Raw genomic sequence first — 115343 nt, 5'->3', positions numbered from 1 at the left:
CCAGGTCGGCTGGCAGCCGGACGCGGATTGGCGGCTGGATGCCAGCTACACCCATACCCGCTCCCGCAACCAGGGGTCCGACCAGCAGCGCGACCGCATCCCGACGGATTTCGCCAAGGCCGGTATCTCCTATCAGCCGGTCGACCGGCTTTTCGGCGCCGATCTGGCGGTCAGCTGGACCGGGGACAGCTGGCAGACAGTCAGCGGCTTTGGTCGGCGCCATTACGGCAACCATGTCGTCACCGATCTGGGCGCCCATCTGTTCCTGGACAGCGAGCGGCGGCACCGGCTGGGGGTACGGCTGGAAAACCTGTTTGATGAGGAATATGCCACCCGGCTGGGCAGTGCGGCGGCCGATGCCGGCGGGCGCTTCCTTTATGGTTATCGCGGGGTGCCGCGCACCCTGCATGTCAATTACGGCGTTCATTTCTGATGCCGGCCAGCCTCGTGCACAGGCGTCGCCCGCCGCCCGCCCATTGGCGGGCGGCGGTGCTGCGCGCCACCGTCTGGGCCCATCGCTGGTTGGGCGTGGGCCTGGGCCTGGTCATGCTGGTCTGGTGCCTGTCCGGCTTTGTCATGATGTATGTGGATTATCCACGGCTGACGGCGGAGGAACGTCGGCTGGGTCTTGCCCCCCTGGACCTGAGCCAGCCGCTGGCCGACCTGTCCGCCAGCCTGCCGGCGGAAACCCCATTGGCCGGCTTCCGCCTGGAAATGCTGGGCGACCGGCCGGTGCTGCGCCTGCAACCCGTCGGCGGGCGCGGCCCCCGGCCAGGGGAACAGATGCGGGCAACACCGGTGCTGCTGGATGCGGTGACGGGCCAGCCGGTGGCGGCGCTGACGGCCGAACAGGTGGTGACACTGGCCAATGATGCCGCCCGGCGCAGCGGCATTGCCGGCACGGCCCTGGGGGCCGAGCTGATCGAGGCGGATCAATGGACGGTGCAGAATGCCCGGCGCCACCAGCCGCTCTACAAGGTGCCCTTCAATGATGCCGCCGGCAGCGTGCTCTATGTCGCCGGGGCCAGCGGGGAACGGGTGCAGCAGACAACCCGCTGGGAACGGTTCTGGGGCTGGCTGGGCGCGGTGCCGCACTGGCTCTACCCCACCTTGCTGCGCCAGCAGCCGGTGCTGTGGACGCAGGTGGTGATCTGGCTGTCGCTGGCCGGCTGTTTCCTCACCCTGGCCGGGATCATCATCGGGCTGGTGCGGTTGCGGCGGCGGGATGGCAGCCTGTCCGTGCCCTATCGCGGCCTGTGGCGCTGGCACCATGTCAGCGGGCTGGTGGCCGGGCTGCTCACCCTTTCCTGGGTGGCATCGGGCCTGCTCTCCATGAACCCCTGGGGGCTGCTGGACAGTGAAGCCGGTGGCCAGTGGCGGGGCCGGCTGGCCGGCACGCTGACGGGGGTTGATGCCGCCCATGCCCTGGCGCTGGCCCCCGGTCTGGCCCTGCCCCCCGATACGGTGATGCTGGAGGCGGTGCCGCTGGGCGGACGGCTGCATCTGGCGGCGGTGACGCGGGATGGTCTGATCCAGCGCTTCGATGCGGGGGGACGGCCCGCCCCCCTGACAGAAGCCGAAATCTCCGATGCGATCGCCGCGACCGGCAGCGGAATGGCTGAACTGACCCTGCTGAGCGAACCGGACGATTATTATTACGCGCATAAGGGCATTGTCGCCCTGCCGGTCTGGCGGGCCATCCTGGCGGATGCAGAGGCAACACGGCTTTATATTGATGCCGGTTCCGGTGCCTTGCTGCGGGCCTTTGATGCCCCGGCCCGGCAGTTCCGCTGGTGGCAGGATGGGTTGCACCGGCTGGATTTCGCCTGGATGCGGGCGCGGCCCCTATGGGACATGCTGGTCATCCCGGCCCTGGCCGCCGTCAGCCTGCTCTGCGCCACCGGCAGCTGGATGGGGCTGCGCCGGCTGGGGCTGAAACGCCGCCGCCAGCGCAGCCCTGGCAGGGTTCAGCGCACCACGATGCTTTCGAACCCGCCATAGATCATGCGTTTGCCATCAAAGGGCATGGTGGCGGGATCGCAGTTCAGGCGCGGGTCGGCCATCACCTTGGCATTGATCTCGTCCCGCGCCTGACGCGACGGATAGGTGATCCAGGCGAACACCACCACCTCATCCTCCTTCGCCATCACGGCACGGGGGAATGAGGTGAGTTCGCCATAGGGCACATCATCGGCCACCGCCTCCAGATAGGAGAGTGCGCCATATTCGGTCCAGACCTCGGCAGCGGTGCTGGCCAGGGCCTTGTAATCGGCCAGCTTGTCCTTGGGCACCGCGACGATGAAGCCATCAACATAGGGCATGGGTTTCCTCCGTCCTTGGGATTGTTCTGTTCCAACAATCCCAAGGACGAAGCAGGATGCCGCCATCCGACAGGCTGCCCAAAAAAATCAGTTCCCGATCTGCGCCTTCAGGAACCGTTCCCAGGCGGTCATGATCCGGACCATATCCTCCCGGTTCATCGGGTAATGGTCCATTTCCTTGATTTCAATATATTCCACGGCCTTTCCAGCCTTCAGCAGTGCCTTTTCCATGTCCCGGCTATGGCCGACATCGGCCTGCACATCCCGGTCGCCATGGATCAGCAGAACCGGCACCTTGATCTCAGCCGCCCGATGCACCGGGGAATTGCTGGGATCAAATCCATCGGCCTCCCCATAGATACGGTCACGGCTGTAATTCTTCGCCCAGTTCTTACGCAGATCATCATAGAGCCGGTCCATATTGGCGACCGGTGCCGTGGCCACCGCGCATTTGAACAGATCCGGCGTCTTTACCGCCCCCATCAGCGCGGCATAGCCACCATAGCTCCAGCCCAGGATGCACATGCGGGCGGGGTCAGCATAGCCCTGGGCCACCGCCCATTGCGCCGCATCGGTGACATCATCCTGCATCAGCCCGCCCCATTGGCGATATCCCGCCTCCCGGAACTCACCCCCCATGCCGGTGGAGCCACGGAAATTGGGCTGGATGACCGCATAGCCCCGATTGGCCAGGAACTGTGACAGCACGTCAAATTCCCCATCATCGCGGCCCTGGGGGCCGCCATGGGGCATGACGATGAAGGGCAGGTTCTTCTCCCCCCGCCCGACCGGCAGGGTGAGATAGGCGGGTATGTCCTGGCCATCCCGCGCCTTGAAAGTGACCGGCCGACGCGCCGCCACAGACTCCGTCGGCAGACCGGGGTAGCTGTCGCCGAAATATTCAAACCGCTTGCTGTCCCGGAAGAACAGGCGATAGACCGTCGGCTCCGTCGGGGAATAGCTGGCCACCAGTGCCACCTTGCCATCGTCGCTGACATCCATGATCACTTCACGACTGTTCGGCACCGCCTTGTCTAGCTTTTCCTGCATATCCTGGGTGACCGGGTCCAGCCAGCGGCGCTGCGGCAGGTCATCGGTCCAGCTGAACGCAACCACGGCCCCCTGCTTCATCACCACCTCGCCAATCGAATATTTCGCATCCTCCAGCAGACGCGGCCCCAGCTCATCCTTGTCCAGGTCATAGGTATGGATGCCGGCGCGATCACTCTCCTTCGTGTTGGTCGCCACATAGAGCTGCGCGCCATCGCGGGAGAAGCCCAGCACATCGAAAATGCCATGGCGGATAATGTCCGCCCGCTTCATCGGCCGATAGGACTCATCCGCACTGTCCCGGCGCAGATAGGTCATCACGCCGGTGCGGTCATTATAGGTGGTGGCTATGCGTATCTGGCCCGTCGGATCGGGCAGATATTCGCGGAGATTGGGCATGGCGCGCCGGACGCGGCCATATAGCCCGGTATAGACATCCAGCCGCACCACATCCGGTTCCGGCTGGCCGCTGGTGGGAAACAGGGCCAGCACATGCTCCCGGTCGATGAATTGCAGAATGGGGGTGGAGGTCAGATAATATCCCCCCGTCTCCGCCCCCCGGTTCAGCAGAACCTTGGCCTTGGACCCGTCGCGGTTGATGGCGATCAGGCGCTGGAAACGAACGGCCCGTATGCCCATGCTGGTCGGCACTTTCTGTGTCGCCATGGCGGACAGGATCAGCCGTTCCTCATTCACCCAGTCAATCTGGATGATTTCTGCCTCATCCGGCGGGGCGAATACGCTGGGGCGCTCCCCCGGGGCAGGTCTGGTTTTCTGCACCGCCAGATGCTGCCGCCCGTTCAATGGGGCGAGATAGGCGACATATTCACCATTCGGTGACAGGCTGATCACGCCCAGGCTGGCCGGATTGGCGAAAATTTCCACCGCTGCCGGGGTGGGTGCCGGCTGCGCCCAGCCCGGCAGCGACCAACCAGATAAGCCCACCACAAGCGCCAAGGCGGCCTTGAATGTGAAACGCAAGATGTTCCCCCCATGCAGGCCTGGGTTTCCACTCCAGGGCCAACATAATCTTATAGAGGGGTTTTCTGTTCGGCAATTCCCCTATTGTCTGTATCGGCCCCTCACCTTTTACCTTGGGCCAACAGGGGCCACAGCGTGCTCAACCGGGCCTCATCACTGTCGGCCGGAATCGCTGCCAGGGTCTGTTCGGCCAGCTTGGGCTGTCCGGCCTTATAATAAAGCATACCTAGCCACAGACGGGTGCGGGCCGGCAGGCGGGGCTTGCCCTTCAGGGATTGCTGCAGCAGGTCGATACCCTGATCAAGCTGCCCCAGCATGGCGCGGGCCATGCCCACCTTGGCCAGGGCATTGGCATCCTTGGCGGCGATGGCCTGGCGCTGCTGTTCATCGATTGCCTTCTTCTGGGCATCGGCCTGTTCGCGGACATAGGCGCGCAGCCGTTCCTGACGCTCCAGCTTCGGTCCCGGCTGGCCCAGCAGCCCGCTCTGCCAACCCTTGTCCAGAATGGCCACGGCCTCCCCCGGCGCCCCTTCTGCGGCGGCGCGCTGCGCCGCTTCCGTATAGGAATCGGGGTTCTCATAGGCATCGGCCGCCAGCTTCAGGCGAATCCAGTCCATGTCCAGCCGATCGGGGATGGGCTTCTGCTTTTCCATGGCATCGAACAGGCGCTGCCAATTGTCCCGGCTGTTTTCCGTCGCCAGTTGCTGGCGCAGGGTCTTGATATAGCCGTCGGTATTGCCGGCGCCGAATTCAGAGGCGGCCAGCACCTGCAGCATTTCGGGATTGGGCTTGCGCCCGGCGGCCTGTGCCTCCGCCACCATGGTCTGGGCCAGCTTGGATGATTTGGCGAAATTCTTGCTGCGGTAATAGGCCTCCGCCAGCATCAGGCGGAAGCCGTCGCTGCGCGCCCCCGCCGCCATGGCCTTTTCCCCAAAGGCCGACGATTTGGCGTAATCGCCATGGCGGTACCAGAGCTGGGAGAGGGTTTCCAGCGCCCCCGCCTGCTGGTCGGGCGGCAGGGTCACCAGCTTGACCGCTGCCTCAAAGGCGATGGCCGCCTTGTCGAACTGGCCCTGCGCCTTGTAAATGGCGGCGCGCATCTGCTCCACCGCCCATTTCTCATCCGGGGTGATGGATTTGACGGCTGCTGCCTTCTCCACCTCTTTCGCCGCCTGATCATAGCGCTTCTTGGCCAGCGCCTCCCCGGCCGCCTTCAGGGGCGTGCCCACCTCCGGGCTGACGGAGATGGCAGCCAGGGCGGGCAGAGCCGCCAGAACCATCAGGGTGGCAGCGGCGGCGGGCAGCAAGCGGCGGCGCAGGGCAGCCAAGGCGACGGAACGCATTTCTTCTCCCAGGGAAACGGCAGTGGCCTCCCCTGATGTGCGTCGAAATGCGCGCCGGTTCAACCCTGTATGACGCGTCCGCCTTCCAGGGAGCGGACAATATGTTCCGCCAGCAGGTCCACCGCCTTTGATACCGCCCCCGGCCGGCGGTGCAGCGCGATCTCCATATCCGCCAGATCGGGCATGTTTTCCACCACCTGGAAGCCGGCGGCCAGCAGGTCGCGCGACAGGATGGTGACGCCCAGCCCGGCACTGACCGCCGCCTGGATGCCGTTCAGGCTGGGACTGGTATAGGTGATGCGCCAGGGCATCCCGGCGCGGTCCAGCGCCTCCAGCGCGCGGCGGCGATAAATATCGGGGGCGGGGGCCAGCACCAGCGGCACCGGCTGGCCCGGTTGCAGCAGCAGCCGGGCCGACGCCGCCCATACCAAAGGTTCCCGCCAGACCCGCACCCCGTCACCAGCACCGCGCGGTTCCCGCTTGCACAGCACCAGATCGTAATCACCCTGCGCGAAACCATCCAGCAGGTTGGCGGTAAAGTCACAGCGCACCTCCAACGCCACCTGCGGATGGGCACGGGCGAATCGCCACAGCACATCGGGCAGGTGTGCTGTGGCGAAATCCTCCGGCGTGCCCAGGCGGACCACACCGCCGACATCCGGTTCCATCAGCACCGCACAGGCCTCCCCCGCCAGCCCCAGCAGGCGGCGGGCATAGGCCAGCAGCACCTCCCCGTCCCCGGTCAGGGCGAAACCGCGCCCGTCGCGCTGGAACAGCCGCTTGCCCAACCCGTCCTCCAGCCGCTTCACCTGCAGGCTGATGGTGGACTGGGTGCGGCCCAGCCGTTCGGCGGCCCTGGTGACGCCACCGCTTTCGGCAATCGTCACCAGGGTGCGCAGCAAATCCAGATCGAACGGCGGCAAGGGTGTCGGCATCAGGTCAGCCCAGGATGGCGCGGGAGAGCGCGAGATAGAGCGGGATACCGACCAGGATATTGAACGGGAAGGTAATGGCCAGCGAAAGCGGCAGCGACAGGCCCGGATCGGCATCCGGCAGGGCATGGCGCAGGGCCGCCGGCACCGCGATGTAGGAGGCCGACGCGCAAAGCGTGACCAGCAGCACCGTATCGCCCAGTTCCAGCCCCAGCGACAGCGACGCCGCCATCCCGATGGCCGCCCCCAGCAGCGGCATGATGAAGCCGAAGGCAATCAGCCGGGGGCTGAGCGAGGCGGCCTGCCGCAGCCGGCTGGCCGCCAGGAAACCCATTTCCAGCAGGAACAGGCTGAGCGCGCCATCCCAGGGGGCAACGAACAGGCCGGCCAGCTTGTCCAACCCCGGCTTGCCGATCACCAGCCCCACCAGCAGGGAACCGGCCAGCAGCAGCACCGAACCGTTCAGCGCCGCCTCCCGCACCGCGGCTCCCAGCCGGCCGCCGCCGCCATTGCCGCCACCCATGGAAAGGGTGACGGTGCCGCCCTGGCCATTGCCGCCCGCCGCTGCGACCGCTCCGCCGGCCATGCCCGCCAGCAAAAGGCCGGAAATGATGGCCGGCCCTTCCATGATGGCCAATGCCGCCACCATGTGGCCGCCGAAGGTGACCCCCTGCGCTTCCAGCAGCTTGGTGGCGGTGACAAAGGTGACCAGACTGACGGAGCCATAATGCGCGGCAATCGCCGCGGCATTGGTGCGATCCAGACCCACCGGCCCGCGCAGCAGGGCAAAGCCCAGCACCGGCATGGTGAAGCTGAGCAAGGCCGCCGTGATCAGCAGGGGCAGCACCTCCCCGATGTCGGCCCCGGACAGGGCCACCCCGCCCTTCAGGCCGATGGCGACCAGCAGATAGGCTGCCAGCGCCTTGCCGAACCCCTCCGGGAAAGGAATGCGGGCACCGGCCAGCGCGATGGCGGCACCCAGAATGAAGAACAGGATCGGGGCGGACAGCAACACGTCCATTTCAACATCTCCCACACAGCACAAAGGGCCGGGTACGACCCGCTGCGCCGCAACATAGAGAGGAGATGTCATTTTGTGAAATTGATATGTTTTTCGTTATTCATTGAATTTTTCAATGTTGAGAAATGCGAAACAGCGGGCGGGCGCATTCCCTGAATGCGCCCGCCACGGCAAAGAATTTCTGACAAATAGAAGGCCTTAATGGCGGCAATCAGCCACCCAGCCGGGTCAACGCGAACACCAGGGCCGATTGCGGATGCTGGCGGGGGAGCTGCAGGCCGATGCTCATCAGCATCTCGCCGCTGAATTCGGCCCCCTGCCGCAATGCGGCCACCAGGGGGGAGGCGCTTTTCACCTCGCCGGGCCAGGCCAGGCTGACCTTGTAACGGGCAGCGGTCTCCAGCCCGGCAAGGCGCAGCCGGCCGGGGAAATAGCCCCCCTGTTCGCTGACCAGCATATAGCTGAACAGCGCCTGCCGCCCATCGGCGGCAATCACGCCATAGGCCACCTCGTTGGCCGGGCGGTCCAGCCGCACCAGGGTGCCGCTATGGATCAGGGCGCGATGCTGCTTGTGCAGGGCGATGCCGGCGGCCAGTTCCCGGCGTTCCTCCGCCGTTAGCCCCAGCAAATCCACCTCCAGCCCCATATGGCCGAACATGGCGGTGGCAACGCGCGATGCCATGCTGACGCGGCGGCCGGTGATATGGCAGTCGGTGGGGCCGACATGGGCACCCATCAGTTCAAACGGCAGGAAGGTGGACAGACCGCGCTGGATGGACTGGCGGTCCAAAGCGTCATTGGTGTCGGATGTCCAGACCCGGTCGGTCCATTCCAGCACGCCCAGATCGGCGCGGCCGCCGCCGGACGCACAGCTTTCCACCTCCACCCCCGGATGGGCGGCGCGCACCCGCGCCAGCAGCCGGTAAAGACCGCGCACATGGGCGTGCGCCGCCGCAGCGCCATCGGCCCCGCCGGGATGGCTGAGATCGCGGTTCATGTCCCATTTCAGGTAAGAAATGGGATATTCCCGCAGCAGCGCGTCGATCCGCTCGAACAGGTAATCCTGCACATCATCGCGGCTGGCATCCAGCACCAACTGGTTACGGAACACCAGTTGCGGCGCGGGCGGCGTGCCCAGCACCCAATCAGGATGGGCGCGGAACAGGTCGCTGTCCGGGTTCACCATTTCCGGTTCCACCCACAGGCCGAATTCCATGCCGCGTTCCAGCACGCGGGCGGCCAGCGGGTGCAGCCCGTCGGGATAGATGCTGCGATCGACAAACCAGTCGCCCAGCCCCGCCTTGTCATCCCGCCGGCCATTGAACCAGCCATCATCCAGCACATAGCGTTCCACCCCCATATCGGCGGCGGCATCGGCCAGTTGCAGCAGGCGGGCGGGGTCATGTTTGAAATAGACGGCTTCCCAAGTGTTGTAATGCACCGGGCGCGGCTTGGCGCGCAGGCGGCGATGCTGCGGCCGGGCGCGGATATGGGCATGGAAAGCGCTGCTCAACCCATTGCGCCCGCTGCCGCTCCAGGCGGCATAAAGCGTGGGGGTGCGATAGGCGGCACCCGGTGCCAGCCGCATTTCCCCCGGCATGAACAGTTCGCCCATCTGCACAGAGGCGCGGCCATCGGACAGGGTTTCGGCATAGGTGGCGTGGTTGCCGCTCCACCCCAGATGCCAGCCGAACACCTCCCCCGCCTGCTCCCGCGCGCCCGCTTCCTGGGCCAGCAGGGCCGGGAAGGCATCGTGGGAGGTGCGGCCGCGCCGGTTCTCCCGGTTCAAGGCGCCCAGCGCGCGCGGCAGGGTGCGCATCTGGAATTCGCCGGACCAGCGCCCCTCAAACGACACCCATTCCGCCATCTCCGGCGGGATGGGCAGCACCGGGGCGGCGCACCAATCCACCACCAGTTCATCGCTGCCCAGGTTGCGCACCTGGGTCCAGCCGGTCAGCACCCCGCCATCGGGGCGTAGGGCCAGATGGTGCAGCAGTTCGATGCCGTTGGCGGCATCGACGGACCGGATTTCCACGCTGCCATCGCCGCCCGTGCGTACATCTTCAATGGCGGTATAGGTCGCCCAGCGGCGCCCGCCCGCCCCATGGGCCTGCAGACCGGGGCGACCGGGGAAGCCCTGGCCGGCCAGCGGCGTCAGCGCCAGGGGGGCGGCCACCAGCGGGGAACAGGGTGCATCCTCCCGGGCGGCGGCAAGCGCCAGCATTTCCGGGCTTGTGGCAGCACCCAGCTTGGGCCCCCAATGCAGCACGGCGGGCGACGGCCCCCGGCAATCGATGACCAGCGAACAGGCGGCCCCATCCAGGCGGACAAAGGCGGGAATGGCAGACATAGGGTGTTTCCTCGAAATGCGGGCGCCGCCTCCGGGACCAGTCCACGGGCGGTGCCGTTCGGGCGAGTTGGCGATTGACGCCCCTTAATTATAGTATAAATATGGCGTCAAACAAAAGGGGGTCTGTGCAACCGATCGCACGCCCGCCCATAGGGGGAAAATACCATGCTCGGCGTTTGTTATTACCCGGAACATTGGCCGGAATCCTGGTGGCGCGACGATGCCCGCCGGATGAAGGATCTGGGTCTTACCTATGTACGCATCGGCGAATTCGCCTGGTCGCGGTTTGAGCCCGATCCCGGCCGCTATGATTTTGACTGGTTCGACCGGGCGCTGGATGTGCTGGGCGGGGCCGGGTTGAAGGTGGTGGCCTGCACGCCGACGGCCACGCCGCCGAAATGGCTGGTGGACAAGTATCCGGACATTCTGCCCGTCGATCCGCATACCGGCACCGTGCGCGGCTTCGGCTCCCGCCGGCATTATGATTTCTCCTCCGAAACCTATCTGCGCGAATCCAACCGGATCACGCTGGCCTTGGCGGAACGCTATGGCAAGCATGATGCCGTGGCTGGCTGGCAGACGGATAATGAAATCTCCTGCCACAAGACCACGCTGTCGATCTCCGAAAGTGCCAAGCTGGCCTTCCGCCGCTGGTGCAAGGATCGCTATGGCGATATCGCCACGCTGAACGCGGCCTGGGGCAATATCTTCTGGTCGATGGAATATCGCTCCTTCGACGAAATCGATTGCCCCTTCCTGGCGGTGACGGAGACCAGCCCGGCCCACCGGATGGCGTTTTTCCGCTTTTCGTCGGATCAGGTGGCGCGGTTCCATCAGGCGCAGGTCGATATCCTGCGCGCCCACAGCCCCGGCCGCTTCATCACCCATAATTTCATCCCCATGAATGAGACGGGGGTGGATAATTACAAGCTGGCGGAATCGCTGGATTTCGCCAGCTATGACAATTATCCGCTGGGCCGTACCGACCTGTGGATGGCCGACCGCCCGGCCTCGGATTTCCAGCGCTATATGCGCACCGGCCATCCGGATTTCGGCACCTTCTTCTTTGACCAGACGCGCAGCCTGGCCGGCGGCAAATTCTGGATCATGGAACAGCAGCCGGGTCCGGTGAACTGGGCCGGGCACAATCCGCGCCCGGAACCGGGCATGGTACGCCTGTGGACGCTGGAAGCCTTCGCCCATGGGGCCGAAGTGGTCAGCTATTTCCGCTGGCGCCAGGCCCCGTTCGCCCAGGAACAGATGCATGCCGGCCTGCTGCGCCCCGACTGCACGGAGGCGGAAGCCTTCCCGCAGGTGCAGCAGGTGGTGCGCGAACTGGCGGCCCTGGATCTGGCCCCCGCTCCGGTGGCCAAGGCCCGCGTCGCCATCATCGCCGACCAGGAAGCGCAATGGCTGGGTGAGATCGAACGTCAGGGCAATTCCTATAACCATACCAAGGTAACACTGGCCTGGTACATGGCCGCGCGCGCCCTGGGCCTGGATGTCGATTTCATCCCCCCGCATGGCGACCCCAGCGGCTATGACCTGATCCTGGCCCCCGGCTTGGCCATGCCGACGGCGGCCCAGGTGAAGCGGCTGGCCAACAGCGGCGCCACCCTGGTCTTTGCGCCGCGCTGCGGGGCGAAGAAGCCGGACGTCACCATGCCGGAAGGGCTGCCGCCCGGTGAGTTGCGCCAGCTGCTGCCCATCCGTGTGGTGAATGTGGAAACCACCCGGCCGGATTGCCCAGATACATTGGTCTGGGGCAACAAGACCTATGAAAGCCGTACCTGGCGCGAACAGTTGGAGGTGGGCGACGGTGCGGAGGTGCTGGCCCGCTTCGATAATGGCGATGCCGCCCTGGTCCGCAAGGACAAGGCGTTGTATCTGGCCAGCATCGTCGGCGAAGACCTGCTGACCGACCTGTTTGAAAGCCTGTGCGGTGAACGCGGCATCGCCACCGTGCGGGTGCCACCGGACATGCGTTTGCGGCGGCGCGGTAACATCATGTTTGCATTTAACTATGCTAATGAGGCGCAGCCCGCCCCGGCACCTGCGGGGGCGGCATTCGTCCTCGGCGGGCCGATGGTCGGCCCGCGTGATGTCTCCGTCTGGAAGGTGTGACATGGCCAAGCGCCAGTTTGCATTCCTGGCGCTGGCTGTGGCGGTTGGGGTGGGGGCCGGGTATTTCCTGGTCCCCAAACCCGCAGCCCCCCTGGCCCCGCCCTCCACCAATGCCGCCGCCCTGTCCGATGCCCCGGCCCTGGCGGCCCGTGGGCCGTACAAGGTGGGCACCACCAATCTGCGCTTCACCCATAAGGACCAGCCGGACCTGATGGGCATCAATCCGGTGACGGGGAATATCCCCGTCAAGGATCGCGCCCTGGACATGATCGCCTGGTACCCCGCCAGCCTGAAGGCAGGCGAGGCAGAAAAGGCCAGCTACAGCTTTACCACCCCGCGCAGCCCGGTGATTCCGGCGGAAAGCCTGCCGGCCACGATGATGGCGGATGGGCACGCCGCCCGCGATGCCAGCCCTGACCGCACGGGCGGGCCCTATCCGCTGATCGTGTTCAGCCATGGTTTCCGCAATTTCGCAGCGGGCTTTGCCCAGACGATGGAGACTCTCGCCTCTAAGGGCTATGTGGTCGTCGCCATCGAACATCGTGATGCCGAACCGTCCGCCACCAGCCCCATGGCGCTGGTGTTCGGCAATACGGTGGTGACCCGTGCCGCCGATCAGCGTTTCGTCATCGCTGAACTGACGGCGCGGGCCACGGCCAGCGATAACCCGCTGGCCGGGCTTTACGACCCCAGCAACATCGGCCTGATGGGCTATTCCATGGGCGGGTTCGGCGCGCTGATCACCATGGGCGCCGGCTTTGATGCACAGGGGCCGCTCTATCCACAGATACCGGGCAACCTGCTGGCGGGTGAGGTGGCGGGGGCGGAGCCCTTGCGCAACGGCGTGCCGGCGGGCGTGAAGGCGATGGTCGGCTTTGCCCCCTGGGGGGCCGGCGATGCCCTGCGCGTCTGGTCACCCGAAGGGCTGGCGGCGGTGAAGGTGCCCAGCCTGCTGATCGTGGGTGACCAGGATGATGTGTCGGGCTTTGATGGCGGGGTTCACCGCATCTTTGAACAGATGACGGGCAGCGACCGCCGGATGCTGGTCTATCAGGGCGCCCGCCACAATATCGCCGGCGACGGCACGCCGCCGCAGCTGGCGCATTATTTCTCCTTCGTGGAGCGCTATGACGAGCCTGTATGGCGGCGCGACCGCATCCTGTCCATCAATGTGCATTTCGTCACCGCCTTTCTGGACGCCACGCTGAAGGGCAAGGCGGACAGTGCGGCCTATCTGAACGTCCCCACGGTAAAGGCCGCTGACGGGAAATGGCCCGACGACAAGGCCCCCAGCAGTGCCGATTACTGGCCGGGTTTCCAGCGCCGCTGGGCGCTGGGGCTGGAACTGCATCACAAATCCGCCGGGCAATAACCGGCGACGGAACAAAAGGATCGGGAGGATATGGAATTACCCTTGCTGCAAGTCGGCATTGCCGCGGCCCTGACGGCCCTGGTCGCCGGCGGGACTGTATGGAAATGCCGCCGGGCCAAGATCCACAGCAGCGACGGCAACCAGGAATTCTTCCTGGCCGGCCGTGGCCTCAGCTGGTTCTTCATCGCCGGATCGATCACCATCACCAACCTGTCGGCTGAACAGCTGGTGGGCATGAATGGCAACCAGATGGCCCTGCTGGCCTGGTGGGAGCTGGCGGCGGTGGTCGGCCTGTCGATCCTGGCCCTGGTCTTCCTCCCGATCTATTACCGATATAATTGTACCACCACCACCGAACTGCTGGAAAAGAAGTACAATAACAAGTCGATCCGCAGCACGATCGGCGGCCTGTTCATGCTGGGCAATATTCTGATCTACATGCCCATCATGCTGTACAGCAGTTCACTGTTCTTGAAATCCATGTTCGGGTTGCAGGTACCGATCCTGTTGATTTCCGCTATCCTGGCGGTTGCCGGATCGGCCTTCGCCATTCTGGGCGGCCTGCGCGCCGTGGCGGTGGCCGACACCTATTCCGGTGTGCTGCTGCTGTCCATGGGCACGCTGGTGGTGTTCCTGGCGCTGGCCGCCATCGGTTGGGATTTTTCCGGCATCCCGCCGGAACGCCTGTCGATGATCGGCGGCAATGACAGCCCCATTCCCTGGCATACCCTGCTGACCGGCATGGTGTTCATCCAGATTTACTATTGGTCCACCAACCAGACCATCACCCAGCGCGCCATGGCCGCCCCCACCCTGCGGGAGGCGCAGAAGGGCGTGCTGGCCGCCGCCGCCGTGCGGCTGGCGATCATCCCGCCGATGGTGGTGATTCCCGGTATCGTCTCCTACAAGCTCTATGGGCAGATCGGTGACCATGCCTATGGCCAGATCGCCGGGGCCTTGCTGCCGGAATATCTGACCGGCATCTTCGCCGCCGCCCTGGTCACGGCCATGCTGGCGCATTTCGCCTCTGTGCTGAACAGCACGGCCGCCCTTTACGTCTGCGACCTGCATGAAAAATACATCAATCCCCACCCGGCCAATGTGCCGGTGCTGAGCGGGGTGGCCAGCGTAATCTTCGTGCTGATCGCCGTGGCCCTGGTGCCGGTCTATACTGACGCGCAGAGCATCATCAATCTGGTGCAGCAGTTGAACGGCCTGTTGTCGATGCCGATCCTGTCGGCCTTCATCGTCGGCCTGCTGTTCCGCAATGTCGATGCCCGCGCCGCCATCCTGGCGGTGGTCTTCGGCGTCGCCCTCTATGCCTATTTCAGCTTCGTCTGGGCACCGCTGCACTATATCCACATGATGTTCATCACGCTCTGGGTGACGGTGGCGTTCTCCCTCACCGTCAATCGGTTCGTGTTCGGCAGGAAGGCGACGTTCATCCTTTCCGGCGGGGCCAAGGAAGTGGCCGGTGCCGCCGCGCAGGCGAACGGGTCATGATCGGGTAAAATATCGGCAGTAAAAAAAGGCGCCACCCCAGCGGGCGGCGCCTTTTCCTTTGTTCAAGCAGGGCTTTACAAAATCCGCACCGCCCCTCCCAGCCCATATTGCTGGCCGGGCTGCACCCGGAACAGCACGGCGATCTTCTGCTTGCCCGTGGCCGGTGGCAGGTCCAGCGACAAGGGTGCCGCTGCCACCTCAGCCCGCCCGCCGATCCGGCGGCCATTGGCGAAGACCTCCACCGCCCCCGTCACCTTGTCGAACACCAGCGTGCCGCCCGCCTTCTGAATGCCGGCATAGGGTTCGATGGTGATGGCGCACATGACATAGACATCCCGATCCGGTGCCGGCAGCAGGCTGCCGCTGCGATAGGGCGACCAGGAATTCATATCATTGTCGGCCAGCCCCACCATCGGGTCCAGCGGCGTGGCCGACCAGGGCGACACCCGCCAGCGGCCCAGCGTGAAGATATTGCGCTCAAACACCGGCTGATAGGCCGGCCCCAGATCGGGTTTGATCGCGATGCTCAACTTGGCCGGTTTCAGCCCATCCGCCTCCGCTGACAGGCGCAGCGTGCCGGACGTGCCCGCATTGCTCTGCACAATCACCTGCGCCAGCCCGTTGAAGGCCGACCGGCGGTCGCCCTTTTCCGGTTCGATGGAATTGGGGTCGCCATTACCCAGGCCGATGATCCGGCCCTCTTCGATGGCAAAGCGGATCATCGGCTTGGCATCGGGCACCACCCGCCCTGCCCCATCCACCACTTCCACCCGGATCGGCTGGGCGTCGATGCCATCCCCGGCCAGTTGCGGACGGTCAGCCACCAGCCGCAGCGCCTTGGCCGGACCGGTGGTTTCCACCACGGCCTTGGCGACCTGGCGCCCGCCGGTAAAGCCCAGCGCCTCCAGCTTGCCCGGCTGATAGGGTACCTGGAACCAATTCATTTCCAGCCAGTCGCCCTTCTGCCGGCCCAGGCTCTTGCCATTAAGGCGTAGTTCCACTTCTTCCACATTGCTCATCACCATGACACGGATGGGTTGCCCCTCCTGCCCCGGCCAGTTCCAATGTGGGGCGATGGCCAGCACCGGGCGGTCATCCACCCATTGCGCCTGATGGATATGGAAGGCCGTCTTCTCAAACCCGCACAGATCCATGATGCCAAAGAAGGAACTGTTGGACGGCCAGGTGTGCGGCGTCGGTTCCCCATGATAATCAAACCCGGTCCAGACAAAGCCGCCGGCGACGAAATCGCGGCTGGCGATTTCCTTCCAGGCCTTGCGGTGTGTGGCTCCCCAGGGGGCCGCCTCATCATCATAGGAACTGGCGATATGGCGTTCCTTATCGGTGATGAATTCGCCGCGTGTGGAAAAGGCGGATGTATCCTCCGATGACAGCATCGGCTTGGCTGGATTGGCCTTGTGGAAGGCGTCATAATCCTTGGGCTGATAATTGAAGCCCACCACATCCACCGCCTGGGAGACATTGATCTTGGTGAACAGGCCGCCATTCATGGCCGCCGTCACCGGGCGCGTCGGGTCCAGTTCGCGCACGACATCGGCCATGCGCATCACCATCTCATAGCCCGCTTCCGTGCCCTGCATCGGCTCTTCATTGAACACGGACCAGAGGATGATGCTGGGATGGTTGCGGTGCGCCCGCACCAGCCATTCCAACTGCGCCATCTGGTCGGGTGAGGGATTGAAACAGCGGTTTTCATCCATCACCAGCAGGCCCAGCCGGTCGCACAGCCGGTAAAATTCCGGGTCTTGGGCATTATGCGAACAGCGGATGGCGTTGCAGCCCAGTTCCTTCAGCCGCCGCAATCGGAATTCCAGCAAGCCATAGGGAATGGCCGTGCCGACGCCGGCATGGTCCTGATGGATGCAGACACCCTTCAGCTTCACCGGCCGGTCATTGAGGAAGAAACCCTTCTCGGCGTCAAAGCGCTGGGTGCGGAAACCGATTTCCGTCTCCACCTCATCCGTCAGCGCGCCATTTTCCCACAGCCGGGTCGCCACAGTGTAAAGGGCGGGCGTCTCCAGGCTCCAGAGCTGCGGATTGGCCAGCTGCATCGGGGCGGACAGGGTGATGCTGTCAAAATCGGTGATGCTGCCCGTCGCCTCCGACCGGGCGACGATTTTGCCGTCCGGCCCGGTCAGCTCCGCCGTCAGGCGCACCGGCATGGTGCGCTTGGCGCTGGAATTGACCTGGACGGTCAACGGGATCGTCCAGCCATCGCCCTGCTTCACCGGATGGGCGGAAACGCCATCGGTGGCAATATGCACCGGCGCCCGCTTGACGATGCGGACATTGCGGTAAATGCCCCCGCCCTCATACCACCAGCCCTCCATGGACTGCGCATCCACCCGCACCACCAGCGAGTTGCCGGCATTGCCATAGGTGATGAAGGGCGTCAGATCGATATTGACGGCGCTATAGCCGCTCCAGCTACGGCGCACCAGGGTGCCGTTGAACCAGATGGTGGCATAGGTGGAGATGCCATCCAGTTGCAGTTCAATATGCCGGCCCCGGTCGCTTTCATCAAAGCGCAGGGTGGTGCGGTACCAGGCATAGCCGCGCGGGCGGTAGCCCTGGGAGACATTGGCCTTTTCGCTGTGCCGCTGAAAGCTGACAAAATCATGCGGCAGCTCCACCGCCGCCCAACCGGTATCATCATAGGCCGGCGACGCCGCCCCGAAGGAGATGCCAGCCTTGGCATTCTCATAGGTTTCTTCGTGGCTCAGCAGTTCGGGGAACGGAATATCGCCTTCATGGAAACGCCAGCCGCGATTGAGCGAAAGGATCTGCCGGGGCCCGAGGGCCACGGCCATCGGCGCCTTCGGGCTGCTGGCCAGGGCGTTGCCCGTGCCAGCCAGGTGCCCCAGCAAACCGGATAATGGTGCCGCGGCGACAGCCGCCCCCGTGCCCATCAGGAAGTGCCGCCGATGCATGTTTCCTCCATTTTGTCTGATTTATAATTTGTCATATAAATTAGCCAAAAATGGAAGGGGACGCAACGCCATTGGCTCACAGAAACAATGGCGTCGCCAGCACTACATAGACAATTCCGGTAAAGCCCCTGCCCCCGTCACTCCACCCGCAGCGCGTTGGTCACCGGTTCCTTGATGCTGTCATACCAAGCCCCATAGGTGGGGTTGGGAATGACGATCCAGCGGGTTTCCCACAGGGATTTATAGCGGGCGGCGATGGCGGCCCGTTCATCGGGGCCCTGCTGGCGGGTGACGGTCAGCATATCGCTCAACTGATCGCCAAAGGACATGACGATCCGGTTGGTCTTCGCCACCTCCTGGCGGCGGCTGGCCTTGTCGCTGGGCCAGCCATTCTGGCCCTTCAGCATCAGGTCGGCCGGCGCCACGTCACCAAAGCCAGCCGTTTTCAGGTTGACCAGCGTGTCGGCATGTTGCGGGCAGGCATCGCCGGGGGCCGTCGGGCGCGGCTTGCATTCACGGTTGGTGATGAAGACAACCCGCACCTTATTGCGGCGCAGTTCGGCCACGAAATCCACCGCACCCGGCATCGGCGTGGCGCGGCGTTCACCGACCCACTGGTCCCAGGTGGCCAGATTGAAATCACGCTCGCCCTTCAGGATGGCGCGGGCCATGTGGGGGCTGTTGTCCAGCACCGTCTCATCCACATCAAAAATGGCGGCCGGCGGCTTGCCCGCCCCGCCATCGGCCTGCTCCAGCGCCGCCGAGCCGGGCGCGGACAGGGCCGCCGGCAGCTTGATCTTCGCCAGGGCATAAGATTGTTCGGACAGGCGCTTGAATTCTTCCGACCGCTGCATGAACAGGGTGGCGATCAAGCGCGGATCATCCAGCGGGCCGGGGGCCGCCTGCGCCACGGGCGGCGGCGGGGCCGGAACGCGCGCATGGTCATTCACATGGATGGAACAGGCGGAGAGCGCCACAGCAGCACTCGCCAGGGTCAGCAGGGTGATGGATCGCATTTTATGACACTTCGGTGACATTGTTTCCGGCCCGCACAATGCCCAGCACTCCCGCCCCTGTCCACCCGCTATCCGGCCTGTAACAGGTCGCTGAATGCCTGCACCGCGCGGGTACGATAGCGTTCCCGATGCTGGATCAGGCTGAAACGCCGGGCCGGCAGGCTGGGGCCGACGGCGGCCAGCCTGCCGGCCGCGATCAGCGGCGCCACCACATGCACCGACAGCGCCGCCGCCCCGGCACCCGCCTGCACCGCCGCACAGACAGCCTCGTTCGAGGGTAATTCCAGCGCCACCGTCAGCCGTTCCAGCGTCAGCCCCAGCCGGGGTAAGGCGGCGGTAAAGGCGGCACGGGTGCCGGAACCGGGTTCGCGCATCACCCAGGCGGTGCTGGCGGGGTCGAACGCGATCCCCGCCACATGCGGCCCGACCCAGGGGTGACCGGGGGCAACCACGATGGTCAACCGGTCATCCGTCACGGGCGTCACCTGCAAGGCAGCATCAGCCACATCGCCTTCCACCACACCCAGTTCGGCCTTACCCTCCAACACCCAATGCGCCACCGCATCGGTATTGCCCACGGCCAGATGCGGCTCTACGCCGGGATAAAGCTGGCGGAACCGCACCAGATATCGGGGCAGCCAATATGACGCCACCGTCTGGCTGGCACCGATGGACAGGCTGCCACTTTTCAAGCCGGCGAGATCGGCCAGCACCTGTTCGGCTGCCTGCACCCGCGCCAGCACGCCCGCCGCCTCCCCCTGAAAGGCACGACCCGCCGGGGTCAGTTCCACCCGACGCCCCACCCGATGCAACAAGATGACGCCGTGCCGTTCCTCCAGCGCACGGATGGCAGCACTGACGGCGGATTGCGTCAGATGCAACGCCTCAGCCGCGCGGGTCACATGCTCCCGTTCCGCCACCGCCAGGAAGATGCGCAATTGTTCCAGGGTCATGGATCGGCCAATCGTTCGATTTTATCGATTATATCAAGAAATATCATTCGTTGGATTGCTTAAAAGCAGGGGCGCAGGGTGCCGACAGGAAAACGAACCCTGGTCCTGTGCCATGCTGACCCTATCCGCCCGCCCCCTGCCCTTGCCCAGCCTGCCTGGTATGGGTGCCGCTGCCACCGTGGCGCTGGCGGCCCAGGGTCTGCATCATTGGTTGCCGCTGGATGCGCTGATCCTGGCCATCCTGATCGGGGCCGGCATCCGCAGTGTGAGGCCGCGGATGCCGGGGCTGGAAGCCGGCATCCATCTGGCGGCAAAGCGCCCCCTGGAACTGGCGGTGATGCTGCTGGGTGCCACGCTGGACAGCCGCGCCATGCTGGCCGCCGGGCCGCTGCTGCTGGGCGGCATCGCCCTGCTGGTGGGGCTGTCGCTGCTGATCGGTTACGGCATCGGGCGGGGCTGCGGGCTGGGGCACAGGCTGGCCCTGCTGGTGGCCTGCGGCAATTCCATCTGCGGCAACAGCGCCATCGCTGCCGCCGCCCCCGTGGTTGCCGCCTCTGAACAGGAGGTGGCGGCGGCATTGACCTTCACCGCCCTGCTGGGCATTGGCGCGGTCCTGCTGCTGCCACTGGCCCTGTTTCTGCCGGGGATGGGGGAATTGCGTTATGGCGTGCTGGCGGGGCTGACCGTCTATGCCGTGCCACAGGTGGCCGCCGCCACGGCACTGACCGGCCCGCTCAGCCTGCATATGGCCACCCTGGTGAAGCTGGCGCGGGTGGTGATGCTGGGGCCGGTCAGCCTGGGCCTGACGCTGCTGCATCGCCGCCACAACCTGCCCAGCCAGGGCCGCCCGGCGCTGCTGCCCTGGTTCATCATCGGCTTCGCCGCCCTGGCCGGGCTGCGCGCCGCCGGTCTGGTGCCGGAGGGGCTGGCCGCCCCGCTGGGCGAAGGTGCGCACCTGCTGACCCTGTGGGCCATGGCAGCGCTGGGGCTTTCCATCAACCTGCGGGGTCTGGCCCAGGGCGGCGGCCGGGTACTGGCCGCCGCATCCCTGTCATTACTGGCGCTGGTGGGGCTGGCCCTGGGCCTGATCTGGCTCGTGCAGCCCTGACCCCGCGCCCCTTTATCAAATCGCCTTGCTGTGTCGCCCGCCCTCCGGGTCCAGATGGGCGTCGAACAGGGCAGCCACGCTGCGCACCAGGGGGCGGGCGCTTTCCGGCACGCTGATCCGGTGGCCATGCAGTTCCGCCACCCCATCGGCCAACAGCGCCGATAGGGCCGGCCCCTCCGGCATGATGCTGTCCGGGTGAAGGCCATGTTCAGCCGCCAGTTCGGCCAGATCGACGCTGAAATGGCACATCAGCCGTTCGATCAGGGCCGCGCGCATCCGGTCATCCAGGGTCATGCGATATCCGCGCGCCACCGCCAGCCCGGTATCCTCCACCGATTTCATATAGGCCGGAACCGGCAGCACATTGGCGACATAGCCCTGCGGCAGCCGCCCGATGGCCGACGCACCAAAACCCAGCAGCGCATCCGCCGCATCGGTGGTATAGCCCTGGAAATTGCGCTTCAGCGTGCCGCTTGCGGCGGCCAGCGCGATGGGATCATCCGGTTTGGCAAAATGGTCCAGGCCGATACGGACATAGCCTTCATCCAGCAAGGTCTGCTCAATGGCCAAATTCTGCGCCATGCGCGCGTCGGCATCGGGCAGATCCGCCTCGTTGATACGGGCCTGATGCGCCTTGAAGCCCGGCATATGGGCATAGCCGAAGATCGACAGCCGGTCAGGCGACAGCGCCACCGCCTGGCGCACCGTATCAACGCAACTCGCCACCGTCTGGCGCGGCAGACCATAGATCAGGTCCAGATTGATGGCCTGGATGCCGGCCCCCCGCAACCCTTCCACCGCCGCACGGGTCAGGCCCGGCGGCTGGATACGGTTGATGGCCGCCTGCACCGCCGGATCAAAGCTCTGCACCCCCAGCGAGGCGCGGGTGAAACCGGTATCGCCCAGCGCCTGGATCATCTCCGGCAGCAAGGTACGCGGGTCGATCTCCACCGCCAGTTCGGCATCGGGCGCGATATTGAACCGCGTGCGCATCTCCGCCATCAGCGACCGCATGGCGTCGGCCGGCATCAAGGTCGGGGTGCCGCCGCCGAAATGCACATGCCGCACCGACGGCCCACCCTGTTCGCCCTGCGGCAGCAGGGCGGCCACGGCGCGCATTTCCGTCGTCATCGCCGCCAGATAGGCCCAGACGGGATCTTCATGGCGGACGACGCTGGTATGGCAGCCGCAATACCAGCACATGGTCCGGCAGAAGGGCACATGCAGGTAAAGCGACAGGGTGGACATTGGGTCCAGCCGCCCCAGCCAGCCGCGATAAGTCTCCGACGTCACCGACGGCGTGAAATGCGGGGAGGCCGGGTAGGAGGTATACCGGGGAACCCGCTGGTGACGATATTTGGCGACGAGATCGGGATGCATGATGGGCCCTGACAGCGAGGGAACGATTGTGGCCGTACCATGCGCCCGCCGACATATCCGCGCTTTGATCCAGCGCAATCGCCATCCAAAACCAAGCCCCCTTGCGCCCGCCGTGCGGTTCTGCGACACCAGCGCCATGCCTGACCTGTCCCATGAAATCCGCCTCGGCCATGCCGAAACCTTCCCCGTCTGCGGCGTTGACGAGGCCGGGCGCGGCCCGCTGGCCGGCCCCGTGGTCGCCGCCGCCGTGCTGCTGCCCTGTGGCGGCGGCATCCCGGACTGGTGCGCCGGCATTGATGACAGCAAGGTGGTGAAACAGGCCAAGCGCGAAGCCCTGTTCGCGCTGATCTGCCAGAACGCCCCCTATGGTGTCGGCATTGCCAGCGTGGCGGAGATTGATGAGATCAATATTCTGCAGGCCACCTTCCTGGCCATGCGCCGCGCCGTGGAGGGTTTGGCGGCGATGACCGGCAAAATGCCCGCCTTAGCGCTGGTGGATGGCAATCAGCGCCCGCCCCTGCCCTGTGCCGTGCAAACATTGGTGGACGGTGATGCATTATCGCTGTCCATCGCCGCCGCCTCCATCATCGCCAAGGTGACGCGGGACAAGATGATGGGGCAGTTGGCGCTGGAATACCCCGGATATGGTTGGGAACGGAACCAAGGTTACGGAACAGCACAACACCGGGCGGCCATTAAAACACTGGGTGCGACCCCCCATCACCGCCGTTCATTTGCACCTGTTTCCCAACAATTGGCCTTAACTCTCTGACTCTTCTGACTCTTCAGAAAAATTCCAGTTGACGGCGACTCGGGGCCGAATCATTGTCGGCGAAAATGAACTCCCGATTCGGCGGCAAATACCATGCGTGAAACCCTGACAACCAACCGGATTCTCGTCGGCGACTGTGTGCAGTTGATGCGGGACATGCCCGCCGGCTCTGTTGATATGGTTTTTGCCGATCCGCCCTATAACCTGCAACTGAATGGCGATCTGCTGCGCCCCAACCACACGCGTGTGGATGGGGTGGATGAGGAATGGGACCGGTTCCAGGATTTTGAAACCTATGACCGTTTTACCCGCGACTGGCTGTCGGCCGCCCGGCATACGCTGAAGGATGATGGCACCCTGTGGGTGATTGGCAGCTATCACAATATTTTCCGCGTCGGCAGCATTTTGCAGGATCTGGGTTTCTGGGTGCTGAACGACATTATCTGGCGCAAATCCAACCCGATGCCCAATTTCAAGGGCCGCCGTTTCGCCAATGCCCATGAAACCATGATCTGGGCGTCCAAATCCAAGGACAGCAAATATTACTTCGCCTATGAGGCGATGAAGGCGCTGAACGAGGATTTGCAGATGCGCAGCGACTGGACGCTGCCACTCTGCACCGGGTCGGAACGGCTGCGCGACGAGACGGGGCAGAAGGCGCACCCGACGCAGAAGCCGGAATCCCTGCTGTTCCGCGTGCTGATGGCCTCCACCAAGGTGGATGATGTGGTGCTGGACCCGTTCTTCGGCACCGGCACCACCGGGGCGGTGGCCAAGCGCCTGCGCCGCCGCTGGATCGGGCTGGAGCGGGAGCATAATTATGCCCGCCTCGCCAACCAGCGCATTGCGGCGGTGGAAGAAGTGGCCGAGCCGGAATTGCTGGAAGTCACCTCCAAGCGCACACAGCCGCGCGTGCCGTTCGGCAACCTGATCGAACGCGGCTATCTGAAGCCCGGCACCATGCTGTTCGACAATCGCCGCCGCCATATCGCCAAGGTGCGCGCCGACGGCACCCTGGTGGCGCAGAACCATCTGGGGGAACATAAGGGGTCGATCCACAAGGTGGGTGCCGCCATGCAGGGCCTGCCCGCCTGCAATGGCTGGACCTTCTGGCATTTCCAGAAAGAAGGCTCGCTGGCCCCCATCGATGTGCTGCGCCAGCAGGTGATCAGCGAAAAGCATTGAGGGTTCGGGGGTGGGCCGACCAAGCGGCCCGCCCCCTGTTCACACCAGCGGTAGCGGCGCGGCATCGCGCAGGATCGCCTCTGTTTCCGACGTATAGGTCTGGCCCTGCCCATGCAGCACCAGACCGGGCAGCAGGCGCAGGGGTGATTTCCGGTCGCGCCGCCCCTGCACGATCACCCGCTTGGCCGCCACCCCGGCACGGGGCCAGAGCGGCAGCACGGCGATATCGCCAAACCGCCCCTCCATCAGCGCCAGCAGGCTGGCCAGCCGTTCGGCGGGGAAAATCACCGTCAGGCTGCCGCCACTTTTCAACAGGCGCAACGCCGCCTGGATGAAGCCAGCCAGATCGCCCGCCCCTTCCCCATGGCTGGTGGCCTTGCCGGCATCGGGGGAGGCGCTGTGCCGCCCCGTCTCCCAGAAGGGCGGGTTGGTCATCACACGATCGAAACTGTTGGGCACCAGCCCGGCGGCGGCAATATCCGCCACGTCCCCCTGCACCACGCGGGCCCGGTCGGCCCAGCCGCCGGCCGCAATGCCAGCCCCGGCCCAGCGCGCCGCGTCGGCCTGGATTTCCAGCCCGGTCAGCCCCACGGCGGGGCAGCGTGCCGCCAGACACAATAACGCCGCCCCAGCCCCGCAGCCCAGGTCCAGCACCTGCTGCCCCGGTTCGGCCGGCACAGCCGCCGCCAGCAGTACCGGATCAATGGCCGCGCGATAGCCCTTCTCCGGCAGATACAGCGTCACCCGCCCGCCCAGCAGGGCGACGGGAGCGGCATCCACTACATCTATATATATGTCACGCCCGGTCACGGTCAGCCTTCCACCCCGGCCAGCCCGGCGGCGCGCAATAAATCCCGCGCTTCGGTCGCATCCTCATCCGCGACACAAAGCCGCCGGGGGATGGCCCCGATGGAGCCTTCCAGGGCGGCGGTATGCTGGTCCAGCAGCACACAGGCGATCTCCGAATCAGCCAACAGCGCCTGGGCGAAAGCCAGGGCCACCGGGTCATTGCTGCGCAAGATGATGTCCATTCCCTCTCCATCATGTTCAGCCCGGCACTGCTGCGCCGCAGTTTCAGGGCGGTCATGCCCTTATCGGTGCGTGCGCGGGCTTGACCCTGCGGTCTCCCCCGCTATGCTCCCCTGCCATAAGGGGTCCGTCAATCGCGGGCCTGTTTCCGCTTGTCTGGTATGGAGTATCCGACCCGTGGCCACCGTGACCACCCTTGATTCCAAGCGGCGCAAGCCGGGCTCGGATGCGCTCGACAAGCTGGTGTCGCTGGTCAGCGACGATCTGGCCGCCGTGAATGAGCTGATCATCGCCCGGATGCAGTCCCCTGTGGCGTTGATCCCGCAGCTGGCCGGCTATCTGATCGCCAGCGGCGGCAAGCGCCTGCGCCCGGTGCTGACGCTGGCCGCCGCCAACCTGTGCGGTTACAAGGGCGACCGGCACAAGGCGCTGGCCGCCTGTGTGGAATTCCTGCACACGGCCACCCTGCTGCATGATGATGTGGTGGATGAAAGCGATCTGCGCCGGGGTCAGGCCAGCGCCAATGCCGTGTTCGGCAATAAATCCTCCGTGCTGGTCGGTGATTTCCTGTTCGCCCGCGCCTTCCAGGTGATGGTGGAAGATGGGTCGCTGGATGTGCTGCGCATCCTGTCCACCGCATCGGCCGTGATCGCCGAGGGGGAGGTGCTGCAGCTCACCACCACCAACGACACGGAAACCAGCGAAGAAGCCTATCTGGAGGTCATCAAGGCGAAGACGGCGGAACTGTTCGCCGCCGCCTGCCGCATCGGCGCCGTGGTGGCCGACCGCAAGGGGGCGGAGGAAGAGGCGCTGCGCAGCTTCGGCATGAATCTGGGCATCGCCTTCCAGCTGGTGGATGACGTGCTGGATTATTCCGCCGTGCAGGCCCGCCTGGGCAAGAATATCGGCGACGATTTCCGCGAGGGCAAGATCACCCTGCCCGTCGTCCTGGCCTTCCGCCGCGGCGATGAGGAGGAGCGGGGCTTCTGGCGCCGCACCATGGAGGAGATGGACCAGCAGGAGGGCGACCTGGACCGCGCCATCGCCCTGATGGCCAAGCACAATACCCTGCATGACAGTGTGGAACGGGCCCGCCATTACGCCGCCATGGCCCGCGATGCGCTGGGTCTGTTCCCGACCAGCCCGGTGAAGCAGTCCCTGCTGGAGGTACTGGATTTCGTGGTCGACCGCGACTATTGATCCCCCGACAGATCGGTTCGAGAGGGTGCAAGGCCGGGCATTTGCCCGGCCTTTTTCTTTGTGTTTCAGGCACTTGAACACGCAATGCTGCCATGCGCACCCCCTTTGTCAAAAAACCTGCATCTAGTGCTTGCCATGCTCCGTCGATAGCGCTATACACCCGCCCACGCCACGGGGCGCCGACGACGCGACAGCGAAACGGCAGCCGGTAAAACGGTCCAGTGGCGATAGTGACGGAGTATAGCTCAGCCTGGTAGAGCGCTGCTTTCGGGAGGCAGAGGCCGGAGGTTCGAATCCTCTTACTCCGACCAATAAGAAGCCGGTTTCGACAATGTCGAAACCGGCTTCTTTGTTTTCGGTATTAACCGCGCGGGAGCAGCCCCCTCTTGGCATCCCTGCACGGCACCAGGGACAGCTGGCGTTCAGACTTGATCCTGGCGGTGACAGCGAGGCGGACGCCGCTGGATCAGCGGGCTTGCGGCTCTTCAGCCCCAACCAGGGCCGGCAATGTACCAGGCACCGCAAGCGGCCTCCCCCAGAAGGTGGGCCGCGCCCCTGACAGGGGCGACATTCACCGGATGGGCACGGTAGTGACCACGGAAGCCTCTACCGGGTAGACCGCACGGGGACGGCCAAACCGGGGTAATTCACGGGGGATGACGATGGTGGCCGTCGTGCCGTTACCTGGCTGGCTTTGGATATGGATGCTTCCACCCAACCGCTGGGTCACCTGATTATAGGCGACATGCAGTCCCAGCCCCATATGGCCGGCGGCGCGGTTGGTGGTGAAGAACGGATCGAAGACATGGGCCTGCACATCAGCCGCCATGCCCTCCCCCTCATCCGCGATGATGATTTCCACCTTGTCGCCGTTGATCTCCCGCGCCTTCACCCGGACGGGGCCCGCGCGATCCGGGCCATAGGCATGGTCGGCAATATTGGCCAGAAGGTTGGTGATGGTCTGCGCCAGGGCACCTGGATAGGTGTCCATCTGGATGAGATCGATATCCAGGCTGATCTGGCTGCCGCTGCCCGTCAGCTTGGCCTTCATCAGATTGGCGATTTCCCGAAGATAATCCCCCAGGTCAAAGACACGGCGGTCATCGCTGCCGCGATCGACCGCGACCTCCTTGAAGCTGCGGATCATGTCGGAGGCGCGCACAACATTGCGCTGGGCCAGGGAAGAAAGCTCAAGCCCGGTCTGCAGATGTTCAGTCAGATTGGAGCGGGTAAGGCCACCATTACCCAACGATTCCTGAAGGGCGCGAATATTGTCATGCAACAGCGATATGGCGGACAGGGTAACGCCCAGCGGCGTATTCACCTCGTGCGCCACACCGGCAACCAATTGCCCTAGGGCCGCCATCTTTTCCTGCTGCACTAGCCGGTGCAGCGCTTCCCGCAGGTCGCCGACCGCCCGTTCCAGCTGATCATAGGTCTCTGCATTGGACAGGGCGATGGCGCTGTAGGCGCAGAGGGTCCGGAAGATCCGCCGCTCCCGCGTTCCATAGGCATCGGCCTGATCACTCTGCACGGAAATGATCCCCAGCACCCGATCCCCAATGGTGAGCGGCCGTACCAGCACCGTATGCATCGCCCGCGTACCCGGCACCTGGGCCGGCGGCCGGCCATCCTGCGCGCACGATAGAATTTCCCGATTCTCGCGGGCGCAACGCGCCACCAGACTATCGGCAGATAGCGCTACCAGCCGCGGGTCTAGTCGCCGACCATCTTCCACCCGGTACCGGACATCGACAATCTGCCGATCCTCATCCACCAGCCCGATGGAGAGGAAGTCAGCGGGCATCAATTCCGTGATATGGCCATAGATGGTCTTGAAGACGCCTTCATAATCCAGCCTGGCGGTAATTTCCTGCCCGACCTGCCCCAGCCGTTCCAGAATCTGGTTCGCCTCATCCAGGGTGGCGGCACGGGCCGCCTCTGATCGGGCCAATTCCCGGTGATGCTCTGCATCGGCCTTGGCCCGCGCCGTATCGAAACGCACCTGCATGGCCAGGATACGGGCGCCATTCTGCTGGTCGAAATTGCGTTGCCAGCTGTCCCGCGCCCGCCGTTCGTAATGCAGCGCCGTCTGATATTCGCCAATGGCTTCGTAATCGCGGGCCAGCTCGCTCAACAAGTCGGACTGGATGACAAACCCGTCCAACCGGTCCCCCACCGACACAGCCCGCTGCAGCGTTGCAATCGACTGCTCCAGGCACGGCCCCGCATCGGCACGCTGGATTTCCGCCAATGCCTGTAAGGCCCGGATCTCCAGATAGGGCCGCTTGGCTTCCGCCGCTTCATGGCAGGTGGACAGGGCCAGTTCCCGCGCATCATCCGACCGGGCCAACCGATGCAGGGCCAGCGCCTTGCTGATCCGGCTGGAAAGCCGGATATCATCCTGCTCCAGTTGCCCGGCGACCTTTTGGGCCCGGTCAAACAAGCCGAGCGCCTTTTCTTCCTGACCGATTTGCAGCAGCAGATTGCCATGCGCGTTATAAAAAATCACATGCCGCCGGCTGCTATGGAATCGCTCCAGATAAAGGGTTGCCTGATCAAAATAGCTCTGCGCGCGGTCAAAATCCTTCAGGCTGGTTGTTGTCTCGGCCAGTGAAGCCAAGCTGATGCCCAAAGCCAGGGGCCAGCCCACAGATGACGCAATACTATAGGATTTCTCCTTCCATTCCATCGCCGTCGGCAGATCGAACAGATTGGCATAGGCTGCACCGATGCTGTTCGCCAATTGAACAGCAAGCCAATTGGCGTGCAAGGTCAGGGCCAGATCAAACGCCTCTGTCAGCGCCTTGATCGCCTGCGGAAAACGGCCGAACTGGAAGGCAATGCCCCCCTGATAGCCCTTGGCATACATGGCAGCGGCCGGATTATCGGCCCCAAAATCATCGGTGATGATCCCCGCCCAATGCTCCAGCGCAGACGACGCATTGCCATACTGGCTTTGATAAGCCATACGCGCCAGCGCCAGCGCCTCACGCCTTGGGTCACCTGCCTTACGATAGAAATCCAGGGCATCTTGCGATTGGGCATTCGCTTCAGCCATACGACCGCACATCAAATGCAGGTCCGCCAGGGACAGGCAGACATCACCCAAACCGACATAATCCGATAGCTGGGCGAAGCCTCGCCGCGCAGTTTCGTACAATTCAAGCGAATCGTCAGGAGCCTGATTGAGGCGAATAATTTCCGCCGCGATCAAGGTCATCCGGTGTGACCAGCCCCCCGGCAAAAGGGACGGACGTGTGGCCAGCGATGCATGAAGTTCCAGTATATCTTCCAGGAAGGTCTTCTTTTCATGACGCATGTACCAAGCCAGCGCTGCCACCTCCAAGCACACAGATGCATCACCACGGGCCCGCGACCGCAGGGCCGATAACTCGGAAATATCGATAGATTCTTTATAAAACTCAGGAATGGAGTCCGGCATCACATGGCTCCTGATCATAATATTTGACGTCATGCGATGCCGTAACCCCGCCACCAAACAACATGCCGCCCAGGTCTACCCGGTTATTTTCCAGGTAGACCTTTGCGTACCATCTTAATGCAGAGAAAAGAGGGACGCGAGCGGCTTCCTATCAGACCGAAACATGCTCTTCGGTTGCGTCATGTTCTTCGGTCGCGATGTGCTCTTCGGAAGCGTCATGCTCTTCCGTCGCGATGTGCTCCTCGGAAGCGTCATGCTCTTCCGTCGCGATATGCTCCTCGGTCGCGACATGCTCTTCCGTCGCGATGTGCTCCTCGGAAGCGTCATGCTCTTCCGTCGCGATATGCTCCTCGGTCGCGACATGCTCTTCCGTCGCGATGTGCTCCTCGGAAGCGTCATGCTCTTCCGTCGCGACATGTTCCTCGGTCGCGACATGTTCCTCGGTCGCGATGTGCTCCTCGGAAGCGTCATGCTCTTCCGTCGCGACATGTTCCTCGGTCGCGACATGTTCCTCGGTCGCGATGTGCTCCTCGGAAGCGTCATGCTCTTCCGTCGCGACATGTTCCTCGGTCGCGACATGTTCCTCGGTCGCGACATGCTCTTCCGTCGCGATATGCTCCTCGGAAGCGTCATGCTCTTCCGTCGCGATGTGCTCCTCGGAAGCGTCGTGCTCTTCTGTCGCGATGTGCTCCTCGGAAGCGTCATGCTCTTCCGTCGCAATGTGTTCCTCGGAAGCGTCGTGCTCTTCCGTCGCGATGTGCTCCTCGGAAGCGTCGTGCTCTTCGGTGGCATCCGCAGCCTTGGGTGCGGTCGCCACGCCGGCAGGCGCCAGTTCAGCGGCCGCCAGGTCGCGGGAATATTCCACCTGCAAGCTGACGGCGTGCAGGGCAGAGAAGCTGCGCTTTACCAGCGCCGCCTTTTCACTGTCGGTCAGGCCATTGAAAATGCTGACAAACAGGGCAGGATTTTCCCGATAGGCATCCGTGGAACCAGGATTGACCGCCAGTTGGGACAGCACGCGATAGAGACCACGGCCGGTGGACCGTTCCTGGCCGCCAACCGGTTCACGATCCAGACGGGCGATCGCTTCGATCTCGAAGCTGCCATAATCGCCTTCCCGCTTGCTGCGCGTCGGCGTCATCCCCAGCTTTTCCGCCATTTCCGGGATGATGGGCAGAATCTCCAGCGGGGGCAGATACAGGCTGGCGAAGGAATGAACCGTCGCCTGCACCTTGGGGTCACGATAGTCCTTCAGGGGGCGACGGGTGATCTGGCTATCGGTGCCGGGGAAGGTGGCGCCGACATAGAGATATGACGGGTGATCCTCGCCATAAAGCTCGATCAGCCGGTCGAACAGGATGCCGCGCTTGTGATTCTTAAAGCCCTTGGAGGTGTAGGAGACATCCCCCACCGAGCCCACCTGCAACAGCACGACATGGCCGGAAGTGACCACCTGCCGGCCCCGCAGCAGCATGTCGGAGGCTTCCAGAATCTGGCAGCCATTGACGGACGGGTCGATGCGCAGATCGGCAAACAGGTAATCGGTGGAGGAAATGCCCGGCAGCATCTGCGTCCGGTGGCCTTCCTTGCGGGCGATGGTCAAAGCCCGCCGGGCCGGGGAGACAAAGAAGCCGGGATGACCGTAGAAGACGGCCGTCACCCGCTTGCCCTGCCGAACCTCGCGCAGGATCACTTCCGCCATCTGCACATAGGTGACGAGGCGGCGCTTATTCTCCCCATAATGCAGAGAGAGATTATAGGCGCTGGGGTTGAGATCGCGGATGAAAGCCGCCGTCACACCATCTGGAACCGCATAGAAAACCGCGTCAGCCTCCCGGATATGGCCGATCGCTTCCTGGGTCATGTGGGCAATGGACCGGATACCGGTGCCGACCACGGTGAGGCTACCGTGGGAAAGGCCGGCGGCGAGCGGCTTCGACACGTCGATGGAATTAGGCATGTTCCTGTTTCCCCTGCGTACGATATGGCTGTGGTGTGGATGGTGCGGGCCCCTGACGCCCTTGGCCAAAGGCGGTACGACTTTAGCGTATTCTTAACCATTTCGCATGTCGGTAAATTAGAGAGAGTGCGTTTTGCCCACAGCCTTAACAAGAATGTCGTAAAGCCGCGCGGAGGCGAGGGGAGAGGGAAAATGGCAGCAGAGACAGGCATCATCGGGGCCATCCTGGCCGGCGGGCAGGGTCGGCGGATGGGGGGCGACAAGCCGTTGACCGGGCTGGCCGGTCGCCCCCTGCTGGCCCATGTCGCCCGCCGGCTGGCCCCGCAGGTGGGCCGACTGGTGCTGAATGCCAATGGCGATCCGGCCCGCTTTGCCGGGATTGCGGAACTGCAGGGGCTGCCGGTGGTGCCCGATACGGCACCGGACCAGCCGGGGCCGCTGGCCGGCCTGCTGGCGGTGCTGGAATGGGCAGCGCGGATGCAGCCGGCCGCCCGGCATGTTCTCAGCGTGCCGGCCGATTGCCCCTTTCTGCCGCACGATCTGGCCAGCCGGCTGGCGCTGGCGGCGGGCGATGGGGTGGCGCTGGCGCGCACGGCGGCGGCCGATGGCAGTGCACACAGCCATCCGGTGGTCGGCCTGTGGCCGCTGACGCTGCGCGATGATCTGCGCACGGCCCTGCTGGTGGAAGGGCAGCGCCGGGTCGGCCAATGGGCGGCCCGGCACCGGCCGACCTTTGTCGACTGGCCGGACACGCCGCTGGACCCGTTTCTGAACGTGAACACCCCGGACGATCTGGCCGCCGCAGAGCGGCTGCTGGCTGTCCATCCGGGGAACTGAGGGTTACGCGGCCTGCGACAGGGTTTTCAACAGCCGGTCGAACCGGTCGCCCGCCAGGGAGACGGTATCCAGCAGCCCCTCATCCAGCTCATCGCCCTGGACTTCGTTTTCATCCAGCGCCGCCCCTTCGCCATAGCCCATGCGGCGCACGGTGCTGCGCAACCGGTCGGCCAGGAACAGGGCGATGGCGCGATAAAAGCGCATGGCAAAGCCGGTATCGCGGGCCAGTTCCCGCGCCAGCAACTGCTTTTCCAGCATCAGCACCGCCCCCGCCGTGGCGGCGGCGACAGAGGCCGAGGGCGGGGCGCTGTCCACGAAGGAGAGTTCGCCGATGATCTCCCCCGCGCCCAGGCTGGCGACGGCGCCGATACCCTTCACCGTCACCTCCATGCGGCCATCCAGCACGATGAACAGGTGTGGCGAGGGCTCCCCCTGCCGCACCAGCAGATCACCGGGCGCCACCATGCGGCGGCGGCCATGCCGGGCCATCCAATCCACATCCATATCGTCCAACTGACCCAGGATATAGAGCACCTTGCGCATGGGATTTCCTTACCAATGTGATGGGGTTCGGGGGAACGGGTCTCGTCACAGCATCTGTCGGCGGGCGAGTGCGGCGAACACGCCATCCTGGGCGATCAGGTCGGCAAAGCGGCCCTGTTCCACCAGCCGGCCGCGTTCGATCACCAGGATGCGGTCCACCCGTTCGATGGTGGAGAGGCGATGCGCGATCATCACCCGCGTCACATCCAGCTTTTCCAGGGACCGCATCACGGCGGCCTGGGTGCGGTTGTCCAAGGCGCTGGTCGCCTCATCCAGCAGCAGCAGACGGGGCTGGCGCACCAGGGCGCGGGCGATCATCAGGCGCTGGCGCTGCCCGCCGGACAGGGTGCCCCCGCCCTCCGTCAGCACCGTATGCATCCCCATCGGCATGGCCTTGATATCGTCGGCCAGATCGACCTGACGCGCCGCCGCCCAGGCATCTTCCAGCCGGGCGGCAGAGGCACCGACGATATTGTCCAGGATGGAACCGCCCATCAGCCGCCCATTCTGCAACACGGTGCCGATCTGCCGGCGCACGCTGTCGGGCGTCAGCCGGCTCATCGGGCGGCCATCGAAGAACAGCTCGCCGGCCTGGGGCCGGTCCAGCCCCAGCAGCAGGCGCAGGATGGTGGATTTGCCCCCGCCGGACGGGCCGACAATGGCGACAAATTCCCCCGGCCGGATGCTGAAGGACAAATTATCCAGCACCGGCGGCAGTTCGGGCGCATAGCTGAAACTGACGCCGGAAAACTCCACCCCGCCGCCCAGCCGCCCGGCATCTTCCCCATCGGCCACATCATCCAGCGGGCTTTCCAGCAGCGGGCGGGACCGTTCCCAGATGGGGAACACCCCCAGCAGCCGGGTCAGCGTGCCCACCAACTGGGTCATCGCCCCCTGGAACTGGCCAAAGGCGGTGAAAAAGGCGATGAAGCCACCGGCCTGCATGGCGGTGGCACCGCCACCCCCCTCCACCCCCGCCAGGGCCTGCACCGCCTGTTCGGCCATCACGCCCTTGGCGATCAGCACCACGCCGGCCATCAGCGCCACCGTGGAAAGCGGGCCGAAGGCCGCCTGGAACACGGTCTGCATCCGGGCCAGCCGCTGGCCGGCAATATCGAACCGGCGTTGCGCGCCATAGCGGCGCATCCAGAACATGATGGCGCGGTCCACCGCCGCCGCCACCTTCAACTTGGCCACCCCGGTGATGAATTGCAGCACCAGCCCTTCGGCAATGCCACGGGTGCGCGCCTCCTGCCGTTCATGGCGCAATTGCAGCAGGCTTAACCCCACCGTCACCGACAAGGACAGGGCCACCAGCAGCAAGGCCACCAGGGCCAGCTTCACCGAATAGAAGAACAACATGCCTAAGCTGACCAGCGACATCACCCCGCCCAGCAGGCTGGACAGGGCGGCACCGGCCAGCATCTCCCGGATGGTGGCGATGCCCATGGCGCGGTCGGCCAGATCGCCCACCGTATAACGTTTGAAGAACCCCGCCGGCAGCCGCAGCAGCCGGTCAATCACAGCGGCGTGCATTTTCAGATCGATGCCGCTTTGCAGCCGCAGCACCGCATGGGTTTTGCTGTAATCCAGGGCAGCCGAACTGATGGCCGCCACCACCAGGGCCAGCACCAGCAGGAAAAGCTGATCACCCGCCGCGGTGGGTACGATCTTGTCCACGATCAGGCCACTGGCCACCGGCGTCAACAGGCCGATCAGCGCCACGCCCAGCGCCAGCAGCGTAATGGCCAGCCGTTCCCGCCCGGTGCCATGCAGGCCCAGACGGATCATGTCGCCCAGCCCCACCGGGCGCGATGGCAGGGCGGCATAGATCGCCTGGGCCTGCGGGTTCAGCTTTTCCGCCAGGGCGGCATCCACCGGCTGCGATGTGCCGGCCAGCGCATCCCACAGCACATAGCCATTGCCCTGCGGCAGCAGGGCGACGGGGCGGTCCCCCTCGGCCAGCCGCGCCACCATGGGCAGGCCCGTCTGCCGCCACCAACCCAGCCGCAGCAGCACGCCACGCTGGCGCAGCCGGGCGGCGGCAAGCGCCTGGGCCAGATCGGGCGGATGGCCATCCTTGCCAGCATGGGCGGGGGGCGGCAGTTCCAACCCCAGCGACTGGGCAATGCGGCGGACCAAGGCGCCCGCCTCCCAACCCGGTAGAACCCGTTCCGGGGCGGCCAGCCGGCTGCCCGGCTGGATCAGGTCCACCAGCGTGCCAAACGCCGCCTCCATGCCCTGGCGGGACAGTTCGCCCCGCTGGCGGGCCTGGGCCGTTTCATCTGCGGCACGCGCATCCAATGCCTGGGCAATCTGGCGCGGCAGGGCGGCATGGGCGGCCGCCAAGGCGGGGGCCAGCAACCCGGTATCGGCCAGTTCCCGGCTGGTGCCCAGCGCAATGCGCGCCGTGCCATCGGCGGAGACCCAGCGCCCCGCCACCAGCGGCACCGGCACCTCCCGCACCCCCGCCCCATCGGGCAGCGCCAGCAAGCCTTCCTCCCGCACCAGCCACAGGCAACCCTGGCCGGGCTGGATGGCGGCGACGTCCCCCGCCGCCAGGTCATGCCGGCCAGGGGCCAGGATGCTGGCGGTCTTGGCCGGCGGTGGGGCCGGCGGCAGGATGGCGCGCAGCCAATGGTCGATATCGGCCAGCGCCGGCGCGTCGCCCAGCGCTTCCACCTGCGCGCCCAGCCCGCCCACCGCGATCAGGCCCAAGCCATCCCCGCGATCATCCAGGGCGCGCGGTACTGGCCAGAAACAATCCCCGGCGGACAGGCGGGCCACGGCGCGGCGGCGGCCGACATGCCGGCCGTCGCGCATCGCCACGGCGAACAGATCGACAAAGCCGGCCACCACGCGCAGCGGCTCCGCCATCTCCCCCAGGCACAAGGGCTGATCGGCGCGCAGCGGCTGCGGCAGGCGGGTGACGCGGGAAACGGGGTCCAGCGGGCGGGAAGATGGGATGCTCATGCACCCTCCGCATTCAACAGGGCGGCATAGGGGCCGCCTTCGGCCACCAGGGAAGCATGGTTGCCCCGCTGCACCACCCGCCCACGCTCCAGTACGATGATTTCGTCACAGTCGCGGATGGTGGACAGCCGGTGCGCAATGATCAGGCAGGTGCAGCCCCGGCGGCGGATATTGTCGTCGATGGCTTTTTCCGTCACCGGGTCCAGCGCCGCCGTCGCCTCATCCAGCACCAGAATGGCCGGATCGCGCAGCAGGGCGCGGGCGATTTCCAACCGCTGGCGCTGCCCGCCGGAGAAGTTCAGGCCACCTTCCAGCACCGCGCTGTCATAATGGCCGGGGCGCAGGCTGATTTCGGCGTGGATTTCCGCATCCTTCAGCGCCTGGGTCAGGGCGGCTTCCGGCACGGTGGCATCCCACAGGGTCAGGTTGTCGCGCACCGTGCCGCCGAACAGAAAGACATCCTGATCGACATAGGCCACCGTCTGGGCGAACAGGTCGGGCGGGATATCATCCAGCGCCACGCCATCGATCAAAATCTCCCCGCCCCAGGGCCGCAGCAGGCGGCAGACCATGCGGCCCACGGTGGATTTACCGCTGCCAGAGGCACCGACCAGCGCCACGCGCCGCCCCGGCTCCACCACCAGCGACAAATCTTCCACCAGCGGCGGGTCACACGGGCTGTAGCCAAAGGAAATGTCCCGCAGTTCCAGCCGGCCCGACAGCCGTTCCGGCAAGGCGGTAAGGGGCCGTGGCGCTTCAGCCACGGCCACAGTGCCGCCAGCCCCCACCACATCGGCGATGCGGTCCAGATCGCCCCGGATGGTCTGCAACTGTCCGGCCAGAGTGACCAGCCCGTTGATCGGCGTGGTGAAGCTGACCATCAGCGCCTGAATCGCCACCAGCGATCCCACGGTCAGGCTGCCATCAATCACCCGCCAGCCGCCAACCCCCAGCAGGGCGGCGGTGGACAGGGCCGTCAGCAATGTGGGGATCACCCCCAGCGACACATCCAGCCGGCCCAACGCCTGACCGGTGGCCAGCAGGCGGGCCTGATACCCGCTCCATTTTCCGAAAACATCGCCTTCCAGCCCGCCGACCTTGATGCTTTCAATCCCGCCGATCAGCATGGCGGTGGCACCCATCAGCTTGCCTTCCTCCGCCGCACGGTTGCGGCTGAGGTCCACCCGGCGGCGTTCGGCCAGTTTCAGCACGGCGATATTGCCCAGCACCAGCGCCACGGCGATCAAGGCCAGCAGCGGGTCATAGGCGGCCATGGCCAGCCCATAGAACAGCACGGCGGTCAGGTTGAAAATATTGGTGGCCAAGCTGCCCGACAGCAGTTCGGCCACCTGATCCACCGCCGCCGCCCGGTTGGCCAGATCGCCCGCCATGCGCTGGTTGAAGAAATGCATGGGCCGGGCCAGCAGATTGAACAGGTAGCGCGTGGCCAGCGTCAAAGCCAGCTTGGTGCGCAACAGGGTCAATTGCCGCTGCTGGAAATATGTCAGCAACCCTTGCATGGTGCCGGCCAGCGCCACGCCCAGGCAAAGCGGGGCCACCCAATCCTGCCGCTGGTTGACCAGCACGGCATCGATGAAGGTCTTGGACAGGCCTGGCAGCACAATGCCCGGCAGCACCAGCAGCATGGAAAAGCCGGCGATCACCGCCAGCGGCCCCCAGGAATGGGTCAGATGCCCCTTGATCTGGTCCCAGATACGGGGGCGCTGCCCGCCGGGGCGGAAGTTCTCATTGGGGCTGAAGGCCAGCACCACGCCGGTAAAGGCCTCGTCCAGTTCCCCCAGCGGCAGCCGGCGCGGGCCGGATGCCGGATCGTTGATATAGGCCCAGCCATCGCGGATGCCTTCCAGCACCACATAATGGTTGAAGTTCCAATGGATGATGGCGGGCACCGGCAGGTCCGGCAACTGCGCCGGTTCCTTACGGAACCCCTTGGCGGTGAAGCCGAAGGTACGGGCCGCACGCAGCAGGTTGGAGGCCTTGGACCCGTCGCGCGAGACGCCGCAGGCCAGGCGCAATTCCTCCAGCGGCACCCACAGCCCATGATGGGCCAGCACCATGGCCAGACAGGCCGCCCCGCATTCCACCGATTCCATCTGCAGGATGGTGGGCACCCTGGCGCGGCGGGCACCGGGCTTGCGCTTGGCCGCTGCCTTGTCCGGCGCTGGCTGTTTCTCCGGCGACTGGCTCATGGTTCAGTGCCCAGCAGCTTGCGGAAGAAGGGCAGCACCAGTTCCACCGGGCGTTGGCGGCGCACGGTGATTTCGGCGGCCACCAGCGTGCCGCTGGTCAGCGCGATATCCGGCCCCTGGCCCGAGGTCCAGCGGAAGCCGGACGGGGTGTCGGCCGGGATCAGGTCCACCCGCGCCTCATAGGGGGCCCCCTTCTTGGTGAAGTCGCGCACCAGCCCTTCATTCTGCACCACGGCGGCCATGCCGCCTTCGGTGGCGGGATAGGCGGAGATGCTGGAAACCCGGCCAATCAGGGTGCCGAATTCCTCCTTCTTCACCATGGCGGGGGCGATGCGCACCTCCATCCCCGGTGCCACGCGCTTGCCGTCGGCGGTGGGGATGTACAGCACCGCTTGCAGCGACTGGCCGGTGCTTTCCACATTCACCACCGGCGTGCCGGCGGAAATCAGGGTGCCCTGGCCCACCTTCACCTCTGTCACCCGCCCGCTGGCCGGGGCCCGCACGACAGAGGTGGTTTGCAACTGCAATTCCAGCTCCCCGATGCGGCGCTTCAGATCGGCAATGCCGGTTTCCAGTTGGGCACGCTCCCGCTCCTGCTCCATTTTCATCTGGACGGTCTGGGCATCCAGATTGATCTGTTCGGCGCGGTTTTCCGCCAAGGCGCGCTGCGCCTCCTCCAGCGCCTGCTGCACCTCCTGCACCTGGGCGGCGGTGACATAGCCCTGTTTCAACAGGTCGCGCCGGCCCGCCAGTTGCTGTTCCAGAAAGCGGATACGGCTCATGGCGCTGTCGGCGGCCTGGTTCAGGGCGGTGCGGCGCTGGTCCAGGTTGCGGCGGCGGACATCCGCCTCCCCCGCCAGACCCTGGGTGCGCTTATCCAGTTCCGCCTGCTTTTCAGCCAGTTGCGCACGGGCGTTCTTCAGCGACAATTCGGTTTCCGGCTGGGTCAGGCTGGCCAGCGGCTGGCCTTCCGTCACCATGTCACCCACGGCCACGCGCACGCCGGCCAGCGTGCCGCTGGCACTGGCCATGGCCGGCAGCACGCGGCCGCCTTGCGTCACCAACAACCCCTGGCCGGGGGCTTCGGTGGGGATGGTGCCGGCGAATCCCCAGCCGATCACTGCCGCCGCCGCCAGCAGCAGCCCGCCCAGAGCAACACGCGCGCGGATATCGACAATGCCGCAGGCAAGGTCCAACTGTTCGGGCGAGGCGATCCGATCCAGCGCCGCCTTCCGGAATATCTGCACCGACATTACGCGCGTCCTACATCCTGCCGCCCGCGGGGCGGTTTCTTATTGGCTACCAAACATGATGCGGCGGTGCGATGGAAGGGGCAGTACCCCCCAGAAAGGTTAACAAGCCCCCTTCCTCAATGGTGGTTGAACTTGTGTGTTAGCGGCTTGCTGCCAGGGGTCGCCCGCCGGTTAATGGCGGCACGGGATGGGGTGGCGTTAACCAATTTGCCGCCCATGGCCCCGGGAGATCGGTTTTTAGATCGGACAAGGACGGGGCTGACCGGGTGGATCAGACTTGGTTGATCGGTGACGGTGTTGCACCGTCCCTTTGCGGGTTGATGCTGGCAACCGGCCGCCTGGACGGGCGGCTGGAAAATCTTGGCCTGCGTCCGGGCCTTTCCGTCACCCTGCTGGATTTCACGGCGGCGACGGCCGCCGAAATCGCCCCCAACCCGCCCGCCGGCGATACGGGTGGGGCGTGTCATCTGCTGGCGCTGGTGCAAGGCCAGGTGCTGTTGACGCAAGGCGGGGGCAATGGGCCACTGCCGGCCGGCCATCTGCACCACCTGCCCCATCAGGGTGACGGCCCGCTGCTGTCCGTTTGCGCGGGCGAGGCGGTGCGCGGGGCCATGCTGCATATTGATGCGCCGCTGATGCGCACCCTGGGGGCCGATGCTGCCCAGGGTCTGGACAGCCGCCCCGCCGGCAACCAGTGCCTGCGCGTGGTGGACCGGATGCTGGAAACCACGTCGGAAGCGCCCCCCCTGCGCGATGTGATGCTGCACGCCAAGGGGCTGGAATATCTGGCGCTGGCCATGGCGGAGTTGCAGCAGCCGGCCATTGACCATCATGGATTGTCACGCCGCGAACAGGCGCAGATCATGGCGGCGCATGGCATGTTGCTCGCCGATCTGGCCAAGCCCCCCTCCCTGCGCCAATTGGCCGGTGCCGCCGGGCTGAACGAGAAACGGCTGAACGAGGGGTTCCGCGCGCTCTATGGCGCCACGGTCTTTGAATGCCTGCGCAATGCGCGGCTGGAGAAGGGGCGGCAATTGCTGTTCGATGACCAGTTGCCGCTGAAGACCATCGCCTGGCAGGTGGGCTATACCCACGTGAACAACTTCATCACCGCCTACCGCAACCATTTCGGTGAACCGCCCCGCCGGCACCAGAATGGCGGGGCGGAGGAATAGGGGGCGCTACGCCAACCAGACCAACCCCATTCCCAGCAGCACCAACGCCGCCAGCAGCATTCCATGGCGCGGGCGGGCCAGCAGCAGCGGCTGATCCATCCGGTCCGGCGTGGTCAGCCGGTCCAGCGCCTGGGCACGGAACAGGGGGCGCTTTTTGGGGGGATTGGTCATGGCACCAGCCTTCCAGCTTCCAGCCGCAACACCCGGTCGGCCAGGGCCAGACTTTCCGGCCGGTGGCTGACCAGCAGGCAGGCACAGCCCGCTTCCCTTAAAGCTGCCAGCACGCGGGCCTCCGTCGCCCGATCCAGTGCCGTTGTCGCCTCATCCAGGATCAACAGACGGGGTCGGGTCAACAGGCAGCGGGCAATATGCAGGCGCTGCACCTCCCCCGCCCCCAACATCGCATCCGACAACAGGGATTGCAGCCCCATCGGCAGGGCCGCCACCATCTCCCACAGCCCCACCAACCGCAGGACGGTTTCCAACTCTTCCAGCGGGCGGGGATTATCGCCGGTCAGATGGTGGCGCACGGTGGCCAGCGGCAGACGCATATCCTGTTCCACCACATCCATATGCCGGCGCAGCGCAAACAGCCTTTGCGGGGTGCAGGGGGCGCCATCCACCCGCAATTCCCCCTGATCGGGCCGTTCCAGCCCCAGCAGCAGGCGCAGCAGAGTCGTCTTGCCGCCGCCCGATGGGCCGGTCAGCCCCAGCACCTGGCCCCCCGCCAGTGACAGGCTGACACCGGCCAGCGTCGGGCGGGCGGCACCGGGATAGCGGAAATACAGATCGGCCAGTTCCACCCGCTGCGGCGGGGGCAGGCTGCGATCATCGGCCAGACCGGCCTCCGGCACCGGGATCAGCAGCGGGGCCGCCGCCTGCACCGCCGGCCCCAGCAGGGCCAGCCGCCACGCCGCCTCCATCGCCAGCAGGGCGCCGGCCAGCGGCACCGCCATGCCGGGCGGGGCCAGTCCCGCCAGCCCCAGCCCCGCCAGCCAGACCAGCGGGCGACGTTGGACCAGGGCCAGCATCCGGGCAAGTGCTTGCTCTGTCCGCGTGCCCCAGCGCGCCAGCAGGCCGGCCCCGGCCCCCATCTGGCGCAGGGCCGGGAAATCCGCCAGACAGGCGGCCAGGAAACGCTGATCGCCGGCCATCTGCTGGCGCAGCCCCGCCCAGCCCCGCGCCGTCAGCCAGCCCAACGCCGCCACCGGGGGCAGCAGGGCCAGCATCCAGGCCGTGGAGAGGCCGCCAAGCGCCAGCAGCACCAGACCCAGCCCGCCGGCCCACAAGGCCGCCGGCCCCAGCGTCACAATATCATCCAGACTGTCCAGCCGCCCTTCCAGCCCCGCCGCCGGTTGCCGGTGCAGGAAGGCGGCGGGCAGACGCAGCAGCCGGTACCACAGGGGCAGATGCACCCCGGCCAGCCCGCGCGCCAGCGCCCGGTCCCGCAGTCCCCAGCCCCAGGCGAAGAACAAAACCGCCGCCGCCAGCAGGCAGAGCCCCGGCCCCATCGGCAGCCCTGGAACGAACAGCGCCAATGCGCCCGCCCCCAGCATGGCGGCAAAGCCGGCCAGCCCCTCCCCGCCACCCAGGCGCAGGCCGGTCCAGGCGAGCGCAGCGGCCCCGCCGCGCAGCTCCACCAGGGGCAGCACGGCCAGCGCCTCCCCCGGCAGCTCGGCAGGCAGCGCTGGCCGCCGACCATCCGCACCCAGCAACCGATAGCCCCCCAGCCTGTGCGCCACCAGCGCCAGCGCCCCGCCATTCGGCATGGCCATCAGCAAGGGCGGCCCATCCAGCCCCTGCCAAGGGCCGGTCAAACGTACCGGGCGCAGCAGCAGACCGGCATCACGGGCCAGATCGTCCAGTTCCCCCGTCCCTGCCGGGGCGGTGCGGCCCACATGGCGGGCCACCCGCGCCAGGGCCGCCGCCATGGCGGGTTCAGCGGGGGCGGACAGCAGGGGTGGCAGGGCGGAAACCGGCGGGTTTGCGGCCGCCGGCCCCGTTTCATCCGTCGGCAGCTGCCAGGGTTGCAGCCCCTGCGCTGTCAGCTCCCAGGCAGCATCACCGCCGGCCAGCGTGGCGGCGCGGTGGCTGATCACCAGCAAGGTGAGCCCTGCCCCGGCCAGATTGGCGCGGATGCGGCGCTCCAGCGCCAGATCCAGGCTGTCGAACAACCCGTCCAGCACCAGCAGGCCCGGCCGATGCAGCAGCGCCCGGGCCAGGATCAGCCGCCGCCGCTCCCCGCCGCTGAAACCGGGTGCCCCCTGCTCAACAGGCTGGTCCAGCCCGCCACGCGCCTGCACCAGCGCCCAGGCCTCGGCCAGCCGCAGGGCGTTTTCAACCGCCACCTCGGGAATGTCGGCATTCCACAGGGTCAGATTGTCCCGCAGGCTGCCGGCCAGGAAGGGGCTGGCCGCATCAATGATCAACCGGCGTTCCGGCCCGGCGATCTGCCCCTGCCAGGGCTGCATCTGACCGGCCAGCAGCCGGCCCAGGCTGCTGCACCCGGCCCCCGGCCCGCCGGTCAGCCCAACCTGCGCCCCCGGCGGGATCGCCAGATCAACGCCACTGAACAGCGGGGCCGCCCCCGGTCGGTGGCCAAACGCCAAACCTGTCACCGTCAGGCCGGGTTGAAGGGTCGGCGGGGCCGTTGCCCCCTCCACCAGCGGGGCGGCTGAGAAGTCGGCAATGGCCGCCAGCTCATCGGCCCAGCCACCCAGATCATCGGCCACCTGCACCAGCCACAGCAGCGCCAGTACCGGCAGCAGGCCCAGCGCCACGGCGCCCGGCCCACCCGCCAGTTGCACACCCCCCAGCATCAGCAGCGGGGCCAGCAGCGGCGGCAAGGTGCGCCCGGCCACGCGCTGGCGGGCGCTGATGCGCTGGGCCATGCCGGCCGCCAGCACCGCCAGCCGCTGGCGCAGCCGCCCGGCCAGTTTCAAGGGCGTGATATGGATCAGGCTTTCCGCCGGCAGCATCACCATGCCCTGGCCAAACCGCCGCAGTACCCGCCCCGGCGCCAGACGGGAGAGCTGCGCCCAGGCCAGCAGCCCCAGCGTGGCCAGGACCCCCACCCCCGCCAGCGCCCCCGCAGCCGGGGCCTGCTGACAGAGCAGGGCCAGCGGCAGCGCAGCCCCCAGCCCATCCAGCAGCGCCACCCCTTCCACCCCCGCCAAGCGCTGGGCCAGCCGGTGGGGCGCTTCCATCTGCTGGGCCAACAGCGATGACAGGCGATAGGTGAAGAAACGGGCAGGCTGTTCCGCCAGTCGTCGGATCAGCGTCACCCGCGTCGCCGCCGCCGCCCTTGCCCCGGCATGGCGCAGCACGCGCAGGCGCAGCCATAACAGACCCAGGCCGGGCAGCAGCCAGCCGGGCGCCGCATCCGCCACCGCCCAGCCCAGCGTCCCCCAGCCCGCCAGCGTCAACAGCAGTGCCAGCAACAGCCAGCCGCGCACCGGCGCCAGCCAGCCCCATAATCCGCACGCCCAGCCGGGCGGCGGCGGGGCGGGTGGCGGCAGATCGGGGCCGGGGCGGATGCGCTGCACGATGCCGGTGAAGCGGTCGTCAAACTCTGCCCGGTCCAGGCATAGAGGCCCCAGCGCCGGATCGCAGACCCGCACCCGGTCGCCTGCTAGCCCCTCCACCACCACGGCATGGTTGAAATCCAACTGCACCAGCAGCGGAAAGCCCAGCGCCGCCAGCCCGTCGCCATCGCGTGAATAGCTTTGTACCGTAAAGCCCAGGCGCCGCGCGGTGGCGGCGATGGTGGCCAGCGTGCAGCCATCGCGCGACACGCCGGTTTCCCGGCGCAGCCGTTCCATCGGCACCGGCTGGCCATAATGGGCCAGGATCATGGCCAGGGCCGCCACGGCGCATTCGCTGTCCTGGCGCTGCCGGATGGGCGGCACCCGCAGTTCCCGCCTGAACCAATGCCGCCAGTCCCGCCCCATGCTCCGCCATTATCCATCGCCCGTCTGCCATGGTGATAAGGCGGATGCGGGCGGCTTGTCGATCTGCCGGGCGGGTGCGCTACGCCCGCGCATAGTGATTTGCCGGGCAGGCAAACCCACCCCCGGTTGGCGGGTTCATGGCTGGCGCGGCATCCTGCCCGGCAGAACATCAAATCGGAACCAATGTCATGACCGACCTTGCCCGCCTGGAAGCCGCCATCCGCGCCGATGCCGGCCTGTTCGCCCAATTGAGCGCCAGCGCTGCGGACAAGGCCGCCTTGCTGGCCGCCATCCAGGCCCAGTCCGCCCGCCTGGGCCTGACCGTGCCGGCGGCGGAAATCAGCGCCCGGCTGGACAGCCTGATCGACGCCGCCGCCAATGATGAGCTGAGCGATGCGGAGTTGGAACTGGTCGCCGCCGGTGCCACCAGCAACGTCAAAGGCCCAAGCGCAGTGAGCGGCAATGTGGGAAAGACGCGGGTACCCTCTGTCGGTTAAACCCATGATGGGAAACAGGGGCAAGGGGATGGGTGAATGACCGAGGAAGTGCTGGTCGCCTTTTATCGCCAGATCCGGGAAAATGATGCGCTGATGCGCCGCCTGTTCGCCTGCCCGGATGATGCCAGCCTGATCGCCGCCGTTCTGCGGGAGGCGGAAGCCAGCGGCCTTTCCATCCAGGCCGCCGATGTGGAACTGGTGTTGAGCGACCTTACCTCCTTCATCGCCATCGCCAATGATGATGAGCTGACGGATCACGAGCTGGAACTGGTCGCCGCTGGGGGCAGCCAGTACGGCCAGGGCAAACAGTGACCGGGCTTTCCGGGGTACGGTTCACCCGCTGGCCGGCGCCGGATATGGCCGGTGCCCTGGCCGATTTTGCCGCCCTGACCTATCCGCGTTATCGCCCCGTGCTGCTGGAAAACCCCATCGGGCCACAGCCGGCAGGCACGCCGATTGCCGGCAATTGCTTTGCCGTCACCGCCCATGCCGGTGACATGCCGGCCGGACTGGCCCTGGTGGAAGGCATGTGGGAGGGCGAGGCACGGCTGCTGTCCATCATGGTGGCCCCTTCCCTGCGCCGGCGGGGCATCGCGCTTGCCCTGTTGGCGGCGGTGGAGGGCATGGCGATGGATGCCGGCTTCACCCGGCTCTGTTGTTTCCACAATAACCGGATGCGCGATGTGCGGGCGTTTGAGGGGCTGTTGCAGCGGGCTGGCTGGTCCGCCCCGGTGCTGGCGGAAATCCGCCTCACCGGCCCCGCCGGCTTCACCGACGCCGTCCGCCCGCACTGGCAAAACCTGTTCGACCGGCAGGACCGCGATGGCTACAGCCACAGCCTGTGGGCCGACCGCAGCCAGGCCGACCGGGATGAACTGGCCGCCTTGCATGAAGGTGGGCAGGTGGAAGAACGGCTGAGCCTGCAGGACTGGATGCTGTCGCACGCCGACCCGCATGTCAGCCTGCTGTTGCGCCGCCATGGCCGGGTGGTGGGCTGGATCATCGGGGAACGGAACCGGCAGTGGGACTGCATCCATTACACATCCGGCTTCACCATCGGCCCCTTGCGCCGCTGCGGCTGGATGATCCGCGGCCTCTATGAAGCGACAGCACTTCAGGCCCGGCATTATGGCCCGGACCACCCGGCCCGGTTTGAAACCTTCAATGGCAATGACGGCATGATGCGCCTGATGGCCGAGCGGCTGGCCCCCTATGCCAGCGAACAGGATCGCCGCTATCGCAGTGAGCGGGTGCTGGGGTAAGCGGTACCCCTGTTGACAGCAAGGGTAAGCCGCAAGGTTGCTTTACCGCCGATGCGCGGCTGGGGGACACTTTGACCGCGTAGTGGCGGACAGGTTTTCCCCATGGATGGCCAGACAGCAACAGTGGATAGCGGCAGTTTCGTCGGCCTGTTCCTGCTGGAACTGCCCGATGACTGGTGGGTGCCGGACGGCTATGGGCTGGTGCCCAACGGCACCGTGCCGCTGCATGTGACAGCACCGGACGGGCTGGAGACCAGCCTTTACGCCGATCCCGCCTATCAGCCGCCAGCGGAACGGCTGCGCTCCATCGCCGAGGTGATTGCCCAGGAAATCGGGCCGCTTTCCAGCGTTTCCGGTTTCGGGGACGAGACAAGGCGCACCTTCGGGCTGGACCGGCCCGACCTGTTGGGCACGGTCAACCGGGTGGCCACGGCGCCGATCAATGCGGCGGCCTATCTGTTCGATCTGGCCGCCTATGGCATCCAGGCCAGCATCATCGGCGGGACGGAGATGGCCGCCCGGCAGGGCTGGATCGAACGGGCCAGCCTTGGGCGCTCACAGCGCGAGATGCTGGGTATGGTGGAGTTCCTGGCGGCGGAAACCGGTGTGCGGGGTGGGCGCCTGTCGCCGCGCGCCGAAGCCGCCGTCACCCGCCTCGCCAGCACCGCCCGGTTTGCCCGCGACACGCTCTCCCCCATGGTCATGCGGCTTGAACGCGGCACCGGGCTGGCCCGACCCCGGACGTTCCAGGTGGTGGAACTGGTGGAAGCCAGGGAGGTAAGCCCCGCCGCCGGGCTGTCGCAGAAGGAGGTGTTCCTGCGCAAGGTGAGGGCGGGGAAGGAATGGGAGAAAACACAGTGGGATCGGTATCGGTTCACTCAGCTCTATGTAAAGCGTCCCGACGGAAGCTGCTGCTATGTTCTGGATGCTTACATGCCTCGCAATCCATCGGTGCCAGCGGGGCCGGTCTCCTTGAAATTTACCCAGATTGCGGACATTACCCCCAAATCCGCACGCGCCATGTTGCTGGAGGCAAAACGTAAATATGGCCCCGGCACACAGATCGCCGACGTACCGTCTCGACCAGATTTACTTGTAGACACTCATTTGAAAGGCCAATTATGGCTGGAATTCCCTCCCCAGAATAAGCCGCTACCACAACAATTCATCAAAGATGCCCGTGAAGTCGGCGTGCGACTGCGAGACACGAAGGGAAAAATATATGACTGAAATAACCTTTAAAGAATATCGTCACCAAAAGCTCCTAAGCATCCTGGGGGGTGGAGGGTATGTTTATAAATACTTGGATTTATGTAAAAAATATAACAAATACGAACCGAGCTTAAAAGGAATTGATTTTGATCGTACCGCTGAAATTTTTATCCAAAACGGGATCAAAATTAAAAAATTGAAACGTTGGAAAATGATTGAATTTGATCAAGTAGAGATCGGTGAATGGGTATGGACACCTTCTCTTGTTATCAAAAGAGGCGATGGGCCAGACCCAATGCTGAAAGGTATAAACAGGTCTGGAACTGAATCTGTTGGGGACACATGGCGCAATCTGGCTACAGATGCCGCCAAACTGCTTAACCAAAGCGATGCCCCTACATGGGAAGAAATTCGGATGCTCAAATATGACGGCACCATGGAATGTATGGAACGCATGGTGCCCGACCTGATCGCCCTGTTCGGAGAGATGAAGCAGATCATCCGTCACGGCTGGTCCAACCAGCCGTGAGAAGGAAGAATATATGACCGAGCCAAAATTTAACGAAAACATGCACAATCACCTCATAAACATATTATGCGATGGTGGTTTTGTTTATAGCTTCATAAAATTGGGTCAAAAATACAAAAAATACGAAGCAACATTAATAGGGATAAATTTCGAGAAAACAGCAAAAATATTTACCGATAATGGAGTTTCAATCAAAAAATTCAAACGCTGGAAAATGATCGAATTTGATGAGGTGGAGATCGGCCAATGGGTATGGACACCCTCAATTGTCATCAAAAAAGGGGACTGGGTTGATCCAATGCTATCGGGCGTCGATAAGTCAGGGACAGAGTCTGTAGGTAGTACATGGCGTAATCTCGCCACAGATGCCGCAGAAAGACTGCAACGCGACGATGCCCCCACCTGGGAAGACATTATTAACCCAAAATATGACGGCACCATGGAATGCATGGAACGCATGGTGCCCGACCTGATCGCCCTGTTCGGTGAGATGAAGGAAATCATCCGTCACGGCTGGTCGAACCAGCCGTGACGCGTACAGACCAACACCCCCTCACCGCACCGGCACCAGCCCATCCCCGATCAGGGTGAAGGCGGCCCAGAAGAAGGGATGGCCGGTGCCGGGACTGGCGACCAGCCGCATCTGCGCCGTGGCCAATGCCGCCGCCGCATCGCCACCCGCCACCGGCAGCCCGGCGAAACTGTCGGTCATCAGGGTTACGGTGGGCTTTGACGGCACCTGCCAATGCGTCACCAGCAGGTTGCGGGCCCCGGCGAAGAAGAAGGCCTCGGCCAGACCGGACAGGGATTCCCCACCCAACTGGCCCCCACCCGCCGTGTTGCAGGCCGACAGCACCACCAGTTCGGCATTCAGCCGCAGGGTCGCCACGTCCGATGCCGTCAGCAACCCGTCATCCGCCGGATCGGGGGTGGCGCTGGTGGGCGGGGCCAGGGCCAATCCGGGCTCGGCCTGACAGCGCAGTTCCCCCGGCAACAGCCCGTGGGTGGCGAAATAGAGCACGCGGTAATCGGACAGGCTGGCCCGGCGCAGGGCCGCCTTGGTAACGGCCGCCCCGGTCAGCAGCGCATCGGGCGTGGCCCCCAGCCCCTGGCCGATCTGGCGGATTTCATCGGCCGTTTCCGGCAGCGGGGCCAGACTGCGCAGCAGGGCCGGATCGACCGCCCCGCCGGTGCGGCATTCCTTGGCCAGGGCCGCCATGCCATCGGCACGGCCCGCCGCCCCCTGGAAGGGCGGGGCCGCGAACCCGATGAAGGGCTTTTGCGCCGTGGAGCGGCTGGCCAGCCGGCGCAGCGACAGGAAGGCCGGAACCGACGGTGCCACCGCAATGGCTCGCCCCCGCGCCAGCCACGCCGCCCCGGCATAATCCCCCGCCGCCGCCGGTGCCGTGACCAGCAGGGCCGGCGGCAGGCTGAGCAGCGGGCCACCCGGCACCAGATCCAGCCGTCGCACACCGGCCATTTCCGCCGCCACCGGACCATAAAGCGCCTGATACAGCCCGTGCGCCGCCGCCAGATCAAACGGCAGCAGCCCACCATCCCGCGGCACAAAGGCCCGGCGCAGCCCCTGCACCTGCCGGGTCAGCTCCGCCCGCGATAATTCCACCGCATAGGCCGTCACGCCCTCCCGCCGCACCAGAAAGCCAAAGCCGCCCTGATCGGCAAAGGCGAACAGCGACAGCGCCTCCCCTTCCCGCAAGGCGGCGGCCACCTCTGCCCCGGTGGGGGTGGTGAAGCGGGTCAGGCGGTTATAATCGGGGAAGCGGCTGGCCAGCGCCTGATCGGCGGCATCGGCCCGGCGGCCGGCCGCCTCCAGCTCTGTGCGCAGGGACTGTTCACGCGCGGGTGAGCGCTGGCCATCCGGCTTGGCGGTTTCCGCCGCCAGATCCAGCCGCAGCCGGTCGCGCTGGCGGGCGGCTTCCTGCTGGCTGCGCACCGCCTCGGCCGCTGCCGGGTCACTGGTGGCAAAGCGCGCGGCGGCACGGCTGATGGTCTGGCCCACCGCCCCTTCGCGCACCAGCTGCACCGCCTGGAACATGGCGGCGTGCAGGGCCGCTGCCTCCGCCGGTTTGGCCTTTGTCACCGCCAAGGCAGCGCGCAGATAAGGGGCGATGCGGTCCAGCGGCAATTGGGCTGGCGGCTGGTCGGCGCTGCGGATGATGGTAAAGGCCGCCTCGAAACTGACCAGGGCCGGCTCGTTCAGCCCGGCCTCTGCCGCCACCCGGCCGCGTTCCAGCAACAGGCTGGCGACGGGCCAGCCTTCGCCGAACAAAGCGCGGCTGGCCGCCGTCGCGGCCTCCAGCTTTTCCAGCCCTTCCCGCGTGCGCCCGGCCATGGCATCGGCCATGCCCTGCTGGGCCAGCAGGCGCGGCTGCCACCAGGAGGGCAGGCCCGGCGTGCGGTCGAAAATGCGCCGCGCCTCGGCACTGGCCGCTTCCGCCAGCGGGGCCTGGCGCAGGCGGATACCGATGGCGGCCTCCAGCACCAGACTATGGATCAGTTCGGCGCGCGCCGCCGTCAGATTGCCCAGCACGGCGCGGTTCAGGCCGGTGGGGTCGTCGCCCTCCAGCTCCGCCACACGCTGGCGGCGGGCGGCACTGGCGGCCTTGGCCAGGACCAGGGCGGTTTCCGGCCGCCCGGCTGCCAGCGCGTGATAACCGCGATAGGCAGACAATCGCGCCCGCAAGGCCGGATCGAACGACCGCTGGATCAGCGCTTCGGCCCGGTCGAACAGGCCATCCGCCTCTTCATAGCGACCCTGGTTGCTCACCTCCAGCGCCAGGGCCATCAGCGTGTCACCCAGGCCCGGCGCGTCGGGGCCCAGGATGCGGGTCTGCATGGCCAGCGCCCGGCGATATGACGCCTCAGCCGCCGCGAAATTCTCCAGGCTGTTGGCCAGCCGGCCCTGGCGGCGGTCGCCATCGAAACGGGTGACCTCTCCCTTGCCAAAGGACCGCTCACCCAGCCCCAAGGCCGTCGTCAGCACCGGGGCGGGGGCGGGCTTGCCGGCGGCCATGGCGATGGCCGCCAGGAAAGGATCGGCCATGGCCGGGATGCCATCGGCCTGATAAAGCCGTCCCTCCAGCGCCAGCACCAGCGACAGATGCGGCCAGCCCCCTTCACGGAGCTGGCAATTCTGCACCATCGCCTCGCCCAACGGCGTGGGCAGCCATTGCGGTTCCTGGCAACTGGCCTTCAGCGCCAACTGGCTGGCCCAGTCACTGCGGTCGGACAGGCGGCGCAGATCATCGCGCCCCACCGGCGGGGCGGCGGCGGGGCGGGACCAGAGCTGACCCCCGGCCTCCCCCTCCTCTCCGCAGGCAATGTCCCAGACCTGGGTGCCACCGGCCAGCGGCGGCAAGGCGGTGGCGCGGCATTGCCGGCCACCCGCATCGGTCCCGGCCGGCACGCCGGCGCTGCCGCTGGACGCGGCGGGGCCGTTTGTCCCGGCTGTCGGCGGTGCCGCTCCCGGCCCGGCGCATCCGGCCAGCAGCAGGGGCAGCAGGGCGCCCAGCGCCAGCATCCAATCCTTCATCTGCCGCTGCATCTTACCAGCCCTGCCCCATCACCGGATAATTCTGGTCCAGCCCCGGCGTGCCCGTCACCGGAACCGGCGGCGGTACGTTCTGCCGCACCAGCAGGCCGGGGATCAGCACCTGGGGTGCCGTCACCCGGTCATTCACACTGCCGCTGACAGGGGCGGAACTGGTCGAAGCCGTCGCCTCGGCAACCCGGTCCGCCGGGGCTTCAGCCCTGTTCGCCGGTTGTCCGCTATCGGCGGGGGGGCTTTCGCCGCCGCCGCCGTTGCTGGCTGACGGGGACGCAGGCGGAGCCCCCTGCTGCAGGGCCGTCACCACGGTGCTGCCACCGGGTGTCCCGGCGTTGGCGATACTTGGCAAAGGTGGCGGCACATTGCTGATGGCATTCACCTGGGTGACCGGCACCACGGAGGCGACCGGCCCCGGCAGCTGCCCGGCGGGGGGTGCTGTCACCGTCAAAGTGCCATCCTGATAGGCGATGGTATAATTGGCCGCAACGGCACCGCTGGCCGTGATGCGGTAGGATCCCAGATCGGACAGGCTGGTGGCCGGGGTCGCCACACTCAACCCGCTGACAATGCTGGCACTGTCATTATTGACGAACCCGTCATAGATCACGGTGAAAGCGGGGTTCGCAGCCCCCCGCACCCGGCTGGCATCCGCCACCCGGATGGTCAGGCTGGCCGGCGTGATCGTCAAGCTGCCGGATTGCAGGCTGATCGTGTAATTCGCGGCCGTGGCCCCCGACAGGCTGATCCGATAGGCACCGACATTGGATGCCGGCATCGCATCAGTGCTGAGGGTCAAGCCGCTGACCACCGAGGCCGTGTCACCATTCACCAAGCCTTCATAGCGCGCCGTGAAGGCGGGGTTGGAGGCACCATAGGTCCGGCTGGCGTCATTGGCACGGATGATCAAAGCCGCCGGGGTGATGCTCAAGGCCCCCGCCTGATAGCTGATGCTGTAATTCGCCGCCGTGGCTCCCGAGCCGGTGATGGCGTAGCTGCCGACACCCGATGCAGCCGTCGCACCCGTCGCCAGCGTCAAGCCGCTGACCACCGACGCCGTGTCCCCATTCACCAACCCATCATAGCGCGCGGTGAACGCCGGGTTCGCCGCCCCATAGGTCCGGCTGGCGTCATTGGCCCGGATAGTCAAGGCGGTGGGCGTAATGCTCAACGCCCCCGCCTGATAGCTGATGGTGTAATTCGCCGCCGTCGCGCCAGAACCGGTGATGGCATAGCTCCCCACGCCAGACGACGCCGTCGCACCCGTCGCCAATGTCAAGCCGCTGACCACCGACGCCGTTTCCCCATTCACCAACCCATCATAGCGCGCGGTGAAAGCCGGGTTCGCCGCCCCATAGGTCCGGCTGGCATCGTTGGCGCGGATCGTCAAAGCGGCCGGCGTGATGCTCAACGCCCCCGACTGATAGCTGATCGTGTAATTCGCCGCCGTCGCTCCCGAACCGGTGATGGCATAGCTCCCCACGCCAGACAAAGCCGTCGCGCTGGTCGCCAGCGTCAAGCCGCTGACTACCGAGGCTGTGTCGCCATTCACCAACCCATCATAGCGCGCCGTGAAAGCCGGGTTCGCCGCGCCATAGGTTCGGCTGGCATCGTTGGCACGGATAATCAAGGCGGCGGGGGTAATGCTCAAGGCACCAGCCTGATAGCTGATCGTGTAATTCGCCGCCGTCGCACCCGAACCGGTGATGGCGTAGCTACCAACCCCCGACGCGGCCGTCGCACCGGTAGCCAGGGTCAGGCCGCTGACCACCGACGCCGTGTCACCATTCACCAACCCATCATAGCGCGCCGTGAAAGCCGGGTTCGCCGCGCCATAGGTCCGGCTGGCATCATTGGCGCGGATCGTCAAAGCGGCCGGCGTGATGCTCAACGCCCCAGCCTGATAGCTGATGCTGTAGTTCGCCGCCGTGGCACCCGAACCGGTGATGGCGTAGCTGCCCACACCCGATGCCGCCGTTGCGCTGGTCGCCAGCGTCAAGCCGCTGACCACCGACGCCGTGTCACCATTGACCAAGCCATCGTAGCGGGCCGTGAAAGCCGGGTTCGCCGCGCCATAGGTGCGACTGGCATCGTTAGCCCGTATCGTCAAGGCCGCCGGGGTGATGCTGAGTGCACCCGCCTGATAGCTGATCGCGTAATTCGCTGCCGTGGCACCCGAACCGGTGATGGCGTAGCTGCCCACACCCGATGCCGCCGTCGCGCTGGTCGCCAGCGTCAGGCCGCTGACCACCGAGGCCGTGTCCCCATTCACCAACCCATCATAGCGCGCCGTGAAAGCGGGGTTCGCCGCGCCATAGGTCCGGCTGGCGTCATTGGCACGGATGGTCAAGGCGGCCGGGGTGATGCTCAGGGCACCTGCCTGATAGCTGATCGTATAGTTCGCCGCCGTGGCACCTGATCCGGTGATGGCGTAGCTGCCCACGCCTGACGACGCCGTGGCGCTGGTTGCCAACGTCAAGCCGCTGACCACCGACGCCGTGTCTCCATTCACCAACCCATCGTAGCGGGCGGTGAAGGCCGGGTTCGCTGCGCCATAGGTTCGGCTGGCATCATTGGCGCGGATCGTCAAAGCCGCCGGGGTGATGCTCAAGGCCCCAGCCTGATAGCTGATGCTGTAGTTCGCCGCCGTCGCACCCGAACCGGTGATGGCGTAGCTCCCCACACCCGACGCCGCCGTCGCACTGGTCGCCAGCGTCAACCCACTGACCACCGAAGCCGTGTCACCATTCACCAACCCATCATAACGGGCGGTGAAGGCCGGGTTCGCCGCCCCATAGGTGCGACTGGCATCGTTAGCCCGTATCGTCAAGGCCGCCGGGGTGATGCTGAGTGCACCCGCCTGATAGCTGATCGCGTAATTCGCTGCCGTGGCACCCGAACCAGTGATGGCGTAGCTGCCCACGCCCGACGCCGTCGTGGCACTGGTCACCAGCGTCAGGCCGCTGACCACCGACGCCGTGTCGCCATTCACCAACCCATCATAGCGCGCCGTGAAGGCCGGGTTCGCCGCGCCATAGGCGCGGCTGGCGTCATTGGCCCGAATGGTCAAGGCGGCCGGGGTGATGCTCAGCGCCCCCGCCTGATAGCTGATCGCGTAATTCGCTGCCGTGGCACCCGAACCAGTGATGGCGTAGCTGCCCACACCCGATGCCGCCGTCGCGCCGGTCGCCAGCGTCAGGCCGCTGACAACTGAGGCCGTGTCGCCATTCACCAACCCATCATAGCGCGCCGTGAAGGCGGGGTTGGCCGCCCCATAGGTGCGGCTGGTGTCGTTGGCGCGGATGGTCAAGGCGGCTGGGGTGATGCTCAAGGCCCCCGCCTGATAGCTGATCGTGTAATTCGCCGCCGTGGCTCCTGCCCCGGTGATGGCGTAGCTGCCCACGCCCGACGCCGTCGTGGCACTGGTCACCAGCGTCAGGCCGCTGACCACCGACGCCGTGTCGCCATTCACCAACCCATCATAGCGCGCCGTGAAGGCCGGGTTCGCCGCGCCATAGGCGCGACTGGCATCGTTGGCCTGGATAATCAAAGCCGCAGGCGTGATGCTCAGCGCACCAGCCTGATAGCTGATTGTGTAATTTGCCGCCGTGGCACCCGAACCGGTGATGGCGTAGCTGCCCACACCCGATGCTGCCGTGGCGCTGGTTGCCAACGCCAACCCGCTGACCACCGAAGCCGTGTCGCCATTCACCAACCCATCATAGCGGGCAGTGAAGGCCGGGTTCGCCGCCCCATAGGTGCGGCTGGCGTCATTGGCCCGAATGGTCAAGGCGGCCGGGGTGATGCTCAGCGCCCCCGCCTGATAGCTGATCGTGTAGTTCGACGCCGTGGCACCCGAACCGGTGATGGCGTAGCTGCCCACGCCCGACGCCGCCGTCGCACTGGTCGCCAGGGTCAGGCCGCTGACTACCGAGGCTGTGTCGCCATTCACCAACCCATCATAGCGGGCGGTGAAGGCCGGGTTCGCCGCCCCATAGGTGCGGCTGGCGTCATTGGCCCGAATGGTCAAGGCGGCCGGGGTGATGCTCAGCGCCCCCGCCTGATAGCTGATCGTGTAGTTCGACGCCGTGGCACCCGAACCGGTGATGGCGTAGCTGCCCACGCCCGACGCCGCCGTCGCACTGGTCGCCAGGGTCAGGCCGCTGACTACCGAGGCTGTGTCGCCATTCACCAACCCATCATAGCGGGCGGTGAAGGCCGGGTTCGCTGCCCCATAGGTGCGGCTGGCATCGTTGGCGGTGATCACAAGCGCCGCCGGATTGATTGTCAGCGTGCCGGTGGCATAGCTGAAATCATAGCCCTTGCTGTTGGCCAGCGTGCCCTGGCTGATGCTGATCGTATAGGTGCCCACCCCCGACGCGGCGGTGGCACTGGTGCCCAGCAGGGCGGCCCCGCTGATGGTATTGTCCAGCGTGTCCCCCGCCTCAAACCCGGTGATCGTATAGGTGAAGGCGGGATTGGCGGCACCATAGGCGCGTGTGAAGCTATTAGCGGTGACGGTCAGGGTGCCGCTGGCGGCATAGAGTACCAAATTGCCGCTCTGCGTCACGCCGGCGGGCGGATGATCGGCATAGGAGCGGCCGCGCAGCACGGTGCCGGACAGCGTGCCCAGATCGGCCGTGGCGGCAGAGCGGGAATAGATCAGCCAGCGGCCGCCGGCCGTCACGCTGGCCGTGTCGTCGGCCTTGAAATCGCGGGTGCTGGCCACGATGATATCATGCCCGGCCCCGCTGTTGCGCAGCGTCGCCGCATCCCCCAGGATCAGGTCCGCCCCCTCGGCCAGTAGTTGCAATGTGCCGGCCCCGGCATCCACATCCCCCACCGTCAGGGTGGTGATGCTGCGGATATCCACCCCGCTGCCGGCCTGGATGCTGCCCAGTTCGCTGATCCGGTTGGCCCCGGTCAGTGACAGGCTGCCCACCGCATCGGCATTCAGCACCCCGGCCGTCAGCACGCTGGAGCCGGTCTGGCTGATGCCGCCGCCATTCAGGCTGAGGCTGTTTTCACCGGCATCCACGGCACCCGACAGGATGATCCGGCCATCGGCCCCATCCATGCGCAGGCGCGTATCGCCACCCAGGGCCACATCGCCGACACGCAGTTCCCCCGAACCCTCCAGGTGCCCGATGGTCCGCTGGGTGAAGCTGCTGGAAATGGCCGCCATCTCAGCCGCCGAAACATGCAGGGAACCGGTGACCCCATCCCCCAGCCCGATACTGTCCCCGCTGTCCTGCGTGGTAATGGCGATGGTGCCAGCGCCCAGAATGGCGGCCCCGCCGCTGATGGCCAGATCGCGCAATTCCAGCGACAGCGTGGCATCCGACCCCGCCTGCCCCAGCACCGCGCCATTGCCCAGCCACAGGCCGATGCCCTTTTCACCATGGGCATCGGCGCTGGCCCCGCTGTCACCATCGGCGGTGATGGTCAGTTCCGCCCCGGTGGTGCCGGCGATCACCGCCCCATCCACCATCACCCCAAAACTATCGACACCGGAAGAACCGGTCCCGGCCGTGCCGCCGGTGCCGTTCAGCACCAGCCGGCCGCCATTGATGGTCAGGCGGGTGGCCGCCCCCTGGATCCGCACCCCGTCATTGCCGCCATCGTCGCTGTCTTCGGGCCCGGCCAGGTCGGTGGTCCCGCCGGTGCCGGTCAGGCGCATGGCCCCCGTCGCAACCGACAGGGCCGCCCCGTCGGCGATGACGATGCCGCTATTATCGCCCTGCCCCCGGCCGACGCTATCGGTGGCAGTGCCGCGCAGGCTCAGGCCGCCGCTCCCCGTGATGGAAAGGCGGGTGCTCGCCCCACTGACCAGCACGCCATAGCTGCCGCCACCGGTCCCGGATGCCTCCCCATAGAGGCTGATATAGCCGTCGCCGGCGCTGAGCACACTGCCATTGGTGATGGCGATGCCGTGATTGCCACCGGAGGCGCCGAAATCACTGCCGTGACCGCGCAGGGTGATTTCCCCCTGATCGATGCTGATGGAACTGTTGGACAGGGTAATGCCGGCCGCTTCGCTCTCCGTGCCGGTGGCGCTGTAGATTTCCAGCAGGCTGGTCGTATCCAGCCCCGGCCCACCAGACAGGATGACCCAGCCATGATCGGCATGGATGCTGGTGTCGGTCAGCACGATGGCGCCCTGGCCGCCGCTGCGATGGCCGGCAACCAGGGTGATATCGCCGCTGCTGGTGCGGATATCAGCCCCGGTCAGCCGCATGGTGCCGCCGGCGGCGACCACAATATCGCCGGCACCGCTGGACAGCTTGAAGGCCCCGTCAATATTGCCGCGCGCATCCAGGGTGATCCGGCCGCTGCCGCTGGTGGTGAGCTGGGTGCCGCTGGTCAGGAACTTGATGCTGCCTTCCGCCGCCCCACTGTCCAGCCCGGCCTTCAGCGACAGGGAGACATCGGGCAGCATGGTGACGCCGCCCGCCGCCAGATCGCGGATGATGATGTTATTGTCGGCTTCCAGATAGACGATGCTGGCGCTGCTGGCCGCCAGACTTTCCACCGAAACGCCCAGATCGGCAGCCCCGATCCCCGACAGGTCGGCCAGATCGTCAATGATGATATCGGTCGGGTCCAGCAGCAGCGTGCCGCCCTTGCCGGCAAGCGCCCCCAGCGAGAGCGCGCCGGTCAGCCGCACCCCACCCTTGGAGGAGACCTCAACAAAGCCGCCATCACCGCCAGCCGTCCCGCCCTGGGCGGAAATCGCCCCTTCCGCCTTGGTCACTTCGCGTGACCAGAGCGTGATGCGGCCGCCATAGCCCTGCGCCTTGGCATCGGCGCTGATCTGGCTGGCCGCATCCATGGCAACCGTCTGTGCCAGCCGGTCCGCCTTGGGCGAACCGCCGATGGAAACGGTGCCGCCGCCCACCGCCCCATCGGCGGACAGGTTGGCACCCGTCAGCGCGATGGCCCCGCCATCCACCTGGATGCCGCCGCCCTGGCCGCTGGCGGCAGAGGCATCCACCCGGCCCGACAGCTCCACCGAGACGCCATCATCGCCAGCGATGATGATACGGCCGCCGCGTTCTTGCACCGTCTGGGCCTGGACGGTCCCGCTGCTGTTGATCACGCCGGCCATGGCATCGCGCCCGCCGCGTGCCGTCAACAGCACGGTCCCGCCATCGGCACCCAGATGGCCCTGGTTCAGCACCTGACCGGCGGCACTGCCGGCCGGCACGGCAAAGCTCAACAGCCCGTCGCCAGCCAGATCCAGGGTGAAGCTTTCCGCACCGGACAGCACCACATGGCCCAGCCGCGCCTCCACCACGCCCTTATTCTGCACAATGCCGGCGGCCAGGGCGGCATAGCCACCCTCCGCCACCCGGATCACGCCCTGGTTGACGATGCGCGACAGGCTGTCCGCCAGCTCAATCCGCACCGCACCGCCGGCCAGGAAGGATTGCTCATCCAGCCGGCCCGTGCTGGCCAGAAAGCCGGCGGCATTGATCTGCGCCGTGCTGCCGAAGAAAATCCCCGCCTCATTCAGCAGGAAGACCTGTCCATTGGCCGACAGGGTGCCATCGAACCGCGTCGCCGCCCCACCGGTAACGCGGTTGACCAGCAGGGAAGTACTGCCCGGCTGATTGACCTGCACATGCTGCCCCGCCGCCGTATCAAAGCGCGACCAGTTGACCAGCGCCCGGTCGCTGGACTGGTTGATGATGGTCTGGGCACCGCTGGTTTCGATTCCCACCTTGCCCGACACTATGCTGGCCCCTGTCGGGGCAACAGCCGGGGCCTGCTGCGCCTGGGCCTGCAAGGCCAGCGCGCTGACACCCGACAGTAGCATGAACAGCGGCAAGGCACGGGGGGAAAAAGCGTTTTTGCGGGGCACGGGGGCGGAACCTTGCCGGTTTCGGGGGCGCGGAAAGGGCGATGGCCAGACCTTCCCGCCTATTCTTAGCGGGTTTGCCCCCTATGCCGCTTGGTTGGCACTCTATGATCGGGGATTTATCAACGCCGGTTGAGAAACCCGCCACCCGCCTTTGCCCCCGCCGGCTTTCGTGAAATGACCTGCGCAATCATGCACATGAATGGTTCCCTGAAAATGCCCCGGCACCTGGGATGGACGCTGTTGACGGGTGGCCTGCTGCTGGCCGGCATTCCGGCTGCCCAGGGCCAGTCCGTGCCCCCCACCCTGCCGGGGACGGTGCAGCCGGGGCGCGGCACCCTGCCGCCCGCGATTGAGGAACAGCAGCGCCGCCCGCCGGAAGCCAAGCTGCAATTTTCCATCCCCACGCAGAACCGGTCCCGCCCGGCGCCCAAGGAAGGGCAGGAACTGCGCTTCACCCTGCGGGCGATCCAGGTGGAGGGGGCCAGCATCGTCGGCCCCGCCTTCTATGATCCGCTGATCCAGCCTTTGCTGGGCCACCCGGTGACGCTGGCCGAGGTGGCGGCCCTGGCCGATGCGATCCAGGACCGTTACGTCGCCCTGGGCTATGTGCTGACGCGCGCCTATGTGCCGGCGCAGGAACTGGCGGACGGCACCCTGCGCATCCGCGTCATCGAAGGGCATATCGACCGGCTGCTGGTGGAAAAGGGCGATGCCGCCATCACCGACCGGCTGACGGCCATGACAGCGGCGGCGATTGCCACCAAGCCCGCCCGCATCGACCGGCTGGAACGCGCCCTGCTGCTGGCCGATGATCTACCGGGCACCGATATCAATGCCGTGCTGCGGCCGGGGGCGGATTTCGGGGCGGCGGAACTGGTGGTCACGGTGGCCCGTCAGCCCTGGGGCGGGTCGGCAGGCATCGGCAATCACGGGTCGGACTATGCCGGCCCCTGGAGCCTTTATGCCGATCTCTACGCCAATGGCCTGCTGGGGCAGGAAGAACAGATCGGCCTGACCGTCTCCGGCACGCCGGACAGCCGGGAACAGCGGGCGGTGAATGCCCGCTATCAGCAGCCGCTGGGCGGCGATGGCTGGCTGCTGGCCAGCCAGGGTTCCTGGTCGCGCGGGCGGCCCGGTGCCTCGCTGCGACCCTTTGCTGTCCGCACGGAAAGCTGGTCGGCCGGGCAGCGGCTGGCCTATCCCATCATCCGCTCGCGTAGCTTGAACCTGCAGGGTGAGGTGGGGTGGACGGCGCAGCAGGCCAAGGTGGATATCCTGGGCTTTCCCTATACGCAGGATGATTGGCGCAGCCTGAAAGGACAGTTGACCCTGTCCTGGAGCGGCTGGGCCGGTACGGCGTTTCAGCTTTCCACCGGGTTGACCCAGGGGCTGGATATGCTGGGTGCCTCCCCCAAGGCCGGTAAAATCACGTCGCGCAGCGGTATCGATACCGGCTTCACCAAGCTGGAAGGACAGGCCACCGGCAGCGTGCGGCTGGCCGAAGGGCTGGCCGCCACGCTCAGCCTGTCGGGCCAATGGACCGATGATGTGCTGGTGGCCGGCGAAGAGTTCGTGCTGGGCGGCAGCCGCTTCGGGCGCGGCTATAATAGCGGCGATCTGGCGGGGCCGCGCGGCATGGCCGCCAGTGCCGAGCTGCAATATCGCCTGCCCTGGTCCGGCAGGGTCGTACAGGCTGCGACCCTCTATACCTATGCGGATTGGGGGCGGGTGTGGCAATCTGTGGCGCTGGATGCCGATCTCACCTCAATCGGGGGTGGCGTCCGGCTGGCGCTGCCGGCCGGATTCAGCCTGTGCGGGGAGGTGGCGATACCCTTGACCAAACTGGACCTGCCCGGCCTGACCGACCCCGATCCGCGTTTCTTCATCGATCTGGCCGTCTCCTTCTGAGGGAAATTTCATCATGGCCCTGAACCGCCTGTCCGCCCTTGCCCTGCTGCTGACCGCCACCACCGCCCTGCCCGCCGCTGCCGCCGAACTGGTGGTGGTGGAATCCAGCGCACCGGCCCTGGCCCCCGGTCAGGTGCTGGATAGCGAGGCGGCCCTGTCGCTGCCGGCGGGCAGCCGGCTGGTGCTGGTCTCCGCCGAGGGGGCCACCATCAACCTGCAGGGGCCGTTCAGCGGCAAGCCCGGTAATGGGGCCGGCGGCGGCAGCGGCGGGGTGGCCCAATCGCTGGCCAGCCTGCTGAGCGCGCGGGACAGTGATACGGCCTCCCTTGGTGCCGTGCGCGCCGCCAGCAGCGCCCAGCCCCTGCCCCGCCCCTGGCTGGTGGATGCCAGCCAGTCCGGCCATGGCTGCCTGCAGGCGGGGGCGGCCCCGGTGCTGTGGCGCGCGGCGACGGCGGCCACCGACCTGACCCTGGCCCCGGCCGACCGCGCCTGGACCGCCACCACCCCCTGGCCCGCCGGCGCGCAGGATCTGGCCCTGCCGGCCGATGTGCCCTTTGCCGATGGGGCAACCTATCTGTTTGACATGGATGGCAAAAGCAGTGCTGTCACCCTGCATGTCGCCCCCGAGGCGGTGAAGGGTGACCGGATGCTGGCCGCCTGGATGCTGGCCAAGGGCTGCGAACGCCAGGCCCAGGCCCTGGGCAAGCAACTGGCGGGGAAGTAAGGTCACCCCTGCCATTCGCGGCGCAGCAGGGCATATTGCATGGTGTTTTCGTAAAGCGGCGTGCCGTTCGCATCCTTGCCGAAACTGATATAGTCGAGGAACAGCCCCTCCTGCCGCATTCCCAGCCGCTGGCACAGGCGTTGCGACGGCAGGTTGGTATCTTCCACATAGGCATAAAGCCGGCGGGCCTGTTTGACCGTGAACAGATGGGCAAACAGGGCCCGCGCCGCCTCTGACGCATAGCCAGCCCCGGCGACATCCGGGTTGAAATTCCAGCCGACGGAATAGGTATCCGGCTCCTCAAACATCGCAAACAGATCGCCGATCAGCCGGCCGCCATCGCGCAGGCAGACGGCAATATGCTCATCATCCTGGCTGCGCTTTTCAACTTCTGCTTCGGCGGCGGCAAGATCATCCAGCTTGAGTGAGAGAAAACAACTTACCGTCGGCTTGTTCAGATAGGCCCATAAATCCGCCGCATCCCCGGTCTGGAATTTCCGCAGGATCAGCCGGTCGGTTTTGATCATGTCCATTTAAAGCTCTGCTGCCTCAGCCTTGTGTTTTATTTTGCTGACGTCAGATAGGTATTGATCGCAGGGTCCACCAGGGACAGCAGCAAAAACATCCCCCTGCTCGGCCCTTGCATCCGGGCGGGCTTGCTGGCAAGCCTGGGGCCCTGTCCCGTGACCTCACCATCTTGAAAGCTGACCGCCATCATGCCCGGCCCCGTCACCGTTGATTTCTATTTCAGCCCGGCCAGCCCTTATGCCTATCTGGCATCCACGCAACTGTCGAAGCTGCAGATTGAAACCGGCTGCCGGGTGGATTGGTATCCCGTCTCTGCCCGGGCGCTGAACCGGGCGGCGGGCTATGATCTGGAACAGGCGGTGCCGCATTCCGGCCAGTTCCGCCCCGATTATCGGCGCACCGACCTGGAACGCTTCGCTCGGCTCTATGGCGTGCCCTTCCGTGATTACAAGGATGTGGTGATGCCCAATCCGCCGCGTCTGGCGCTGGCCTGCGTGGCGGCGCGGCGGTTCGATGCCGGGCAGGTCTTCGCCCGCACCCTGATGAAGGCAATCTTCGTGGAAGGGGCCAGCCCGGCCGATGATGCGCTGTGCCTGCGCATCGCCAATGATGCCGTCGGCATTGAGCCCCACCTGTTCGAACCGATGCTGAACGACCCGGAAACCGCCGCCCAGGCCGCTGGTTTCGTTTCTGCCGCCGTCAAGGCCGGCTGTTTCGGCGTGCCCAGCTTTGTCGTGGCCGGCAAGGAAATGGTCTATGGCAATGACCGACTGTCATTGCTGCGTCAGGCAGTGCTGGAGGCCAAGCAGGCAAGCTGATCAATCATCCGCTGCTGTTGGCCGGGGTGGGCATCGTCAGCGGCTGAATGCTCTGGATCAGATAGACACCATCGGGCGGATAGCGACGTTCCACCTTGGCGCGCGCCGCTGCTTCGTCTGCGGCCCAGACACGGAAGCGGCGGCTGCCCACCCAGGGCGGCATCTGCCGGCTGTCGGGCTGCGGGCCGGCACTGTCCACAATGACAAGCCAGCCCCGGTCCAGCACACCGCGCCGTTCATCCAGCACGAAGATGCGGTTTTCCGGTCGGGCCAGCTGCTGCATTTCCTCCTCGAAGCGGACCAGCTCCTCGCTCAACAGATCGGCGGTGCGTTGAACATTGCGCACCTCCCGGCCCAGCGTCAGGCTTTCCCGCGCGGCCGCGCGCAGCCGCTCCGTCTGCTGGCCCTGTTTGGCGATCACGGTCTGGTACCGTTTGCGCGCCGCCCGCACGCGGCGCATGGCCTGATCAAGGCCGATAGCCACCGCCATGAAAACCAGCAATGCCGCCAGGAGCAACGAAACGTTCATCGCACTCCCTTCCCGTTCACCCCAGCCTCAACCGGCCACAGCCTTGGCCGTTTCCTGCCCCTCGGCGGGGCCTGCCTGCTCCAGCGAGATGGATAACGTACTGAAACCCAGCGGCACAGGGTAAAAGCGCTGGATTTCCTTGCGGGCATCGCCCAGCGAATCGGCCCAGACCTCCACGATCTGCGGCTGGGCCCATTCGCCATCCAGGGTGGGGTGGCGCTTGCGGTCAGCCACCGCCATCTGCACCTGCCGGTTCACCAGCCAGGCGCGGAATTTCAGGAAGGCCTGCCCTTCCGCCCCCACCACGCGGATGGGGGCCTGTGCCTCCCGCCGCGCATCGGCCAGCGCCTTATCCTGCAGGAAACGGCGGCGGCGCAGGTCGGTGATTTCCGCCGTCAACACCCCCAGCCGGGCACGGCGGTCGCTGCGCCGTGTGTCAAACTTGGCTTCCAGCAGGGAACGGCGGGGCAACGCTTCCTCCGCCCGGCGCAGATCGGGACGTGACAGGATGCTGCTTTCCACGAAGCGGCCCAGCAGATAGGTGAAAAGATAGGCACCGAAGCCCATCATCACCCCCACCATGATCCCGTGCATGTAACCCATCGCCATCCGGCCCGTCTGTCTGCACGAACATTATACCCGTGGCTTGAAAGATTGACCGATGGTCACTCTTTCAAGCCCTTCAATCGCCAGCGCCCACATCCGTGGGCTCGGCTACGCCGCACGAGCGGCGCGGCGGCAGTCGCCGCCGTACCGACGGTCGAACATGTTCGACCGTCGGTATAGTACCACCCTGCCGCCTGGAATATCCGCCAGCAGGAACCCTACACGCTCTAATATACCCGCGCTTCGGGTGCCAACGATATAGCGCCTGCTGCCTAGACCCCATCCGAAAGTGAAAGATTAACAAACCGGCACCCGCCGGGCGTGCCGGGCATGACGGGTTTGCGTGGCGCCGGGCCGCCCGTCCTTGCTGACGGGCCGCACCCTGGATAGGGTATCGCCGTTTGGGAGAATTCCGGGTAACGGGGTGAACTTGTCTTACATCAGCACGCGCGGCCAGGCGCCCTCCCTGGCCTTCGATGATGTTCTGCTGGCGGGGCTGGCCCGCGATGGCGGGCTTTATGTGCCGGCGGCGTGGCCGCAGCTCACCCCGGATGATCTGCGCCGTTTCCGTGGCCTGACCTATGCCGAACTGGCGGTGGAGGTGATGCTCCCCTTCCTGGGCGGCACCATCACCCGCGATGATTTCGCCGGTCTGGTCAATGCCGCCTATGGCAGCTTCGCCCATAAGGCGGTGGTGCCGCTGGTACAGATCGACCAGCGCACCTGGATGATGGAACTGTTCCACGGGCCGACGCTGGCCTTCAAGGACGTGGCCTTGCAGCTGCTGGGCCAGTTGTTCGACCATGTGCTGGCCAAGAAGGACAGCCGCGTCACCATCGTTGGTGCCACCAGCGGTGACACCGGCTCGGCCGCGATTGAGGCCTGCCGCGACCGGGAACGGGTGGATATCGTCATCCTGCACCCGCAGGGCCGCACGTCCGAAGTGCAGCGCCGGCAGATGACGACGGTTCTGTCCAGCAACGTGCATAACGTCGCCCTTCAGGGCACGTTCGACGATTGCCAGGATGCCGTGAAGGCGATGTTCAACGACCAGCCGTTCCGCGACGCGCTGAACCTGTCGGCCGTGAACTCCATCAACTGGGCCCGCATCATGGCCCAGATCGTCTATTATGTGGCGGCTGCCGTGGCGCTGGGTGCGCCGGATCGGGAAGTGGCCTTTGCCGTGCCCACGGGCAATTTCGGCAATGTCTATGCCGCCTATGCTGCTCGCCAGATGGGCGTGCCGGTGAAGCGCCTGATTGTCGGCACCAACGAGAATGACATTCTGGCCCGCTTCTTCGCCTCTGGCGCCATGCAGGCAGACGGGGTGGTGCCGACCATCAGCCCGTCGATGGATATCCAGGTCTCCAGCAATTTCGAACGGCTGCTGTTCGACCTGATGGACCGCGACGGCGCCGCCGTCGCCCAATGCATGGATGGTTTCCGCAAAACCGGCCGGTTTGAGGTGAGTCAGGGTCAGTTGGCCCGCGTGCGGGAATTGTTCGAGGGCTATCGCTGCGACACCACTGAGACGCTGTCGGTGATGAAGCAAGCCTATGATGGTTCCGGCTATCTGGTTGATCCGCATAGCGCTGTCGGCGTCGCCGCCGCCCGCGCCTCGGATCTGGACCCGTCGGTGCCTTTGGTGGTGATGGGGACGGCCCATCCGGCCAAGTTCCCCGATGCGGTGGAAAAGGCCACCGGCGTGCGCCCGCCGCTGCCGCGTCATCTGGCCGATCTTTATGACCGGGTGGAGAGGATGGACATCCTTCCCAACGATATCCAGATATTGAAAGATCATGTGAAAGCCCGCGCCCGCATTCTGGGCAACTAAGACATTGATGGAAGAAAGCCCTACGTGAGCAACTTCGCTTTCCCGACCCCGGACAATATCCGCCTGACCACCCTGCCCAACGGGCTGCGGGTCATGACCGACACCATGCCGCATGTGGAGACCGTGACGGTCGGCGTGTGGTTCGGCGTCGGCAGCCGGCATGAACCGCTGGCCGCCAATGGCGTGGCCCATGTGGTGGAACATATGCTGTTCAAGGGCACGCCGACGCGCGACGCCTTCGCCATTTCGGCGGAGATCGAGAATGTCGGCGGGCACCTGAACGCCTATACCAGCCGCGAACAGACCACCTATTACGCCAAGGTGCTGAAGGAGGATCTGGGGCTGGCCATGGGCATCCTGGCCGACATGGTACAGCACCCGCTGTTCGATGAGGGGGAACTGGACAAGGAACGCCAGGTCATCATTCAGGAAATCGGTCAGGCGGAAGATACGCCCGACGATATCGTCTATGACCATTTCCTGGCCACCGCCTTCCCCGGCCAGCGGCTGGGCCGCCCGGTGCTGGGCACGGCGGATATTGTCGGTTCCCTGCCGCGCACCTCCCTGGTAGATTATGTGCACGGACGCTACGTCCCGGCCAACATGGTGGTCGCCGCCGCCGGCAATGTGACCCATGAACAGGTGGTGGAACTGGCCGCCCGCCTGTTCACCGACCTGCCGACGGGCGACGCCACCAAGGCCGAACAGGCCCTGTATCAGGGTGGGGAGTTCCGGGAAGAGCGCGATCTGGAACAGGTGCATCTGCTGCTGGGCTTCCAGGGCCTGTCCAACACCGATCCCGATCTTTATGCGACCTTGATGCTGTCCACCCTGCTGGGCGGCGGCATGTCGTCCCGCCTGTTCCAGGAGGTGCGGGAAAAGCGCGGGCTGGTCTATTCCATCCACAGCTTCAACTGGTCGATGGCCGATACCGGCGTCTTCGCCATCTATGCCGGCACCGGCCCGGAAAGCACGGGCGAGCTGGTGCCGGTGGTGTGCGAGGAGGTGCGCCGGCTGGCGCGCAGCCTGACCCAGGAAGAGGTGTCGCGCGCCCGCGCCCAGTTGAAGGCCAGCCAGCTGATGGGGCTGGAAAGCACCACCAACCGGGCCGAACAGCTGGGATCACAGATGCTGTCGCATGGCCGCTACATCCCGCCCGCCGAAACGGTGGCACGGCTGGATGCGGTGGATATCGACGCCATCGCCGCCTGCGCCGACCGTATCTTCGCCAGCAAACCCACCCTGACGGCCCTGGGTCCGCTGGAGGGGCTGGAGAGCTATGACGACGTGGCCGGGCGTCTGGTGGCCTGAGCCGATAACAATAATAAGAACAGCAAAGGGGGGGCGGCTTCGTTGATCAGATTGATCCCCGATGGGTTATTGAGCCCCCCGGCACTGCGCGTGGATGGCGCCCGTGTCTATATCCGCCCGGCCCAGCCCAAAGACTGGCGCCCCTGGGCGGAGTTGCGGGAGGCCAGCCGGGATTTCCTGGTGCCATGGGAACCAACCTGGCCGCCCGATGCCCTGACCCGCGAAGCCTTCAGCCGCCGCCTGCGACGGCAGGCCGGCGAATGGCGCGATGATGAGGCCTATAGCTTCCTGGTCTTCACCCAATCGGGGGACGAGGTGGTGGGCGGCATCGGCCTGACCAATGTGCGCCGGGGCGTGGCCCAGATGGGCACCATGGGCTATTGGGCTGGCAAGCCTTATGCCCGCCATGGCTACATCTCAGAGGGCGCCCGGCTGATGCTGTCCTTCGCCTTCGGGCAGCTGGGGCTGCACCGGGTGGAAGCCGCCTGCCTGCCCAGCAATATTCCCAGCAGCGGCCTGCTGGAAAAGGTCGGCTTCACCCGCGAAGGCTATGCGCGGGCCTATCTGCGCATTGATGGCAAATGGGCCGACCATCTGCTCTATGCGATGCTGCGCGATGATTGGGCAGCGCGCGGCGAGATGGCGAATCCGGCCCCGGTGCGTGTGCCTTGAAAGATCGACATCGGCCCCCTTTCCCGCCCTGCACAGACCGCGACGGCCGGTAATTGCATGGCGTGACTGGCAATTACCCCTGGTCCTGCGCCATGATGGCCCCTTGCAGCGCAGCGCCCCGGGGCAGGATCATTCGTGAAGCGACCTACAGGACAAAGCCAGTTCCGCTGGACCGGTGAATTCACCGACACGGACCAGGAAGCAGCATTCGCCCTGCGCAACCAGCGCCTGGATTTCAACATGGCGCATGTCTGCGTCATTGCCGCCACCCTGACCAGCCTGCTGTTCGCCCCGTTGGATTTCCTGACCGTCGATCCCCATCGGCTGGGCTGGTTCCTTTCCATCCGGGGCCTGATCCTGCTCTGGTGCATCCTGTCGCTGCTGGCCATGGCGCGGGCCCGGCCGGCACGACTGCCGGCCGTCACCTTCCTGAACCTGTTCGTCTTCTTCAGCCTGAATGCGCTGGTCTTTGATCACCCGACGCTGCAGGTGCACGGCGGGGCCTTCTTCCCGCTGATCGCCATCGGCCTGTCGGCCAGCCTGCCCGGCGCTTTCATGCCGGCCATGGCCATCACGGCCTATGGGGCGGGGGTCAGCCTGCTCTGGTGGGGGGTGCTGGGCCAGCAACCCAAACCGCCGATTGATCTGCTGATCATCGTGGCCCTGACCATCGTGGCCTTTTGCGTCGGCGGGGTGCTGCGGGCCAGTTCCAACCGGATGCGGCGCGAACAGTTCCTGAATGTGCTGCGCGAACAGGCCAGCAACCGGGAACTGGCCGAAGCCAAGCGCCAGGCAGAGCTGACCGCCTCCGCCAAGGCCGATTTCCTGGCGATGATGAGCCATGAGATCCGCACGCCGATGAACGCCATCATGGGCATGGCCGGGCTGCTGCACCGCGACAGCCCCCGGCCCGACCAGGAAAGGCGGCTGGATATCATGCTGGCCGCCGGGCGGCGGCTGGTGCATCTGCTGGATGATGCGCTGAACCTGTCGCGGTTTGAAGCCGATGGCATCGGCCTGAAACCCGCCCCGGTGGACCTGCCGCGCCTGCTGGATGAGGTGGCGGCCCTGATGCGCCCGGCCGCGGATGAAAAGGGCTTGGCCATCCTGCTGGATATCGGTGCCCTGGCCCCCGCCCATGTGGCCGACGGGCTGCGGGTGCAGCAGGTGCTGATCAACCTGCTCTCCAACGCCATCAAATATGCCCCCGCCGGTGCGGTGGAGGTGGGGCTGCACAGCCAGCCCCTGCCCGATGGGCGCGATGAGCTGGTGCTCAGCGTGGCGGATCGCGGCCCTGGCATCCCCGATGCGGCCAAGCAGTTGATCTTCGAACCGTTCCGCCAATATGGCGCCTCGGATCGGGCCGATGGGGCCGGGCTGGGCCTGTCCATCGTGCGGCGGCTGGCTGATGCCATGGGCGGGGTGGTGACGGTGGCCGACCGGCCGGGCGGCGGGGCCCTGTTCGGCTTCCGCTTCCCCGCCCGGCCCACGCAGCCCCTGCAACCGCCGGCCCCCGTACCGGTCGCGCCGCCGCTGGTGCCGCTCTCCATTCTGGTGGTGGATGATGCGGCGGAAAACCAGGCGCTGCTGCGCGGTCTGCTGGAACCACATGGCCACCGTGTCACGGTGGTGGAGGATGGCGGAGAGGTCTGCGCGGCACTGGCTCGCGACCAGTTCGATCTGGTGCTGATGGATATCCGCCTGCGCAGCGTGGATGGGGTGGAGGCGACGCGCCGGGTAAGGGCCCTGCCCGATCCCGATCTGGCCCTGCTGCCCATCATTGCCGTCACCGCCAATGCCAGCCCGCTGGACGAGGCGCGCTACCTGGAAGCCGGCATGGATGAGATGCTGGCCAAGCCGCTGGAACCCGACCGGCTTTATGCCATGCTGCACCGCTATGCCCCGGCCGCCAGCCCCTTGCCCGCCGCCCCCGCGCGGGAACCGCCCAGCCGCACCGGCACCGCCCAGGGCCTGTTTATGGAGGCGTGCCGGGAACAGAAAAAGCGCCTGCGGGCCGCCTTGTTACAGGGTGACAGCGCGTCCCTGGCCGCCAGCGCCCACCGGCTGCGCGGTTCGGCCGCCAGTTTCGGCCATGGCGACCTGTCAATTGCCGCCGGTGCGCTGGAAACGGCCCTGGCCGATGGCATGGCGACAGATGATTTCGCCTTGATTTTGCTGGTAGAAAAGCTGCTGATCCAGATCACCCGCGTGCTGGAACCGGACGGAGCCCCGACATGAACAAGTCCGCGACCATCCTGGTGGTGGAGGATGCGCCGGAAATGCTGGAACTGATCGCCGGCGCGCTGGAGGATCAGGGTTTTGCCGTGGTGCGGGCGCGCAATCTGGCCGATCTGCGCCGCTGCCTGCCGTGGGCCAAGGCCGATGTCATCCTGCTGGATATCAACCTGCCCGATGGCGATGGCTTGGCGGCGGCGGTGGAGTTGCGCCTGCGTGAGAAGGCCGGGCTGATCTTTGTCACCGCCCGCGATGCGGAAGAGGATCGTGTCCTGGCGCTGGAAAAGGCCGGCGATGATTATCTGACCAAGCCGGTCTCGGTGCGGGAGCTGATCGCCCGCATCAATAATGTGCGCCGCCTGCGCGATGCCAAAGCGGTGGCGCTGGTGGAGATTGATGGCTGGAACCTGGACCCGATCCGGCGCGAACTGTTCCGCCCGGACGGCAGCCTGCTGCCGCTGACGACGGGCGAATTCAACATCCTGGCGGCCCTGGCGGCGGCCCGGCCGCAGCCCTTGGACCGGGATTTCCTGCTGGATGTGATCAGCAACCGCGACCCGCGTTCGGTGACGGCGCACACGGTGGACACGCTGATCGGCCGCCTGCGCCGCAAACTGGACCTGCCCCAGGGCGGCGGCCTGATCATCACCACCATCCGGGGGGCGGGCTATGCCCTGTCCGATGCGGTGGAGGGTCGGGCGGAGAAATAGCGCGCCAAGAGATATGTTACTCACCCACACTGCAGCTGTTGATTTCGTCGAATGTTTTGTGCAAATTGCGGTCCTTGCGTGGGCCTGTAGCTCAATGGTTAGAGCCGACCGCTCATAACGGTCTGGTTGGGGGTTCGAGTCCCTCCGGGCCCACCAAACTTTTCAAAGGGGCAGCGTCACCGGCGCGGTGTCTCTGACCTGCGCTTAAGTGAGCTGCAACCGCAAAAGACGCTGGCGAAGCGGGATTGGGGCTTTAACAACAAGGGGCAGGTGACATGCCCCTTGGAGGCCAGCTATAAAGCCGGTTCATTCTCCAGGTGACCTGATCCCCGGAAAAGGCGGATCACATGAAGAAGGGCCGTTCTGGCCAGTTCGGATGGCGAATGGGTTCCCCATTCAGTTGCCAGCGAACACCTCACGGAGGAACCAAGTCTCCACTGCTTTATCGTCGCGAATGTCGCCGGTAAACCTGATCGAGGGTAGCTGGGGTTCATTGTCGTCGCGAATGCGTCCATCTCGCGTCATGGTTGCGATCATGGCGGTCGCCCGCCCACTCGGCAAATTGATCTGGACAGCGGTGCCAGACCGGCTGTCCACCGATGTCGGTAGCCCGATCTGCTGTACGCCCGGAAATCGTTTCAACTCGTCGACAAACGAAATGCAGGCGCTACCGCAGCCATAATCTGTGAGAACGTAAACGTGGGCGCGGACCGGGTTCGCCGGTGCTGTGCCGTTGTGCGGGAGGGGAATTGGCGTTGTGCGGAAAATCGTTTCACCTGCGGCAACCGCCTCTGCCTGGCGCCTGCTGTCAACGGCATTGTTGATTTCGTGTGGCGGGTCGGGCGGCTCCTTGAAGTCGCTCGCCTGTGATCCATCATCCTCCTCCTGCTTCAGATAGGCCGGAGACAGGCGGAAGACGCCGCGAATATGCAGCCGCGCCGTGGCATAATGGTCGGCATAGGCTTCGCCGTAGAGCCCCCGCAGATAGGCCATGAACCATTTATAGGGTCCACCGCCATTGCCCCGCACATCCAAGACGATGAAACGCTTGGCCCGAAGTGACGGCGCAGCGTGAATCGCTGCGTGGAATGCTTCGGCCTGCGCCATGCTGTTCGGCTGAAAGTAACCGAGCCTCACCCAGGCGCCATCTTTGCCGATCAATCGCGTGCTCACCTCGGGCGTGCGCGATCCCGACCATGACCGGATAACCGGATTGATTTCCGCCATTGGTGCCGGGACCCAATTCAGCATTACCGATTGGCCCCCGATCACACATTGTGCGGGTCGCGGCCTCAGCGGACTGCCCCGATCGACAAAAAGGCGCAACGCCGCTTCGTTGCGGACCTCGTCCAGCGTGTCGGGGAGACCAATTTCATATTGTGCGATAACCCCGGTCCACCATGATATCGGCTTGCCATCGCAGGCCGACACCTGGGCCCCGTCGGCGATATGGGCCTGCCGCGACGCCGTAATGCTGTAGGCACCATTATCGAACCGGGCAAGGAAGCCGGGCCAGTTCGACGGGATCGGCGATGACGCATTGAAGCGGACATTGACATGCGCATCTTGAAAGCTGGCAACCAGATGCCGCATCACAGCCTGATAGCCGGCTTCATCCTGGACCAGCGGAAGTTCAGCCTCCACCAGCTTGAGCGTGCGCCCAAACCACGCCCGCCAGCGCTCCGGATCCGGATAGGCGGCGTAGATGTAGTTCTCCCGCAGCGCATCGGCAAAGGCAGCCAGATCAACCGTCGCCCGTTTCCGCCAATCCGCGACAGATAAGTCGGAACCGGAGATATTATGCCCGACCTCCGTTGTCGAGACGGGCTGAGCGACAGCCTGCGCTGTCTGAGCCGCAGCGCAGATACACAGGATACCCCAAGTCAGGAGGAACACACGCGAATGAAGCAAGTCATTCCCCCCAACAGAGAGGTGGCACTATTTAATCACGCTGCCTGACAGGAATAAGGTAATCGCGATTTATTCATAGAGCCAATTTCCAGCCTTATACCGGTTCCTGACGATCAGAACTCGTTGGGAACCGGTATTACGCCCCACCCCAGGCGACGAAATGCGGGTTGAGGAAGCGGGGGGCCTTGCCATAGGTCAGGGGCTCGCCATCAATCTGGGTCAGGGTGCCGCCGGCGCCCAGCAGCACGGCGTGGCCAGCGGCGATGTCCCACTCGCAGGTGGGGCCCAGACGGGGATAGACATCGCCGGCCCCTTCGGCCACACGGCAGAATTTCAGCGAGCTGCCGGCGGCCAGCCGGGCGGCGACACGGCGGCCGGCCAGGAACTCATCCACCGCCGCATTATCGGCATGGCTGCGCGACGACAGCACCGTCAACCCCACTGCCGGCACCGGGCGCACGGTAATCGGCTCGTCCTTGGCCAAAGGCCGGCTGCGGATGGCCGTACCGGGGCCGGCGGCGGCGTAAAGCTCCCCCGTGGCCGGCAGCAGCACCACGCCCAGGGCCGGCTCCCCATTCAGGAGCAGGGCGATATTCACCGTGAATTCACCATTGCGCTTGATGAATTCCTTGGTGCCGTCCAGCGGATCGACCAGCCAGAAGGTGCCGGCGCTGATATCGGGGATGCGGCCTTCCGCCACCTCTTCCTCCGTCACCACGGGAATATCCGGGGTCAGCGCGCGCAGGCCGGCCAGGATTACCGCGTCGGCGGCGCGGTCGGCGCGGGTGACGGGGCTGCCATCGCCCTTGGTCTCCGTCTCCATATCATCGGTATAGAATTCCATGATGGCGGCGGCGGCCTGCACGGCCAGCTCACGCACGGGCGGCAGCAGGGCGGCCAATTGGTCAGGGGTCAGCATCATGGGGCTCCATCTGTAAACGGGTGCGATCATAACGGCGACGGGGGGGGAGGCAAGCCCCTTGCCCGGTGGCTTTTGCACCGCTGTCGGGCGGCTGCTATGCTGGTGGCCGGTTTACAGTTGGGGACAGGGCGATGTGTGGGCGGTTTGTGCAGAAGGATCTGGCGGCGCTGGCAGAGGCCTTCGATGCACGCCTGCGCCATGATCTGCCCCCGCGCCAGCTGGTGCCGGCCTACAACATCGCGCCCACGCGCGATGCCGGGGTGATCGGGCGTAATGCGGCGGGTGAGCTCAGCCTGACCGCCATGCGCTGGGGGCTGGTGCCGGGCTTTGCCGCTGATGCCAGCGGCGGGGGCAAGCTGTTCAACGCTCGCAGCGAGACAGCAGCGGAAAAGCCCAGCTTCCGGGACGCCTTCCGCCGCCGCCGCGCCATCGTGCCGGCCGATGGCTTTTATGAATGGAAGCCGGACACCACGCCGCGCCAGCCCTGGTTTATCACGCGGGCAGACGGGGCGCCGCTGGCCATGGCGGGCCTGTGGGAAATCTGGCGCGATCGGGCGGAAGGCAACCGCCCGCTTTTCACCTTCACCATCCTGACCACCGACGCGGGGCCGGATATCAGCCATTTGCACCATCGCCAGCCGGTGCTGCTGGCCGATGCGGCGGCGCGCGCGGCCTGGCTGGCGGGAGATAACGATGCCGCCCTGCTGCGGCCCAGCCCCGCCGGCACGCTGACGGCGCGGCCGGTCAACCCGTTGGTCAATGGCGCGCGGGCGGAGGGGCCTGCCCTGCTGGACCCCGCACCGCCGGCGGCTGAACCTGTGGGGATGCTGTTATGATCGCACGGGCATGTATCACCCTGACGCTGTTCCTGACGCTGGCACTCCCCGTGCAAGCGGCCGAGGCACCGGCCCCCGTCGTCGGCAAAGGCACCGCCAAGGAGGGTGATATCGTCACCATTGACGGGCAGGATTTCCGCCTGGATGGCATTGATGCGCCCGATGCCGGCCAGAAATGCAAGAATGTGAAGGGCACGGAATATGATTGTTATGAGCTGTCGCGCCGGATGCTGGAACGCATCCTGAATAATGACGAGGTCACCTGCACCCCGCGCAAGGAACAGGGCAAACCGCCGCAGCTGGCTGCCTGTGTGGTGCGCGGGGTGGATATTGGCCGCGCCATGGTGCAGCTGGGCTATGCCCTTGCCTACCGGGCGCTGACCCCCGCCTATGCGGCGGATGAGGCCATTGCCGCATCCCACCGGCGGGGCATGTGGGCCGGGCGGGTGGAAGCACCCTGGGAATGGCGCTCCCGCCAGCAGGCGGAAAAATTGAAACAGGCCCAGTAATACCAAGCCGCCTAAAGGTTGACCTTTAGGCGGCTTGGAGGCCGGCGACTGCCGGCCCGCGCCACGTGGCGCGTAAGCCAAGGGCGCGGATGCGCCCGCCCGGCGTCTGAGGGAAAACAAAATCTCCCTGGATCGTTACCGATCCAGGGAGATTGGTATAAGCGATTAGTCCCGCCGGCCACCGGCAACCGCCCGGTAAAGCGCCAGCAGGATCATGGCGCCCACCACGGCACCGATAAAGCCGGCCCCCTCCCCCACCCGATAGAAGCCGATGGATTGGCCCAGATATGTGGCCACAAAGGCGCCGGCAATACCCAGCAGGGTGGTGAGGATGAAACCGCCCGGATCGCGCCCCGGCATCAACAGCTTGGCGATGATCCCAACCAGCAGCCCGATGATCAAGGTGGCGATAATACCCATGATGCATTCCCTGAAATGACGTTGTTGCCCACAACAGCGGCCCCCCATCCAGGTTCCCGGACGGGCTGAACGGATAGCCTATCCCTTTGCCCCGTTTCCGCCCTGTTCCCGACGGGACAAAGCCATGCCGGCGTTAAGAAACCGGCAAATCCCCCGGCCTATAATGACCCTATCAGATCAATAGAAGGCGCCGGTTAAAACGGCGACAAGGTGGCACCATGCGGTGGCGTCTGCGGGATCGTGCGACTTTTCAACATAAGGCCGGCATCGTCACCCTGTGGGTGGTGGTGCTGGGGGCGGCTTGGTCGCTGCCGGTGCTGAGCGCGATGCAGCATCAGGCTGAAAAGGCCCGGATGGAATCAGGCTATTATTACACGCCCCAGCGCCCGGCCAGCGCCTATATGGAGGCACTGGCCGGGGAGTGAGGACAAGGAAAGGTGTTACCCTTTACCCTTCCAGGCTGCGGGAGATGATTTCATACACGTTGGGTGACAGGTCCGGCGTATGGGCAATCCGCTCCAGCGCCACCTTGGCGGCGGCCTGACGCTCCAGCCCGTACTTGCGCCAACGGGCAAAGGCCTTGGCCATGCGGCTGGCCACCTGCGGGTTCAGCTTGTTCAGTTCAATCACCCGGTCGGCCAGGAACTGATAGCCGGAGCCATCCGCCGCATGGAAGGCCACGGCATTGCCGGTGAAACCGCCCACCAACGCATAGACCTTGTTGGGGTTGCGGATGTTGAAGCCGGGATGGTTCAACAGTTCCTTCACCTCGGCCAGCACGCCGGGCCGGCTGCTGCCCGCCTGGATCATGAACCATTTATCCATCACCAGCGCCTCGCCCTGCCACTTCTCGGCAAAGGCGGCGAGCGCGTCGGCGCGTTCCGGCATGTCGCTGTCGGCGATCAGGGCCAATGCTGTGATCACATCGGTCATGCCGGTGGCGCTGCGGTACTGGGCCAGCGCCAGTTTCTTGCCCTCTGCATCGCCCGCCGCCATCAGATAGGCCAGGGCCGCGTTGCGCGCCGCACGGCGGCCAATGGCCTCGGGCGAAACGTTGAAGCTCTCCCCTTCCCGATAGGCATGGTAGAGCGCCAGCAGGGCCGCCCGGTGGGCCTTGCCGATGCTGGCCCGCACCAGTTCGCGGGCGGCGTGGATGCCATCGACATCAATCACCCCCATCAACTGGCCCAGATAATTTTCCGACGGTAAGGCCAGCGCCAAGGCGGCAAAGGCCGGGTCTTCGTCGGCGCGCGCCAGGGTCTGGCCGATGGCGGCGATGAAGCTGTCCGGCACCAGCATGTCGCGCCCGGCGGCATTGTCAGCCACCAGCGACAGCAGCAGGCGCGATGCCAGCGTCTGCCCCGCCTCCCAGCGGTTGAAGGCGTCGCTGTCATGCGCCATCAGGAAGGTGAGGTCGGCATCGCTGTAATCAAAGCCCAGCTTCACCGGGGCGGAGAAGCCCCGGAACAGCGACGGCACCGGCCGCGCGGGCACGTCCACAAAGGTGAAGCTCTGTTCGGCAGCGCTCAGCGACAGCACCCGCGATGTGCCGACCGCCGCCGCTTCGCCCTGCAGGCGCAGCGGCAAATCCGCCCCATCCGGCCCGACCAGGCCCAGCGCCACCGGCACCAGCATGGGCAGCTTTTCCGGCTGGCCCGGTGTGGGGGCCAGCGACTGGGCCAGCGTCAGCGTATAGGTGCGGGCCGAGGCATCATAGACACCATGGCCGCTGATGCCCGGCGTGCCGGCCTGGGCATACCAGCGGCGGAACTGTTCCCAATCCACGCCCGCATCCGGGTTGGCATCGCGCATGGCGGCCAGGAAATCATCGGTGGTCACCGCCTGACCATCATGGCGCTGGAAATAAAGGTCGATGCCGCGCCGATAGCCGCCCGCCCCCAGCAGGGTACGGTACATGCGCAGCACCTCCGCCCCCTTCTCGTACACGGTGGGCGTATAGAAGTTATTGATCTCAATATAACTGTCGGGCCGCACCGGGTGGGCGGTGGGGCCGGCATCTTCGGCAAACTGCACCTGCCGCAGGCGGGTGACATCCTGGATGCGCTTCACCGGGGCGGAATTCATGTCGGCGCTGAATTCCTGATCGCGGAAGACGGTCAGCCCTTCTTTCAGCGACAGTTGGAACCAGTCGCGGCAGGTGACACGGTTGCCGGTCCAGTTATGGAAATATTCATGCGCCACCACCGACTCAATCCCTAAGAAGTCCGTATCGGTGGCGGTGTCCGGCCGGGCCAGGATATATTTGGTGTTGAAAATATTGAGCGACTTGTTTTCCATCGCCCCCATGTTGAAGTCACCCACGGCGACGATGTTGAAAATATCCAGGTCATATTCCAGACCATAGACATCCTCATCCCACTTCATGGATTTCTTCAGGCTTTCCATGGCGTGGCCGCACTTATCCTCGTTCCCCGGCTCCACATAGATGCGCAGGGTAACGTTGCGGCCGGACCGGGTCTCGAAATGATCCTCGATATGCACCAGCTTGCCGGCCACCAGGGCGAACAGGTAGCAGGGCTTGGGCCACGGGTCTTCCCAGCGCGCCCAGTGGCGGCCGCCCTCCGCCTCCCCCTCACCGATCAGATTGCCGTTGGACAGCAGCACCGGATAGCTGGCCTTGTCGGCCTCAATCCGCACTGTGTAGCGGGCCATCACGTCCGGACGGTCCTGGAAATAGGTGATCTTGCGGAAACCTTCCGCCTCACACTGGGTGCAGAAATTGCCGGACGATTTGTAAAGCCCTTCCAGGGCGGTGTTCTTTTCCGGATGGATGCGGGTGACGATCTCCACCACGGCATTGTCCGGCAGGCCGGTCAGGGTCAGCCTGTCCGGGGTCAGCGCATAATCATCGGGGCTGAGCAGGCGGCCATCAAGGGCGACCGACAGCAACTCCATCTCCTGCCCGTCCAGCACCAGCGGGGTGGCGGCCACCCCGGTATTGCGGCGAAGGGAAAGCCGGGACAGCACGCGCGTACCATCCTCGTGCAGGTCCACATCCAGTTCCACCTGATCAATCCACCAGGCCGGGGGCGCGTAATCGCGCAGCAGAATGGCCTTGGGCGACGCGGTGTCCAGAACGGACTTGTCCATGTTCACGATCCTTCAGGGTCAGCGTGAGGGTGGCCGCAGCATAGGCCCGCCGACGACGCCTGTCACGACCCCACCCGCCACGTTGAAAGCACGAGAAAAAATCTTAATTTTGGATATCTGTGCCGGTTATGTTCAAATACAACCGTTAAGTCTGCTGTGGGGGAACGGCGACGGTGGGAATGCAAATTGAACTGGCTGCATCCGATGTTGTGATCCTGTCCCTGGCGGCGGCGTGCCTGGTGGGGACCGTCGTGCTGGAACTGCTGCGCGTGGTCTTGCCGGACATTTACGAATGGTTCGCCGACCACGCCAAGGTGCTGCGGGAAATCAAGGAGACCGGCCCGCTGCTGGAGCGGACCTTGGCCCAGAACATGGAACAAGGCGCCCTGCGCGACCGCCGCAATGCTGAACGCTTCCGCCTGAAATCACAGTTGAGCCGGCTGGAGGTGATGCTGACCGGGGCGGAACGTGACCGGGTGCAGGTCTGGCACCATCTGGGCCAGCAGGCCATCGGCGATTCGCTGTTTGTCGCCAAGCTGGACAATAAACGTCTGGCCGATGTCTCGCATAAAGACTTCGACAGCGCCCCCGTGATCTGGCGCTATCAGAATCAGATTCGTGTCTGGGCCCCCAGCGAACATCAGGCCCGCCAGTTGCTAGCCAATGCCTACCCCCCGCAGGAAGGATATACGCTGCGGGAATTGATCACCGTCAGCCGCTGGACAGGAACCTCCCCATGACTTTCAGCCTGATGAACATGATCAGTCTGCTGGTGCTGGCCATTGCCGGCGCTGTGTTGATCCTGTCCGGCCGGCGGGTTTTGCGGTTGATCCGCAAGGTGGAACGGCGCCTGTCGCGCACGGTGGATGAAAAGAACATGCTGGCCGCCAAATTGCGGCAGGCACGGCGGGAAGCCGATAATGTGCGCAATGCCATTCTGGAGGCGGAAACCCATATCGCCCAGATGGTCGCCGCCACCAATGCCGCTGAGGCGCGCATGACCCGGCTGCGCGATGCGCCCAAGCAATCCATCCTGATGCTGGACCGGGAATGGCGCCGCTTTGACCGGCTATGGTCGCTGATGATCGCCAATGGCAGCCTGGGGCGGCAGGAAGCGGCGGCCGGCCTGCCGCCCTGGAACGAGGGACGCATGTTTCATGGCTTCGCCCGCTCGCCGGAGGAATTGCACGCACGCGCCCTGACGAAGTATCCTCCGGCGGAAGGTTTTATTGCCGGGGTCTGCGCCATGGCCGATATTACCGGGGATGGATCAAATGCCGGGCAACCGGTCGAAGTGAACGGGCAGAGCGGGCGGAGGCATCATGGGTTATCGGCTCACGGGTGAAGGGCTGGATCAGTCGGAACTGGCCCGTGCCGCACAACTGCTGAACATACCGATCGGCGGCGATGCCAGTGCCACCACCATCCGGCTGTTGCCCGAAGGGGCGGCGGGGGATCTGGGGGCGGCCCTGCGCGGCAGCTGCGCCGCCGTGGTGGAATATAGCGAGGATACGCTGCCCACCGCCGCCCTGGCTGACGCGCTGGCCCAGGGTCAACTGCTGGTCTCCCTGACCACAAGGCTGGCCTGGACGCTGGATACGGCGGCCCAATTTTGCGAAGGGTTGCTGGTACGCGGCATGTTGCCCGGCGCCCTGCGCCATGATGTGGAACTGAGCCTGCATGAGGCAATCATCAATGCCGTGCTGCATGGCAATCTGGCGCTCGGCAGTTCACTGGTGGATGACCCGGCGGAGTTTGATGCCTTCTGCCAGCATCTGACCACCACCCTGGCCGACCCGGCCAAGGCCCGCAAACGGGTGGACCTTTACGCCTGGGTCGCCGATGGCTTCCTGCATGTCCGGGTCAGCGACCAGGGCGGCGGTTATGACCCGGCCGCCGTGCAATATCCCCGCAACCCGGAGGCCAAATCCGGGCGCGGGCTGGAAATCATGCGCATCATGTCCAGCGGCCTGACCGTCAGCGATGGCGGGCGCACGGCCACGCTGCGCTACGCCTTGTAAGGCTTTCCCCCGGTGATCGCTGGTGATCACCGGGGGAAGTTGAAGGCGGCTTACCCCCGTTTGCGGGACAGGAACTGCTGGGTTTCCTGGTCCAGTTGGATGGCCGTTCCATCCAGGGCCGCTGCGGTTTCCAGCAGGGCCTTAACCGCTACCCCGTTGCGGTCGCAGGCGGCGGTAACCCCGCTCATGCCGACCTTCACCTGCTGGGTGGCGCTGGCCTGCCGACCCATGGCATCGGAAACATCCTTGGCAATACCGCTGAGGCGGCGGGTGGTGCCGCCGATCTTGCCAATCGATTCCACCGTGTCGGCCATGGCGGATTGGATCTGTTCGATCTGCAGCTCAATCTCCCCGGTCGCCTTGGCCGTCTGGCTGGCAAGGCTCTTCACCTCCCCTGCCACCACAGCGAAGCCCTTGCCGGCCTCCCCCGCCCGTGCCGCCTCGATGGTGGCATTCAGGGCCAGCAGATTGGTCTGGCCAGCAATGGAGCGGATCAGATCGACAATGGCCGTGATGCGCTGGGTGACGGCGGAGAGCTGTTCCACCTTTTCCGCCGACCGGCCGGCATCTTCCACAGCGCCCTGCGACAGGTTGAAGGCCTGCTGCATCTGCTGGGCAATGGCGCCGATCGCCTGCACCACCTCATCGGTGGCGACACTGGCATCGCCAACCAGCCCGCGCATGGTGCCGGCGGCCTCATTCAGGGTGGTGGCTGCCTGCGACAGGTCAGCCGCATTGCCGGTCACCGCCGTCACCGCTTCCTTCACCTTTTCCGCCATAGCCCGGTTGGCGGTTTCCACCGACCAGGTCAGCATGGGGCCGATATATTTACCGGCGGCATCCGTCATGGCCGACACTTTCAGGTGCAGCGTCTCCGGCCCCACCCGGATGAAGGTTTCATGGGGCAGATTCTTGGGATCGGCCAACATGCTGCGCTGATGCGTGGGGCGCTTGTGGAAAATATCGATGGAGGAGCCGATCAGCTGATCAGCCTTGATCGGCAGATGCTGTTCCAGGGTGCGCAGCGTTTCAATGCTGGTCCGGTTGGCATAATCGATGCGGTAATTATCATTGGGGTCGCAGGTCATCACGTTGATTGGCATCCGGTCGATCATGCCGATCAGCTTCTTGGTCTGGTTTTCCACCCTCACTTGGTCGGTGATGACGTTCCAGGTCAGCATGGGGCCTACATAATTGCCGCGCGCATCCATCACCGCACTGATATTCAGGTCCAGCCACTCGCCTTCAATGGCGATACGGGCGCGGTGAGGCAGGTTCTTCGGATCGGCCAGCATCCGGCGCTGATGCTGCGGGTTCTTATGGAAGATATCGATGGACTGGCCGACAATCTCTTGCGGCTTGATCTTGATCACATGGGCAATACGTTCCAGCAGATCATAAGATTTCTTGTTCACATAGGTGATACGGAAATCCTTCAGCTCGCACAGCATCACCGCCAGCGGCATCCCTTCCAGCATACTTTCGTAAAGGCTGCTGATTTCCGAAGCGCGATTGCGGAACGGCCACGGCCCCCCAACCATATCCATACGTCCGACCAACATGACTTCCCCCGCCCTTGGACGACGCACCATGCGTCACCTTCGGTAAAAGAAATCGGGCGGTAAATTGCATCGGAAAGATATTCCGAAGGTTAGAGCGGCAGCAGACGGCGGATGCTGCCGCCGGCAATTGAGGAGCACGAAAGCTTGACCATCGGTCATGATTTCATGCCGATGGGATCACGCCGTCGGAACCGTGCCGCCATCAATGACATATTCCGTGCCGGTGATGGCGGCGGCGCGGGGGGAGGCGAGGAAGGCGATGAGATCAGCCACCTCGCCCGGCTTTGCCGGCCGGCCCAGCGGGATGCCGCCCAGCCCATCCATGATGATCTTCTTGCCGCCTTCATAATCGGTACCGGCCTCCTGCGCCAACCGTTGGGCAAGTGCGACAGAAGCATCAGTCTCTATCCAGCCCGGCGAGACGCGGACGACCCGGATACCCTTGGGCGCCACTTCCTTCGACAGGCTTTTGCTGTAGGTCGACAGGGCGGCCTTTGCCGCGGCATAGGCCGTGGTGGATTCCGGCAGCGGCAATTGACGCTGGATGGAGGTGACATGGATGATGACACCCGTGCCCTGCTTCAGCATCGCGGGCAGCAGCGCGCGATCCAGCCGGACGGCGGACATGAGATTTTGATCGATCTCCCGCCGCCATTCCTCATCACCCAGGGCCGCGAAGCCGCCGGCCGGCGCACTGGACCCGCCCACGACATGGATGAGGACGTCAAGGCCCCCGAAATGCGCCAGCACACCGCCCGCAACAGTAGCGCATCCTTCCGCGGTCATGAGATCGGCGGCGATATAATGCAGCCCGGACGCCGCCCCCTCCGGCACCGTCCGGGCTGTGGCGACGACGCGCGCGCCGGCATCCAGCAAGGCCTGAACCAACGCCGCCCCCAGACCCTTGGTGCCACCGGTCACCAGCGCCCTCTTTCCTTCCAGACCGAGATAGCCGCTCATGGGACGATCTCCAGCCGGGCGATGGCGTCACCGGTGAGGGTGAAATCGTAGCGCAGGTCCACCGGGCTGCCGGGGAAATTGCCTGCCACCCGGGCGGTTACGATCAGCCGGTCGCCCTGGGGGGCCAGGGCTGTGGGCTGGGCGGTGTAACTGAACTTCGCCGCGGCTGCGTCTTTCCAGCGGGCAATGGCGTCCCGCCCCTGGTGGGTATCGTTCTCGTCAATCACCACGGCATCGGCGGTGAAACAATCGGCAACGGCCGCGCCATCGGCGGCATCCGCCGTGAAATAAGCCGCGATGGGCGGGGGCAGCGTGAGAGGCATGATCGATCTCCAGTTCGTCTTGTCTGGTTCTCGAAAATGGCCCATGCTGAAAATTATGCAAGAACGCACGAAAAAGTAAGGTACTTACGGAAAAGTATGTCTATCCCATACACGAAAGAATCGGCCGCCAAAGGGGTCGAGGACGCTCTCAAGCTCCTGGAAGGGCGGTGGAAGCTGATAATCCTGTTCCACCTGTTCGGGGGCCAGGTGCTGCGCTTCTCTGATCTGGAACGGGCCATTCCCGCCATCTCCCAGAAGATGCTGATCCAGCAGCTGCGACAGATGGAGACGGACGGAATCGTCCGGCGAATCGTCCACCATCAGGTGCCGCCGAAGGTGGAATATTGCCTGACGCCCTGGGGTCAGGCCCTGTGCCCGGCGCTGGATGCGCTGCTGACATGGGCGGCCAAGAAAGACAGCATGAGCGGCAATGAGCCGACAGCGGCGGAGGGAGCGGGAGATCAGCGTGTCAGCGAGCTGGCAAAGCCCTAGCTTCGCCAGCGCAGCACCGTATCCTTGACCGGGTTCACGAACGGGCGCGCTTCTGCCCTTGCGCGCCCATACTCATTCTTCAGCTGGTAATACCAGCGCGCCTGCGTATCCGCATCCTTGATCAGCATCAGTGTCGGATCATGACGCAGGCCCTGCTGCTGCAACACCACCACATCGCGGTCCTGGCCCAGGAAACGGCGGACAAAACGGCGCAGCACCGGGCGGGCCAGATCGGCCCAACCCAGCGTCCAGTAGAAACTGTTGGTCACTTCCGTGCGGTTGGCATCCAGCGGCGTCACCGTCGTCAGGTTGACGATGCGGTGCCGACCGGCAACGATATGTTCGGTGCGGATACCCGGCAGGCGGAAGCTGATTTCCGTCTCCGGCGCGCCCCCCAACAGCTTATAGGCAGCGGAGTTGGAGGAAGGCTTGTGCCGCTTCATGGCAAAGCCAAAGGGCGCCGGCCCAAAGGCTTTGGCCTTTTCATGGATGCTCTTGGCTGACCGCCAGAACCAGCTTTGATGCACAAACGGCCCATGCGCCGGGTCCATCAGGCCGACCACGGCATGGTCAACATGGCAGGGGAATTCCATCACCTCTGTCAGGTTGGGGGCACGGCCTTCCATGTCGGGCATCTGCGGCGGCGGACCATCCGGCGCCATCTCCCCCATCCAGACCCAGAGATTGCCCTGCGCCTCTGCCACCGCATAGCGGCGCACCTTGATGCGGGACAGGTCAAAATCCTGCCCCGGCACCAGCGACGGGATGGCGGTGCAGCCGCCCGTGCCATCAAAGCGCCAGCCGTGATAACAGCATTCCACCTCTTTCCCGTCGAACCGGCCGCAGGAAAGCGGAATGCCGCGATGTGGGCAGATGTCGCGCAGGGCGAAGGCCGCCCCGTCATTCCCACGCGCGAACAGAAGCGGCTGGCCCAGCAGCATCTTGGCCTGCATTCCCCCCCGCGTCAGCGCGGCGGACGGCATGGCGAAATACCAGATGTCGGTCAGGAAGGGGGCGGGTTCAGCCACGAGGGGATGTCCGGTTGCGAGGGTGTCTTCGCGGCGCACCATAGCAGGAACAGGGTGGAAAAAGCACTATCCAGGGGCCGCGAGGCCCCTGGACCCCGGACTATTGGTCACAGCCAGTCGGCGGCCGTGTCGAGAGTGGTGCGGTCAAGGCTGCTCAGGATGGCGGCCTGGGTGACGGTTTTTGGCAGTTCATGGGCGAAGAACCAGCGGCAGGTGGCCAGTTTGCCGTTCAGGTGGGTGGTGTCGCCGGTGCCGGCGGCCAGCGAGGCTTCCGCCACCAGGGCTTGCCGCAGCCAGATCCAGGCCAGCACCGTATGGCCGAACATTTCCAGATAGGTCGTAGCATTGGCCAGACAGAGGGCGATCTGGCCTTCGGCGCGGACCCGGCCCAGAAGGGCCGTCACCTGCCCTACCCGTTCCAGGGCCTGGGCCAGCGACTGGGCCAGCGGGGCCAGGGTGGGCACGACAGCGGCCTGGGTGATGGTTTGCTTCATCGCCTCTGCCAGCACGGCAAGGGCGGCACCGTCGCCCATGAACACCTTGCGGCCCAACAGGTCATTGGCCTGAATACCATAGGTGCCTTCATGGATCGGGTTCAGCCGGTTGTCGCGGTAATACTGCTCCACCGGGTAATCGCGGGTATAGCCATAGCCGCCCAGAATCTGGATCGCCCACTTATTGGCTTCCAGGCAATGCTCCGACGGCCAGGATTTGGCGATCGGCGTCAGCAGTTCCAGCAGCAGGCTGGCCTGTTTGCGCGCGGCCTCGTCGGGGGCGGTGCGCTCCTCATCCACCAGCCGGGCGCAATAAAGGCAGAGCGCCAGCGCCCCTTCCGATGCCGCCTTCTGCTGCAACAGCATCCGGCGCACGTCCGCGTGCTCAATGATCGGCACCATCGGCGTGGTCGGGTCGCGCGCTTCCAGCGGGCGGCCCTGGGGGCGGGTGCGGGCATAATCGGCGGAATAGCGATAACCGGCATAGCCCAGCGCTGCCGCCCCCAGCCCCACGCCGATCCGCGCCTCATTCATCATCTGGAACATATAGGACAGTCCCTGATGCGGCTGGCCGACCAGGAAGCCCTGGCACCGCCCCTCCTCCCCAAAGGACAGGATGGTGCTGGTGGTGCCGCGATAGCCCATTTTGTGCAGCAGGCTGACCAGCCGCACATCATTATCGCCCGTCAGCGCACCATCATCGCCCACCCGGTAACGCGGCACGATGAACAGGCTGATCCCCTTCACCCCCGCCGGCGCCCCCTGGATACGGGCCAGCACCATGTGGATGATATTCTCCGACAGCTCATGCTCCCCGGCACTGATCCATTGCTTGGTGCCGGTGATGCGGTAGGAACCATCCGGGTTGGGCGTGGCAAGGGTGCGGATATCGGCCAGGCTGCTGCCGGCCTGCGGTTCTGACAGGGCCATGGTGCCAAAGAACCGGCCGGTCAGCATCGGCCCCAGGAACCGGGCCTGCTGTTCCGCATTGCCAAAGGCGCGGATCAGGTTGCCCGCCCCGATGGTCAGGAACGGATAGGCCGCCGTGGCGACATTGGCCGTCTGAAAAAAGCTGAAGGCCGCCTGTACGATGCACCAGGGCAATTGCTGGCCGCCCACATCCTCATCATGATGGGCGGCCAGGAACCCCGCCTCGGCAAAGGCATCGACGGCGGTCTTGACGGCGGGCAGCATCACCACCTTGCCGTCAATCCGTTCCGGCTCCTGCTGGTCGGCCGCATGGTAATGCGGGGCGAACAGGTCAGCCGCCAGCCCATCCGCCACATCCAGCACCTGATCCAGGTCAGAACGGTCCAGATGCCGGAAACGGTCGCGCGCCAGCAGCGGCCCCAGATCCAGCAACCCATCCAACAGAAACGCGATCTCGCGCCGGTCCATGCGGCTCATCGGCCTTGTCCTCCCGTTTACCGGGGCTGTTCACCGCCCCTCGTTCAAACATATGTTTAAATGAGGGGCGTGGAAAGGTCGAGAGTGAGAGAATCAGCGGCGCCAGAAACTGGGGCTGAGCAGGACCAGCACGGTGAACAATTCCAGCCGGCCCAGCAGCATGGCCAGCGACATTACCCAGATGGCCCCATCCTGCAGCGGCTCATAATTGCCGACCGGCCCGATCATGCCGCCCAGGCCCGGGCCGACATTGCCCAGCGCCGTGGCGGCGGCGGAAATGGCGTGGGTGTAATCCAGCCCCGTCATGCCCAGCAGCACGGCGAAGATCAAGATCAGGGCGATATAGACGAAGGTGAAACTCATCACCGAGATGATGACATCGGCATCCACCGGCTTGCCATTATAGGTGAGCGGGAGCACGCGGTTGGGGCTGAACAGCCGGTTCACCTGGGTCCGCAAGGCCAGCCAGAGAATCTCGAAGCGGAACATCTTGATCCCGCCGGAGGTGGAACCGGTACAGCCCCCCACCAGGGTCAGGATGAAGAACAGGGCAATGGGTCCATGCCCCCATTGCAGATAATCCAGCGAGGCAAAGCCGGTGGTGGTGATGATGGAGACGCAGTTGAAGAAGGAATGGCGGATGGCCTCCCCCGCCGACAACCGGTCCGTTACCACCAGATAAAGCGCCAGCCCCAGCGAAACGATGACGGTGAAAATGACATAGGTGCGGATCTGGCTGTCCCGCCAGAGCGAGCCATAATCCCCACGCACCAAGCTGATATAACGGACGAAAGGCAGGCTGCCCAAAAACATGAAAAGGGTCAGCACCCATTCCACCGCCGGATTCTGATAGTAGCCGATGGAGGTGTCCTGGATGGAGAAGCCACCCGTGCCCAGCGCCGTCATGGAATGGTTGATGGCATCGAACATCGGCATCCCCGCCAGCCGCAGGCTGACGATGCAGATGAAGGTCAGGGCCAGATAGACCCAGCCGAACCCCAGCGCCATATCGGCGGCACGCGGCACCACCTTGTCCGACTTGTCGGATGATTCGCTGCGGAACAGCTGCATCCCGCCCACCCGCAGGAAGGGCAGGATGACGATCCCCATGCCGACAATGCCGATACCGCCTAACCAGACCAGCAGCGACCGCCAGAGCAACACGCCCGGCGGCAGCACCGACACGGTGAGGTAAGCCGATGCCCCGGTGGTGGTCAGGCCCGACATTGCCTCAAAATAGGCGTCGGTGACCGAAAGGCCTTGGGCGGAAAACATGAAGGGCAAGGCGGCAAAGAAGCACACCACCACCCAGGCTGCCGTTGTCAGGATGAAGGTCTGCCGGAGGGAGAGCGCAATTCGCTCTGTCCGGTTCATCAGCATCAGCAGCACGCCGAAGAACAGGGTCAGGGCCGAGGAAACGGCAAAGACCCGCCAATCATCGGCACCGGCGGCAAGGTCAGCCACCAGCGGCATGGCCATGGCAAGGGCCAGGACCGACAAAAGCGCACCGATGACATAGAAGATGGGACGCACGTCCAGGGAGAGCATGGAACTCCAACGGCTGGAGGCGCGGGACGGTTGGTTAACGCCCGTCGCGGATAAACCACCCTTCAAGAAGGCGGCGCCTTCGTCAAGGGTGTTCACTCAAAAAGCAAAAGGGGGCCGAGGCCCCCTTCCCGCTGGCCGGCTCACTCGATCCCGAGCGCCGACTTGTAGAGGTCCAGCAGGGCTTCCATTTCCTGCCGGTCATTGGCTTCCATCTTACGGATGCGGATGATCTGGCGCATGATCTTGGTATCGAAGCCGGTACCCTTGGCCTCGGCATAGATATCCTTGATATCGTCCATGATACCTTTCTTCTCTTCCTCCAGGCGTTCAATGCGCTCAATGAAGGAACGCAGCCGGTCGGCCGCGATGCCGCCGACGTCGGTAGAGGTTGCCGCGTCAGACATGGGATGCCTCGTTCAAATTCGATCAGGGAAGGCCGGACCTTATCCACGCCGTCGGGCAGAAGCAAGCCGGTTGGTGGGGACGGATATGGCCTATGCGCCGGGCAGGCGCAACTGGGCGGTCAAAGCCGTTATCGTATCGCGGAACGGTTGCTCATTTCCCAGCGCACGGGACAGAACCAGGGCACCCTGGATCATGCTGAGGGCGGCGCGGGCGTGCCGTTCCGCTTCAACATCGGCGAATCCCAGCCGCTGCAAGGCCCCGGACAGCGCCTGTTGCCAGCGGGTGAAATAGCCATTCACCGCCACTGCAAACCGGTCACGTGTATCGTCCAGTGCAAAGGCCCCCACTAGGCAGATACGGCGGCCCGACTGGAAATAGGCATCCACCGCCGCCAGCATGGCAGCCACCCCTTCCACCGGCGGCAGATTATCCAATGGCTGGAAGACCTGGCGTTCAAACCAATGACTGATCTCACCTAAAACAGCGCCCGCCATCTCCTCCTTCCCACCGGGGAAAAAGTGATACAGGCTGCCTTTGCCCAAACCCGTCTTCTCACAAAGCCGGCTGAGACTGGCCCCTTCATAGCCATAGGCGCGGAACGCCTCAGCCAAAAGCGGGATTACATCGGCCCGTTCCGCCACCAGCCGCGCCATCAGACGGGCTTTGCCGGATAGGTGACGCCGCTGGCGCGGTGGAACAGAACCGCCACAGTAACCAACATGCAGGCGCCCGCCAGCACCGGCACCAGCAGGAAATCCAAGCCCGGCGACAAGGCAAATACCAGCAGCGGATCGGCACCCGCCGGCGGGTGCGTCACCCGCAAGGCATTCATCAAGGCGATGGACAATCCGACCGCCAGGGCCACCGCCCACCATTCATTGGGCAGAAAGGCATGGAGCAGCAGACCGGTTGCCGTGGCAAGCACGTGTCCGCCAACCACATGGGCCGGCTGGGACAGGGGGCTGTTGGGGGCGGCGAACAGCAAGACGCAACTGGCACCAAAAGGCGCGATCAGCAGCGGCGCGTGCATATAGCTGGACAGGGCTGCCACACAGCCGATGGCCAGCAGGCCACCCAGCCCCGCCAGCAGCGTGACGCGCCAGGGCTGGGCCGGCTGATGTCTGGTGATGAAGTGGCGCACGATATCCTCATTGTACCGATCGGTTTCTATTTTACCGATCAGTACAGAATGTTCAGCGTACCGTCAAGCCTTCCGCAGCACCAGCGCCACCCCGGCTGCCGTTACCGCCATGCCGGCCAGTGCCAGCGGCCCCAGCACCTCCCCGAACAGGGCCCAGCCCATCAGGGCGGTGACCGGCGGGGTGAGATAGAACAGGCTGGCCACGCGTGACGCGGCACCCCGCCGGATCAGCATGAACAGCAGGAAGATCGCCCCCACGGAGAGGACAAGGCAGAGCCAGCCGAGGGCGAAGACGAATTCCCACGTCCAATCCACCCGCATCGTCTCCAGCCACGGCGCCAGCACAGCGAACAGCGTGCCTGTGGCGGCATACTGCAGGGCGGTGCCGCTGCGCAGGTCCATGCCGGTGCAGAACCGCTTCTGATAGAGCGTGCCGGCGGTGATGCCGATCAGGGCCACGCCGGCCAATACCAGCGACCAGCCATCACCATTCTTCAGCGTCAGCTTCTCCCACACCACGGCCGCCACGCCGATCAGGCCCAGCCCCAGACCAGCCCATTGCAACGGGCGCAGCCTTTCGCCCAGCAGTGGGCCTGCAACAAACGCCGTCAAGACCGGCTGCAAGCCCACGATCAGCGCCACCGTGCCGGCCGGCAGTCCATGATGGATGGCACCGAACACGCCGCCCAGATAGGCGCCATGCACCAGCAGCCCGGACAGGGCAATATGCCCCGCCTCCCGCCGGCTGGCCGGCCAGGGCGCCTTGGTCCAGACCGCCAGCCCCGCCAGCAGCACCGCCACCAGTGCCATCCGCCAGAGCAGGAAAGTCAGCGGTTCGGCATGGGGCAAACCCAGCTTGCCGCCGATGAAACCGGTGCTCCACAGCAGCACGAACAGGGCGGGGGCAAATTTATCCAGCATCGGAGCAGCCTTATCGGGGCTTGAACAACCAAAGAAAAACGGCCGCCCCTTTCGGGACGGCCGCTTTCCAACTCAACCAACAGCCGGAAATCAGCCGTTGTTCTTACCCTGCTTGGCAACGATTTCGTCAGCGACGTTCTTCGGCACCGGGTCATAGTGCGAGAATTCCATCGTGAACGAACCGCGACCGGAGGTCATGCCGCGCAGCTGGCCGATATAGCCGAACATGTCGGACAGCGGCACATGGGCTTCAACGGCGATGTTGTTGCCACGCTCCAGCTGACCCAGGATCGTGCCGCGACGACGGTTCACGTCACCGATCACGTCACCCAGGTAATCTTCCGGAACCACCACTTCGACCTTCATGATCGGTTCCAGCAGAACCGGACCGGCCAGCTTCATGGCTTCGCGGAAGCAAGCCTTGGCGGCGATTTCGAACGTCAGGGCGTTCGAGTCGACGTCGTGGTACTTACCGTCGATCAGGGTGGCCTTGAAGTCCACAGTCGGATAGCCGGCGATGACACCGTCTTCCTTCTGCATCTGCAGGCCCTTGTCGACCGACGGGATGTATTCGCGCGGCACCGTACCGCCAACCACCTGGTCGACGAACTCGTAGCCCTCGCCACGTTCCTTCGGTTCGAAAATGATCTTCACTTCGGCGAACTGGCCCGAACCGCCGGTCTGCTTCTTGTGGGTGTAGATGTGCGTGACGTTGCGGGTGATCGTCTCGCGATAAGCGACCTGCGGACGGCCCATGACGCCTTCCACACCATATTCGGTGCGGACGCGGTCCAAGGTGACTTCCAGGTGCAGTTCGCCCATGCCGCGCAGCAGGGTCTGACCGGTTTCACGGTCGGTTTCCAGACGCAGGGACGGATCCGCGCGGACCATCTTGCCGATGGCGGCGCCGAACTTGTCCTGGTCGGCACGGTTCTTCGGCTCGATGGAGACGGAGATCACGGGCTCGGGGAAACGCATACGCTCCAGCACAACCGGGGCGGTCGCATCGCACAGGGTGTCACCGGTATCGGTCTCGGCCAGCGACACGAAGGCGACGATGTCACCAGCGCGGCACTCTTCCAGATCGTTGGTGTCCTTGGCGAACATTTCCACGATACGGCCAACGCGCTCACGCTTGCCACGGGTCGCGTTCAGCAGGGTGGTACCCTTGCTGACGACACCGGAGTAAACGCGCACGAAGGTCAGCGAACCGTACTTGTCGTTCAGCACCTTGAACGCCAGGCCCGAGAACGGCTCGTCGTCGGAGCAGATACGTTCGCCATTGGCGTTACCATCGGGATCCACCGTCTTGATGGCTTCCACGTCGGTCGGGGCCGGCAGGTACCAGACAACGGCGTCGAGCAGCTGCTGCACGCCCTTGTTCTTGTAGGAAGAACCGCACAGAACGGGCACGAAGGCGCCGCTCAGCGTTGCCTTGCGGATGCATTCGCGCAACTTGTCGGCGTCCGGCTCGGTGCCTTCCAGATAGGCTTCCATGGCCGCGTCGTCCTGCTCCACGCAGGCTTCGACCAGGTCCTGACGGTACTGCTTGTACTGGGACAGCAGCTCGCGGTCATAGGCGTTGGTGATCTTCAGCTTGTCAGCCAGATCGTCCGTAACGTCCCAGATTTCCCACTTGCTGTCCTTCTCCTCGGAGAACCAGACATAAGCCTTCATCTCGACGAGATCGACCAGGCCGTGGAAATCGTCTTCCGAGCCGATCGGCATCTGCAAGCAGACCGGACGGGAACCCAGACGATCAACGACCATCTTCACGGTGCGGCGGAAGTTCGCGCCCGAGCGGTCCATCTTGTTGATGTAGCACATGCGCGGCACTTTGTAGTTGTCCGCCAGGCGCCAGTTGGTTTCGGTCTGCGGCTCAACGCCGGCCACACCGTCGAACACCACGACAGCGCCGTCGAGCACGCGGAGCGAGCGGTTCACCTCAATGGTGAAGTCCACGTGGCCCGGGGTGTCGATGACGTTGATCTTCTTGCCCTTCCAGAAGCAGGACACGGCAGCCGACTGAATCGTGATGCCGCGCTTCTGTTCCTGTTCCATGTAGTCGGTCGTGGTCGACGTCTTCAGATCCTTGGTATCATGAACGTCGATGATCGTGTGCTTACGACCGGTATAGTACAGGATGCGCTCAGTCGTGGTCGTCTTGCCGGCATCGACGTGGGCGATGATGCCGATATTCCGAATATCAGAAAGCGGGGTAGTGCGGGGCATAAGAAGGGCTCCGTCGTCCAGCGTCGTGTCAAAAAGATCAACCGACCCGGCGTGGTGAGGTCGAGTGTTCAGAGGGCGGGACGGCCCACGGTGAGCAAACCATACCCGCACGAAAAAAACCGGGCAAGCCGACGGGCGCCCAGCGCCCCGACTCCCCGGTGGCGGCCTATTTAGCGCGGATGCGCGCGGAAGCCAAGCGCCATCGTCAGCATGACCGCCAAGCGCCGGGCGACGGGCGTGCAACGCGCGCCCCCTTTTTACATCACCCCGTTATAATCATTTGGTTACCATAACCGAATGGCTACTGATCCGCGCATTGCCGATGGAGGGGATGCGCCTAAGATGCATCTGCTGGAATGCCGTCTTACATGACGGGCGGGCAAATATTGCCAACCGGAGAAGGGATCGACAGGCCATGTTCAAGACATCGGTGTCACGGTTACTGATGGGAATTCAGATCGTCATGCTGTGCGGTCTGCTGGCCGCCGTGGTGACCCTGTCGATTTCTTCGCTGAAACAGTTCAATGGTGCCCGCGCCATTGTGGCGGATACATTGTCGAACCGGGCCCTGTTCGACGCGGTGGTGAAAACACGGGCACAGATCGCCCGGATACAGACCGCCATCGTCTCCCAGGATGATCCCGGCAAAACCGTGGAAGAGGCGCGCGCGGCAGCCCGCACCGCCTATCAGGAGGCGGTGCGTCTGCTGGCCGACGCCCAAATCACCAACAAGGCGGCCGTTCAAGGTAAGGTGGAAGAAACGCAGAAACGAATGGAGGCGGAATGGAGCGGCGTTGCCAGCCAGATCGCCCAACCCCGCGCGGATCGCAAGCTGGCCGCCACCGATGGCTGGCGTCAGGCCGTGCTGGGTGCCGCCGATGCCCTGGAAGGGGCCGCCACCACCACCGCGCAGAACATCCGCCAGCTGGACGCCCGGATCGGCGAACTGATGGTCACGCGGGAGGCCGCGTGGCGCCTGCGCGACAATATGGGGGCGCAATGCTCCCTGTTGCGCCCCTTCATCAATGAAAGCAAACCCCTGACAGCGGACATCGCCCAGCGTTGGCACAGCCGTAACGGTGCATACAGCATCGATCTGGCCATGCTGGGGGAAATCGCCCGCCGTCCCGGCACCAGCCCCGCCCTGCGCGATGCCATCACCCTGGCCGCCGGCAATGTCGACAAAGCGCAGAAGGCCATCAATGAGCTGGTGGGCAAACTGGATGGCAGTGGCAAGCCAGCCATGGAACCGGCTGCCTATACCGCCACCTGCAACCAGCCCTTCGACAGCATCCTGGCCATCGCCTATGGCGCGCTGGATCTGGCGGTGGAGCGGGCAGAGCAGGAGCGCAGCGCCGCCCTGATGCTGCTGGTACCCACCTGGATGGGGCTGATCGGGGCCATTGCCCTGTCCATCTTCGGTATCCTGGCCATCCGCCGCCGGGTGACCGGACCGACCGGCATGTTGCGGGAAGCGATCGGCCATCTCTCCCGCCAGGATTATTCGGTTCCCGTACCGCCAGCAGCCTATCCGGACGAGCTGGGCGGCGTCGCCAAGGCGCTGGAGTCGTTGCGCCTGAGTGCGGGTGAGGCCCAGCGGCTGCAACAGGAGGCCGTGGCCCGGCAGGCTGCCGAACTGGAACGCGCCCGCCTGTTGCATGATTATTGCCAGGCCTTTGATCTCGCGGCTCAACAGGCGCTCAGCAATATCGGCAGCGCCACCCAGGCCCTGGACCAGACCTCCGGCATGATGCGGCAGATCGCCAGCGAAACCAGTGAACAGGCCAGCATGGTCTCCAACGCAGCCGAAGAGACCTCTCAGAATGTGCAGACCGTCGCTGCGGCGACGGAGGAGCTGTCAGCCTCCATCGCCGAAATCTCCCATCGGGTGACGGCCAGCGCCGACATGGCGCAACTGGCCACCGATCAGGCCGCCAATACCAACCGCACCGTGGAAGCCTTGAGTGATGCAGCCCAGCGCATCGGCGATGTGGTGGGGCTGATCAGCGAGATCGCCGCCCAGACCAACCTGCTGGCCCTGAATGCCACCATTGAGGCTGCCCGCGCCGGGGAAGCCGGCAAGGGCTTCGCCGTCGTCGCCTCGGAAGTGAAGAGCCTGGCAACCCAGACGGCACGGGCCACCGACGATATCACCGTGCAAGTGCAGAATATCCAGGGCACCACGGCGGCAGCTGTTAAGGCCATTCAGGCCATCACCAACATGATCCAGCGGATCAGCGAAGGCACCGCCGCCATCGCGGCGGCCGTAGAAGAGCAGGGCGCCGCCACGCGGGAAATTTCCAGCAGCGTGCAGCAGGTGGCACAGGGCACCGCAGAAGTGACCAGCACCATCGCCGACTTGGCCCAATCCAGCCAGCAGACGGGTGCAACCGCCGGTGCCGTCAGTGAAGCCGTGGGCGAGGTGGTGCGGGAGCAGGGCAGCCTGCGCAGCGCCATGGAGGATTTCCTGACCAAGGTGCAGCGGGCCTGACCGCTGCACCTCCGGAAACCTGATCGTGAAAAACAAGCACCGTCGCCGAGATGGTGTCGATTGGAAACTGCTGGACATCACAGCGGAACAAGAGCGACACTATTAGGCGCGACGGATTCTATCCGCCTGCCATCGAGTTCAAGAATATCGGTTGCAGCATCATGACAAGGTTTTATATCCCCGCCCGCCGAACAGCATGAACTGTTTAGCAACACAGGGAGGTTTCAGAGGGTCGACACGGAAGACCGATGCCGGTTTTCTGCTATTTCCCTTCAGGATTGACGAACAACGTCCCGCAGCGCGTGTCTGGTCACGGTTGCTACCTGATGCATATCGTCTGCAAGGGCGGGCTGTTTCAGGGGTGCCGGGATTTCAGGCGCCCGCCGGGCATTCGACGATGATCGCGGAGCAACGGCCATCGAATATCTGATCGAACAGGCGCACGGCCTGACACGCTCCGCCCTCGTCTCGTTGGAAACAGACGGGGGCGCATCGGCACTGCGGGCCGAAATGGCGCGCAGCTTCAATACACTGATCACCCAGATCGACCGGATGAAGATTGACCGGGAGACCTGCTGCCAAATTATCGGCGGCATCGGCCCCGCCCTGCGCCGGGCGGAAAACAGCTGGCGGGAACGGGCGGATGTGGAAATCGCCCGCCACCAGCTGGACATTGCCCGACGTTGGACACGCAATGTCCGGCTTGGGGCGGGTCTGGTGGATATGACAGCGACCGACCCGGCCGATGGGGAGGCGCGCCCGTCGCAGCAGGATCTGTTGAACCTGTTCTGATTCCAATCTCCCTTGATCGTGACCGATCCAGGGAGATTTTGCGTTCCCTCAGTCGCCGGGCGGGCGCATCCGCGCCCTTGGCTTACGCGCCACGTGGCGCGGGCCGGCAGTCGCCGGCCTCCAATCCGCCAAGGGTCACACCCTCGGCGGATTGGTATGATTCCGCGCCGATCACGCCCCTGACAAAAAGGCCCAGATCGTCGCCGGTCCGGGCCTTTCGCCATGTCATCACATGTTCGGGTAGTTCGGCCCCCCGCCGCCTTCCGGCACGGTCCAGACGATATTCTGAGTCGGGTCTTTGATGTCGCAGGTCTTGCAGTGCACGCAGTTCTGCGCGTTGATCACGAAGCGCGGATTATTGCCATCATCATCGCGCACAACCTCATAGACGCCGGCCGGGCAGTAACGCTGCGCCGGCTCGTCATAGAGCGGCAGATTATGGCTGATCGGCACCGTCGGGTCTTTCAGCTTCAAGTGCGCCGGCTGATTTTCCTCGTGATTGGTGTTGGAGATGAACACCGAGGACAGCCGGTCGAAGCTGATCACCCCGTCAGGCTTGGGGTACTTGATCTTGCGCGCGGTCGATGCCGGCACCAGGCTTTCATGATCGGCCTTGCTGTGGTGCAGGGTGTAGGGCAGCAGCTTGCCCAGGCCCAGATCATGCAGCCACATCTGGATGCCGCCATGCAGATTGCCCAGCAGCAGCCCGGCCTTCAAGCCCGGCTTGACGTTGCGGACCTTGTACAGGTCTTCATAGACCCAGCTTTGCTTCCAGGCCCGCTCGTAATTATCCAGCTTGTCGCCAGCCCCGGCACCCGCCGCCAGCCGCTCAAACGCGGCCTCTGCCGCCAGCATCCCGGTCTTCATGGCATTATGCGTGCCCTTGATGCGGGGCACATTGACGAAACCGGCCGAACAGCCGATCAGCGCCCCGCCGGGGAAGCTGAGCGCCGGTACGGACTGCAAGCCGCCCTCATTGATGGCGCGCGCGCCATAGGACAGGCGCTTGCCGCCCTCCAGATATTTCTTGATGAACGGGTGCTGCTTGAAGCGCTGGAATTCCTCAAACGGCGACAGATGCGGGTTCTGGTAATCCAGGTTCACCACGAAGCCGATGGAAACCTGATTATCTTCCAGATGGTACATCCAGGAACCGCCGGCGGTGCTACTGTCCAGCGGCCAGCCCTGGGTGTGCATCACCAGGCCCTGCTGATGCTTTTCCGGGTCGATCTGCCAGAGTTCCTTGATGCCGATGCCATATTTCTGCACATCGCAATCGGCCCGCAGATTGAACTTCTCCATCAACAGCTTGGAGAGATTGCCGCGCACCCCCTCGGCGAAGAAGGTGTATTTGCCGTGCAGTTCCATGCCCGGCGTGTAGTTATGGGTATGTTCCCCATCCTTGCCGATGCCCATGTCGCCGGTGGCGACACCCTTCACGGAACCGTCTTCATTATACAGCACCTCGGCAGCGGCGAAGCCGGGATAGATCTCCACCCCCAGCTCCTCGGCCTGACCGGCCAGCCAGCGGCACAGGTTGCCCAGGCTGATGGCGTAATTGCCGTCATTATGCATCAAGGGCGGCAGCAGGAAGTTGGGCACGCGGATGCCGCCCTTGTCCGACAGCACATAGAACCGGTCGTCGGTGACGGGGGTGTTCAGCGGGGCCCCCTTCTCCTGCCAGTCGGGGATCAGCTCCGTCAGGGCCTTGGGGTCGATGACATTGCCCGACAGGATGTGGGCGCCGACTTCCGAGCCTTTTTCCAGCACGCAGACGCTGACTTCCTGGCCCTTCTCAGCCGCCAGCTGCTTCAGCCGGATCGCCGCGGAGAGGCCCGAAGGCCCCGCGCCGACGATCACGACATCATATTCCATCGATTCGCGTTCCATTCCCTGCCCAATCCCACGCTGGATGTCGCCAAGCGAACCGGCGTGGCCCACTGACGGGGCCTGAGGGGGACCGGAAGCTGGCTGACTGCCGGCCTTGATCGATGGGCCGGCGTTTCGTGGCTGTAACACAGCATAGGCCGGTGGTAGGGTCAAACCATGAATGCCTTGCTCGATACCATCGCCGCCCTTCGATTCCAGCTGGATGCCGGGGTGGATGAGGCCATTGGCGACGAGCCGGTGGACTGGTCCGCACTCTCCGCACGGGCGCGGAACGTTGCGCCAGTAACGTCAACCGGCGGCCCTGCCCCCGCGCCTGCGCGTGCGACCAGCCCCGCCGCCGCCTCTGCCCCGCGACAATATGCGCAGGTAACAACCCAGACCCCACTACAAGGCAGTGATCCCGGCCCCTTGGGAGCGGCAGAGGCGGGGCAGTCGGCCCGTATCGCCGCCGCCGCCGCCCAGGATCTGGATGCGCTGAAGGATGCGCTGGCCGCGTTTGAGGGCTGTGCGCTGAAGAAGACAGCCACCCATCTGGTCTTCGGCATGGGCAGCCGGCAGGCCCGCATCATGCTGGTGGGGGAGGCGCCGGGGGAAAATGAAGACCGGCAGGGCCTGCCCTTTGTCGGCCCGGCCGGCAAGCTGCTGGACCTGATGCTGGGTGCCATCGGGCTGGACCGCATGGCCGACGACCCTGCCAAGGCCGTCTATATCACCAACATGCTGCCCTGGCGCCCGCCCGGCAACCGCAGCCCCACCGACGGGGAAATCGCCGCCTGCCTGCCCTTCATGGCCCGGCATATTGAACTGATGTCCCCGGATATCCTGATCTTTGCCGGCGGCATCAGCGCCAAGGCCATGCTTTCCCGGACGGAGGGCATTACCCGCCTGCGCGGCCGCTGGTTCGATTATCACAGCCCCGGTCTGGCCCGGCCGGTGCCGTCCATGCCGATGCTGCACCCAGCCTATCTGCTGCGCAACCCCGCCGCCAAGCGGGAAGCCTGGAAGGATTTGCTGGCCTTGCGGCTGCGGCTGGAGGGGAAGGAATAAGAGCGGGAATTAGCGTTTGTTCAGTCTGGCTGCGGCCCATAGGCGCTAAGTTCGCCACCTGCACCCTGCGTGCCTCCCCCGCGAAAGCGGGGGTCCAGGGGCCAAGGGCACTCAAGCGTGGTTCTGACCGCTCCTGGATCCCCGCTTTCGCGGGGAAGGCACCTTATTCCAAAGGACGGACTTAGCGCCGATGGCGCCGCAGCATGGTAGAGAAGCTATCAACGCTGAAACGTAAAAGAGGTGGCGGATAAACCGCCATCCACGCCCCAGGGAGGCTCCATGAAGCTGTATGATGATGCCATCGCCCCCACGCCCCGGCGGGTGCGGATGTTCCTGGCGGAAAAGGGCGTGGATATCCCCCGCGTGCCGGTGACCATCGGCAAGGGGGAGCATCTGGCGGAATCCTATGCCGCCCGCGTGCCCAGCCGCCGGGTGCCTGCGCTGGAACTGGATGACGGCACGGTGATCAGCGAAAGTGTCGCCATCTGCCGCTATATCGAAGCACTTCACCCGGAACCCAACCTGTTCGGCAGAACCGCGCTGGAGCAGGCCCAGATTGAGATGTGGCAGCGGCGAATGGAATTCGAACTGCTGCTGCCCTTCGCCAATGCCTTCCGCCATTCCCATCCCAAAATGGCCGCCCTGGAAAATCAGATACCGGCCTATGCAGCGGCGCAGAAGCAACTGGCGGAACAGCGGCTGGCGATGCTGGAGGGCGATCTGGCCCGCCATCCCTTCATCGCCGGGGACAGTTTCAGCATCGCCGACATCACCGCCTTCACCACGCTCGCCTTCTTCCCCCGGCTGGTGCGCATCGCCATTGATGACCGGGTGCCCCAGGTCAAACAATGGTTCGACCGCATTGCCGCCCGTCCTAGTGCCGCTGCCTGACATTCCGAAGTATGTCGAAAGTGTAGGTTTGGTAAAAGGACAAGAAAGTGACCAGCGCGAAGGCAATTTCTTAAAGGATTGACGCTAGACATTGATTAACTTCGCATTTACGGTGCCTCCAGACGATGCGGGCAGGCAGGGGAGAGGGCGCATGAATTTCGGAACATCGGCCAAGCGAACGATGGCGCGCCCCTCAACACGCACCGGCCTGCTGGCCCTGGTGCTGACCGGCCTGCTGTCACTGGGTGTGCCGGCATCGGCCCTGGCGAAATATGCCTCCATCATCATTGATGCCCGCTCGGGCGAGGTGCTGCATGAAGCAGGCGCGGATACGCGCAACTTCCCCGCCAGCCTGACCAAGATGATGACCCTGCACATGGTCTTCGACGCGCTGGATGCTGGCAAGCTGCGGCTGAACCAGCCGATGACCGTCTCTGCCCATTCGGCCAGCATGGCCCCGTCCAAGCTGGGCCTGCGCCCCGGTGACACCATCACCGTGGAACAATGCGTGCTGGCGCTGGTGACCAAATCCGCCAATGACTGCGCCGCCACGGTGGCCGAAACCATCGGCGGGACGGAGGCGAATTTCGCCCGCATGATGACCGACCGCGCCCGCCAGATCGGCATGACGCGCACCACCTTCCGCAATGCGTCGGGCCTGCCCAATGCCGGCCAGCTTTCCACTGCGCGTGACATGGCCCGGCTGGCGCAGAGCCTGATCTATGATCATGCCAAATATTACAATTACTTCAGCACCAGCAGCTTCACCTATAAGGGGGCTGTCCATGGCAACCATAACCGGCTGATGGCGCGCTATCCCGGCATGGACGGGCTGAAGACTGGCTTCATCAATGCCTCGGGCTTCAACCTCACCGCCTCGGCCACCCGCAATGGCCGCCGGCTGATCGGCGTGGTGTTCGGCGGGCAGACGGCGGCATGGCGTGACAACCATATGGCCGATCTGCTGGACGAAGCCTTTGAAGGCAAGAAGAGCGCGCCGATGCTGGTGGCCGCCAACCAGTCCAAGCCGCCCAAGGGCAAGCAGCCGAAGGAAAAGGCGCCGGAACGCAGCATGGTGGCCACCGTGGCCAGCGAGATTGTCAGCGGGGCGGAAGAAATCGCCCTGCCGCGCAAGGCCGTGGCCGCCACGCCGGTGGCCGCCGCCCTGCCCCGGCCCACTGCCAATGGCCGCTGGTCGATCCAGGTTGGCGCCTTCAATGACAAGCAGGCGGGCCAGCGCGCTGTCAGCCACGCCACCCAGCAGGCCGGCACGCTGCTGGACAGCGCCACCCCACATGTGATGGAAGTCAGCACCGCCAAGGGCACCATCTATCGCGCCCGCCTGACCGGCCTGGATGAGAAGACGGCGCGCCGCGCCTGCAGCCAGCTGGCCAAGAAGGGGCAGAATTGTCTGACCGTGCCGCCGTCGGCGTGACCCGCCCTTGTGCGAATGCGGGATGAAAGTTAGACCGAAAGGGCGTCGCAGCAGCGGCGCCCTTTTCGTTTGTGCGTGAGGGACCATGCAGCAGCCTGACAGCAGCCGGTCGCAACCAGCCTGGACCACCGAATCAGTGGTGCCGGTGCATCTGTTGGGCGTGGTGCGGGGGGATGGGTTTCGCCCCTATCTGGCCGGGTTCGTGGCGCTGATGATTCTGGTGGTGCTGGGTGGCTATGCCGCCATCACCCTGTCAGACCTGTTTGCCACCTTCACCGGGGTGGATCGCCACAGCCCGCTGTTGCGCAACCTGCGCAATCTGCTGGCGCTGGGGTGCGCCATCCTGTTCATGCAATGGGTGCTGGCTTGGCAGAGGCGCGACCTGATGAGCGTCATCGCCCCCGGCCGGCGACTGGATGGCGGCATGTTCCTGCGCTCTGCCGCCACCTATGCCGCCGCCTTCGCGCCGATGATTCTGATTGCCGCCTATTACGGCCAGATCAATGTCGGCTCCCTCTCGTTTTCCCTGCTGCTGATGCTGCCCGTGCTGGTGGTTTTGTTCATCTTCCAGGCCTCGGCAGAGGAGATTGTCTTCCGCGGCTATATGGCCCAGGGGCTGCAGGTGCTGCTGGGGAATGCGGCGCTGGCCGCCCTGCCGGTGGCCATCTTCTTCCTGGTGCTGCATGACAGCGGCGGCTGGAACGTGGGGTGGGAGCAAAAGGCCATGTTCCTGGCCATGTCGCTGGGCCTTTCCTACCTCACCTGGCGCACCGGGCGGCTGGAAGCCGCCATGGGCGTGCATTTCGCCCATAATCTGCTGGTCACCCTGTTCCTGGCCCGGCCGCAGAGCGGCCTGCCCTCTGTCAGCGGCTTTGATGAAGCAGTCGGCTTCCAGCCGCCGGACCCCGACCGGCTGCTGGGCGTGCTGCTGATGCAGGGGGCCGTGGCCTCCAGCTATTGGTTTCTCGGCCTGTTCAGCGGGTTTGTCGAGCAGGGCTGGCGCGGGGGTGAAGAGCGGGAGGGATAGGCGCCACTTGCGCGCAACAGGGGTGCGATATAACTTATAGGAAGCAATCGACCCGATTTTATCGCGCAGGTTCAGGTGAGCGACGACGAAAGCCGCTATCAGGCATTTCTGATCTGTCACCCGGCTACCCCGGTGCATCTGCCCGGAAACGGATAAATCATCAATAACTTTAACCAAATATAGGTAAAGTTATGAATAATAACTATGAGTATCAAAATTTTATTCAGCACCACCCGAACACGCCAGTTCACAAACTGGCGACAGAAATGAAACTATCCGTCGGACACCATGCGGGTGGGTCGTTTATATTCTTATTTATATACTTCTTTATCTCAATCGCCCTTGGGATATTTGGAAGTATATATCATCTAAGTTCCATCGGCACACCAGAAGGCCCGATCACGCCCTGGTTGCGGGAAATCGGCAAGCTATCGTTGTTGGGCTTTAGTTTGTTGGCCCTGCACTGGACCCTGCGCCTGCAAGGCCGTGACCTGATGAGCGTGATTGCCCCCGGCAAGCGGCTGGATGGGGGCATGTGGTTACGCGCAGTCCTGATTTACGGGTTCTGCCTCAGCCCCTTGATGTTGTTATCAGCTTTTGATGACGACATTCAAGTGACGATGCCGTCGGTAACAACGCTGCTCTGGCTGCCGGCCATGCTGCCGGCATTCGCCCTGCAGACAGCAGCGGAGGAGGCTTTCTGTCGGGGCTATCTGGCCCAGGGCTTTCAGGTTCTGTTTCGCAATGCGGCTGTCGCGGCCCTGCCGGTGGCGGTGATTTTCAGCCTGCTGCATGGCTGGAATGGTGGGGAAAGACAGGTTTTCTACTGGGGGGTGTCGCTGTTCGCCTCCTACCTGACCTGGCGGTTCGGTCGGCTGGAGGCCGCCATGGGGGTACATTTTGCCCATAATATCCTGTTCACACTGTTCGGAACCGAGGGGAAAGGTTTGCCCGGCATGTCCGATTTGATGAAACCGGACGGGACGGTCACCTTCCCAATCCTGGCCATGCTACTCGCCGCCCTTATCCTGGCGGCGCTGTTTCTGCTTTACTGGCTGCTGGGCATCCGCACCGGCTTCATTGAACATGGCTGGCGCGGCAAGCCGGCACCGCACGCGGAAACAGCATGATCCTCCCCTCCCCTTCCCGCCCCTCCCCCGTGCCCGTGGACCGGTACGGGTTGGTGCATGACCATTCCCGCCTCTCCTATCTGGTCGCCCTGCTGGTCTTTGGCTTTCTTTATATTGGGGTCAACCTGCTCGCCGGCGGTGCCCTGGTGGCGTTGGGCAAATCAGCCAGCGGCTATCTCTTCTCCTATCTGCTGCTGGGTTCCACCATTCTGGGGCTGCCGCTGGTGCTGTTGACGGCGCGGTTCGTCCACAATCAACCGGCAATGAGCCTGATTGCCCCCGGTCGGCGACTGGATATTGGCATGATCGGCCGCTCGGCCCTGGTGTTTTCCCTGCCGCTGCTGGCCACCTTCGCCTATGGGTTCTGGGCCGGCGATATCGGGCCGGTGCGGGTGGATTGGGGGGCGTTCCTGCTGCTGACGCCGCTGACCATCCTGCTGTTCAGCTTTCAGACCAGCACGGAGGAACTGATTTTCCGCGGCTACCTGTCCCAGGGTCTGATGGTTTTATGCCGCAACCGGCCGGCCGTGGCCCTGCTGTCCGCCGCCTTGTTCACCCTGGCGCATGAAGGCGGCATCAATGAAAGCCTGTGGTCCGTGCGGGCAGAGATTTTCACCACCGCCCTGTTCCTTTCTGCCGTCAGCTTCCAGACCGGGCGGCTGGAAGCGGCGATGGGCATCCACCTGATCAATAATGTGCTGTTCGGCCTGCTGAATGGCAGCCCGGACCTGCCGCTGCCCGCCCTGGCCGAACGGCTGGGAACGGTGGGGGAATTCGCCGGTTTGGGCGATATCGCCCTGTTCCTGGCCATCCAGGTGGCCGCCTTTGCTTTTTACGGGCTGGTGGGATTGCGCAGCGGCTTTGTTCCAGGGCGGGCCAATCCCCTCACAGCATCTCATGCTTGAAGGGCCGGGTCATCAGACCGTCAATCACGCTGTCCAGGCTGGCGGCATGGTTCAACAGGGCGTCTACCGCCTGGCACAGCGGCATGTCCACACCCTTGGTTGCCGCCAGCTTCACCACGGCGCGGGCGGTATAGACCCCCTCCGCCACGGAGCGGCGTTCGCCCAGCACTTCCTCCAGCGTGCGGCCCTGGCCCAGGGCCGCCCCCAGCGACATGTTGCGCGATTGCAGGGATGAACAGGTCAGCGTCAGATCGCCCAGGCCGGACAGGCCCATCAGGGTTTCCGGCCGCGCGCCCAGCGTCATCCCCAGCCGGGCGATTTCCGCCAGACCACGGGTGATCAGGGCGGCGCGGGCATTATCGCCCAGCGCCCGGCCATGGACGACGCCGCAGGCGATGGCCAGCACATTCTTCACCGCCCCACCCACCTGCGCCCCGATCAGATCATCCGACAGATAGGGACGGAAGGTGCGGCCGCCGATGGCGGCCACGATGCGGCGGCCCAGCGCTTGATCCGTGATGGCCAGGGTCACCGCCGTCGGCAGGCCCTTGGCCACCTCCGCGGCGAAGGTAGGGCCGGACAGCACGGCCAGCGGCTGTCCGCCCAGTTCGGCCGCTGCCGCCTCGCTCATCAGCGCGCCGGTTTCAATCTCGATGCCCTTGGCGCAGATGATCACCGGCGTACCGGGGGCCAGCAGGGGTTTCAGCGTGCGGCAGGCGGTGCGCAGATGCTGGGCCGGCGTCACCAGCAGCACGGCATCACTGGCCGCCGCATCACCCATGTCCTGGGTGGCGCGGATCGCCGGGTCCAGCTGGATACCGGGCAGATAGATATTGTTTTCGCGGCTGCGGTTGATGGTTTCCACCAGCTCCGCCTCCCGCGCCTGCAACACCACCTCGGCCCCGGCGCGGGCGGCGGCCATGGCCAGCGCTGTGCCCCAGGCCCCGGCCCCGATGACAGCGATGCGACGCATGGTGTTTCCCCCTCAGGCTTGTCTTTTCAAGGATCGACGCCGGCCGTCCCAGTCGGGCTAAGGCTTACCCCGCCGGGCGCGCCCAAGCAAGAAGGGCGGCCCGGAGAGGGCCGCCCTTCGCTGGCAGGAAGAACCGGCGGAACGGGGTGGGTCAGGGGATATGGCCCCGCCCCGCCGGTCTGCCGACCGCCACCCGATGGGGATTAAGGTGACGGCCGTTCCTGTTTTCCAGTTAAATTAGGGAGTTAATTCTTCATCGCGGGGGCCGAGGCCTGGATGGAGCATTCCTTGCCATAGGTCTGGCACTGGGCCAGCGCATCCTGGCGGGCCTTTTCCTCGCTATCGCGGACCACCCAGCCAAAGGCGCCGTCGCTGGACATGGCAATGGCCTTGGCCCCTTCGGCCTTCTGATAATCGGCCAGCACCTCACCCTTCAGGTCGGCGGCATCGGTATTGGCGCGGGCCAGCTGGGCGAGCTCGGCGCTCAGCCCCTTCACCTCGGCCACGGTCTGACCGTCAACGGAGAAGATGCGACAATCATCCTTGGTCACCTCGCCACAGCGGGCCAGGGCATTGGCCCGGGCGGTGGCGCTGTCCCCGCCAGCGCTGTAACCGATGGCGCCATCTTCAGCGACGGCAAAGGCCTTCGGGCTGGAGAGCTTCAGATAGACCGCATAGGCATCGCGGCCCGGCTGGCTGAGATTTTCCAGCGGATCGATCTGCGCAAAAGCGGCAGTGGCGGGGGCGGCGATCAAAGCGGCGGCGATCAGGGCGGCCTTGGTGGTCTTATGCATGATGTCTGTCTCCTTGCCAGCATGTCAGTCGGCGCCACCATCATGGCGGCTGCCGGACTTTGCCTGGGTGGGGCGATCAGAAGACCCAGTTGATGGGTGATGTCCAACCCGGCATCGCACAAGGAACGACGTCACGGCGGACTTGTTCCGCAGACCAGCACCAAAAATCGGGAAAAATTGCGCTGTTTAGATTTTTCAAGAACTTGCCATATGGCAGTCAAAGAGGTTCTTACGTTTGGTCCCATTTCTGCCGCAAAGGACTGGCTTTCGCCATAAAGGGGATATGATGGCCTATATTTGGTCTATGCTTGATTTGCTTCACAGGCCTAGGCCGGCAGCGATCAACCCGGCGGAGACGGTCAACCCCACCAGCAGCAGGCCGGCCACACCATAAAGCGCCATGGCGGCGCGCAGGTCGCGGCTGGTGGCCCGGGCCCGGCCCCGGCCCAGCCAGGGTTCCTTCACCACCTGTTCACCCTCCCGCCGGGGACCGGCCATGGCGAGATCCAGGGCGCCGGCAGCGGCCGCCACCGGCAGGGCCAGCGGCCCCCAGGGATGGCGGCGGGCCGTGGCCAGCTCCCGCCAGCCGCCCAGCGCCTTGCAGCCCGGCACGAACAGCCCGGCCAGCAGCAGGGCCAGCGTGGCCAGCAGCATCGGCGGCCAGCCCGCCAGCCGGCGCAATTGCCGCACCACACCACCAAACTGGCGGAAGCGCGGCACGTCATGGCCGATCACCTGCGCCATGCCGTCAATCGCGGCCCAGCCCAGCAGGCCCGGCAGCCCCAGCACCGCATACCAGAACAAGGGGGCCGCCAGCCCGCAGGCCAGCCGCAGCATCCCGCCTTCAATGGCGGCACGCAGCACGCCATGGATATCCAGGCTCCAGGTCTGGCGGTCGGTCAGGGGGGCCACAGCCTCCCGCCCGGCCTCCACCCCGCCGCTTTCCAGGGCTTTCAGCGTCTGGCCCATGCCGGTCCAGGCGCTGCGGATGGAAAGGGCGCGGGCCAGCAGCAGCAGTTCCGGCACCGCCCCCCAGCGCACCTCCCGGAAGGCAAAGGCCAGCACCAGCCCCAGCGACAGCGCCCCCAGCAGCAGGCAGAGGCTGACCAGCGCACCCCGTGCCCGCCGGGCGGCTTCGCTGCGGTCGATACGGTTCAATCGCCGGTCCAGCCGGGCCGTCAGGCGGGCCACCAGCGTGGCTGGGGTAGGCAGCAGGCGGGCCAGCCAGGGACTGTCACCCACACAGGCATCCAGCACGATGGCAATCACCAGCAGCAGCAGGGCATCCACCCCGCCCAGATAAGGCAACAACATCCCGAAACCCCGCAACACCCGGCAAGCCAATCCCTTGGGTTTAGTGTGCCTGAAGGGATGTCTGAAAGGGCTTTTTTAAGGGAACAGAGGGTGCTTTACACCGCCATCGGCAATTGTGAAGGCGGGCGGCGCCAGGTAATGCTGTCAAAGCCGCCACAGGCGGCACAGACGGCGTGCCATTCCTCATGCGCGGTGCCGCAATTGCCGCAGGCCCAGCCGGCATCGGCCTCGGCATTGGCAACGCGGGCCAGCCAGTCGCGCGCCTGCGGGCCGTCACCATGTTCGGCACGCGCCAGTTCGGCGAACAGCCGATAGGTGGCAGCACTGGGCTCCACCGCTTCGGCCTGTTGCAGATGGCTGCGTGCCACACCCCACAGGCGGGCGGCAATCGCCGCCTTCGCCAGGGCACGGTGCGCATCGGGTGATTGCGGGGAAAGCGCCAGCAGCGCCTCATACCGCTTTACCAGATCCAGCGGGGTCTGTTTGGCCGACACCTCACCCCAGGCAGCGGCCAGATCGGGATGGGGCGCGATGCGCCAGGCCTGTTCCAGCACCTTGGTCGCCTTGGAATGCTGGCCGGCGGCGGCGCGCAGCCGGGCCAGTTGGGCGGCGGCAGGCACGCGGGCGGGGTCGAGATCGAACGCCGTCTGGGCTGCCTGCAACGCCGCATCGGGCCGGCCGGATTTGGCGGCGGCCCGACTTTCCTCCACCAGCAGGGCGCTGCGGCGCTGGCGGGCATCATCCTTGCCCATCGCCTTGGTCTTCTGCGCCTTGGCCAGCGCATTGTCGGCTTCCAGCCAGTTGCCGCTGGCGGCTTCCAGTTCCGCCAGGGTGGCTGCCGGCCATTGTGCCTTGGGCTGCAAGGCCTGGGCTTGGCGGGCATAGTCCAGGGCGGCGGCGCGGTCACCGCGCTTGATCGCCTGGGTCAGCAAGCCGCGCAGGCCGAGAAATTCAGTTTCCTTACGCTCCAGCATCGCCTTGAAATAGCGGCCGGCCGCCTGCTCATCGCCCTGAAGCTGGGCCGCCTGGGCGGACAACAGCAGGGTCAGCGGCGGTTCATGCAGCAGGCTTTCCGCCTTGGCGGCATAGCGCTTGGCCGCTTCCGCATCGCCGGCGGCCACGGCCACCATGCCCTGCGTCAGCGCGCGATAGCCCTGTTCGCGCTTCTTGGTATTGCGTCGCCGCCCCAGCGCCCCCGGCCCCCGGCGCAGCGCCAGCCACAGGCGATAGGACAGCGCCGTCAAGGCCAACAGCACCAGCAAAACGGCCAGGGCCGCCGCCACCGGCATATCAATGGCATAACCCAGCCATTCCACCGACAGCCGGCCGGGCCGCTGGCTGATCCAGACGGCAGCGGCCACCAGAAGACCCAGCTTGATGAACAGGAAGATGGCTTTCCTCATGGCCGCCCCTCCCCATTGGTGCCTTCATGGCCGGACAGGCGGGCCAGCGCCAGATCGGCCAAAGCCTGGGCGGCGGCTTCGGCGGCAACGCGGGCGCGGGCCGGGGCGAGCCAGGGGGCGGCCTTTTCTGCCGCCGGGCCGCTCAGCTTTTCCATCTCCGCCACGGCCTTGGCGATGCTGCCCGCGTTCAGAGCTGCCTCCGCCCGGGCCAGGACCGCATCGGCCCCATCGCCCGCCACCTCGCCAGAGGCGCGGCGGATGGTGATGATGCTGGACAGGCGGCCCAGCGCCTGATCGGTCCAACTGGCATCGCTGCGGGTACGGTCGGCTGCCAGGATGGCGGGAGCCAGATCGCGGAATTGCCGGTTCAGCGCCACATCGCTGGCCAGCCCGCTTTCGGCACTGGCCGAGAGCGGCGCCAGCGTGGCCGCCAGATCGGGATGATCGCGGGTCAGCGCCTGCACGGCGCGCAATTCCTTGGCATAGGGACGGCCGGCGACCAGGGCGGCCTGCAACTGGCCGATGGCCACCACCAGCCCTTCGCCGGCGGATGCCTGTTGCTTGCGCGCCTCCAGCGCATCCACCCGTCCGCCCAGCTCATCCTGCTTCTGGCGCAGGCTGCTGTGGCCATCATGCAGGCCGGGCAGCAGGGCGGTCAGCTTTTCCAGCCCGTCGACCCGCTGTCCCAAAGCCGTCACCTGATCGCGCAACGGCGACAATTGCGGTTCCAGGTCCGAAGGCGCGGCGGGGGCGGCCTGCGGGACGGCCTGTGTTTCGGCCACGGCGCCGGGTACAGCGGTTGCCGGTGCCGCCGCCAGTTGGCGGAGCTGGGCTTCCACATTGTCCAGCCGCTTGGCCAGGGCGGCCACCTGGGTACGGTCGCTTTGCGCATCGGCGCGCAGGGCGGCGATTTGCGCTTCCAGCGGTGTCAGGTCAACGGTCGGCACCGGGGCAGAGGCCGTCACGGCCATCTGCTGCTGTTGCCAATGGCTGTAGCCCGCCACGGACAGGGCCGCCAGGGCCAGCAGCAGGGCCGTACCGCCCAGCAGCCGGCCCCCGCGCCGGCGGGGCGGCGGGGCAAGGTTGGGGGCGGGCTTGGCGCTGGGGGCCGGGGCTGGCCGTTCGGCCTTGTCATTTCGGGTGTCGGTCACTTCCCGCTCCAGTTCGGCCAGACAGCGGCGTTCGGCCTCCGTCGGTGATTGTTCGGGGGCACTGGCGGCATCAATCTCCCCGCGTGTCAGGGTGATGCCATGGGCGGCAGCGGCGGCGGCCAGATCATCGGCCACGGACAGCGGGATGAAGCCGCGCTTGCGCCAAAGCTGCACATCTTCTGCCGGCAGGCCCAGCTTGCCGGCCATGGGGCGGATGCCGCCGAATCGTTCAATGATGCTGTCGGTGGCGAGGGCGCGGGCCTTTTCCGCCGGGCTGCCGGCGACAGGGGCCTCCCGGTTCATCTCGTCCGCCATTTAACCTCCTTAACACACCGGTTCAGGCACCATTGCAAGACGGCAGCAGTGCCAACAGATGGTCGGCATCGGGCGATGCCGCAACCTTGACGTCCCCCCAAGCCGGGCCTGCAATGGCCTCGGCGACGGCCTGGCTGATGCACAGGGCCGTCAGCCCCGCCATCGCGGGTGCCAGCCCCGCCTTTTCCACCAGGGTAACAAAGCAACGCGCGGTGCGGGCGGAAAAAAGCAGCACCGCGCGAATCCGACCATCCGCCAGGGCAGCCTGCGTCTGATCATCCAATATGCTGGCCGGCACAGCGCGATAGGCGATGTGCCGGTCCAGCCCGATCCCATGGGGGCGCAGCAGCGCGGCCAGATCGCCGGCCACATCCGCCCCTGAAACATGCAGCAAACGCCCAGGCCCCGCCGGTGGTTCCCGCACGATCAGGTCGGCCAGGGCATTCACATCGCCGGCCGCACTCAACACCTGGGCAAAGCCCAGCCGCCGGGCCAGATCGGCGGTACGGTCGCCCACGCTGTAGAGCGGCAGGTCGCGCCGTGCCGTCAGCCGGGCCAAACCCCGCACCCCGCTGGGGGAGGTGAGGACCAGGGCCGACACATCGGACCCGATCACCAGGGGGCTATCCAGATAGGCGATGTCCAGCAGGGGGCAGATCAGCGGCTGATGGCCCAGCCGGGCCAGTTGGGCCGCTGTTTCACCGGCCCCCGGCTCGGGCCGTGTCACCAAGATGGCTCTCACACCACCGGCCCGTCAGCCACCGCGTTGGGGGCCTGGAAGAAATCGGACGGCAGCATGGCCTTCAGCTCATTCCCGGCATCCACCCCCATCGCCAGCGCATCGGCCACGGCACCGCTGCGCGCGGTGGTGAACCATTGCCGGCCGTCGGGGCGAATCACCAGGGCCTTCACCGTCAGCGCCGATCCGGAAATCAGCGCCAAGGCGGCGATGGGCGTGCGGCAGGAACCATCCAGCGTGGCCAGCACGCCGCGTTCGGCGGCCACGCGCGACGCCGTTTCCGCGCAGTTCAGCGCAGTGACATAGGCGTTGGTGCGATCATCGCTGATACGGGTTTCGATGCCGATGGCCCCCTGCGCCACGGCGGGCAGCATTACATCGGGTTCCAGCACAGAGGTGATGCGGTCGGCCAGCCCCAGCCGGCGGACGCCGGCCATGGCCAGCAGCGTGGCATCGACATGCCCTTCTTCCAGCTTGCGCAGGCGGGTCTGCACATTGCCGCGAAAGGCGATGACGCGCAGGTCGGGCCGGCGCATCAGCACCAGCGCCTGCCGGCGCAGGCTGGCCGTGCCCACCAGCGAACCGGCGGGCAGATCATCCAGCGTGGCGGCCTTGGGGCTGATCCAGCCATCGCGGTGGTCTTCGCGCGGCAGCAGCGCCGTGATCGCCAAGCCGTCGGGCAGCCAGGTCGGCACATCCTTCATGGAATGGACGGCCAGATCGACGCGGCCATCCAGCAGCGCCTCCTCGATCTCCTTCGTGAACAGGCCCTTGCCGCCGGCCGCCATCAAGGTGCGGTCCTGGATGCGGTCGCCCTCGGTCTTGAAGGTGACGATCTCCATAGCGTCCGGGGACGCCAGTTCGGGGAAGCGCGCGGCCAGACGGTCGCGGGTTTCGTGGGCTTGCGCCAGCGCCAGCGGGCTGCCGCGCGTACCAATGCGGAGAAGGGCTGTCATACCCGCTTCAATATCCTTGAATGGCTTCGCTGGGAAGCCTCCCTTGCCGTGGCAACGCCATGCGACTAGCTTGCCGACCATGATCATACTCGGAATCGAAACAAGCTGCGATGAAACTGCTGCCGCCATCGTTGCCGCCGATGGCGACGCGGCGCCCGGTCGCGTGCTGTCCAATGTGGTGTTGAGCCAGCTTGACGATCACCGCCCCTATGGCGGCGTCGTGCCGGAAATTGCCGCCCGCGCCCATCTGCAGCATCTGGACCGGCTGATCCGGCAGGCCCTGGATGAGGCCGGCATGGGGCTGGACGGCATTGATGGCATCGCCGCCACCGCCGGGCCCGGCCTGATCGGCGGGGTGATGGTGGGGGTGATGACCGCCAAGGCGATTGCCGCCGTGCGCAACCTGCCCTTTGCCGCCGTCAACCATCTGGAAGGCCACGCGCTGACGGCGCGGCTGACCAATGGGGTGACATTTCCCTTCCTGCTGCTGCTGGTTTCCGGCGGCCATTGCCAGTTGCTGGCGGTGGAAGGGGTGGGGCGCTATCGCCGGCTGGGCACCACCATCGATGATGCGGTGGGCGAGGCGTTCGACAAGGCGGCCAAACTGATGGGCCTGGGCTATCCGGGTGGGCCGCTGATGGAACAGGCGGCGGGCCGGGCCACCGACCCCAGCCGCTTCCCCCTGCCGGTACCGATGAAGGGCAGGCCGGATTGTGATTTCAGCTTCTCCGGCTTGAAAACGGCGGTGCGCCGGCATGTGGAATTGCTGGGCGATGCGGCAACGGATGCCGACATGGAAGACCTTGCCGCCTCTTTCCATATTGCCGTGGGGGACAGCCTGATCGACCGTTGTGACCGGGCGATGAAGCTGTTCCGCGAGCAATGGCCGGAAGGGCGGACGCTGGTGGTGGCCGGCGGGGTGGCCGCCAACCAGATCTTGCGGGCGCGGCTGACCAAGCTGTGCGCCAAGCGGAAATTCGATTTCGTGGCCCCGCCGTTGAAGCTCTGCACCGACAATGCGGCGATGATCGCCTGGGCCGGGCTGGAACGGCTGCGCCTGGGGCTGGTGGATGGCCTGGACTTCGCCCCCCGCCCCCGCTGGCCACTGGACCCGGCTGCGGCCAAGGCGGGGGCGAAGGCGTAGGGATTATTCGTTGAAAAGATCGGCGTGGGCGCCGGCACCTGCTTCAATCTTGTAGATCAGCAGGAAATCGCCGCCGATATGGCATTCCCGGTAGCCCTGCCAGTTGCCTTTCAACGGGTGGTCAAGCCATTCCGGCCCCAAGGGTCCATCATTGGCAATCAACAACAGAAGTGCCTGTTTCAGCAACGGCATGTCATATCGACCGGAACGGGACAACCTGTCCCAGTCCTTCAGAAATGACTTTGTGTAGTCCGCCCGGCGCGGTGGTAGGGCCCGCTTACTTGCCGCTGTTTTCTTCAAGATCGGCGATCAGGCTGTTGGCGTCACTGAATCGGGCGCTGTGTTGACGCAGAATTTCTTCTGCTTCCAGCATCGCCTGCCGTGTCTCTGCGTTTGGTACCTTCAACGAAAAGGGCAGGGCCTTTTCCACAGCGACACGGCGCAGGAACACCCGTACCGCGTCTGACACGCTCAATCCCATAGCGGCCAAGGCTTCGGTCGCTTGGGCTTTTGTCTCTTCGTCCACGCGCACATGGACCATGCTGGTCGCAGGCATGTGATGATCTCCTCAAGGCTGAGATACAATGTGTCTCACAGTGAGGGGATAAACAAGGGGGGACCGGGGGCCTTTTGCTCAATCCCCCACCGCCACCCCGTCCCGCCGCGGATCAGCGCCGCCCTGCCAGCCGTGCGCGGTCCAGCGGATGGCGTGAACGCCACTGTTGATGGCTTCGCGCTTCACCTCATGCCCCATGCCGGCCAAGGCGTCCGCCAGCCGGTCGGCCTGGGGCAGTGATTCGATCTGGGTGGCGCCGTTGCGGTTCAACAGGATGGGCAGGTTTACCGCCTGCTGCGGGTCCAGCCCCCAATCCAGCATGGCCACCAGCGCCTGAGCGACATAGCCGATGATGGCCGCGCCACCGGGGGAGCCGACGGCCACCACCGGGCGGCCCTGTGCATCG

At 65.2% G+C, this 115343-nt stretch carries 93 protein-coding genes and 2 tRNA genes (2 of these 95 running past the window's edge); 43 read left to right on the top strand and 52 right to left on the bottom strand.

From position 1 onward, the window contains the following. Together CHB97_RS02645 and CHB97_RS02640 are read left to right on the top strand one after the other, a co-directional pair. Nucleotides 1-433, top strand: partial view of a TonB-dependent siderophore receptor gene (locus CHB97_RS02645; protein ID WP_089286864.1) — the final stretch only. 1550 nt of this gene lie to the left of the window's left edge; the window shows 433 of its 1983 coding nt (coding positions 1551-1983); the start codon falls outside the window, past its left edge; the stop codon is at nucleotides 431-433. Then, entirely contained in the window at nucleotides 433-2001 is a 1569-nt protein-coding gene (locus CHB97_RS02640) for a PepSY domain-containing protein (RefSeq protein ID WP_200819776.1), read from the top strand. The genes CHB97_RS02645 and CHB97_RS02640 overlap by 1 nt, the downstream gene beginning before the upstream one ends. Here the strand turns inward: CHB97_RS02640 and CHB97_RS02635 are convergent. The 6 genes from CHB97_RS02635 to CHB97_RS02610 form a co-directional block, all read right to left on the bottom strand. Then, nucleotides 1968-2321 carry a DUF1428 domain-containing protein gene (locus tag CHB97_RS02635; RefSeq protein WP_089286367.1) on the bottom strand — a complete coding sequence of 118 codons (354 nt, stop codon included), beginning with the start codon at nucleotides 2319-2321 and terminating at the stop codon, nucleotides 1968-1970. The genes CHB97_RS02640 and CHB97_RS02635 overlap by 34 nt on opposite strands. A gap of 87 nt (nucleotides 2322-2408) precedes the next feature. Next, complete coding sequence (locus CHB97_RS02630; protein WP_089286366.1) at nucleotides 2409-4352, bottom strand: S9 family peptidase; 1944 nt, start codon at nucleotides 4350-4352, stop codon at nucleotides 2409-2411. Between the two features lie 101 nt (nucleotides 4353-4453). Continuing rightward, the gene (locus CHB97_RS02625) at nucleotides 4454-5695 is read right to left on the bottom strand and encodes a tetratricopeptide repeat protein (protein ID WP_089286365.1); all 1242 of its coding nucleotides are present in this window, start codon (nucleotides 5693-5695) and stop codon (nucleotides 4454-4456) included. 59 nt (nucleotides 5696-5754) lie between these two features. Further along, nucleotides 5755-6630 carry a LysR substrate-binding domain-containing protein gene (locus CHB97_RS02620; protein WP_089286364.1) on the bottom strand — a complete coding sequence of 292 codons (876 nt, stop codon included), beginning with the start codon at nucleotides 6628-6630 and terminating at the stop codon, nucleotides 5755-5757. A gap of 4 nt (nucleotides 6631-6634) precedes the next feature. Then, entirely contained in the window at nucleotides 6635-7648 is a 1014-nt protein-coding gene (locus CHB97_RS02615; protein WP_089286363.1) for a sodium-dependent bicarbonate transport family permease, read from the bottom strand. Between the two features lie 211 nt (nucleotides 7649-7859). Next, nucleotides 7860-9998, bottom strand: a complete 2139-nt coding sequence (locus CHB97_RS02610) for an alpha-galactosidase (RefSeq protein ID WP_089286362.1) — start codon at nucleotides 9996-9998, stop codon at nucleotides 7860-7862. 165 nt (nucleotides 9999-10163) lie between these two features. On the opposite strand from CHB97_RS02610, the gene CHB97_RS02605 reads away from it, so the two are divergent. Genes CHB97_RS02605 through CHB97_RS02595 form a run of 3 tightly spaced genes read left to right on the top strand, consistent with a single transcriptional unit; the run spans nucleotide 10164 to nucleotide 14997 of the window. Further along, complete coding sequence (locus tag CHB97_RS02605; RefSeq protein WP_089286361.1) at nucleotides 10164-12122, top strand: beta-galactosidase; 1959 nt, start codon at nucleotides 10164-10166, stop codon at nucleotides 12120-12122. A 1-nt stretch (nucleotide 12123) separates the two neighbouring features. Continuing rightward, the gene (locus tag CHB97_RS02600) at nucleotides 12124-13494 is read left to right on the top strand and encodes a dienelactone hydrolase family protein (protein WP_089286360.1); all 1371 of its coding nucleotides are present in this window, start codon (nucleotides 12124-12126) and stop codon (nucleotides 13492-13494) included. 30 nt (nucleotides 13495-13524) lie between these two features. Continuing rightward, nucleotides 13525-14997 carry an SLC5 family protein gene (locus CHB97_RS02595; RefSeq protein WP_089286359.1) on the top strand — a complete coding sequence of 491 codons (1473 nt, stop codon included), beginning with the start codon at nucleotides 13525-13527 and terminating at the stop codon, nucleotides 14995-14997. Nucleotides 14998-15071: 74 nt separating this feature from the next. Here CHB97_RS02595 and galA read toward each other — a convergent pair whose 3' ends face one another. The 3 genes from galA to CHB97_RS02580 form a co-directional block, all read right to left on the bottom strand. Continuing rightward, nucleotides 15072-17948, bottom strand: coding sequence for a beta-galactosidase GalA (gene galA / locus CHB97_RS02590; RefSeq protein WP_200819775.1), 2877 nt, complete (start codon nucleotides 17946-17948; stop codon nucleotides 15072-15074). Nucleotides 17949-18085: 137 nt separating this feature from the next. Further along, nucleotides 18086-18964, bottom strand: a complete 879-nt coding sequence (locus tag CHB97_RS02585; protein ID WP_160105499.1) for a 5'-nucleotidase, lipoprotein e(P4) family — start codon at nucleotides 18962-18964, stop codon at nucleotides 18086-18088. A 68-nt stretch (nucleotides 18965-19032) separates the two neighbouring features. Then, on the bottom strand, nucleotides 19033-19917 hold the full coding sequence (locus CHB97_RS02580; protein WP_089286357.1) for a LysR substrate-binding domain-containing protein: 885 nt from the start codon (nucleotides 19915-19917) through the stop codon (nucleotides 19033-19035). Nucleotides 19918-20029: 112 nt separating this feature from the next. Between CHB97_RS02580 and CHB97_RS02575 the strand changes: the two genes are divergently transcribed. Next, a complete protein-coding gene (locus CHB97_RS02575) occupies nucleotides 20030-21025 on the top strand; it encodes a YeiH family protein (RefSeq protein ID WP_089286356.1) in 996 nt (331 codons plus the stop codon). Nucleotides 21026-21040: 15 nt separating this feature from the next. Here CHB97_RS02575 and hemN read toward each other — a convergent pair whose 3' ends face one another. After that, nucleotides 21041-22405 (bottom strand): oxygen-independent coproporphyrinogen III oxidase, encoded by a 1365-nt coding sequence (gene hemN, locus CHB97_RS02570; protein ID WP_089286355.1) that lies wholly within the window; start codon nucleotides 22403-22405, stop codon nucleotides 21041-21043. A gap of 136 nt (nucleotides 22406-22541) precedes the next feature. Between hemN and CHB97_RS02565 the strand changes: the two genes are divergently transcribed. Together CHB97_RS02565 and CHB97_RS02560 are read left to right on the top strand one after the other, a co-directional pair. Beyond that, nucleotides 22542-23177: a ribonuclease HII gene (locus tag CHB97_RS02565; protein WP_089286861.1), complete on the top strand. Its 636-nt coding sequence runs from the start codon at nucleotides 22542-22544 to the stop codon at nucleotides 23175-23177. A gap of 93 nt (nucleotides 23178-23270) precedes the next feature. Beyond that, on the top strand, nucleotides 23271-24362 hold the full coding sequence (locus CHB97_RS02560) for a site-specific DNA-methyltransferase (RefSeq protein WP_089286354.1): 1092 nt from the start codon (nucleotides 23271-23273) through the stop codon (nucleotides 24360-24362). A 39-nt stretch (nucleotides 24363-24401) separates the two neighbouring features. On the opposite strand, the gene CHB97_RS02555 is transcribed toward CHB97_RS02560, so the two are convergent. Both CHB97_RS02555 and CHB97_RS02550 read right to left on the bottom strand, forming a co-directional pair. Next, a complete protein-coding gene (locus tag CHB97_RS02555) occupies nucleotides 24402-25172 on the bottom strand; it encodes a tRNA1(Val) (adenine(37)-N6)-methyltransferase (RefSeq protein WP_244559352.1) in 771 nt (256 codons plus the stop codon). A gap of 2 nt (nucleotides 25173-25174) precedes the next feature. Next, nucleotides 25175-25393, bottom strand: a complete 219-nt coding sequence (locus CHB97_RS02550) for a DUF2007 domain-containing protein (protein WP_089286353.1) — start codon at nucleotides 25391-25393, stop codon at nucleotides 25175-25177. 175 nt (nucleotides 25394-25568) lie between these two features. On the opposite strand from CHB97_RS02550, the gene CHB97_RS02545 reads away from it, so the two are divergent. Both CHB97_RS02545 and CHB97_RS02540 read left to right on the top strand, forming a co-directional pair. Then, nucleotides 25569-26591 carry a polyprenyl synthetase family protein gene (locus CHB97_RS02545; protein WP_089286352.1) on the top strand — a complete coding sequence of 341 codons (1023 nt, stop codon included), beginning with the start codon at nucleotides 25569-25571 and terminating at the stop codon, nucleotides 26589-26591. Nucleotides 26592-26825: 234 nt separating this feature from the next. After that, nucleotides 26826-26902 (top strand) — tRNA-Pro (locus CHB97_RS02540). 260 nt (nucleotides 26903-27162) lie between these two features. Here CHB97_RS02540 and CHB97_RS02535 read toward each other — a convergent pair. After that, nucleotides 27163-29652 (bottom strand): ATP-binding protein, encoded by a 2490-nt coding sequence (locus CHB97_RS02535; protein ID WP_160105497.1) that lies wholly within the window; start codon nucleotides 29650-29652, stop codon nucleotides 27163-27165. A gap of 535 nt (nucleotides 29653-30187) precedes the next feature. Continuing rightward, nucleotides 30188-31996: an SAM-dependent methyltransferase gene (locus CHB97_RS02530; RefSeq protein ID WP_089286350.1), complete on the bottom strand. Its 1809-nt coding sequence runs from the start codon at nucleotides 31994-31996 to the stop codon at nucleotides 30188-30190. A gap of 192 nt (nucleotides 31997-32188) precedes the next feature. Between CHB97_RS02530 and mobA the strand changes: the two genes are divergently transcribed. Continuing rightward, on the top strand, nucleotides 32189-32833 hold the full coding sequence (gene mobA / locus CHB97_RS02525) for a molybdenum cofactor guanylyltransferase MobA (RefSeq protein WP_089286349.1): 645 nt from the start codon (nucleotides 32189-32191) through the stop codon (nucleotides 32831-32833). Nucleotides 32834-32836: 3 nt separating this feature from the next. On the opposite strand, the gene CHB97_RS02520 is transcribed toward mobA, so the two are convergent. From CHB97_RS02520 to CHB97_RS02505, 4 genes are read right to left on the bottom strand one after another with little or no spacing between them, the layout of a single operon-like run. Continuing rightward, the gene (locus tag CHB97_RS02520) at nucleotides 32837-33376 is read right to left on the bottom strand and encodes a cyclic nucleotide-binding domain-containing protein (protein WP_089286348.1); all 540 of its coding nucleotides are present in this window, start codon (nucleotides 33374-33376) and stop codon (nucleotides 32837-32839) included. Between the two features lie 45 nt (nucleotides 33377-33421). Next, nucleotides 33422-36349, bottom strand: coding sequence for an NHLP bacteriocin export ABC transporter permease/ATPase subunit (locus tag CHB97_RS02515; RefSeq protein ID WP_089286347.1), 2928 nt, complete (start codon nucleotides 36347-36349; stop codon nucleotides 33422-33424). Next, the gene (locus CHB97_RS02510) at nucleotides 36346-38559 is read right to left on the bottom strand and encodes an NHLP family bacteriocin export ABC transporter peptidase/permease/ATPase subunit (protein ID WP_089286346.1); all 2214 of its coding nucleotides are present in this window, start codon (nucleotides 38557-38559) and stop codon (nucleotides 36346-36348) included. Before CHB97_RS02510 ends, CHB97_RS02515 begins: the two co-directional genes overlap by 4 nt. After that, a complete protein-coding gene (locus CHB97_RS02505) occupies nucleotides 38556-39812 on the bottom strand; it encodes an NHLP bacteriocin system secretion protein (protein WP_089286345.1) in 1257 nt (418 codons plus the stop codon). The genes CHB97_RS02510 and CHB97_RS02505 overlap by 4 nt, the downstream gene beginning before the upstream one ends. A gap of 266 nt (nucleotides 39813-40078) precedes the next feature. On the opposite strand from CHB97_RS02505, the gene CHB97_RS02500 reads away from it, so the two are divergent. Continuing rightward, entirely contained in the window at nucleotides 40079-40987 is a 909-nt protein-coding gene (locus tag CHB97_RS02500; RefSeq protein ID WP_143270676.1) for an AraC family transcriptional regulator, read from the top strand. A gap of 6 nt (nucleotides 40988-40993) precedes the next feature. Here CHB97_RS02500 and CHB97_RS26290 read toward each other — a convergent pair whose 3' ends face one another. Together CHB97_RS26290 and CHB97_RS02495 are read right to left on the bottom strand one after the other, a co-directional pair. Further along, complete coding sequence (locus CHB97_RS26290) at nucleotides 40994-41158, bottom strand: hypothetical protein (protein ID WP_160105495.1); 165 nt, start codon at nucleotides 41156-41158, stop codon at nucleotides 40994-40996. Beyond that, entirely contained in the window at nucleotides 41155-44937 is a 3783-nt protein-coding gene (locus tag CHB97_RS02495; RefSeq protein ID WP_089286343.1) for an ATP-binding cassette domain-containing protein, read from the bottom strand. Before CHB97_RS02495 ends, CHB97_RS26290 begins: the two co-directional genes overlap by 4 nt. A gap of 188 nt (nucleotides 44938-45125) precedes the next feature. Between CHB97_RS02495 and CHB97_RS02490 the strand changes: the two genes are divergently transcribed. The 6 genes from CHB97_RS02490 to CHB97_RS25760 all read left to right on the top strand — a co-directional run bounded on the left by CHB97_RS02490 (nucleotide 45126) and on the right by CHB97_RS25760 (nucleotide 48969). Beyond that, nucleotides 45126-45434 (top strand): hypothetical protein, encoded by a 309-nt coding sequence (locus tag CHB97_RS02490; RefSeq protein ID WP_143270675.1) that lies wholly within the window; start codon nucleotides 45126-45128, stop codon nucleotides 45432-45434. Nucleotides 45435-45470: 36 nt separating this feature from the next. Next, a complete protein-coding gene (locus tag CHB97_RS02485; RefSeq protein WP_089286341.1) occupies nucleotides 45471-45746 on the top strand; it encodes a hypothetical protein in 276 nt (91 codons plus the stop codon). Next, on the top strand, nucleotides 45743-46696 hold the full coding sequence (locus tag CHB97_RS02480; RefSeq protein ID WP_089286340.1) for a GNAT family N-acetyltransferase: 954 nt from the start codon (nucleotides 45743-45745) through the stop codon (nucleotides 46694-46696). The genes CHB97_RS02485 and CHB97_RS02480 overlap by 4 nt, the downstream gene beginning before the upstream one ends. Before the next feature lie 102 nt (nucleotides 46697-46798). Beyond that, nucleotides 46799-47926: a hypothetical protein gene (locus CHB97_RS02475; RefSeq protein ID WP_089286339.1), complete on the top strand. Its 1128-nt coding sequence runs from the start codon at nucleotides 46799-46801 to the stop codon at nucleotides 47924-47926. Next, nucleotides 47919-48437 (top strand): hypothetical protein, encoded by a 519-nt coding sequence (locus CHB97_RS25765; protein WP_143270674.1) that lies wholly within the window; start codon nucleotides 47919-47921, stop codon nucleotides 48435-48437. Before CHB97_RS02475 ends, CHB97_RS25765 begins: the two co-directional genes overlap by 8 nt. 13 nt (nucleotides 48438-48450) lie before the next feature. Next, nucleotides 48451-48969: a hypothetical protein gene (locus CHB97_RS25760; protein ID WP_143270673.1), complete on the top strand. Its 519-nt coding sequence runs from the start codon at nucleotides 48451-48453 to the stop codon at nucleotides 48967-48969. A 21-nt stretch (nucleotides 48970-48990) separates the two neighbouring features. Here the strand turns inward: CHB97_RS25760 and CHB97_RS02470 are convergent, their stop codons facing one another. Beyond that, nucleotides 48991-52002: a CHAT domain-containing tetratricopeptide repeat protein gene (locus CHB97_RS02470; RefSeq protein ID WP_089286338.1), complete on the bottom strand. Its 3012-nt coding sequence runs from the start codon at nucleotides 52000-52002 to the stop codon at nucleotides 48991-48993. A 1-nt stretch (nucleotide 52003) separates the two neighbouring features. After that, nucleotides 52004-59866 carry an MBG domain-containing protein gene (locus CHB97_RS02465; protein WP_089286337.1) on the bottom strand — a complete coding sequence of 2621 codons (7863 nt, stop codon included), beginning with the start codon at nucleotides 59864-59866 and terminating at the stop codon, nucleotides 52004-52006. 213 nt (nucleotides 59867-60079) lie between these two features. Between CHB97_RS02465 and CHB97_RS02460 the strand changes: the two genes are divergently transcribed. Together CHB97_RS02460 and CHB97_RS02455 are read left to right on the top strand one after the other, a co-directional pair. Continuing rightward, on the top strand, nucleotides 60080-61774 hold the full coding sequence (locus tag CHB97_RS02460; protein ID WP_160105493.1) for a ShlB/FhaC/HecB family hemolysin secretion/activation protein: 1695 nt from the start codon (nucleotides 60080-60082) through the stop codon (nucleotides 61772-61774). Between the two features lie 13 nt (nucleotides 61775-61787). Beyond that, a complete protein-coding gene (locus tag CHB97_RS02455) occupies nucleotides 61788-62498 on the top strand; it encodes a hypothetical protein (RefSeq protein WP_089286335.1) in 711 nt (236 codons plus the stop codon). 2 nt (nucleotides 62499-62500) lie between these two features. Here CHB97_RS02455 and CHB97_RS02450 read toward each other — a convergent pair whose 3' ends face one another. Next, the gene (locus CHB97_RS02450; protein WP_089286334.1) at nucleotides 62501-63031 is read right to left on the bottom strand and encodes a GNAT family N-acetyltransferase; all 531 of its coding nucleotides are present in this window, start codon (nucleotides 63029-63031) and stop codon (nucleotides 62501-62503) included. A gap of 29 nt (nucleotides 63032-63060) precedes the next feature. Beyond that, a complete protein-coding gene (locus CHB97_RS26285) occupies nucleotides 63061-63216 on the bottom strand; it encodes a hypothetical protein (RefSeq protein WP_160105491.1) in 156 nt (51 codons plus the stop codon). On the opposite strand from CHB97_RS26285, the gene CHB97_RS02445 reads away from it, so the two are divergent. Next, the gene (locus CHB97_RS02445; protein WP_089286333.1) at nucleotides 63215-63844 is read left to right on the top strand and encodes a 2-hydroxychromene-2-carboxylate isomerase; all 630 of its coding nucleotides are present in this window, start codon (nucleotides 63215-63217) and stop codon (nucleotides 63842-63844) included. The genes CHB97_RS26285 and CHB97_RS02445 overlap by 2 nt on opposite strands. A gap of 4 nt (nucleotides 63845-63848) precedes the next feature. On the opposite strand, the gene CHB97_RS02440 is transcribed toward CHB97_RS02445, so the two are convergent. Both CHB97_RS02440 and CHB97_RS02435 read right to left on the bottom strand, forming a co-directional pair. After that, on the bottom strand, nucleotides 63849-64373 hold the full coding sequence (locus CHB97_RS02440; protein ID WP_089286332.1) for a hypothetical protein: 525 nt from the start codon (nucleotides 64371-64373) through the stop codon (nucleotides 63849-63851). Nucleotides 64374-64400: 27 nt separating this feature from the next. Beyond that, nucleotides 64401-64982, bottom strand: a complete 582-nt coding sequence (locus tag CHB97_RS02435; protein WP_089367386.1) for a hypothetical protein — start codon at nucleotides 64980-64982, stop codon at nucleotides 64401-64403. 427 nt (nucleotides 64983-65409) lie between these two features. Here CHB97_RS02435 and thrC point away from each other — a divergent pair, with 427 nt between their 5' ends. The 6 genes from thrC (at nucleotide 65410) to CHB97_RS02405 (ending at nucleotide 71897) form a co-directional block, all read left to right on the top strand. Continuing rightward, nucleotides 65410-66813: a threonine synthase gene (gene thrC, locus CHB97_RS02430; RefSeq protein WP_089286330.1), complete on the top strand. Its 1404-nt coding sequence runs from the start codon at nucleotides 65410-65412 to the stop codon at nucleotides 66811-66813. A gap of 93 nt (nucleotides 66814-66906) precedes the next feature. After that, the gene (locus CHB97_RS02425) at nucleotides 66907-68124 is read left to right on the top strand and encodes a pitrilysin family protein (RefSeq protein WP_089286859.1); all 1218 of its coding nucleotides are present in this window, start codon (nucleotides 66907-66909) and stop codon (nucleotides 68122-68124) included. Between the two features lie 42 nt (nucleotides 68125-68166). After that, on the top strand, nucleotides 68167-68796 hold the full coding sequence (locus tag CHB97_RS02420; protein WP_089286329.1) for a GNAT family N-acetyltransferase: 630 nt from the start codon (nucleotides 68167-68169) through the stop codon (nucleotides 68794-68796). A gap of 135 nt (nucleotides 68797-68931) precedes the next feature. Then, a complete protein-coding gene (locus CHB97_RS02415) occupies nucleotides 68932-71034 on the top strand; it encodes an ATP-binding protein (protein WP_089286328.1) in 2103 nt (700 codons plus the stop codon). Beyond that, nucleotides 71031-71741 carry a response regulator transcription factor gene (locus tag CHB97_RS02410; protein WP_089286327.1) on the top strand — a complete coding sequence of 237 codons (711 nt, stop codon included), beginning with the start codon at nucleotides 71031-71033 and terminating at the stop codon, nucleotides 71739-71741. The genes CHB97_RS02415 and CHB97_RS02410 overlap by 4 nt, the downstream gene beginning before the upstream one ends. 80 nt (nucleotides 71742-71821) lie before the next feature. Then, nucleotides 71822-71897: transfer RNA gene (locus CHB97_RS02405), tRNA-Ile, on the top strand. 240 nt (nucleotides 71898-72137) lie between these two features. Here CHB97_RS02405 and CHB97_RS02400 read toward each other — a convergent pair. Beyond that, complete coding sequence (locus tag CHB97_RS02400; protein WP_089286326.1) at nucleotides 72138-73652, bottom strand: hypothetical protein; 1515 nt, start codon at nucleotides 73650-73652, stop codon at nucleotides 72138-72140. A 136-nt stretch (nucleotides 73653-73788) separates the two neighbouring features. Then, entirely contained in the window at nucleotides 73789-74571 is a 783-nt protein-coding gene (gene cysQ / locus CHB97_RS02395) for a 3'(2'),5'-bisphosphate nucleotidase CysQ (RefSeq protein WP_089286858.1), read from the bottom strand. Between the two features lie 134 nt (nucleotides 74572-74705). Between cysQ and CHB97_RS02390 the strand changes: the two genes are divergently transcribed. Both CHB97_RS02390 and CHB97_RS02385 read left to right on the top strand, forming a co-directional pair. Next, complete coding sequence (locus tag CHB97_RS02390; RefSeq protein ID WP_089286325.1) at nucleotides 74706-75410, top strand: SOS response-associated peptidase; 705 nt, start codon at nucleotides 74706-74708, stop codon at nucleotides 75408-75410. Next, the gene (locus CHB97_RS02385; protein ID WP_089286324.1) at nucleotides 75407-75919 is read left to right on the top strand and encodes a thermonuclease family protein; all 513 of its coding nucleotides are present in this window, start codon (nucleotides 75407-75409) and stop codon (nucleotides 75917-75919) included. The genes CHB97_RS02390 and CHB97_RS02385 overlap by 4 nt, the downstream gene beginning before the upstream one ends. 165 nt (nucleotides 75920-76084) lie before the next feature. Here CHB97_RS02385 and CHB97_RS02380 read toward each other — a convergent pair whose 3' ends face one another. After that, on the bottom strand, nucleotides 76085-76339 hold the full coding sequence (locus CHB97_RS02380; RefSeq protein ID WP_089286323.1) for a GlsB/YeaQ/YmgE family stress response membrane protein: 255 nt from the start codon (nucleotides 76337-76339) through the stop codon (nucleotides 76085-76087). A gap of 218 nt (nucleotides 76340-76557) precedes the next feature. Here CHB97_RS02380 and CHB97_RS02375 point away from each other — a divergent pair, with 218 nt between their 5' ends. Further along, the gene (locus CHB97_RS02375; protein ID WP_089286322.1) at nucleotides 76558-76764 is read left to right on the top strand and encodes a hypothetical protein; all 207 of its coding nucleotides are present in this window, start codon (nucleotides 76558-76560) and stop codon (nucleotides 76762-76764) included. Nucleotides 76765-76786: 22 nt separating this feature from the next. Here the strand turns inward: CHB97_RS02375 and pepN are convergent, their stop codons facing one another. Beyond that, the gene (gene pepN, locus CHB97_RS02370; RefSeq protein ID WP_089286321.1) at nucleotides 76787-79450 is read right to left on the bottom strand and encodes an aminopeptidase N; all 2664 of its coding nucleotides are present in this window, start codon (nucleotides 79448-79450) and stop codon (nucleotides 76787-76789) included. Nucleotides 79451-79623: 173 nt separating this feature from the next. Here pepN and CHB97_RS02365 point away from each other — a divergent pair, with 173 nt between their 5' ends. From CHB97_RS02365 to CHB97_RS02355, 3 genes are read left to right on the top strand one after another with little or no spacing between them, the layout of a single operon-like run. After that, nucleotides 79624-80190, top strand: a complete 567-nt coding sequence (locus tag CHB97_RS02365; protein ID WP_143270672.1) for a hypothetical protein — start codon at nucleotides 79624-79626, stop codon at nucleotides 80188-80190. Next, nucleotides 80187-80795: a hypothetical protein gene (locus tag CHB97_RS02360; RefSeq protein ID WP_089286319.1), complete on the top strand. Its 609-nt coding sequence runs from the start codon at nucleotides 80187-80189 to the stop codon at nucleotides 80793-80795. The genes CHB97_RS02365 and CHB97_RS02360 overlap by 4 nt, the downstream gene beginning before the upstream one ends. Beyond that, complete coding sequence (locus tag CHB97_RS02355) at nucleotides 80773-81471, top strand: ATP-binding protein (protein ID WP_089286318.1); 699 nt, start codon at nucleotides 80773-80775, stop codon at nucleotides 81469-81471. The genes CHB97_RS02360 and CHB97_RS02355 overlap by 23 nt, the downstream gene beginning before the upstream one ends. 50 nt (nucleotides 81472-81521) lie before the next feature. Here the strand turns inward: CHB97_RS02355 and CHB97_RS02350 are convergent, their stop codons facing one another. From CHB97_RS02350 to CHB97_RS02340, 3 genes are all read right to left on the bottom strand, one after another. Continuing rightward, nucleotides 81522-83033 carry a methyl-accepting chemotaxis protein gene (locus CHB97_RS02350; RefSeq protein ID WP_160105489.1) on the bottom strand — a complete coding sequence of 504 codons (1512 nt, stop codon included), beginning with the start codon at nucleotides 83031-83033 and terminating at the stop codon, nucleotides 81522-81524. Between the two features lie 177 nt (nucleotides 83034-83210). Further along, nucleotides 83211-83993, bottom strand: coding sequence for an SDR family oxidoreductase (locus CHB97_RS02345; RefSeq protein WP_089286316.1), 783 nt, complete (start codon nucleotides 83991-83993; stop codon nucleotides 83211-83213). Further along, the gene (locus tag CHB97_RS02340; protein WP_089286315.1) at nucleotides 83990-84316 is read right to left on the bottom strand and encodes a nuclear transport factor 2 family protein; all 327 of its coding nucleotides are present in this window, start codon (nucleotides 84314-84316) and stop codon (nucleotides 83990-83992) included. Before CHB97_RS02340 ends, CHB97_RS02345 begins: the two co-directional genes overlap by 4 nt. Nucleotides 84317-84412: 96 nt before the next feature. On the opposite strand from CHB97_RS02340, the gene CHB97_RS02335 reads away from it, so the two are divergent. Next, complete coding sequence (locus tag CHB97_RS02335) at nucleotides 84413-84808, top strand: helix-turn-helix domain-containing protein (RefSeq protein WP_089286314.1); 396 nt, start codon at nucleotides 84413-84415, stop codon at nucleotides 84806-84808. Here the strand turns inward: CHB97_RS02335 and CHB97_RS02330 are convergent. The 8 genes from CHB97_RS02330 to fusA form a co-directional block, all read right to left on the bottom strand. Continuing rightward, nucleotides 84805-85836 carry an aromatic ring-hydroxylating dioxygenase subunit alpha gene (locus CHB97_RS02330; protein WP_244559351.1) on the bottom strand — a complete coding sequence of 344 codons (1032 nt, stop codon included), beginning with the start codon at nucleotides 85834-85836 and terminating at the stop codon, nucleotides 84805-84807. The genes CHB97_RS02335 and CHB97_RS02330 overlap by 4 nt on opposite strands. A gap of 107 nt (nucleotides 85837-85943) precedes the next feature. After that, on the bottom strand, nucleotides 85944-87737 hold the full coding sequence (locus CHB97_RS02325; RefSeq protein ID WP_089286312.1) for an acyl-CoA dehydrogenase: 1794 nt from the start codon (nucleotides 87735-87737) through the stop codon (nucleotides 85944-85946). A 93-nt stretch (nucleotides 87738-87830) separates the two neighbouring features. Beyond that, a complete protein-coding gene (locus CHB97_RS02320) occupies nucleotides 87831-89285 on the bottom strand; it encodes a TrkH family potassium uptake protein (RefSeq protein ID WP_089286311.1) in 1455 nt (484 codons plus the stop codon). Between the two features lie 140 nt (nucleotides 89286-89425). Beyond that, entirely contained in the window at nucleotides 89426-89689 is a 264-nt protein-coding gene (locus tag CHB97_RS02315) for a DUF2312 domain-containing protein (protein ID WP_089286310.1), read from the bottom strand. Between the two features lie 90 nt (nucleotides 89690-89779). After that, entirely contained in the window at nucleotides 89780-90343 is a 564-nt protein-coding gene (locus CHB97_RS02310) for a TetR/AcrR family transcriptional regulator (RefSeq protein ID WP_089286309.1), read from the bottom strand. Further along, the gene (locus CHB97_RS02305) at nucleotides 90343-90831 is read right to left on the bottom strand and encodes an HPP family protein (protein ID WP_089286308.1); all 489 of its coding nucleotides are present in this window, start codon (nucleotides 90829-90831) and stop codon (nucleotides 90343-90345) included. The genes CHB97_RS02310 and CHB97_RS02305 overlap by 1 nt, the downstream gene beginning before the upstream one ends. Nucleotides 90832-90894: 63 nt before the next feature. Next, a complete protein-coding gene (locus CHB97_RS02300) occupies nucleotides 90895-91752 on the bottom strand; it encodes a DMT family transporter (protein ID WP_089286307.1) in 858 nt (285 codons plus the stop codon). A 90-nt stretch (nucleotides 91753-91842) separates the two neighbouring features. Next, nucleotides 91843-93984, bottom strand: a complete 2142-nt coding sequence (gene fusA, locus CHB97_RS02295) for an elongation factor G (RefSeq protein WP_089286306.1) — start codon at nucleotides 93982-93984, stop codon at nucleotides 91843-91845. A 415-nt stretch (nucleotides 93985-94399) separates the two neighbouring features. Between fusA and CHB97_RS02290 the strand changes: the two genes are divergently transcribed. Then, nucleotides 94400-96475 (top strand): methyl-accepting chemotaxis protein, encoded by a 2076-nt coding sequence (locus tag CHB97_RS02290; protein WP_160105487.1) that lies wholly within the window; start codon nucleotides 94400-94402, stop codon nucleotides 96473-96475. Between the two features lie 510 nt (nucleotides 96476-96985). Further along, the gene (locus CHB97_RS02285; RefSeq protein ID WP_089286304.1) at nucleotides 96986-97267 is read left to right on the top strand and encodes a hypothetical protein; all 282 of its coding nucleotides are present in this window, start codon (nucleotides 96986-96988) and stop codon (nucleotides 97265-97267) included. A gap of 228 nt (nucleotides 97268-97495) precedes the next feature. Here the strand turns inward: CHB97_RS02285 and CHB97_RS02280 are convergent, their stop codons facing one another. Next, entirely contained in the window at nucleotides 97496-99157 is a 1662-nt protein-coding gene (locus CHB97_RS02280; RefSeq protein ID WP_089286303.1) for an electron transfer flavoprotein-ubiquinone oxidoreductase, read from the bottom strand. Between the two features lie 156 nt (nucleotides 99158-99313). Here CHB97_RS02280 and CHB97_RS02275 point away from each other — a divergent pair, with 156 nt between their 5' ends. From CHB97_RS02275 to CHB97_RS02250, 6 genes are all read left to right on the top strand, one after another. Continuing rightward, nucleotides 99314-100204, top strand: coding sequence for a uracil-DNA glycosylase (locus CHB97_RS02275; protein WP_089286302.1), 891 nt, complete (start codon nucleotides 99314-99316; stop codon nucleotides 100202-100204). 279 nt (nucleotides 100205-100483) lie between these two features. Beyond that, nucleotides 100484-101095 carry a glutathione S-transferase family protein gene (locus tag CHB97_RS02270; RefSeq protein WP_089286301.1) on the top strand — a complete coding sequence of 204 codons (612 nt, stop codon included), beginning with the start codon at nucleotides 100484-100486 and terminating at the stop codon, nucleotides 101093-101095. Between the two features lie 151 nt (nucleotides 101096-101246). Beyond that, nucleotides 101247-102530, top strand: coding sequence for a D-alanyl-D-alanine carboxypeptidase (locus CHB97_RS02265; protein ID WP_089286300.1), 1284 nt, complete (start codon nucleotides 101247-101249; stop codon nucleotides 102528-102530). An 85-nt stretch (nucleotides 102531-102615) separates the two neighbouring features. After that, nucleotides 102616-103557: a CPBP family intramembrane glutamic endopeptidase gene (locus tag CHB97_RS02260; RefSeq protein ID WP_089286299.1), complete on the top strand. Its 942-nt coding sequence runs from the start codon at nucleotides 102616-102618 to the stop codon at nucleotides 103555-103557. 191 nt (nucleotides 103558-103748) lie between these two features. Then, on the top strand, nucleotides 103749-104687 hold the full coding sequence (locus CHB97_RS02255) for a CPBP family intramembrane glutamic endopeptidase (RefSeq protein WP_089286298.1): 939 nt from the start codon (nucleotides 103749-103751) through the stop codon (nucleotides 104685-104687). Continuing rightward, nucleotides 104684-105592, top strand: a complete 909-nt coding sequence (locus CHB97_RS02250; RefSeq protein ID WP_089286297.1) for a CPBP family intramembrane glutamic endopeptidase — start codon at nucleotides 104684-104686, stop codon at nucleotides 105590-105592. Before CHB97_RS02255 ends, CHB97_RS02250 begins: the two co-directional genes overlap by 4 nt. Here the strand turns inward: CHB97_RS02250 and CHB97_RS02245 are convergent. The 7 genes from CHB97_RS02245 to hemC form a co-directional block, all read right to left on the bottom strand. Further along, complete coding sequence (locus tag CHB97_RS02245; RefSeq protein ID WP_089286296.1) at nucleotides 105573-106565, bottom strand: NAD(P)H-dependent glycerol-3-phosphate dehydrogenase; 993 nt, start codon at nucleotides 106563-106565, stop codon at nucleotides 105573-105575. The genes CHB97_RS02250 and CHB97_RS02245 overlap by 20 nt on opposite strands. A 245-nt stretch (nucleotides 106566-106810) precedes the next feature. After that, nucleotides 106811-107359 carry a DUF4189 domain-containing protein gene (locus CHB97_RS02240; RefSeq protein ID WP_089286295.1) on the bottom strand — a complete coding sequence of 183 codons (549 nt, stop codon included), beginning with the start codon at nucleotides 107357-107359 and terminating at the stop codon, nucleotides 106811-106813. Between the two features lie 318 nt (nucleotides 107360-107677). Then, nucleotides 107678-108673: a cobalamin biosynthesis protein gene (locus CHB97_RS02235; RefSeq protein WP_089286294.1), complete on the bottom strand. Its 996-nt coding sequence runs from the start codon at nucleotides 108671-108673 to the stop codon at nucleotides 107678-107680. Nucleotides 108674-108768: 95 nt separating this feature from the next. Beyond that, the gene (locus CHB97_RS02230) at nucleotides 108769-110076 is read right to left on the bottom strand and encodes a heme biosynthesis protein HemY (protein WP_089286293.1); all 1308 of its coding nucleotides are present in this window, start codon (nucleotides 110074-110076) and stop codon (nucleotides 108769-108771) included. Continuing rightward, complete coding sequence (locus tag CHB97_RS02225; protein WP_089286292.1) at nucleotides 110073-111542, bottom strand: COG4223 family protein; 1470 nt, start codon at nucleotides 111540-111542, stop codon at nucleotides 110073-110075. Before CHB97_RS02225 ends, CHB97_RS02230 begins: the two co-directional genes overlap by 4 nt. A 22-nt stretch (nucleotides 111543-111564) precedes the next feature. Then, nucleotides 111565-112269: a uroporphyrinogen-III synthase gene (locus CHB97_RS02220; RefSeq protein ID WP_244559402.1), complete on the bottom strand. Its 705-nt coding sequence runs from the start codon at nucleotides 112267-112269 to the stop codon at nucleotides 111565-111567. Between the two features lie 11 nt (nucleotides 112270-112280). Continuing rightward, a complete protein-coding gene (gene hemC, locus CHB97_RS02215; protein ID WP_089286290.1) occupies nucleotides 112281-113237 on the bottom strand; it encodes a hydroxymethylbilane synthase in 957 nt (318 codons plus the stop codon). Between the two features lie 79 nt (nucleotides 113238-113316). On the opposite strand from hemC, the gene tsaD reads away from it, so the two are divergent. After that, complete coding sequence (gene tsaD, locus CHB97_RS02210) at nucleotides 113317-114381, top strand: tRNA (adenosine(37)-N6)-threonylcarbamoyltransferase complex transferase subunit TsaD (RefSeq protein ID WP_089286857.1); 1065 nt, start codon at nucleotides 113317-113319, stop codon at nucleotides 114379-114381. Nucleotides 114382-114384: 3 nt separating this feature from the next. Here the strand turns inward: tsaD and CHB97_RS02205 are convergent, their stop codons facing one another. The 3 genes from CHB97_RS02205 to ggt all read right to left on the bottom strand — a co-directional run. Then, the gene (locus tag CHB97_RS02205) at nucleotides 114385-114681 is read right to left on the bottom strand and encodes a type II toxin-antitoxin system YafQ family toxin (protein WP_256387111.1); all 297 of its coding nucleotides are present in this window, start codon (nucleotides 114679-114681) and stop codon (nucleotides 114385-114387) included. Then, on the bottom strand, nucleotides 114659-114937 hold the full coding sequence (locus tag CHB97_RS02200) for a type II toxin-antitoxin system RelB/DinJ family antitoxin (RefSeq protein WP_089286288.1): 279 nt from the start codon (nucleotides 114935-114937) through the stop codon (nucleotides 114659-114661). Before CHB97_RS02200 ends, CHB97_RS02205 begins: the two co-directional genes overlap by 23 nt. 78 nt (nucleotides 114938-115015) lie before the next feature. After that, on the bottom strand, nucleotides 115016-115343 hold the 3' end of the coding sequence (ggt, locus tag CHB97_RS02195; RefSeq protein WP_244562473.1) for a gamma-glutamyltransferase. The gene runs 1493 nt beyond the window's last position; 328 of the gene's 1821 nt are visible here — the last part of the coding sequence; its start codon lies off the right edge, out of view — the gene reads right to left on this strand; the stop codon is at nucleotides 115016-115018.

Source organism: Azospirillum sp. RU38E, assembly GCF_900188385.1.
GTDB lineage: Bacteria > Pseudomonadota > Alphaproteobacteria > Azospirillales > Azospirillaceae > Niveispirillum.
This window is presented reverse-complemented; position numbering and strand designations above follow the sequence as displayed.

What these genes read in the sequence shown, in the direction of transcription:
- CHB97_RS02640 (WP_200819776.1), top strand. Translation starts at nt 433, where the DNA reads ATGCCGGCCAGCCTCGTGCACAGGCGTCGCCCGCCGCCCGCCCATTGG.
- CHB97_RS02635 (WP_089286367.1), bottom strand. Translation starts at nt 2,321, where the DNA reads ATGCCCTATGTTGATGGCTTCATCGTCGCGGTGCCCAAGGACAAGCTG.
- CHB97_RS02625 (WP_089286365.1), bottom strand. Translation starts at nt 5,695, where the DNA reads ATGCGTTCCGTCGCCTTGGCTGCCCTGCGCCGCCGCTTGCTGCCCGCC.
- CHB97_RS02620 (WP_089286364.1), bottom strand. Translation starts at nt 6,630, where the DNA reads ATGCCGACACCCTTGCCGCCGTTCGATCTGGATTTGCTGCGCACCCTG.
- CHB97_RS02615 (WP_089286363.1), bottom strand. Translation starts at nt 7,648, where the DNA reads ATGGACGTGTTGCTGTCCGCCCCGATCCTGTTCTTCATTCTGGGTGCC.
- CHB97_RS02610 (WP_089286362.1), bottom strand. Translation starts at nt 9,998, where the DNA reads ATGTCTGCCATTCCCGCCTTTGTCCGCCTGGATGGGGCCGCCTGTTCG.
- CHB97_RS02605 (WP_089286361.1), top strand. Translation starts at nt 10,164, where the DNA reads ATGCTCGGCGTTTGTTATTACCCGGAACATTGGCCGGAATCCTGGTGG.
- CHB97_RS02600 (WP_089286360.1), top strand. Translation starts at nt 12,124, where the DNA reads ATGGCCAAGCGCCAGTTTGCATTCCTGGCGCTGGCTGTGGCGGTTGGG.
- CHB97_RS02595 (WP_089286359.1), top strand. Translation starts at nt 13,525, where the DNA reads ATGGAATTACCCTTGCTGCAAGTCGGCATTGCCGCGGCCCTGACGGCC.
- galA (WP_200819775.1), bottom strand. Translation starts at nt 17,948, where the DNA reads ATGCATCGGCGGCACTTCCTGATGGGCACGGGGGCGGCTGTCGCCGCG.
- CHB97_RS02585 (WP_160105499.1), bottom strand. Translation starts at nt 18,964, where the DNA reads ATGCGATCCATCACCCTGCTGACCCTGGCGAGTGCTGCTGTGGCGCTC.
- CHB97_RS02580 (WP_089286357.1), bottom strand. Translation starts at nt 19,917, where the DNA reads ATGACCCTGGAACAATTGCGCATCTTCCTGGCGGTGGCGGAACGGGAG.
- CHB97_RS02575 (WP_089286356.1), top strand. Translation starts at nt 20,030, where the DNA reads ATGCTGACCCTATCCGCCCGCCCCCTGCCCTTGCCCAGCCTGCCTGGT.
- hemN (WP_089286355.1), bottom strand. Translation starts at nt 22,405, where the DNA reads ATGCATCCCGATCTCGTCGCCAAATATCGTCACCAGCGGGTTCCCCGG.
- CHB97_RS02565 (WP_089286861.1), top strand. Translation starts at nt 22,542, where the DNA reads ATGCCTGACCTGTCCCATGAAATCCGCCTCGGCCATGCCGAAACCTTC.
- CHB97_RS02560 (WP_089286354.1), top strand. Translation starts at nt 23,271, where the DNA reads ATGCGTGAAACCCTGACAACCAACCGGATTCTCGTCGGCGACTGTGTG.
- CHB97_RS02550 (WP_089286353.1), bottom strand. Translation starts at nt 25,393, where the DNA reads ATGGACATCATCTTGCGCAGCAATGACCCGGTGGCCCTGGCTTTCGCC.
- CHB97_RS02535 (WP_160105497.1), bottom strand. Translation starts at nt 29,652, where the DNA reads ATGGCTGAAGCGAATGCCCAATCGCAAGATGCCCTGGATTTCTATCGT.
- CHB97_RS02530 (WP_089286350.1), bottom strand. Translation starts at nt 31,996, where the DNA reads ATGCCTAATTCCATCGACGTGTCGAAGCCGCTCGCCGCCGGCCTTTCC.
- mobA (WP_089286349.1), top strand. Translation starts at nt 32,189, where the DNA reads ATGGCAGCAGAGACAGGCATCATCGGGGCCATCCTGGCCGGCGGGCAG.
- CHB97_RS02520 (WP_089286348.1), bottom strand. Translation starts at nt 33,376, where the DNA reads ATGCGCAAGGTGCTCTATATCCTGGGTCAGTTGGACGATATGGATGTG.
- CHB97_RS02515 (WP_089286347.1), bottom strand. Translation starts at nt 36,349, where the DNA reads ATGAGCATCCCATCTTCCCGCCCGCTGGACCCCGTTTCCCGCGTCACC.
- CHB97_RS02510 (WP_089286346.1), bottom strand. Translation starts at nt 38,559, where the DNA reads ATGAGCCAGTCGCCGGAGAAACAGCCAGCGCCGGACAAGGCAGCGGCC.
- CHB97_RS02505 (WP_089286345.1), bottom strand. Translation starts at nt 39,812, where the DNA reads ATGTCGGTGCAGATATTCCGGAAGGCGGCGCTGGATCGGATCGCCTCG.
- CHB97_RS26290 (WP_160105495.1), bottom strand. Translation starts at nt 41,158, where the DNA reads ATGACCAATCCCCCCAAAAAGCGCCCCCTGTTCCGTGCCCAGGCGCTG.
- CHB97_RS02495 (WP_089286343.1), bottom strand. Translation starts at nt 44,937, where the DNA reads ATGGGGCGGGACTGGCGGCATTGGTTCAGGCGGGAACTGCGGGTGCCG.
- CHB97_RS02490 (WP_143270675.1), top strand. Translation starts at nt 45,126, where the DNA reads ATGACCGACCTTGCCCGCCTGGAAGCCGCCATCCGCGCCGATGCCGGC.
- CHB97_RS02485 (WP_089286341.1), top strand. Translation starts at nt 45,471, where the DNA reads ATGACCGAGGAAGTGCTGGTCGCCTTTTATCGCCAGATCCGGGAAAAT.
- CHB97_RS02475 (WP_089286339.1), top strand. Translation starts at nt 46,799, where the DNA reads ATGGATGGCCAGACAGCAACAGTGGATAGCGGCAGTTTCGTCGGCCTG.
- CHB97_RS25765 (WP_143270674.1), top strand. Translation starts at nt 47,919, where the DNA reads ATGACTGAAATAACCTTTAAAGAATATCGTCACCAAAAGCTCCTAAGC.
- CHB97_RS25760 (WP_143270673.1), top strand. Translation starts at nt 48,451, where the DNA reads ATGACCGAGCCAAAATTTAACGAAAACATGCACAATCACCTCATAAAC.
- CHB97_RS02470 (WP_089286338.1), bottom strand. Translation starts at nt 52,002, where the DNA reads ATGCAGCGGCAGATGAAGGATTGGATGCTGGCGCTGGGCGCCCTGCTG.
- CHB97_RS02460 (WP_160105493.1), top strand. Translation starts at nt 60,080, where the DNA reads ATGCCCCGGCACCTGGGATGGACGCTGTTGACGGGTGGCCTGCTGCTG.
- CHB97_RS02455 (WP_089286335.1), top strand. Translation starts at nt 61,788, where the DNA reads ATGGCCCTGAACCGCCTGTCCGCCCTTGCCCTGCTGCTGACCGCCACC.
- CHB97_RS02450 (WP_089286334.1), bottom strand. Translation starts at nt 63,031, where the DNA reads ATGGACATGATCAAAACCGACCGGCTGATCCTGCGGAAATTCCAGACC.
- CHB97_RS02445 (WP_089286333.1), top strand. Translation starts at nt 63,215, where the DNA reads ATGCCCGGCCCCGTCACCGTTGATTTCTATTTCAGCCCGGCCAGCCCT.
- CHB97_RS26285 (WP_160105491.1), bottom strand. Translation starts at nt 63,216, where the DNA reads ATGATGGCGGTCAGCTTTCAAGATGGTGAGGTCACGGGACAGGGCCCC.
- CHB97_RS02440 (WP_089286332.1), bottom strand. Translation starts at nt 64,373, where the DNA reads ATGAACGTTTCGTTGCTCCTGGCGGCATTGCTGGTTTTCATGGCGGTG.
- CHB97_RS02435 (WP_089367386.1), bottom strand. Translation starts at nt 64,982, where the DNA reads ATGGCGATGGGTTACATGCACGGGATCATGGTGGGGGTGATGATGGGC.
- CHB97_RS02425 (WP_089286859.1), top strand. Translation starts at nt 66,907, where the DNA reads ATGACCGACACCATGCCGCATGTGGAGACCGTGACGGTCGGCGTGTGG.
- CHB97_RS02410 (WP_089286327.1), top strand. Translation starts at nt 71,031, where the DNA reads ATGAACAAGTCCGCGACCATCCTGGTGGTGGAGGATGCGCCGGAAATG.
- cysQ (WP_089286858.1), bottom strand. Translation starts at nt 74,571, where the DNA reads ATGCTGACCCCTGACCAATTGGCCGCCCTGCTGCCGCCCGTGCGTGAG.
- CHB97_RS02390 (WP_089286325.1), top strand. Translation starts at nt 74,706, where the DNA reads ATGTGTGGGCGGTTTGTGCAGAAGGATCTGGCGGCGCTGGCAGAGGCC.
- CHB97_RS02385 (WP_089286324.1), top strand. Translation starts at nt 75,407, where the DNA reads ATGATCGCACGGGCATGTATCACCCTGACGCTGTTCCTGACGCTGGCA.
- CHB97_RS02380 (WP_089286323.1), bottom strand. Translation starts at nt 76,339, where the DNA reads ATGGGTATTATCGCCACCTTGATCATCGGGCTGCTGGTTGGGATCATC.
- CHB97_RS02375 (WP_089286322.1), top strand. Translation starts at nt 76,558, where the DNA reads ATGCGGTGGCGTCTGCGGGATCGTGCGACTTTTCAACATAAGGCCGGC.
- pepN (WP_089286321.1), bottom strand. Translation starts at nt 79,450, where the DNA reads ATGGACAAGTCCGTTCTGGACACCGCGTCGCCCAAGGCCATTCTGCTG.
- CHB97_RS02360 (WP_089286319.1), top strand. Translation starts at nt 80,187, where the DNA reads ATGACTTTCAGCCTGATGAACATGATCAGTCTGCTGGTGCTGGCCATT.
- CHB97_RS02355 (WP_089286318.1), top strand. Translation starts at nt 80,773, where the DNA reads ATGGGTTATCGGCTCACGGGTGAAGGGCTGGATCAGTCGGAACTGGCC.
- CHB97_RS02350 (WP_160105489.1), bottom strand. Translation starts at nt 83,033, where the DNA reads ATGTTGGTCGGACGTATGGATATGGTTGGGGGGCCGTGGCCGTTCCGC.
- CHB97_RS02345 (WP_089286316.1), bottom strand. Translation starts at nt 83,993, where the DNA reads ATGAGCGGCTATCTCGGTCTGGAAGGAAAGAGGGCGCTGGTGACCGGT.
- CHB97_RS02340 (WP_089286315.1), bottom strand. Translation starts at nt 84,316, where the DNA reads ATGCCTCTCACGCTGCCCCCGCCCATCGCGGCTTATTTCACGGCGGAT.
- CHB97_RS02335 (WP_089286314.1), top strand. Translation starts at nt 84,413, where the DNA reads ATGTCTATCCCATACACGAAAGAATCGGCCGCCAAAGGGGTCGAGGAC.
- CHB97_RS02325 (WP_089286312.1), bottom strand. Translation starts at nt 87,737, where the DNA reads ATGAGCCGCATGGACCGGCGCGAGATCGCGTTTCTGTTGGATGGGTTG.
- CHB97_RS02320 (WP_089286311.1), bottom strand. Translation starts at nt 89,285, where the DNA reads ATGCTCTCCCTGGACGTGCGTCCCATCTTCTATGTCATCGGTGCGCTT.
- CHB97_RS02315 (WP_089286310.1), bottom strand. Translation starts at nt 89,689, where the DNA reads ATGTCTGACGCGGCAACCTCTACCGACGTCGGCGGCATCGCGGCCGAC.
- CHB97_RS02310 (WP_089286309.1), bottom strand. Translation starts at nt 90,343, where the DNA reads ATGGCGCGGCTGGTGGCGGAACGGGCCGATGTAATCCCGCTTTTGGCT.
- CHB97_RS02300 (WP_089286307.1), bottom strand. Translation starts at nt 91,752, where the DNA reads ATGCTGGATAAATTTGCCCCCGCCCTGTTCGTGCTGCTGTGGAGCACC.
- fusA (WP_089286306.1), bottom strand. Translation starts at nt 93,984, where the DNA reads ATGCCCCGCACTACCCCGCTTTCTGATATTCGGAATATCGGCATCATC.
- CHB97_RS02290 (WP_160105487.1), top strand. Translation starts at nt 94,400, where the DNA reads ATGTTCAAGACATCGGTGTCACGGTTACTGATGGGAATTCAGATCGTC.
- CHB97_RS02285 (WP_089286304.1), top strand. Translation starts at nt 96,986, where the DNA reads ATGGCGCGCAGCTTCAATACACTGATCACCCAGATCGACCGGATGAAG.
- CHB97_RS02280 (WP_089286303.1), bottom strand. Translation starts at nt 99,157, where the DNA reads ATGGAACGCGAATCGATGGAATATGATGTCGTGATCGTCGGCGCGGGG.
- CHB97_RS02275 (WP_089286302.1), top strand. Translation starts at nt 99,314, where the DNA reads ATGAATGCCTTGCTCGATACCATCGCCGCCCTTCGATTCCAGCTGGAT.
- CHB97_RS02270 (WP_089286301.1), top strand. Translation starts at nt 100,484, where the DNA reads ATGAAGCTGTATGATGATGCCATCGCCCCCACGCCCCGGCGGGTGCGG.
- CHB97_RS02265 (WP_089286300.1), top strand. Translation starts at nt 101,247, where the DNA reads ATGAATTTCGGAACATCGGCCAAGCGAACGATGGCGCGCCCCTCAACA.
- CHB97_RS02260 (WP_089286299.1), top strand. Translation starts at nt 102,616, where the DNA reads ATGCAGCAGCCTGACAGCAGCCGGTCGCAACCAGCCTGGACCACCGAA.
- CHB97_RS02255 (WP_089286298.1), top strand. Translation starts at nt 103,749, where the DNA reads ATGAATAATAACTATGAGTATCAAAATTTTATTCAGCACCACCCGAAC.
- CHB97_RS02250 (WP_089286297.1), top strand. Translation starts at nt 104,684, where the DNA reads ATGATCCTCCCCTCCCCTTCCCGCCCCTCCCCCGTGCCCGTGGACCGG.
- CHB97_RS02245 (WP_089286296.1), bottom strand. Translation starts at nt 106,565, where the DNA reads ATGCGTCGCATCGCTGTCATCGGGGCCGGGGCCTGGGGCACAGCGCTG.
- CHB97_RS02240 (WP_089286295.1), bottom strand. Translation starts at nt 107,359, where the DNA reads ATGCATAAGACCACCAAGGCCGCCCTGATCGCCGCCGCTTTGATCGCC.
- CHB97_RS02235 (WP_089286294.1), bottom strand. Translation starts at nt 108,673, where the DNA reads ATGTTGTTGCCTTATCTGGGCGGGGTGGATGCCCTGCTGCTGCTGGTG.
- CHB97_RS02230 (WP_089286293.1), bottom strand. Translation starts at nt 110,076, where the DNA reads ATGAGGAAAGCCATCTTCCTGTTCATCAAGCTGGGTCTTCTGGTGGCC.
- CHB97_RS02225 (WP_089286292.1), bottom strand. Translation starts at nt 111,542, where the DNA reads ATGGCGGACGAGATGAACCGGGAGGCCCCTGTCGCCGGCAGCCCGGCG.
- hemC (WP_089286290.1), bottom strand. Translation starts at nt 113,237, where the DNA reads ATGACAGCCCTTCTCCGCATTGGTACGCGCGGCAGCCCGCTGGCGCTG.
- tsaD (WP_089286857.1), top strand. Translation starts at nt 113,317, where the DNA reads ATGATCATACTCGGAATCGAAACAAGCTGCGATGAAACTGCTGCCGCC.
- CHB97_RS02200 (WP_089286288.1), bottom strand. Translation starts at nt 114,937, where the DNA reads ATGCCTGCGACCAGCATGGTCCATGTGCGCGTGGACGAAGAGACAAAA.